Raw genomic sequence first — 115,343 nt, 5'->3', positions numbered from 1 at the left:
ACGGGTCTGTCGCCCCTTTGCCGCCTTCTCATAAAACCAAGGAAAAGCCATGATTGACAACCTGATGTACTTTATCCGGGACAATCGAGATGTCGTCTACAGTCTGTTTCGCCGCTTCCAGGAAACCGGCAAAAACCTGATGCTGCGCACCGAGCTCTGGGATACCTTCACCCTCTACTGCAGCGATACCGGCAATGAAGACCTCCTTGAATCCCCACTGGCCGAGGCCATTGCCCACACCCAGGAGGCCGCCATCGCCTCACCATGGCTCTATCTCGACGTCCGGCCCCGGGTGGCTCACTGGCATTATCTGCGCTTCCACTTCGAGGCCATGACCATTGAAGAGGTTTCCGTCTCGCAGTTTCTTTTTTTCAAGGAGGGGCTGGTCACCAGCGACCCCGGCTTCCGGATCCTGGAAATCGACCTCACTCCCTTTGAGCGACACTTCCCCAAGATGACCCAGACCCGCTCCATCGGCCATGGCGTCGAGTTTCTGAACCGTCGTTTTTCCAGTCGTCTGGCCAATGATCTCGCCAAGGGCGATGAGCTGATCCTCTCCTTTCTGAAAGTTCATGGCTATGGCGGTATTCCTTTTATGATCAATGACACCATCGGGAACATGTCGGACCTCCAGCAGGCCCTGCGCACCGGTATGGAGTTTCTGGCCAACCAGCCGGGCGCCGCAACCTGGCAGGAGGTCAGCACCAGGCTTCAACCGATGGGTTTTGAGCCGGGCTGGGGGCGCCGGGTTGACCGGATCATTGACAGTTTCAGCCTGCTCGCCGACATCCTTGAAGCCCCGGACCATGGCTCCCTGGAACAATTTTTCAGCCGCATCCCGATGATCTTCAACGTGGTGATTCTCTCCCCGCACGGTTATTTCGGCCAGGAAAACGTCCTTGGCCTGCCCGACACCGGAGGCCAGGTGGTCTACATCCTCGACCAGGTCCGTGCCCTGGAAAAGGAGATGCGCTGCCGGATCCATGAGCAGGGCCTTGATATTGAGCCGCAGATCATCATCCTCACCCGCCTGCTTCCCGAAGCCGGCGACACTACCTGCAACCTGCCTGAGGAGCTGGTCAGCGGCACCAGAAACGTCAAGATTGTCCGCATCCCCTTTCGCACCAGAGACGGCTCCATCATCCCGCAGTGGATATCACGTTTCGAAGTCTGGCCTTATCTGGAACGCTTCTCGCTGGAGGCGGAACGGGAAGTCCTGGCCCGCCTGGGCCGCCGCCCAGATCTGATCATCGGCAATTACTCAGACGGCAACCTGGTGGCCACCCTCATGGCCATGCGTCTCGGAGTCACCCACTGCACCATCGCCCATGCGCTGGAAAAAACCAAATACCTTTACTCCGCCCTCTACTGGCAGGATATGGAGGAGCAGTACCATTTTTCCTGTCAGTTCACCGCCGATCTCATCGCCATGAATGGTGCCGACTTCATCATCACCAGCACCTACCAGGAGATCGCCGGCAGCGACAACATGGTGGGCCAGTATGAGAGTTACTCCGCCTTCACCATGCCCGGCCTGCAGCGGGTGGTCAGCGGGATCAATGTTTTTGATCCCAAATTCAACATCGTCTCGCCCGGTGCCGATGCCGATGTCTATTTTCCTTACTCCGAAAAAGAGCGGCGCCTATCCACCCTCCACGCAGAACTTGATGAGCTGGTCTTCGGCGGCACCAGGGCCGAAAGCCGCGGCGTTCTCGAAAATCAGGACAAGCCGCTGATCTTCTCCATGGCCCGTCTGGACCATATCAAGAACCTCACCGGCCTGGTCGAGTGGTATGCCGGAAATCCGCGTTTGCGGGAGAAAACCAACCTGCTCCTGATCTGCGGCACGGTCAACCCGGACAACTCCGCCGACAACGAGGAGCGCGCCCAGATCCACCGCATGCACTCCCTCTTTGACGAGCATGGTCTGGACAGCGAGGTCCGCTGGCTCGGCATGCGCCTCGACAAAAACCTCACCGGCGAACTCTACCGCTACCTGGCCGACCGCCGCTCCGCCTTTATCCAGCCCGCCTTCTTCGAGGCCTTCGGTCTGACGGTGATCGAGGCCATGGCCTCCGGCCTGCCCACCTTTGCCACCAGTTACGGCGGCCCCCTGGAGATCATTGAAAACGGGGTGTCCGGCTTTCATATCAATCCCAACCACGGCGATGCGGCCGCCGGGATCATTGCAGATTTCTTCGCCCGCTGTGAAACTGACCCGGAACACTGGCATGACCTCTCCGAGGGCGCGATCAAAAGGGTCCGGAGTCATTACACCTGGGAACGCTACGCCAGACGATTGCTGTCGCTGACCTGCATCTACGGCTTCTGGAAATTCGCCACCAACCTCGACCGCCAGGAAACAAGCCGCTACCTTGAGATGCTCTACCATCTCCAGTTCCGGCCGCTGGCAGCAAAACTTGAGGAGAAGAAATAAAAAGGCCGGCTTTTTTAAAACTCAATTTTCTGAGTTTGGTTCATCTCACGGCAATAAAGGGTTTTAGCGACTTTTTCGTGCCTGTATCCTGCAAGAAGGCAGAATCCAGAAGTCAGAAGCCAGGAGAAAAAATTAATAATCAGTCATTCTGGCTCCTGGCTCCTGACTTCTGAATTCTCATCATGGAATGCCGCCATAACTCTGAATCATTTTATGACAGCAAACCAATCCCTTAAGACACGTCAGAAAGTTGATTTTTAAACCATGCCGAAATGGTGGAGACCGTCAATGATCCCGGCGGCAAAGGGTTCTTTGCTGAAGTAGAGGCGGGGTTTACCCTTCAGCTTCTCAAGCTCCTCGGCATAATTCCCCACCACCAGGCCGCGGGTCCGGCCGAGGAGCATGTCCTCGTCATTGCCTGAATCCCCGGAGACCATGACATGACGGGGTGGAAATCCGAACTTGTCGATCACATAGTCGATCGCCTTGCCCTTGGAGGCACGGAGCGGCAAAACATCAAGAAACTGGCTGTGGGAATAGATTATCTCACAGTGGAGCTTCGCTTCGTCCAGCATGTGATGGACCCAGGCCAGATAGTCATAGTCATCGGCCATGTAATAGCTGATCTTGTGACTGCGTTGCCCCTCGGCCTCCTGAAAGGTGAGAAACTTCACCGCTCCCAGCACCTCCTTGATCCTTTCCGGTTGCCAGCGGTAGGCGATATGCTGCTGCCACCCCTTGTCCAGCCGGAGATCGGGGCCGTAATAGATTTCAGTACCCACCGAACAAATCAGGACATCGGGAATCGGGATATCGTACTGCGTCATCGCGTCCAGGGCCAGGCCGATACTGCGGCCGGTGGCAACCCCCCAGGCCATGCGGTCGCGATTTTCCTCAAGCAGATCGAGAAGCCGGTGCAGGCTTTCATCATCACCGATCAGGGTGTTGTCAATATCGGTGATAAAAAGGTGATTGAGGCCGGTAAGGCGCTTGCCGAAAGAGGGGGGCTTGCGGGCCGCAACCGGCAAGGAGGTTTCCTCCCTGCTTACCGAAGCATTAAAATCTGGAAAGATCTTATGGAGCTGATCAATGGTCTTCTGACAATGGGACTGCCAGGAATAATGGCTGAGTACGCCGTTGATGCCGTTGTTTGAAAAGGTGTTCCATCGTTCGGGATCGACCAGGATGGTCTGGATGGCCCGGCCGATCTCCTCCGGGTCTCTGGCATTGACCAGAATGCCATTTTCGCAGTTCTCGACGATGTCCACCGGGCCGCCGTCATCGGTGGCGACAATGGGCAGGCCGCAGGCCGAGGCCTCGATCAGGGTGAGTCCGAAAGGTTCCACCAGGGCCGGATTGACGAAAACGCCCCTGTTTTCGGCACAAAGACGATAGAGTTCCGGGACCTCGGTGGAAAAATCATGCTTTTTGGGGATGGCCATTTTCCCGTAGAGGTTAAAACGGTCCATCTGCAGCAGCATGTCGGTGAGGACCCCCTTTTCATTTTCCTCCATGGTCGTGATATTCTGGCGGATACCGGCAAAGACGGCAAGGTTGGCCACCGCCTGGAGATCCCTGTTACGGCCATACGCCTCGATCAGGCCGGTGATGTTCTTGCGGTGGTCGGGTCGGCAGAGCACCAGGATAAAGGGCTTTCCGGGATGGGCCCAGAACCTCCCGAGTTCGGCGAGCAGAGTCACCCTGGTCTGCTTGACCTCTTCGCTCATCAGACCGTTATCAAGCTGGGAATCGTAATAGGGGTAGAAGGTGGTCATATCGATGCCGGGCGGAATCACCTCGTAGCGCCCCTCGGCAAAATTATCATAGAGACCGTACTGCTTCTCGATCTCCTGCTGGGTCGAGGTGATGATCTGGTCGGAATGAAGAATAATCTCCTCTTCGACCTGGATCCGGGTATCCATATGATACTGCTTGACGATATCGGCATGACTCATGCCGTCGGCCAGCAGCTTGGCCATCTTGTTCCGGCCCATGGAATGACCGGTGAAGATGAAGGGTGCGTCAAAGGCGGCGGCGAGCTCCATGGCCACCAGACCGCCATCGGCATAATGGCCGTGAAACAGATCCGGCACCCTGTTCTCGCCCTGGATAAAGCGGATGGTGTTGTCGACAAACTCCTGAAGATGGGGCCAGAGCAGTTCCTTGCGGATATAATGGCGGCCGCCGCAACCGATCCGCACCAGACGCGCCTTGTCGGAAAGGGGTTCGATCACCTGGCTGTAGTCTCCGGCTACCGACTTGTCGTCGATCAGGCGGGTCACAAGGTCGACCCGGGCCACATCATCACGATCAGCGAGGGCTCTGGCAAGCTCCAGGACATATTTGACCTGCCCGCCGGTATCGGCATCGCGCCCCAGCTCGGGCGAAGTCCCGCGAATCAGGCCATGAATACTGAAAAGCTGTAGATATAATCCATCGTCGTCCATTTTCACCCATCTCTAATTAATTATGCCATCCGATTTTCTTGTGGATCAATTCTAACCCGATTTGCCGCAATGTTTCAAATTCCCGAGTAAAAAAAGGATGCAAACTCCGCTCACAACCTTTCTATTGATTTTACCCGCCCGACCGCGCCGCTTTCCAGCCGGACCTTGATGCCATAGGGATGACTCGGGGATTGAGTCAGAATGTCTCTGACAATTCCTTCGGTGAGTCTGCCTGAACGCTGGTCTTCCTTCCGGACAATGAAAACCCGCTGGCCGATTTTGATATCCTGCCGCTTGATGGCGTTCACAATGAAGCCTTCCGCTCTCGTTCTAGTTTGTTCTTTCTGGTGGTGACGTACAGAGCCTCAACTTTTGCCCTGGCCCAGGGAGTCTTGCGCAGGAGTTTCAGGCTGGAACCCACCGTCGGGTTTGTTGTAAAGCAACGAATTCTGATCCATTGCCCCAGCTTTTCCCAGCCATAGATGCGGACCAGATAATTGACGATCTCCTCCAGGGTCACGCCGTGGAGCAGATCATTTTCCTGTTACTCACGCATGAACCAACACCCTCCTGTTTGAATGAAAATGCTGACGGGTAAGCATAAAATCTTTTCACAAATTCTCAATAACTGATAAAGCTGAGTTGAGCAGCTTGCCTGCTCGTACGAAACTTATACCCGCAGGGTGAAAAGCTGAGTTGAGCAGCTTGCCTGCTCGTACCGATAAGCGAGCATGCGAGACATCGAGACTTATACCCGCAGGGTGAAAAGCTTACGTTGAGCTTTTCTCCTGGCTTCCGGCTCCTGGCTTCCGGCTCCTTGTGGAACACATGCACTCACAAATCCCCGACCCCCCCTTGATGATCGGGAGATTAGCCAAACCCGGAAAGTTGTGGTCATTACTTTAGAAAAGGCTCGGCCGGTTGATCGGATAAAATCCTGAGAAATCAAGGATGCAGTCAAAGACATGTGGCGCCTGATACTTAAAACATTTCTGGTGACTTTGCTCACGGTTCTTGTGATCGGTGGGGCGGTGATTTATTCCCTCAAACACCGGACGATACCTGATGTCCGTGAATCCATATCACCACCCCCCGGTGACGGAGTCCGTTTCGACAGGATTTCCTTCTCCCTTGAGATTCGCAAAAAATTTATCCAGCACGGCTGGTCCCCGGAAGCGGTAAAAAGCCTTCTCAGCCTGAATGGTGACTGGTTTGCCACCCTCCATCAGGCGGATCCGTCGGCATACAGCAAGCAAATCTCGCTGCTGACCGATCTCGGCAATTTCCCGAATCTTATGCCGTTTCTGGCAGAACACCCGGAAAGCGCTCCGCTGTTCGCAATTGCCGAAAAACCCGACCTCCTGCTCCGCCTGTTTGAGTCGGCGGGAGCTGATTACGATTTTCTCGTCAATCTTTACGTCCTCCATGCTACTCCGACCGGCAATTTTCTGCTCACCGCCGCCCTGCAAAACAATCTGGATCTGATCGAAAGACTCTACCGGCGAGGCCTGGTTGGCAGCGAAACGCTCTTTTTTTTCGACCATTCCGATGAGAGCGGGTTCGAATACGAACAGTGGCTGCGGGAAATTCTTCTCGTCAAGATGGACAAATCGGATGCCGAACTGGCTTCCCTGCTCAATATGGTCCTGAGATACGGGCCGGAAATACGTCTCCGCCTGCGGAACAATGAGTCCTTCCGCGTTTCCTTCCGTGCCACAATCTGGCCCAGGCTGGTCAGGGTCGCGGCGGACAACCACAACATGTTTGACATCTATCTTGATGATCCGAGAATCTGGGACCTCCTCGCCCTGCCTGAAGGAGAAGAACTTCTGCGTCTTCGCGGCCCTCTGCCCATCGACCTGCTCTACGGCTACCCGGAACTGGGAAGATCACCGTACCCTCAAGAGCTGCACGAAACCGTGATTCAGTCTTTGCTCCAGGGTGATGAACAGACGATCCAGGCGCTGATAAAATTCCGTGACGAGCCATTGTTTCATGAGTTGGCCCTGCGCCCTGTAGCAACCTCGATAAAAACCGCCGCTTTCAAGGCATTGTTCGAGGCCGGCAACAACTATCATGATCTTCTCCGGCGCTACAGCGCCATGAGTGACGATGGCCTGCAGGCCGAAGTCGGGCCGCCGCCCGGCATCCTGACAATCTGGACGCCGTTTTACTACACCCTCTGGGAAGTACCCAAAAAACTGTTCCAGGGACGTAACCCTACCTCCAGCGAATGGTTCAACAGCATTGCCGACCCGGTATCCCTATTATTCCCGATCCTGAAAATCGGGGTCGCGGTGGTCAATGTCGGCAAAACCGTTTCCGAAGAGGAACAAACCGACCATCTCACCCCCGAGCTGAAAAAATCAAGCATCGAGGTTGCAGAACAACAGCTTGGCAAAGCGCTCGTCTCCCGGCTCAACGACCGGGAGCTGATCCCCTTCGGGGTGACCGGGATGCTGACCGGAATGCAGGAGTCCTATCGGGAGACGGTTTCCGCCACGACCGTTGTCGACAGCACCAAAGCCATCCGCTTCATGCTCGGTTACAGCGCCGCCAGCCCGGACTCCCTGGAGACCCTGAATCTTATTGACGGGCAGATCATGCTGCGCGGTGACGGCCGTCTCGTGATCAAACCCGGCAATGATTTCCCGGGCAAAGAGGTGAACAGATACCTCGCTGCATCGGCAGATACCTTCACCTCATTGAGCCTCGCCCCGGCCATTGACCGGCTGCAGGAATCAACCGGCGACCCGCCGCCCCGGACCGACCGCGATGATCTGCGGGCCTGGCGGCAAAACGTTTCCACCTGGTGGCTCATGCAGGCAAGCGGCATGTTCCGCAACAGATCGCCCGTCAACTGAAAACCAGGCCCTGACGAGAAATTCCGCCCCATGATCCTTCCCGGCGCCGGGTAAAAAGAGGATAAAAAAGTCACCACTGAAACTGGCGACTCCGGGCATTCGGTCAAGCTAATCCTTCGTCTTGGTCACGGATTGTGGTATACTTGACAGGAACTTCACTCCAGCCGAGATGCGGACAATAATGCGCCACAACAAAGAGATAACAAACCACACCGCCCGCACCTTTCATGCGGCAGAATCCGCCGCCGGTGAAACATGGTAAGCAAGCATCAGAAAGCATACCGTTTTGCGGTTTACGGCAGGGCCGCCTCCGGGAAGACCTGCATCCTGGCCGCCCTGGCGATGAAATGCGTTGCCCATCCCAGTGAATATACCAGCACCTGGATCCTTGAACCGGTCGGCATGGCCAAACCGGATGGGGCCCCGGAAACCTGGGATATCAAAGACCGGGCATCCGCTTTTCATCTGGGAAAGATGTGGCTTGAAAAAGCCATTGACCGCCTTTCCAGTGGCGAACTCCCTCCCCCGAACCCAAACCGTGCGGAACCTTTGCGTTATCTCTACCATTTCACCACCCCCAGCCACCGGACCTACCCGGTAGAGCTGATTGATTATTCCGGCGAGCTTATCGACCCGGCCATCAGCAATGACGAAATGGCCAAACGGCTCCGTGAACACCTGAGCGCGATGGACGGCATCCTGGTGTTGGCCGAAGTCTCCCGCCCGGAGGATGACCATAGCCAGCCGCTCTCAGCAGAACTTTTGAAACTCGAGCAGGCCTTCGCCATTCTGAAAAACGAAAACAGGGAAGGGCCGACCCTTGATATTCCCCTGGCCCTTCTGATCAACAAATGGGACCGGCGGAGTTCTCTTCGCTATACCACCCCGGAAAATGAATATCTGGAACTGCAAAAGTTTCTGGAAAAAAAACCGGAACCGCCCCACAAGGGGCTGGTCGATGCCCTCAAATATTCCGTGACCAAAGAAAACTTTCAGGTTTTTCCGGTCAGCGCCTTCGGCGAACATGAACTTGCCAGTGGTGCGGACAACACAATCATTGAACGGCCGAGATCGGTGTCCCCCCTGCAGTCATTCGGCCTTGAAGACGGATTCATCTGGGCGGCCCAACGCCGTGACAATATCGACATCACGAATTTCAGGGAGCGGGTCGCAAAAAAATCCGGTTGGTGTTTCCTGAAAAACGCGAGCGTCATTTTTTCAATTCCCCTGATCCGCGAGGGACGGACCCTTGCCAGACGTTTTCCGGATAAATCAACCGAGAAAACCATTGTCGAGAATGCCCTCAAACGGTATCTGCTGACCATTGGCGCCAACGCCCTCTGTTTTCTGGCCATTGCCTGCGTGGTTTTTTCGGTTGGCGAAGGAATCGCCGACAATTTCAGATACCGCTCCATCCTCTCCGCCAAGAGCGACCCCCAGGCCACTCACCAGAAACTGAAAGAAGACGAGACCTGGCTCGCCTCATACTATCGGGCGCCATTTTACCGTCACATCCTTTCACGCCTTCTGGTCATGGATAGTGACGAGGCGATGGCAACTCTCCGATCATTCCGGGAGCGACGCGAGGAGATGCAGTGGCGACCGGTTGAAGAGTCAACCGACGCCCTGCTTCGGGTGGAGCTTGCGAGAAGATACCTGGAGCAGTTCGGCGAAAATGGGATTCATGTCGATCAGGCCAACTTCATTGTATCGGAAGCGGAGCAAACCAAAAAATATCTTGAGAATCAGCTCCACATAACAAATATCGCCACAGTTTTCGAATCGGCCCAGCTCAAGGATACCCTGAGCGAAGAAGAACTGAAGGACCTCTACCTGCAGCTGCTCTCTCTGCCTTTTCCCGATGCTGTCTCTCCGGATCTGTATGCCCAGCAGAAAGAAATTCTGGGCCGGATCGTGAATGAAAAAATCAAATTCGCCAAAGACAAAGGAAAAGAGAAATGGCTCACATACCAGGAGCAGTATCTCGAAGCCATGCGTGAAGGCGATATCGGGCCGGCGGCTGAACTGTTAAATCAGATGCTTGTTCTGGCCGTGGCCGGGGATGAGACGGAGAAGCTTGCTGCCGATTTCCGGAACAGGGCGCTCGGCGAATTCACCAGACGAGTCAACACCCTATCCCGAAAGAAGCTCTGGGGACAGGCCCGGAAGATTATCCAGCTGGCCCTCGACAACCAGGAACTGATCGAGCAGCTCGACGCCCCCCGGATCAAAGAGCTGCAAAATCTGCACGGCGTGGTGGACCTCGCCGAAGACCGGGACCTCTACGATCAGGTGGTGAAATACAAGGACCTGGAGCACATCAACCAGTACCTGAAATATGGTCCGCTGAAAAAAATGGAGCGGCCGGTCACCAGCTATCAGCAGCATCTGACCAGGCTCGCCAATCCGCTTTCCCTCAAACTCGTTCTCGATAACATCAGCTGGGGCGGGAGCTGTGGGAAGAGCGATCTTCTCGTCACCTTCAACGGCAAGACCATTATTGAAAAAACAGGTTTCAGCCCGCCAAAGGGTGATGTTTCTTCGCAGATGGGCAGCACCCAGTTCCGGGCAAAATTGTCCGACATTGCCAGGGTCTACGCAAAAGTATCATGCTCTTCCTGGTGGACAGGCACCGATACCGGCGAAGTCAACTGGCAGGGCACGGTCGGGACGCTTCACGGTCTGCGTCTGAAACTGGACAGCAAGGATTCCGCCGACCGGGCAATTACCTTTACGCTTTCCGGCCTGCCTGAAGAAACTGTGCTCCCGGCGTGGGGGAATTGATGAGCAACCCTTTTCTGATAGCCGAAACCCCGAGGGGCGGTCCTTACGGGCATCGCTTTATCATTCCGCCGGGAACAGATCTCCAGTCAAGTGAGGTGGAGGCCTATTTCCAACGGGCCGCCCTGGGCCGGGGCAACGATTTTATCGCCGTCAACCATCAGGTGACGCAACACCTCCCCAACGGAGCGGTGCGGAAAGGCTCGGAAACCCTGCTGCTGGCCGGGGTGCCCTGCGAAAACCTGAGCCCCGGGCAGATGGAGAAGGTCAGACAGACCCTCCGGGGGCAACTGGACGATCTTGAAAAGCTTGTCACCGGAGATATCAACTGGGAAGAGGCGGGGCAACAGACCCTGATCATCCGGGCCGAGCTTGCCGTCTGGCTGCGAAAAGACATTAACGCCCTTGCCGAAGCGGTGACTTCTGACAACCCCGGCACATCTCGACCAGGCCTTTATTTTCCGAAAAGTCCCCTCTCCGCAGTGCTCATCGGCAGCTTTCTTGGCATTGCCGTAGGCGCCATGGCACTTTACCTCTGGTTTTTCTAAAACCTTCCCGGCCGAAACAAAGATCCCACTCAATTTCACCCCCACCCCCCGCTCATCCTGAGCTTGTCGAAGGATCATCGTCGGAGGGGTTTGCCCTTCAACATGTCAAGAATTGATCACTGCAATTTTCCGGCGATAAAGGCGGTGGTCCAGGCGGCCTGGAAATTATAGCCGCCGGTGATGCCGTCGATATCCAGAATTTCTCCGGCAAAGTAAAGGTTTTTACAGACCTTGCTCTGCATGGTTTCACCGTCGATACTGTCGAGGCTGATCCCGCCGCAGGTGACAAACTCCTCCCTGAAGGTCGATTTGCCCTGCACCGGATATTCATCTCCGGTGAGAAGGTTGAGCAGTTTGTTCAGCCCTTTTCTGCCGAGTTCACACCATTTTTTGTCCTGCGGCAGGCCGCTTTTCTCGAGGAGATACCGCCACAACCGGTCCGGCAGGGAATACGGCCTGAAGTTGGTCAGCAGTTTATTGCCATGGTCAGCCACGATCCCGTTCAGGGTATTGAGGACCTGGTCATTGTTCCGCTCAGCCGCCCAGTTGACCTGGAGCGGGAAATGATACTCTTTCGCATGGAGAAGTCGCGCGCCGAACGAAGAGAGCTTCAGAATCGCCGGGCCACTCATCCCCCAATGGGTGATCAGCAGCGGCCCCTCACCCTTCAGCTTTGTCCCGGGAATACAGACAATAGTATCCGCCACCACAATCCCCTGCAGCGCGGTAACCGATTCCCCGGGCATGCTGAAGGTGAACAGGGAGGGCACCGGTTCTTCGATTTTGTGGCCAAGTTCCTCCAGCCAGGTAAGCCCCTTTCTCTGCGGTGAGCCGCCGGTGGTGACAATGACTTTGGCAAAGGTTCTCGCCGGGACCGCAGCGCCGCTGAAAACAAGCTGCAGACCATCACCGACCGGTCTGACCGCCTTTACCCCGCACCCCGTTCTGATTGCAACCTGATGCTTTTTCGCCTGGTGCAGAAAGCAGTCGATAATACTCTGCGAATCCTGGGAGGCGGGGAATACGCAGTTGTCATCCTGAAGCACCAGGGGAACCCCCCTCGTCTCAAACCAGCGCATGGCGTGAGCGGTGTTGAAAACCCGGAAAGCCTTTTTCAGTACCCTGCCGCCCCTGGGATAGGCCGCCAACAATTCCCTGATTTCAGTGCAGCCATTGGTGACGTTGCATCTGCCGCCGCCCGAGATCCTGACCTTGGCGAGAATGTTCTCCGACTTTTCAAAGATGACGACCTTCGCCTGCGGGTAATTTTCCTTGACCGCGAGCGCCGCGAAAAAGCCGGCGGCGCCGCCGCCGATTACCGCAACATCCATCGTCCATCTCCGGGCGACGTCGCCACCTTGACCGGGGCCGTCTTCATCACTTGTCCACCGCGATCTTGACCACGACCTTGTGAATTTCTCCGGCGGAGATCAACGGCAGGTGGGCGTCTTCAGGAAAGAAAATCACAAAGGAACCGTTCCGGACCGGGATCCAGCTGACCGGCTCGTCGGCATAAAGCTGCTCGTCGGTCAGCCGGTCATAGCGGCCGACCGGAGAGGTGCAGGCAGAGCGCGCCTTCCAGCCCATCTCATCGGTTCCCGACAGAACCATCTGGATATCGATGTAGCGGTTATGCGCTTCAAGCATTGCCCCCTCCCGTTCACGGCCGGGGACAATGGCAACCATCGCATAGACCCGGTCACCGGCAATTTCATGACGGCCAATCTCCAGTTCCCGCAGATCGGGACGGTTTAAAAAATCAAAGGCCTCGGCAAAGCCACGTTTCATGGTCAGATAACGGCCACCATTCCCAGGGACATCGAGGATCATGGTCTTTCACTCCTTTCACCCATGCGGGTATCAGTTTTGTACGAGCAGACGAGCTGCTCAACCTGAGACTATAAAAATTGTTGCCCGGAACAACTGTCCGGTTCATATCGCTCGTTTCAGCACGCCCGGAACCGGTTGCAGCGGACTCCGGGAGGTAAACCGCAGCCGGTAGGTACAGCGGCGGCACAGTGGATCGAGAAGCCGATGCCGGGCAAATCCTTCCCGGAGCAACACGGCACGCGAGCCTTGGAGAATTTCCGCCATGGTCGTCTGAAAGATATTCCCGAGCGGAACATCGCCTTCGGCATCCAGGCAGCACGGCACCACCGTCCCGTCGACCAGAATGGCGACATGGTCCCGCAACCCCCTGCAGTAGCCATGGGCTCCCAATTCCGGCGCCGGAGAGTGGGGCCAGACAAAGCGGCGCTCACGACTCAGAAACACCCGCGGCGCCAGTTGCAGGCCGCGCCCGGAAGGCAATTCCGCGGAAATGGGTGACTCCGGTTTGAAATGCTCTTCCAGCCGTCTGAAGATCAGGCGGCTGGCATCCCCGGGTTCCGAATCACTTTCATTCGGATGGTTCCACATCCGCAGATTGATGAGCAGAGGTGTGGTGGTGACCGCTGCAATAAAATCGAAAATCCCGTCCAGATAACCATCCGGAGAGGACTCCTCCCCCCTCTCGACAATACTGTGCAGGGAAATATTGATCTGCCGGAGGGCGGGCTGCCGGAGAAGCATCGCCTGGTTTTGGACCAGCAACAGCCCGTTGGTCGAGAGATTGACCTGCAGGCCATATTCCCGGCTCAAAGCCAGAATATTTTCAAGGTGTGGATGGACCAGCGCCTCACCGAGAACATGCAGGGAAATATATTCGGTATAGCCGTTAATTTTTTGCAGAATCTCCTCAAAGGCGGCAAGCGCCATGAAACTTTTCCGGCGGCTGCCATGATGGCAGAAGCTGCAGGAGAGATTGCAGCGGTTGGTGATCTCAATGTAAATTTTTTTAAATTTTTTCACCGGGCGATACCTTCTCCGACCTATGACTCCGCAGTGTTTCAGCAGACCCTTCTGAATTGAAGCTCCCCGCGGCAGATCAGCAAACGGAGTGCGACTTCGAGCCACGGGGAATCTCCGTATGGAAGGTTACTTACATCAGATTCGCTCACTAACCCCGCAGCAGATAGCGAACAGCGTGAGACTTCGAGCTGCGGGGAATGCGTTTCGCTATGCATGTTCATGCCACACAGCCTGGGGCAAAAATCAACGTACATTTCCTCATCTCAACCTCCATACCTCCACGTCGCTAAAGAGTCAAACGGAAACCCGCGTATCCTCCCGAATTTCTGAAAATCCTTCCCGGTTTCAACCGAACACTTTCGCGGACAAAAAAAAGCGCAGGGGAAATAACTCCGCCTGCGCCTCTTCAGCGCCGGGATCATCTTCCCGGCGCCCGATTTTTCAAACTTCCGTTTTATATCCCGGTGAGGGCGTTTACGAAACCCATGACGACACTGCCTGCGCCATTGGTAACAAAAGCGGCGACCAGGCAACCGATGGCCCAGAGGCCGATCAACCCTGAAGAGACAGCCATGGTGATCATGGTGGCAAGGGTCAAGCCGTCAACTGCGGTTCCGGTTTCAACTCTGGTGATGGTGTTTGTTCTGGTAGCGGTCATGGCATTTCTCCTTCTATTTGAAATTCTTTTCGTCAGTTTATGTCTTCAGCGCTCAGATCAGATCCCGGTCACGGCTGAGAAGTAAGCCTTGATCAGGCCGAGGGGGCCGTTGCCGATCAGTGCAGCGGCGAAACAGGCGACTGCCCAGAGGCCGATCAGTGCGGAAGCGGAGCCCATGAGGGTTACGGTTATTCTGGAAGCGGCGTCCAAGGTGTTGACATTTGCCTGAGCCTGAGTGGTTGTTCTGTTGATTGCGTTCATTGTTTTTCCCCTTCTCTATTTTTGATGTAAGGTTTTAACCTGTTTGCTTTCCTTTGTCCGGATACTATTGCCATATCCATGCCAACAAACCACAATCACGAAATTACAGACAGATAGACAATTTCAAAGCAAGAAAGCCTGTCATCATGACATGCATTTTTGTCATTCTGGCACGGCAATGCGGAAGACAACAGGAAGACGCCGTTCCACAGCGTATTTTTTTCAATCAATGTATTTGTTGGCGAAATTTGACCGGATTTTTGTAACGTCAACACTCACGTTCACGTAAAAATCACCATTTTAGTTGTTAAAAACAGCTATTTACAGTTATTGTGGAGAGTGCATTGCCAATCATTGATAGAGAGCAGACCTTAACAACTGCCGGCTGACCTTACGCGACGCATAACTAAAAGCCACCTTACCCTTGACAGAATTGAGCATTATGGAAACGAACCAGGCAGCATTCAAAACCTCACCGAACGGAATGATCATCGTTGGCGGGAATGGCACGATTACTCGTCTGAACCCGGTTGCTGAAAAGATTTTTGCGTTGACCAGTGCGGATGTGGAGGGGCAGGAATTCCCGAAATTCCTGGCCGCCCTCGAGATCAAAGACCACGATCTTCTGGAGAAGTGCACCCCGACCAACTCATTCAACACCAGCGGCAGAGCCCGCGCCAAAGACGGCCGAATCTGCTATCTCGACCTGTGGCTCACCTGCGACCCCGCCGCTTCGGAAGAAAACCGGTATCTGGTTTTCGTGAACGACATCACCCCCCAGAAAAAAAGGGAAGCGCAGATCAAACAGGCCTATGCCACAGAGACCACCCTGAAAAAAGTGCTGCACATCTGCCGCAGCGTTGAAATACTGGAAAACACCCTGAAGCACGTCCTGCAGCTGACCATTGCCCTGCCCGACATCAAGGCCCTCCCCCGGGCCGTGATCATGAACACCGAAAACAATCTTTCCCGCCTCGAACTGAAAGCCTTTATCGGTCTGGACCCTGGAGAGATCCGCACTTTTTTCCAGAAGGATGCCGACGATGTCTTTTCTCTTGCCAATACCAGTGAAAAAATCGAGGCCCTCTGCAGTTTCATCGCCCAGGGGAATGAGTCGTATCATGCGGTCCTTGAAAGCAACTCCCAGACGGTAGTCATCGCTCTGGCGCTCAAGGAAAAGCTGCGAAATTCCTTTGCCTATGAGAACCTGAACAGCATCGCAGATGTCATAGCCGACACCATTGAACGTGAAAAACTGAAAATCGACCAGGCGGAACTGATCGCCAACCTGAATGAATCCTTGAACGATCTCGGCACCGAGCGTTCTTTTTCCGATTCCGTCCTGGAAAGCCTGAACAGCGGTCTGCTGGTGATTGATAACGGGGGCTGGATCACCCAGGCAAACCCCGCCGCCAGGAAACTGCTCCTCGCCCTCCACGAAGAAGACCCCGCCGGCAAAACCCTGCCGGAAATATTCGGACCAGGAGCAGATCCTCTGCTGAAGGACCGCGACACCGCCGTCGCCGGTCACGAATTGAACGTGACCACTCTCCAGGACGAGAAAATCGATCTGGAGGTCACCACCTCCCCGATCTACACCAACGATGGCAAGCTGAAGGGCCGGGTGGTCGTATTTTCCGATGTGACCGAACAAAAAAAAATGGGAGCAAAACTCGACAAGTTGAACCGCTTCGGGGCCATCGCCGATATCGCGGCAGCGGTTGCCCAGGAGATAAAGAATCCGTTGGCCGGGATCAAGTCAATCTCCCAGATCCTTGACAACCGGCTGTCAGCCGGTGACGAGAACCGGGAGTACATTGCGCGGATTCTCAAACAGGTCGACCGTCTTGACCTGCTGCTGAATGAATTTTTCTCCTATGCCAGACCTCTGATGCCCAACAAGCAACAGACCGTACTCAACGATATTCTCCGGGAAGCCTGGCAGATAGCCGAGTCCAGGGGCGGCAAGAGAGGGCTCTCCCTCCACGAAAAACTCCGCGCCGAGCCCTCCACCCTGCGCGCCGACCCGGAGCAGCTGCAACAGGTTTTTGTCAATCTGTTCCTGAACGCCATTGAAGCGGTTGAAGACAACAGCTACGTGGAAGTAACTTCCGAATTCGTCAACAAACCGAGTGATCGATATGATCTGTCACTTTACAAAGGACTGAACGACGACTCTCCCTACCTGGTCGTAAGCATCAGAGACTCGGGCTGCGGCATTGGCAAAGAGATGCAGGAAAAGCTCTTCGACCCCTTTGTCACCGACAAGAGCCACCATTCCGGACTTGGCCTCTCCCTGGTCTGGCGTATCCTGAAGGAACATGAATCGAATATCTATTTTCAATCAACAGCCGGCGAAGGCTCAACGTTCACCCTGTTTATCAAGGCCGAAACCGCCGCCCGCTGAGAGGATGTCATCATGGTCAACAACATGCCGCGTAAAAATATCCTGGTGGTCGACGAACAGGAGGATATCACCTGGTCGCTTGCCCAGGCCCTTTCCGATAAGGAAATAGCCGCCAAAGTACTCACCGCCGCCGACGGCCGGGAAGCTCTGGACAAGCTGTCGGGCGAAACGATCCATCTGCTGATCATGGATATCACGATGCTCGAGTCCGCCGGCCAGGATCTCTTCATTGAAGTGAAGAAGAAATTCCCGGCGGTTGCCGTGATCGTGATGACCACGCTGCCCGTCGCCAGTCACAAAAAGGAAGGCGCCCTCGGGGAGAACCTGTTCTATGTCGAAAAGCCCTTTGACATCAATCACCTCAAGCAACTGGTCATCAGGATTTTCGCCAGGAAAACCACCGTCGACCTTTCCCAGGCCGGGATCAACCTGACAGATATCATCCAGCTGAAATGCATGGCGGGTTCCACCACCACCCTGCAGATAAACAAAAGAAACCAGCAGGGCGCCGTTTATTTCAAAGATGGCGAGGTCATCCACGCCACCTGCGAACAGATGGTAGGGGAGGAGGCCCTGTTTGCAATTCTCGATTTCGGTAAAGGTGTGATCACCGCCGGTGCTCTTCCGAAAGACGTTTCGGCAACCATTTCCCGGCCCGGAATCACCCTGGTCAAGGAATTCTTCGCCCAGGTTGAAACCAGCAGGCAGAAAGCGGCCCGTCAGGAGGCCGCGAGGAAAAAGGCGGCGGCAGAGGAAGCGGCCAGAAGAAAGGTTGAAGCGGAGGAGGAGGCGCGAAGGAAAGCCGAAGAAGAAGAGGCGGCGCGAAAAAAAGCGGCGGCAGAGGAAGAAGCGAGAAAAAAAGCCGAGGAAGAAGATGCCGCACGGAAGAAAGCCGAGGAAGAGGCCGCAGCCCGCAAGAAGGCCGAAGAGGAGGCGGCGGCCAGAAGAAAAGCGGCAGAGGAAGAGGCGGCAAGAATAAAAGCCGAGGAAGAAGCCGAAGCTGCCAGAAAAAAAGCGGCGGAAGAGGAAGAGGCGAGAAAAAAAATCGAAGAGGAGGAGGCGGCACGAAAAAGAGCCGAGGAAGCCGCCAACTATGAGAAAAGAAAGAACCAGACGATCCACGCCGGTCTGAAAGATCTGCTCACCGGTCTCAGCAATATCCAGGAATTTGTTGCCGCAGGGGTTCTCTCCCCTACCGGTCAATTGCTCACCCACACCTCCACCGACCAGAACCTTGATCTGGAGATGCTCGCTGAAAACTTCAACAAGCTCTTCCGAAAAATCCGGAAAACCTCAACCAAAATCAGCTTTGAGAAATTAAAGGAAACCCTGTTCACTTTTGAAGGAAGGTCCGTTATCATACGCCGCTCCGCTCCGACAGAAGAGATCCGCTTCCATCTGATGGTCATCATGGAGTCCAGCCTGAACCTTGACCTGGTCGACAGGGTCATGGATGACTTTCAGTCCCGGGTCCAGAAAAAAATATCCCAGCTTTGAGGGTTTGATGTACAGGAGAGGCTCAACAGCGTACTCTGAGACCGGTCCAAATCCGGAGTCTCAAGATGGCTCTTGTGGGCACGCTAGTCTTCCCAACTGATAGCGTGAACGGGGCAAGTGGAGATAACTTCTTCACAGTCGCAGGAATCACAACTGCCGCCATCGATAACCCAGGCCTTTTCATCCCTCAACTCAAAAACTTCCGGGCACTGCTCGGCACAGAACCCGCAGCCGATACAGAGCCCATAGTCAACCTCCGGTGATTTCATCAGTCTTCTCCAGAATACAGGTGCCCGGTTAGATATCTCCCAGGTCGAAAGTTGAACCTTCAAACCTTCCATCCACAAACAGACCGGTACATTTTTTGCCGTCAGGATAGGTCAGTGTCCCCGACCCGTCATATCTGCCATTCTTGAAATCACCGACATATGCACTGCCGTCCGGATACGTCAGGGTGCCCCTGCCGAAATACCAGCCGGTCTTGAATTCACCGACATAGCTGATCCCATTTTTGTATGTCATCGTGCCGGTGCCGTCATATTTGCCGTTTTTGAAATCCCCCTCATATCGGCTGCCGTCGGCATAGACCAGAGAGCCGTATCCCGACAGTTTCCCATCCTTGAAATCACCATCGTATTTACTGCCATCGGGATATATCCTCGTCCCATACCCGGATGGTTTACCATTCAGGAGATCGCCATCGTACCTGCCGCCATCGGGAAATTCCAGCGACCCGTATCCAGATTGTTTACCCTTGTTATCTGCCGACATATCCCATCCCTTCAGAGTGGATCAAGGTGTCATGTCTTTAAAAAATTTATCCAGAGAAGCCGTCGCAAAACCAGCACTGCACCGAGGTAATCATCAACGGTTTGATATTACATTAACTTCCTGGTAAAAAACAGCTACTGTTCCTGTTTTTTTCTCCACCGCGAAACTGTGTGTGCCACAGGAAATAAAAACAAATGCAAACAATTTCAGCCACTTAAACAAGAAGGCCAGGACACCTTGACTGACTTCACATCAACCACCCCACAGTCCTACGGACCATGAATCTTTTTGCCTACGGCACTCTGATGGATTTCGACACCCTGGTCGAGGTCAGCGGCTGTCGGCCGTGCCGGAAACCGGCGACTCTCAACGGGTACAGCCGCCATCCGGTCCGGAACGAAGTGTACCCGGCGCTCGTCGAAAACACGAAAAGTCGGGTGACCGGAGTGCTCTACCTTGACCTGCCTGAATCCGCCTGGATGTTCCTCGATCGTTTCGAAGGGAAGATGTACCGGCGGGTATCAGTCACTGTTCAGGATTGCAACAACATCGCAGAACCGGCCGAAACCTACCTGTGCCGCCCGGAGTTCCGCCATCTGCTGGAAAATTCAGCATGGAGTTTTGAGGATTTTCTGCAATCAGGGGGAAAAGAAATCTTCGCAAATGAATCCCGGGGATTTCGCTGATCGACGAAGTTCATCGGTTGTTTCCGCCCCTCCCCTCTTTCTTGCGTTTCTTCTTCCGGATCGAAAAACCGAAGTGATCGATCACCGGACCGAGGGCGAAATACCGGCCGAGACCATAGGCCAGCAAACCCGCCTTTTCCAGCTGGAACCTTCCCTTGGCATCGAGCAGCGCCGCAGTGATCTGCACCCCGACGACCTCGGCCACAAACAGGGTATGGGAGCCCAGCGGCAAGACTTCCCTGGTCCGGCATTCGATATTGATCGGGCACTCCAGAATGATCGGGCATTGCACCTGAAGCGCGGGTGCCGGTGTGAGGCCTGATTCGGAGAACTTGTCGACGTTGCGGCCCGAAACCATCCCGCACCAGTCCGTAATCTTTGCCTGATGCCGGGTCGGCACATTGACGACAAATTCGCCGGTCGATTTAATGATTTCATAGGAATGGCGTTCGGGCCTGATTGAAACGGAGAGCATCGGCGGATCGGTGCAGACGCTGCCGGTCCAGGCGATGGTGATGATATTCGGCGCAAAGGATCCGCTGCCGCCGCAGGTCACCAGGACCACCGGCACCGGAGACAGCACATTGCCCGGTTTCCACGACTGCTTATCAAAATATTCAATTTTCCCCACAACTCATCTCCTTCTGAAGTCCTCATCTTTGGTCGGGTCCTGAAGAACAAGTTCCGAGATCACTCAGGATCAGCGCTGATCCCCGCATCGGCCAGCAGGCTCAGGGCCACCGCCTCGGCAACCTTGATGCCGTCAACGGCCGAGGAGAGAATGCCGCCGGCATAGCCAGCGCCTTCACCGGTTGGATATAATCCGCCGGTGTTGACGCTCTGCAGGTCGCCATCGTTTCGCCTGATCCGGACCGGCGAGGAAGTGCGGGTTTCCACCCCGGTCAGCACCGCATCTGCCAGGTCGAACCCTTTGATCTGGCGGGCGAAAGCGGGAAGGGCCTCGCGGATGGCGGTGATCACGTAATCCGGCAGGGCATCGCTCAGATCAGTGAGCTGCACCCCGGGAGTATAGGAGGGCTTCACCGAACCAAGGGCGGTGGAAGGGCGACCGGCGAGAAAATCGCCGACCAGCTGCGCAGGCGCCTGATAGTTGCCGCCGCCCAGAATAAAGGCCCGCGACTCCCAGAACCGCTGAAACTCCATCCCGGCCAGAGGCCCGCCGGGATAATCGTCCGGAGAAATGCCGACCACGATTCCGCTGTTGGCGTTCTGTTCCTTGCGGGCGTACTGGCTCATGCCGTTGGTCACCACTCGCCCCGGCTCGGAGGTAGCGGCAACCACGGTACCGCCCGGGCACATGCAGAAGCTGTACACCGACCGGCCATTACTTGCATGATGGACCAGTTTATAGTCGGCCGCGCCAAGGAGCGGGTTGCCGGCGTTATTCCCATGCCGGCTCCGGTCGATCAACGCCTGGGGATGTTCGATCCGCAATCCTACGGAAAAAGGCTTCGCTTCCATATAGACGCCGCGCCGAAGCAGCATTTCAAAGGTGTCACGGGCGCTGTGGCCGATGGCGGCAATCAGATGACTCGTGGCGATTTTTTCCCCGTCGGCCAGCACCACCCCGCGCACCTGGCCGTCCTCGATCTCAAGATCATCAACCCGGCTCCGGAAGCGGATCTCACCCCCCAGGGCCTGGATGGTGGCCCGCATCTTTTCAACGATGCCGACCAGCCGGTAGGTGCCGATATGGGGCTTGCTGACATAGAGAATTTCCGGGGTCGCTCCGGCGTTGACAAATTCCGTCAGGACCTTGCGTCCGTAATGCTTTGGATCCTTGATCTGGGTATGCAGCTTGCCGTCGGAGAAGGTGCCCGCCCCGCCCTCGCCGAACTGGACGTTTGATTCCGGGTCGAGAACGCCTTTGCGCCACAAACCGAAGGTGTCGCCGGTGCGTTCCCGCACGGCCTTGCCGCGTTCCAGCAGGATCGGCCGGAAGCCCGACTGGGCGAGGATCAACCCGGCAAAAAGACCGGCAGGGCCCATGCCGATGATGACCGGCCGCGAGGCGAGCGGCTCTTCCGGCGCCCGGGCGACAAATTTATATGTTGTATCCGGCGCGGTCCGGAGATGGGAATCATTTTTGCAGCGCTCCAGAACCCCGCCCTCATCGGCCACCTCAAGATCGATGGTATAGATGAACATGATGGCGTGAGACCTGCGGGCGTCCACCCCGCGCCGGAAGATCGTGTAACTCAGAAGGTCATCGTCCTGCAGGCCAAGCCGGGCGCAGATCGCCGGACGAAGCGCGTCCGCACTGTGGCCGAGGGGAAGTTTAAGATCGGTCAGTCTCAGCATGGTATGGTATCCCGAATCATTTTGACCGGATTTTTCCGATAGATGCTGCTGGGGATGCCGTCGACATAGATCCCTTCCAGATAGGCGAGTTTTCTCGGCAGCTGTTTGGCGGTGCCCCTGGCAATCAGGAAGGTTGCCTTCCTCCCGACCGCAAGCGCCCCGAGATTGTCCATCGCGAAAAATTTTGCCCCGTTTTCCGAGGCAGAGCGGATAGTCTCTGCCAGTGAAAACCCGGCCTTGAGGAACAGTTTCATCTCCTCGACCATCGACTCGCCATGAAGGATGCCGACACTGCCGGCGCCGGTGCCCACTGCCGTTGTCACCCCAAGTTTTCTGGCCAGGGCGAGTTGCGCAAGCTGTTCGGCAAGGATCTTTTTCCAATATTTCTCCGCCCCGGGATTCGGTTTGCCAGGCGCCACATAGCGCAGGGAGAAGCGACAACCCACCTCCCCGCCGGAGGCCGAACCATCCAGGCTGTTTCTCGCCCGCAGGACTTCCGGAATCCACAACACCTGCCGCTCCGCCATTTCCCTGAGATTGCCCTCGCCCATTCCATATCCCTGTTCGATGGCATCGCACCCGGCGGCAAGTGCCTCGGCCACCTGCTGCCGACCATTGGCCACCACCACCGCCATTTGCCCGTCTCTATGCTGCAGAAGACCGGAGAGGCCTTCCCGGGTCAGCCGGGGGGTAGGACCTTCCTGATCGTCAATACTGCCGGAATAGTCGATCCTCAGGAAATCGACGCCGGAAGTGCGAATGTTAATCCCGCCCCCCTGCACCGACTCCTTTCGATCGCGGACCGGAAGATCGGCCGGACCATCACTGTCGGCCACGCCAAGCACTCCGTGAGTGTGGCAGTCGTGAATGTGCTGCTCCACCATGACCGCCATTTTCGTCAGGCCGCCCTCTTCGACAGACAACCGCACCCTCCGGTCAATTGAGGGCGACCGCGCGAGCGAAACACTGCAATCGACCAGCGGCGGCAGGATGATGCAATGGGAGAAATCGTCGATTGCCGCCGGGTCGCTTCCGGGAAGGTCCGAGGCTCTCCCGATGGCGGTGATCAGGGAGTCCTTCACTGCCAGAAAGACATTCTTCCTCACCTCACCGCCGTTGCCGTCGATAAAACTTCCCGCCACTATGAATCGTGTTTCGCCCATCAATAATTGTTTCCGAATCCCGCAGGTTCAGTCATTCCTCCCGCCACTCCGGACCGGGTCACCATTTCTCACGGTGCACCCGTTCCTTTCGGTATCTGGTCCTCGCCTGCGGCTGCTCCGCCGGCCAACCGACGGCGATGCCGCACATCGGGATTATATGGTCGGGAAGCTCGAAGAGCTGCCTGATGCCCGCCAGACGGTCCGCCCTCGGGTGAATCCCGAGCCAGCAGGTGCCGAGCCCCAAGGCATTGGCGCCAAGCAGAATATTTTCCACGGCAGCGCTCAGATCCTGCAGCAGGTAAGATTCCTGCTGCAGGTTGGCCAGGTTGATATCGCCGCAGACGATCAAGGCCAACGGGGCCTCACGCAGCATCTTGCCGTGCGGCAGAACGTCGGCGATCGAATCAAGGGTCTCCCGGTTTTGCACGACGATAAAATGCCAGGGGTCTTTCGCGACCGCCGACGGCGCCGCCATGGCCGCTTCCAATAGATCGTTGACCATCTCTTCAGGGACCGGTCTGCCCTGGTATTTTCGGATACTGCGCCGGGAAAAAATAAACTTCAGTTTGGAATTCATTCCGATTCACACCTTGCAGACCTTATTTTCCTTCAAAAACTTCCCGCCGGGCGGCAAAAGACTTGTTACTTATTTTTCACCCTTTTTGATCCCGGTTTTTTGTCCTCTTCCTGATCAGCATTGTGCCGCTTCTTCCGCCACCCGGATAAAAAATCGATCGACTCACGAAGTTGAGCAATCAGGAGCGAAAACAGAAACAAACCGGCGATTGAAAAAACAACAACGATCATCACTTTGGGCGCCAGATGTTCAAACCGGAGCAGCGCCTGATGCCAGTCCAGATTCAGGATGAAATCGGGTAGCCATTTGTATTGCCGATAGACCCAGCCTCCTGCCCCGAAACCCATAAACCCCAGAGCCCACTGGCCGAAAGGAAACACCCCCACGGCAAACTGGCCCAGAGAATAGATCCCGAAACTGAACTGGCCGATGGACAATCCGCCCGCCATGAACTGGCCGATGCCGAAGACAAGACCGATCCCGGTCCAGGCAAAGGTGAAGAGACCATTGGCCACCCAGCCGATGGCGATAACCCCGTAGGCATGACCACCGACGGCCAGCACCGCCACCGGCACCACCTTTTCACCCTCGGAGTCGCGGCCGATGGCAATGTGAACCAGCGGCAATCGGCCTATGGCAACATTACTTTTATAATGATAGCTCATGTTCGCTTCTCCCCGCTCAATATGATCGCAATCTAATCGAGAATCCCGATTTAGAAAACAATTCGTCAGCCCCGGGGGAAAGAAATGGAAAAGAAAAACCACCTCTTGCCGCCTTTGCCCGGAACAGTTACGATACCCTTCCCAGCTCCGTTATTGAAGCACCATTAAACTCGACCAGGGGAAGTAAATGCACGTACAACAAAAAAATTCAATGCTCTGTCCGGGCTGCCGCAAGCTGATCAGCCGCAGTGAGGAAAAATGTCCCTACTGCGGGATCAGAAACCCCGGATCATGGCTTAAAAACAACCGGCTCGTCACATCTCTGTCCAACCCGGATCAGCTGATCCGGATGGTCCTCTATGCCAATATCACGATGTTTGTTTTATCAATTCTGCTCAACCCGGGTCGAGCAAATTTCAATATCGGCCCTTTCAGTTTTCTTTCCCCCGGCGATCGGAGCCTGTTGCTCCTCGGGGCAACGGGCACCGTGCCGATTCTCAAGCTGCACCGCTGGTGGAGCCTGTTGTCGGCAAACTATCTGCATGGCGGCCTGCTGCACATCATCTTCAACATGATTGCCCTGCACCAGCTCGGCCCCCTGGTGGCCCGGGAATTCGGCACCCACCGGATGTTTGCCATCTACACCCTCGGCGGCGTTCTGGGGTTCTTTGTTTCTTTCCTGGCCGGCATCCCTTTTACCATCGGCGCTTCGGCCGCAGTATGCAGTCTGATCGGAGCGCTGCTTTATTACGGCAAGAGCAGGGGCGGCACTTACGGCCAGGCGGTCTACAGCCAGATCGGGAGTTGGGCGATCATGATCATGGTCTTCGGCTTTCTGGTTCCAGGGATCAACAACTGGGGACACGGCGGCGGGATGGCTGCCGGGGCGGCGCTGGCGTACCTGCTGGGGTACCATGAAGTGAAGCGGGAGACCCCGGGTCACCGGCTCCTTGGAGTTGCCTGCGGCGTGGCAACCCTTCTGGTGCTGGCCTGGGCAGGTTTAAATGGTTTATCGCTTGTGCTGTTGCGCTGACGATACTATGCAAAGATGTTCCGCCCGGAATCCGGGAAGGATCCTGGATTCCTGTTTGCCGAGCCATTCTTCTTTCAGGACCCGGAACCGATAAATGGGCTCGCGCCTGCCGCATTTCATTCTCCACCCTGCAATGCCACCCAGGAGACCTCACATTCTCCCTGCTCGGCGCCAATGTATGCCGTATCACCGGTAATCGTTGCGGAAAGGACCATCGTTCGATTCTTCACCAGCGCGGCCAGGGCCCGGATACTTCCCCACGGAAATTGAAAAACGCCGGCGGATAGCTCTTTAAACTTATCCCGTTCCTGATCCCACCAGGTATCCGATTTCGAATTAAAACTATACACCTTCACCACCGGCGAAAGCCGGGTCGCTTTTTTTATTCTGTCAACCGAGGGCTCCCCGACATCGATCCATAAAGATATCCGGTCATCCAGGGTACGGGCCCAGATATCAGGTTCTTCCACGGCGCAAAGTCCTTTGGTGAACACCGGATATTTTTCAGCATGAATACAAAACGCCAGAACCCGGGCCATCATCCGTTCAAGTGATTCGGAGGGGTGCTGCGCAACAGTTAAATTAAGGGTGTCATAATAATCCCGGTCGGTATCGGCCAGGGTTATTTTTAATTTAAAAATCGTCGGTTTCAACGCCACTTTCAGCCCCCTTTAATTTTCAGACTTTTCAGACAATTCCAAAGACGTTACTCAGTGCATCCTGATTGATTGGCAAACTGGTAAAATTGAATCAAGAGCAACACTTAGGGTGATTGTTATGGTTCGGGATTTTCCCTGTTGATCTCGCTGATCTGTTCATTGAGGGTCCAGAAATCATAGATGATCCCGACCAGAAACAGACCGCCGGTGCAGAGATAGATAAGGCCGGTAACCCACTTGCCGAGATAGAAGCGGTGCACGCCGAAAAAACCGAGAAAGGTGAGAAAGATCCAGGAAACATTATAATCAATGGGGCCGGAGGTGTAGGCAATATCCGCCTCCCGGTCCATACCGGGGATCAGGAACAGATCGACAATCCAACCGATGAAAAAGATTCCGAGGGTAAAAAAATAAATGGTGCCGCTGATCGGACGACCATAGTAAAAACGGTGCGATCCCATAAAACCGAAAATCCAGAGCAGATAGCCGATCACCTGACTGTGTGTGTTCATCACATCCCCCGCTTGCAGCTTTCAGTACAAAAACGTTTGAAATTGAAAAGTCCCGTTCCTTTCTGATCGTTGTCAGTCAACATAAACCAACTTTCACCCATTCGGGTATAAGTTTCGTACGAGCAGACGAGCTGCTCAACTCAGCTTCACCCGACCCACCGGAAATCAGCGAAAAGAATCAGTGCACGACACCCTCAATTATCAATGTTCACGGACGGCACTTTCTCTCGGCGATGAAAATAAGCTTGCAGCACCAAATCTATCATGCTAAAAAAAGGCCCTTTTTATCGCCGAAGGGCAAAAGCGCCAATGATTTGCCGGATATCGCTTCCCAACGTCCTGATCGTACGGGAAAAACCCTCTATTTTTCACGAGAGCTGTCGATGATTCACCTGACCAATATTCACAAACAGCATGGCAACCGGATTCTTTTTACCAATGGTGGTTTTCAGATCCTGCCCGGTGTTCGCACCGGCCTGGTCGGTCCCAACGGGGCGGGAAAAAGCACTCTCTTCCGGCTGATCACCGGTGAGGAAGAGGCGGACCGGGGTGAGATTTCCTGCGGCAAAAAGACGGTGATCGCCCATTTCTCCCAGGAAGTCGGGGAAATGGCCGGCCGCTCGGCCCTGGCAGAGACCATGGCCGCCGTATCGGAGGTGCTGGCCCTGGGGGATGAAATCCGGAAAATGGAAGCGGCGATGGCGGAACCCATGGCGGATGACGAACTGGCCGCTCTCCTTGAGCGCTACGGCAACGCCCAGGAGGAATTTGAGCACCGGGGCGGCTATGATCTGGAAACCCGGGCCCAGACGGTGCTCACCGGTCTCGGCATCGGTCCGGACGATTACAACCGGCCGGTCGAATCATTTTCCGGCGGCTGGAAGATGCGGATCGCGCTGGCCAAAATCCTGACCATCAACCCCGATGTGCTGCTCTTAGACGAACCCACCAACCATCTCGATATCGAGTCGATTCTCTGGCTTGAAGAATGGCTGAAAAACGAGTTCAAGGGGGCGGTGCTGATGACGAGCCATGACCGGACCTTCATGAACGCCATTGTCAGCCGGATTATCGAGGTGGCAGACCAGACCATCACCACCTACAGCGGCAACTACGATTTCTACCTGCGCGAGCGGGAGATCCGCCGCGAGCAGCTCGTCGCAAGCGCCCGGCGGCAGCAGGAAATGCTCGCCAAAGAAGAGGAATTTATCGCCCGTTTTGCCGCCCGGGCCTCCCACGCCTCCCAGGTGCAATCCCGGATCAAGAAGATTGAAAAGATCGAAAGGATCGTTCTCCCCGCCGAGCAGCGGGTCATGCGTTTTGAATTCCCCGAGCCACCCAGAAGCGGCGACGACGTGGTGGCCATGGTCGATCTTGCCAAGACCTGGCCAGGCAATGAAGGCTCCCCCGAAAAGCCGGTGTTCAGCGGTGTTTCCGGGATGGTCCGGCGGGGAGAGAAAATTGCGGTGGTCGGAGTGAACGGGGCGGGAAAATCAACCTTTCTGAAGGTCATCGCCGGGAAGACCGAACCGACCGGCGGCACGGTAACGATTGGGGCTAACGTCTCGATCGGCTATTTCAGCCAGCACTCGATGGACGTCCTGCATGGCGGCAGCACCGTCTTCGAGACCATCCAGAACGTGATCCCCCAGGCCAATATCGGGGTGATCAGAAACCTCTGCGGCGCCTTCCTCTTCCAGGGTGAAGACGGTGACAAGAAAATCGCCCAGCTCTCGGGCGGGGAAAAAAGCAGGGTGGTGATCGCAACGCTTCTGGCCCGCCCCCTGAATTTTCTGATCCTCGACGAGCCCACCAACCATCTCGATCTGCAGTCCCGCGAGATTCTCCTTGAGGCCCTGCAGAAATTCACCGGCACCGTAATTCTGGTGAGTCACGACCGCCACTTTCTCCGTTCCCTGGTCGATCATGTGATGGAAATCGATCACGGCGAGATGCGCCTCTACGGCGGTGATTACGACTATTACCTGCAGAAATCCGCAGAGCTCAAAGGATTATCAGGAAACTGAGCACCCCACCGGATATTGATCTCAACTTTCTGACTTGTCTTATGGTGTTGATTTGCTGTTATAAATTAATTGAGAGGCATGGTGGCATTCCATGATGAGAATTCAGAAGCCAGAAGTCAGGAGCCAGAATGACTGAGTTTAAAGCTTTTCTCCTGGCTTCTGACTCCTGGCTTCTGGCTTCTTGTGGAACACAGGCACGAAAAATCGCCAAAATCTCTTAATTTCACCCTGCGAGTATAAGTTTCGTACGAGCAGGCCAGCTGCTCAACTCAGCTTTATCGGGAGATTAATCAAACTCAGAAAGTTGAGATATTGATTATTGGCTGATTCCGGTAAACCGGGTACATTCTGTTCATGATTGACATGAACGCCCCTTTGCCGACCACCAGCCCGACACCTCTCGACAACCTGCGCACCATTTTCGGTTACAGCGAGTTCCGTCCCTACCAGGAGGAAATCATCTCCGGCCTGATCCGGGGTGAGGATGCCTTTGTCCTGATGCCCACCGGCGGCGGCAAATCGCTCTGCTACCAGATTCCGGCCCTGCACCGGCCGGGGGTAGCGCTGGTGGTCAGCCCGCTGATCTCGCTGATGAAAGACCAGGTGGATGCGCTCCGGGCCAACGGAGTCCGGGCCGACTTCTACAACTCCTCCCTGAAAGCGGACGAGGCGCGGGAAGTTCTGCGCCGCTTTCACCACAGAGAGCTTGATCTTCTTTACGTGGCCCCGGAACGGCTGATGAGCAGTGATTTTCTCGACCGCCTGGTTGATATCGAAATCTCTCTCTTTGCCATTGATGAGGCACATTGCGTATCGCAATGGGGCCATGATTTTCGGCCTGAATACATCCAGCTCGGCCGCTTGCGCGGACTGTTTCCGAAGATCCCGCTGATCGCCCTCACCGCCACCGCCGAGGAGCAAACCCGGGCCGATATTCTGACCCGTTTGAATCTGCAGCAGGCCAAAACCTATGTCGCCGGTTTTGACCGACCCAATATCCGTTACACGGTGATCGACAAGCTGAAACCTAAAGATCAGCTCCGCACCTTTCTTCAAGGGCGGGAAAAGGAGTCCGGGATCGTCTACTGCCTTTCCCGCAAGCGGGTGGAACAGGTGGCCGACCAGCTATCTGCGGCAGGGTTTTCGGCGGCCGCTTATCACGCTGGTCTTCCCGCAGAGGAACGCAAACAGGTTCAGGACGACTTTCTCAAAGACAACCTGCAGGTGGTGGTGGCGACGGTCGCCTTCGGGATGGGGATCGACAAACCCAATGTTCGCTTCGTGGTGCATTACGATCTGCCCAAGAACATTGAAAGCTACTACCAGGAAACCGGCCGCGCCGGCCGAGACGGCCTGCCCTCGGAGGCGGTTCTGCTCTTCGGCTATGGTGATATCGCAGTGGCCCGCGGCCTGATTGAGCTTGGCAGAAACCAGGAACAGAAACGGATTGAGATCCATAAACTGAACGCGATGGTCGCCTTTGCCGAAGCGCAGAGTTGTCGACGCCAGGTGCTGCTCGGCTATTTCGGCGAACAGTTGCCGGAACCCTGCGGCAACTGTGATATCTGCCTGTCACCCCCGGAACTCCATGATGTGACCGATGACGCCAGAAAAGCGCTCTCCTGCGTCTACCGGGTCGGGCAGCGGTTCGGTATCGGTTATGTGATTGATGTTTTGCGCGGATCGAAAAATGAACGGATCATGAAACAGCAGCACGACCAGCTCTCCACCTACGGAATCGGCAGTGATCAACCCAAGGAGTTCTGGGCAAGCCTGCTCCACCATCTGGTCCAGCACGGCTATCTCTTCCAGGATGTGGCCGATTACTCGGTGCTGAAACTCACCGACGCCTCCCGTCCGCTCCTGCGCGGGGAAAAGACCCTGACCATGGCGAAGCCCCGGGTCAGACCGGTTACCACCAAAAAGAAAAAAGGGCCACGCAATACAACTGACCTTGACTACAACGAGGAACTCTTTGAAAAATTGCGCTCCTTACGCAAAAGCCTGGCCGATGCGGCAGGGGTCCCGCCCTTCGTGGTCTTCGGAGATAAAACCCTGATCGAAATGGCGGCGTATCTGCCGAAAGATAATTCCGCGCTCCTGGCCATCCACGGCGTCGGCGCAAACAAACTCGAAAAGTACGGCCCGGCCTTCCTCAAAGTCATCCATGATTTCAGAGAAAGGCAGAATTAAGAATGCAGAAGTGTTGCCTACGGGAACTCCACACTCCAAATTCTTCACTCTTCACTCTTCATCGCGCCACCACCGGTGGCGCCGGTCTTTACCGAAAAGACATCCAGGATCTCATAGATCGCCAGCAGTAAAAAATACCAGAATCCGCAGAGGATGTTCAGCGGCCCGCTGATTGAAGTATTGTTGAGGGCGGCAAGAATCAGGACAAAGGTACTGATCTGCGCTCCCCAACGGAGAAAAAGGGCAAATTTTTGATTCGCCGAGGGCGGCCGGAGAAAGTAGCCGCCGAACTTGCTCGCGAGCAGAAAGAGATAGGAGGCATAGCCGTAAAAACTCAGTTGATCGAGCATTGCCCAGGCATAGAAAGCGCCGAAGAGCAGGATCAGCAGATACTTGACCGGACGGCCCCGGCCGATAGCCGGGATCAGGGAAATACAACCGAGAAAGAGGGTGGCATGAATGATCCCGTACTCGACCATAAAGAGTTCCTGCAGCTCCTCTCCGCCGGCGGCCGGCCAGGAGTTGCCGCTGAACAGGAAATACCCGAGCTGGAAACTCAGCAGGAGATAAGGCAAACCGGCCAGCAGGGTTTTGCCGGTTACCCGCTGCCGGAAATAGAGGCCCAGTCGCCCGGGAAAGGAACCAGCCGGAATTCCGGCCAGAACGAAAAGCCTCGCGAACGAGCTGTGAAGCAGCCAGCCTCCGAGTCCGAGCATAATCGCCCCGCAGATGGCAGCCGTGACCTTTGCCGCAAGGACCACCGGCTCCTCGGTGGGAAAAACCTCGAAGGCGAAGCCGCAGGTCATGATCACCACATAGAACAGGAACAGCCCGGCAAGCATCCTGACAACATGCCCGGAAAGATTGAAATCTTCAGTTGCGGATTGCTTTTCACCCATCGCCTGGTTCCATCAGAAATGACCTGTCATCATTTAACCCGACAGGAGGTGGTTCCTGAAAGTATATCTGCCGGGGCTTTTTTTAAAGAGAAAAAAACAAGGAAAAAGGGTGACACCACCATTATGATGCCACCCTTTCTAGGGGGAAAGAAGCCGTAATATGTCCGGAAAAAAGGGGGATGAAACCGGAGGAGCATTACGGCATCGGATTTCATTATAACACCGACAGAGGGTTCTGAAATGGGGCAATTTGTCACAGGTATATCCTCAGTAGTGCAGCCAGCAATGAAACGGACCAGGCAGCTGGAATAGTGAACAGGGATATTCCGGAGTATCTGGAGATTGACCCGGGAAAAAATTACAAGCTCAGAACTGATACCACGGCTTTCTGACTAACCGGCCCTTTTTTTTCCTGAACAGATGAATCAGCACAAAACCCATGACAAAGCCGCCGACATGGGCCCACCACGCAACGCCTCCTTTTGCCCCGGCGCCGGTATCCAGGAGATTGGCGGACCCCTGCAAAATCTGCAGCAGAATCCAGAAGCCGAGAAAAACAAAGGCCGGGATCCTGATGATGGTCAGGAAAAAGAAGATCGGCACCAGGGTGGTGATCCTCGCCCGCGGATGGAGAACAAAATAGGCCCCCAGCACCCCGGAAATCGCCCCGCTGGCCCCGATCATCGGCACCACCGAACCCGGAGCCGAAAGCCCCTGGGCGAACACCGAGACAAAACCGCACAGCAGGTAGAAGAAAAGATATCGTCCATGGCCCATACTGTCTTCGACATTGTCGCCGAATATCCACAACATCCACATATTGGAAATGACATGCAGAAACCCGCCATGGAGAAACATGGAGGAGAACACCGGCAGAAAGCGCCCGAAATCAAAATAGTTTTCAGCCTGCGCCGCCATAAACCTCGCCGGCACAAAACCATAGGTCGAAAGAAATGGATTGAGGTGGTCGCCGAGCATCAGCTCGTAGACAAAACAGAGGACATTGACGATGATCAGCCAGAGGTTGATGGCCGGGAAACTGCTCGACGGAACATCATCCTTAAGGGGAAACATCTTTCATCCCTTTATATTCTCCGGCAAGGGGAAGAACAAAATAGAAGTTATTCCCCTCTTCGACCGATTCGTAGCCCACCCGACCGCCATGGATCTCGATCACGTGTCTGACAAAAGAGAGCCCATGCCCGGTGCCGGAGCTGCGACCCGAATTGCTGCCCCGGAAACCGTCGTCAAACACCCGCTCCTGTTCAGTGGCGGACAGCTGCGGTCCGGTGGAAAACACGTTGAATTTCATCCCGTCCTTGCCCGGCCCGAAATAATCTTTTTCCAGCTTGCGGCCATAGGCCATCGCTTTCCTGGCAAACCCCGCTGCGGTTTTCACACTCTCGGTATATTTAACCGCATTGGAGAAAAGGTTCGCGTACACCTGGGCGAGAAGGCCGATATCGACGCTTAACGGCAACTCATCTTCCATGTCATCGGGGTATCGGACCTCAATCCCGTAGAGGGAAAAACGATTGAGATAGTTTTCGAGCTGCGGCCTGATGATCTCCTGTTCCACCATACAGGACCGTGGTTTTAAAACCAGATGCCCCTCGGTGAAATGGTCTTTGCGAAACAGGCTTTCGAGGAAGAGCGAGGTGGTCGAATGGTGGTCGAGAAGCTGCCGGTGATTTTCCCGAAGCCCCTGGTAAACGGTGGCAAGCCGCCCCCGGTAAGGCTCGCTTGCCCCCTCCTCATCCAGCACCAGCTCCTCCAGCCCGCCAATCGAAGCCTTGAGCCGGTTGAAGAGGTGCTTGAAGTACATATTGGGGATGATCACATTGTGTTCAATATCCATCACCAGAGTGTTGATGAACTCCAGATGGCGGATATTCTGCTGCATCAGTTTACGGTTGTGAAGATTGTAGGCAATACGGTTGGCGTATTTGATAAAGAAAAACCGTTCCTCGCCGGAAAGTTCACGGCCGGCGGAAACCTCCAGCATCCCGAGGATGCGGGCCGCCTTTTTCATTGCCGGGGCATCGGCCTGATGGAACTGTTTGCGGGAAATGGGAACCAGGTATGAGCCTTCATGATCATATGGCTCCTGGGAAGTCCTGACATAAGAAGGGGCAGGGGCGGAATCGTAGCGAACACCATCACTGGAATTACAGACCAGCTGCAGGCCGATCCCGGATTCAGCCTCCAGATAAAGAGAGACCTGCATCTGCAGGCAATCGCAGGGGACCAGCACGCAGATCCGGTAGAAATCCTGAAAAGAATCGAATTCCTGGGCCAGATCAAAAAAGGTCTTCAGGATATCATTCTGATTGGCGCTGAAATGATAGGTTTGATAGTCTTCGAATTTTTTTTTGATCCGCCGGTGGATATACTGCAGATCCGGCCCCGGATTCGATGACTTGCCATTCTTCACCATGTCCGACCCTAAAGTCATTTCCCGGCCGGCCTGATAATGACTTCATCTACCCCGTCTTTCTCGCTTAAATGGACATCGACCCGTTCATTGTCTTCCACCAGAACATGCATTCCGACAAAGTCCGGTTGAATGGGCAGCTCCCGGCCGCCGCGATCGAGCAGAACGGCCAGCTGCAGCACCATCGGCCGGCCGAAATCCATGATCGCATCGAGCGCCGCCCGGATGGTCCGGCCGGTGAACAGCACGTCATCGATCAGGACCACGGTGCAGCACTCCACCGGGAAATTAAGGTCGGTGGTTTTGACCACCGGGCTCTGGCTGGCCAGGCTCCAGTCGTCCCGGTAGAGGGTGATATCAAGACTGCCGATGGGCAGCTTGACCTTGACCCGCTCCTCGATCATCTTCTTGATTCTCTCGGCCAGAAAGACGCCGCCGGTATGAATACCGACGATCGCCAGATTATTCAGGTTGCGGTTCCGTTCAACAATCTCGATCGCGATTCTTGACAGGGAAAGCTCAATATCGTGGGCCGACATCACTTTTTTTTTCTCGGTAGTCATCCTTGCCTCCTCCCTTCACCGGACCAGAAATAGTCCACCCCTTTTTCGCACACCAGGTTAATCGCTTCCGGGTACGCTTCACATTCCGCCGCAAAAACCCTGGCCGCAACATCATCCGGGGTGTCCTCAGCAAAGACCGGCACACAGTGCTGGACGATGATCGGCCCCTCATCGTATACCTCGTTTGCAAAATGAACGGTGCAGCCGCTGACCCTGACCCCTCGCGCCTTGACCGCCCGATGAACCCGCATCCCGTAAAAACCGTCCCCGCAGAACGAGGGTATGAGCGACGGATGGATGTTCACGACCGCGCGTTTCAGATGTTGCGGCGGGGTATAGAGTTTGAGATAACCCGCCAGGAGAATCAGGTCGACATCATACTTCGCCAGTATTTCGTTGGTCTCTTTACTCGTGGGAGCAACATACGCCGGGTAACCATATTTTTCGGCCTTCTCCAGGCCGAGCACACCGGCAACGTTGGAGATGACCACTTCGATACTGCCCCGCATGGTACCCGAGACTATCCGCTCGTGGAAATTATCCAGGGTCCGGCCGCTGCCGGACAACAGGACCGCCATCTTCATAAAGATCTCCTACCTGAAGTACGGATTATTGTCTACATCGACCTTTTCCAGCCAGGCGGAAATGGTCGTATCATACCTGCTGGTCAGGGCAAAGACCTTGGCCGCAAGGCGGAACCTGGTTTTCAGGGTGGTATTGCCGGTCGCCTTCATCTCTTTTAAAACCTGGGGATAATCGGCAGGGTCGACGAGAACGGTCACATCGCGAAAATTCTTGGCCGAAGAGCGGAGCATGGTCGGACCGCCGATATCGATATTTTCGATGGCGTCGGCAAGGCTACAATTTGGATCGGCCACGGTTTTTTCAAAGGCGTACAGATTGACCGCCACCAGGTCGATCGGTTTCATCCCGTGCTTCGCCATCTGCGCCAGATGATCCGGGTTCTCCTTCTGGGCAAGAATGCCGCCATGAACTTTCGGGTGGAGAGTCTTCACCCGCCCGTCAAGCATCTCCGGAAAGCCGGTGAATTCGGAAACATCCATCACCTTGATCCCGCTGTCCCTCATTTTTTTGGCAGTCCCGCCGGTTGACAGGATCTCAACCCCCATCTTCTCAAGTTCACGGGCAAAATCCTCAATCCCTGATTTGTCGGTCAGGCTGATCAACGCTCTTTCAATCTTTCTCATGCGTGCAACTCCTTCTTCAATCTTTCGTTTATACAAACAGATTTATTCATCATCACCCCTGATAAATCGACGGATCAGCCTCCGGTCTCTCTTGCCGGGACGCCCGGTAAAAATCGGCCCGGGGGCTGCCTCTTTCCGCAATCGTCGTTCTTCTGCCAGCCTCTCTCGCACGGCAAGACTCTCGGCTGTTTCCTGGTAAAGCTTCTGAGCGGCAGCGGCCGGACCGCGCCGCTCGGCAAGGGCAAGGACCAGAATGTCATATTCGATTTCGCCCCGGGTAATCTTCAGCCGGTCACCGATAATGACCGACCGCGAAGGCTTGCTCCTTTCGCCATTGACATGTACCCTGCCACCGGCAACCGCCTGAGTTGCCAGCGAGCGGGTCTTGAAAAACCTTGCCGCCCACAACCATTTGTCAATCCGGACCTTTTTCTCTTCATCGGCTGCAACCATAGATGCAAAACCCCATCGGGCAAGAAGATTCAATCGAAACCGGGGAACTTGAAAAAAAACAAATCTACCACATTTACCCTGCCCCTTCCACCAAACTCTGTGCCCCGTGATTTATTACGGTCAACTTCCAGGAAAGGAACACCACAGCGATCTCTGGACAGCCTGGAAAAAAAACGTTAATGTCGCCCGCATGAAACTCAAGAGCGTCGGCATCGAAGATATCAATTACCCGGTCAGGATCAGGCAGAAGTCTGGCGGCCACCAGGATACCGTCTCCACCATCAGACTGCGGGTCAACATGCCCAGGTCAAACCGGGAAAACTGTGTGACCACCTTCATCTCCATCCTCAATAAATATCAGGACGACCTCAATGTGACGATCTTTCCGGAAATACTGGGAGAGATCAAGGAGGAACTCGGCGCCGAATCGGCCCTGATGGAAATGACCTTCCCCTATTTCATCGAAAAAAAATCTCCGGTAACCGCCACCCCGAGCCTCATGGAATATCGCTGCCGTTTCACCGGCGGCGGAGAGGAGAACAACGACCTGGTCATCTCCGTCTGGGTACCGGTCACCACCCTCTGCCCCTGCTCAAAAGAGATCAGCGCCTATGGCGCCCACAATCAGCGGGCCGAAGTGAACCTGAATATCCGTTACCGGAAATTTATCTGGGTTGAAGACCTGATCACCCTGGTTGAAAAAACCGCCTCGTGCGAAGTCTACGCCCTGCTCAAACGACCGGATGAGAAATACGTGACCGAGAAGGCCTTTGAAAATCCGATGTTTGTCGAAGACGTGGTCCGGCGGGTCGCCGAAGAAGCCGGGGCTCACCCGGACATCTCCTGGTTCTCGGTGGGGGTTGAAAGTTTCGAGTCGATCCACAAGCACAGCGCCTATGCCTACATCGACAGCGACGAAATCTGAAACCAGTTCCCTGCAGGAGGAGCCGCCCGCAGAACCTTCCTGATTCCCTCAAGCAGGACAACCCTCCACCTCCCAGTCGGACTTTTATTTTCCGCTCCTCTCCTATTTCACTTGCAAATACCTAACATATACCTTAACAATCTAATGAAGCACAACAAATCTCAATTTTAATGGAGGACAACATGAATAAGCTCTTTTGCCGTACAATCCTTGCAGGCTGCATATTCATTGCGGCAGGCGCAGCAACGGCCGGCGAGTCTTCGGTCGAAAAGGGAAGCAAGCTTTTCAATGATCCAGCCCTTGGCGGTTCCACCAATCCCAAAAGCTGCAACAGCTGCCATCCGGGTGGCGAGGGGCTTGAAAAAGCCGGCGCCAAAGCCAATCTTACTGAAATGATCAACCGCTGCGTCGTCGGCCCTCTCAAAGGCAGCAAAATTGATGGGCGGTCCGTGGAAATGCGTTCACTGAAGATGTATATCGAGTCCCTCTCCGGAAAATAGGGTTTACACAAAAAAAAGGGCGGCAGCCTGGTCGGCTCCGCCCTTAAATCAAATTAAATTACAGCCGCCCCCCATGCAAAGCGGTGTTGCCGGACAGCTCGTTAAAACTGAAAACCAGCTTCGGCAAAGGGCCCGGAAAAATCAACCTCGGCACGGATATCCTTCTCGTCAATCTCTATCTCTTCATGGCGATATCCGGCGGCCGCAAACACCGGCCCGGCGAACTTATATTTTATCCTGCCGATAAAATCATAGTAATGACTGCCGCTGTAGCCGACCCCTCTGGCTTCGGCCTCGATCGACAACTCCTCGATCGGGGTGATCTGCACCGCCAGAAAAGCCATCGGCACGTAGAGGGTTTCATCGATGCTCTCCCTTTTACCGACGGTCGGCTGATTGATTTCCGCCTCGATATCAATCATTCTGACATTGATACCCAGATCGATATTCAGGGTGTTCAGGCTCGCCGTGCCGAGCAAAGGAATACCGTAATAGAGCGCCAGGTCATAATGGTCCAGGGATATCCTTGAAGTAAACGGGATTGAGGCGTCAAACTGAATATCGCCAAAATCAAAGGCGGTGGTCTTCTGACCCGCTCCTTCAAATTCCATCGGGGAGGCCATCAGATAAATGTTCGGGATAACGGCGGGCATGTCGATCTTCACCCGGACCAGCGCCTGGGTTTCCTCATCGTACCTGGCATCGTTTTCCAGATCGAGGCTGTCGGTTGTCGCCAAAGACTTATATGCCAGCTGGCCATCAGGTGACTGGGCCCAGCCCCCCGCCGAGATCTCAAGACCAAGAGCGGAAGCGTTACCGCTCATCCCGACAACCACCACCGCAACCATCAACATCCTGACAACTTTTCCCATCCCGAACCTCCATCACAGAATTACTTTATAGTACTGAATCCTCTTCTCTTTACATCGTTGCTGATTATATCACTGCCTGGTAATTTGTCAAAATTATCATCCAATACAACCATTTAGCAGCCTTTTGTTGCCTGAAACTATTTGTAATGGTAACATGTTTTGCCAGTTGTCCGGGCTGGGGAGTTCATACACGCATTTCATCCGCTCGGGCCATAGATCAACCCCCTGTTCAACCGCTACCCGAGGAAGATTCAGGATATGAAAGGAAGACCACTGATAGTGCCGAACTGGCTGGTAAGCCTGGTGCTTTCGTTTTCGATACTGGCAGGGATGCTGTCCGGGTATTTCCCTCTGCAGTTCTTCGACCTCAAACTCTACGACCTGATGACGGCGTTACGTCAGCGGGAGACACCAAGTCCGGTGGTTCTCATTGAAATCGACCGGAAAAGCATCGAATCCATCGGCCCCTGGCCCTGGCCCAGATCGGTCATCGCCGACATGGTGAAATCGGCCGGAAATTCCGGAGCCAAGGCAGTGGGACTGAATATTCTTTATCAGGAAAAGGATGTCAATCCGGGTCTTTCGGCCATCAGAAAGATCCGGCAGACACTCAAGAGCGAACCGGCATACAGCACCAGCAATACTATAGGCAGAATTGACAATCTGCTGCGGGACGCCGCGACTGAAATTGATCAGGACACCATTATCTATCAGGCTGTCAAACCGGTAATGAATGTCGTCCTGCCCCTTTCTTTTTCATGGGTTCCCCCGGTCGGCGCCGCCCATGAGATCCCAGAATGGCTCTACGGCAACATGCTCCAAAAGGAACTGGCGGTCCCCAACCCCAAAGATCTTCTGGCCAACCTCCAGAACCCGCATCTCGCCTACCGGAATTACGCGCCGCCCGCCGATGCAAATTTCACCTATCCATCGCTGGCAAAAGTTTCCGGAAGACACGGCCACATTGATTTCCAGCCTGACAGTGACGGGCTCTACCGCAGCAACCGGCTGCTGATCAATTATCAAGACCGGCTGGTTCCGTCGTTTGCACTGCAGATGGCCCTTGCCTATGCCGACAAAAGGATGGATGACATTCAACTCTCCGGCAGCAGAAACATTTACCGGGGCCTCCGTTATGAAGGCAAAAAAATCCCCACCGGCCACGATTTCAAGATGTACATCGATTTTGATACCAACCCCTTCATTATCAACCGTTATTCCTTTGCCGATGTTGCAGAAGGGAAAATGGCCAAGGGTCTTCTGGATAACAAACTGGTGCTGATCGGCATCACCGATCCGCAGTACACGCCCACCTACCGGACTCCGGTCGGCAAGGCAATGACCGGGGTGGAACTCACTGCCTATACCCTGGAAAACATCATCAACAACGGTTTTATCTACCGGCCGGGCTGGGGATGGTTTCTGGAAGTTGTCGTTCTCCTCTATTTCGGCGTCATCCTGCTGAATATCACCAAGAGGCTCAATGCCTCGATAGCGATTGTCATTATCAGCTCCTTCCTGGTGGCCTGGCTCGGCGGTGTCCTTTTCATGTACTTGAACAACGGAATGTGGTTCTACGTGGTCCCCCATGCAGTGGTGGTTATTCTCGGGTTCCTGCTGCAGCTCCTGAACAGGTTCCTGGCCGCTCCCGGTAAAAAGATGGATGAGCATACCGAGATGAACAAAATGCTCGGCCTGTCCTTCCAGGGGCAGGGGCAGCTCGACATGGCCTTCGACAGTTTCCGCAAGTGCTCGCTGAACGATCCTTCAGTGAAGGAAGCCCTCTATAACCTGGGCCTTGATTTCGAAAGGAAGCGGATGTTCAACAAGGCAATATCAGTGTACGAATATCTGCTGAAAGGCGGCAAATTCAAAGATGCCAATGATCGGATATGGCGAATGAAAAGGGCTGAAGCAAAGCTCCTCGGCCCTTCACCAGGCCAGCGGGCCGAAAACAACATCCTCTTCCAGGACACCCAGACCAAGCCTACTCTCGGACGCTATGAAATCATCAAGGAAATCGGCAAAGGTGCGATCGGCACGGTCTATCTCGGCCGCGACCCGAAAATCAATCGCAAGGTGGCGATCAAGACTCTACGATACGACGATATTGATGCCGAGCAGCTGGCCGACATCAAGGCACGATTCTTCCGGGAAGCTGAGGCCGCCGGCCGACTCAGTCATCCCAACATTGTCACCATCTATGACGCCGGCGAAGAGTACGACACCACATACATGGCCATGGAATATCTCGACGGTCATGATCTGGCCCGTCATTGCCGCAAGGACAACCTGCTGCCGCCGAAAATGATCCTCAACATCATCATCAGGGTCGCCTTTGCCCTTGATTACGCCCATAAACACAAGGTTGTCCATCGCGATATCAAACCCGCCAATGTGATGCTGACCGAAAAAGGCCATGTCAAGGTCACCGATTTCGGTATTGCCCGCCTGACAACATCCAACAGCACCCAGACCGGCATTATTCTCGGCACCCCGAACTATATGTCACCGGAACAGGTCCTCGGCAAGAAACTTGACGGCAGGTCAGACCTTTTTTCTCTCGGATCGGTCATGTACGAACTGTTTACCGGCGAAAAACCTTTCAAGAGCGACAACATCGGCAACCTGATGCACAATATTGCCAGCGCCAAATTTACACCGGTTAAAACCCTGCGCAAGGACATCCCACCCTGTTGCGAGGCCCTGATCAACAAGCTGATGGCCAGAAGCCGGGCGCAACGTTTCCAGAACGCAGGGGCGGTGGTTCTTGAGGCCCAGCAATGCCTGGAAAACATTTGACAACATTTATTGAGATGAACCAACTTTAAAATCGTACACCAGGAGCTGGCCCCTTGAACTTCAAAGTATGCGGACTGACCGACGTCGGCATGAAACGCACCAAGAACGAAGACAACTACGGGATCGACAAGAAACTGGGGTTGTTTCTGGTGGCCGATGGCATGGGTGGCCATGCCGCAGGTGAAGTGGCCAGTAAAATGGCAATCGACCTGATCACCGATTATATCCGCCGGACCATGACCACCGACGAACCCTACCTTACCGGGTACAACTCCCGATACAGCCGTGCCGGGAACCGTTTGAACTCGGCGATCATACTCGCCAACCAGGTGATCTCCGACACTGCCACCAGCCGCGAGGAATGGCAGGGAATGGGCACCACCATCGTCGCGGCCTGGCGGTCCGATCCCGAATCCCCGCGCGTGACAATCGCCCACGTCGGAGACAGCCGCGCCTACCTGCTCCGGTCAGGGAATCTCCAGCAGATCACCACCGATCATTCCCTGGTTGAAGAACAGATTCGAGACGGTCTGATCACCGCCGATGAGGCCAAGCGATCGAGAATCAGGAACATGATCACCAGGGCGCTCGGCTACCGGACCAGAGTCGAGGTGGATATCAATGAATTCGAACTGGAATCCGGGGATAAACTGCTGATCTGCTCGGACGGCCTGAACGGCATGTTGGGTGACGAGGATATTCTTGATATCCTGCAGACCAACAGCAACCTGGAAGAGACCTGCAGGCAGCTGATCCACGAAGCGAACCAGATGGGCGGCCGCGACAACATCACCACCGTTCTGGCCAGCTTTCTGTAAGGGAAAACCTGACCGGTCTATACGCGGTACAGCCCTTTTTTCTCGATATAGTCCGCAACTCCCGGCGGGACAAGACCCCGCACCGCCCCGCCCTCACCAACTGTCTTCCGGATTCTGGTCGAAGAAATGTCCACAGGTTCCATCGCCAGGGCATGAAACGCCCCCGCGCGAACTCTATTCCTGCCAGGGCTGCCGGCAGTCCCCGGTGGGTCGGGGTCAAACAGGGAAACGGTCTTTTTCATCAGCTCCAGCGGAAAATCGGGCCTGTCGATCACCACCAGATCACACAACTCCGGCAGGAGCCGATAATTTTTCCAGGTCGCGATCTCGGCGAAGGCATCCATGCCGATCAGGAAAAAGATTTTTTCCGCTTCCCCGAGGACAGAACGCAGCTCTCGCAAGGTATCAACGGAAAAGGAAGGGCCGCTTCTCTTTTCCTCCATGGTGGATAGGACAAAACCGGGCCGATCCTGCAGGGCCAGTTCCAGCATGGCCGCCCGATGGACAAAGGGGGTGATTTTCAGATCAGGTTTGTGGGGAGGCCTTGCCGCAGGGATGAACAGCACCCGGTTGAGCTGAAGCGAGGCAAAAGCATGTTCCGCCACCGCAAGATGCCCGAGGTGGACCGGGTCGAAGGTCCCGCCCAGTACCCCTGTCCTTCCGCCGCGCTCTGACTCTGCTGCTGAAATCAAGCGACCCTCCACTGATGAACGGGATTGGAGATGATGGTGCCGGATCGGAAAGCTCTATTCTCGGACCTGACCTTCCCCATACACAATAAATTTACGGGAGGTCAGTTCCTTCAGACCCATCGGACCATAGGCATGAAGCTTGGTGGTGCTGATCCCGATTTCACTGCCGAGGCCGAACTGACCGCCGTCGCTGAATCGTGACGAGGCATTGACCATCACCGCCGAGGCGTCGACTTCCCGCAGGAACCTCTGGGAATTGGCGTAATCATTGGTGATGATGACCTCCGTATGCTGGGAGCCGTATCTGACGATATGCTCCATCGCCCCGTCGATATCGTCAACAACTTTCACCGCCAGAATGAGATCAAGGAATTCCATCCCCCAGTCGCTCTTTTCCGCCGCTTTACAATCGCCAAGAATCCGGCAGGTTTCCGGACAGCCCCGCAGCTCGACCCCACTTTTTCGCAGCTCTGCGGCGACCGCCGGCAGAAATGATCCGGCAATCCGCCGATGGACCAGCAGGGTCTCAAGCGCATTGCAGACGCCTGGTCTCTGCACCTTGCCGTTCATGATAATATTGATCGCCATCCGCTGCTCGGCCGACTGATCAACAAAGGCATGGCAGACCCCTTTGTAATGCTTCAGAACCGGGATTCTTGAATTCTCGGCGACAAATCGGATCAGCCCCTCCCCGCCCCGGGGAATGATCAGATCGATATATTCCTCAAGCTGCAGAAGAGTATTGATCGCTTCCCGGTCGGTCACCGGCACAACCTGAAGCGCATCACCGTTGATCCCTTCCCCGGCCAGACACTCCCGCAGAACCGTGGCCAGGGCCAGATTTGAATGAATTGCTTCCGAGCCGCCCCGGAGAAAAACACTGTTCCCCGCTTTGAGGCATAAGGAGGCGGCATCCACCGTCACATTCGGCCGCGACTCGTAAATCATCCCCACCACGCCCAGAGGAATCCGCATTCTTCCTACCATGATCCCGTTCGGACGTTTGATCATCTCACTGATCTCACCCACCGGATCGGGAAGCGCTGCAACTTCACGCAAACCGCCGATCATCGAATTCATGACCTTTGGTGAGAGTTCAAGACGGTCGAGCATGGCCGCGCTCAACCCCTTCTCCCGGCCGGCGGCAAGATCCTTCTCGTTTTCGGCACGGATATATTCCGCCTTTTGCTGCAAAGAATCCGCCATTCTGATCAGCAATCGATTCTTCGCTGCGGTTGAAAGAGAGGCCATCTGCCTTGAAGCCTTTCTGGCCCGGGCAGCCATATCCCTGATCTGTTCCTGAATGTTCATCACCTTCTCCTGATCACTTGGTGTCTGCTCTATTTCCCGCCCTCACCTTCAGAGGACAACCAGATTGTCACGGTGGATAACCTCCTCACCATCGATAAAGCCAAGCAGCTCTTCGATCCGGGAAGTCTTTTGACCTTTAATTGTTTCAATGGCCGAGGCCGGGTAACTGACCAGACCGGAAGCAATCAGCCGGCCTGATTCATCGAGACAATTCACCGGCGCCCCGACCCCGAAACGCCCCCGGACCTCCTTAATGCCGATCGGGAGCAAACTCCTGCCGCCGCTGATCACGGCCCTGCACGCCCCCTCGTCAAGCACCAGCTCACCCTGTGCTTTGAGAGTGTAGGCAATCCAGTGTTTACGTCTCTGCAGTTTTTCCACGTTGGGCAGAAAAAAAGTACCCACCGGCTCCCCGGCAAAAAGCTGGTCAATAATATCAGATTGCCGGCCGGGGCCGATAAAGGAGGCCCCGCCGCTGGCCGCAACCATTCGCGCGGCGTTGATCTTGCTGGTCATGCCGCCGGTGCCGAGAGCGCTTTTCACATTGCCGGCCATCTCTTCAACCGCCCGAGTCACCTTGGCAACCGTACATACCTTCTCGGCAAGGCTGTCACTCGCTGGATTGGCGGTATACAAGCCGGCGACATCGGTCAGGCAGATGAAAAGTTCCGCCTCAATCAGGTTTGATATCATCCCACCGAGGGTATCGTTATCTCCGAATCGCAGCTCTTCCACCGAAACGGTGTCATTTTCATTAATAATCGGAATCAACCCCCATTCCAAGAGCGTCAGAATGGTATTCCGGACATTCAGATACCGATTACGGCTGGAAAGGTCATCCCTGGTCAGGAGTACCTGGGCAACCTTCTGGGAATAGCGGTCAAAAATATCTTCATATCCGCGCATCAGGCTGCTCTGCCCCGCAGCTGCGACTGCCTGTTTTTCCTTGATGCTGATGTTTTTCCTGGTCAGTCCGAGCTTGCGGCGACCGGCGGCAACCGCTCCGGAACTGACTAGAATGACCTCCAGCCCTTTTTTGCGGAGGGTGGTCAGCTGACGGGCGAGATGGTCCATCACTTCGGTAGCAAGTCCGGACTCACTGGTCAGGATCGCGCTTCCCACCTTGACCACAACCCTGCGAGCCCTGTCCAGACATGCCTTACGTGATTTCATTCCTTCATCAAAGGGCATTTGAAAAGTCATTTTTTCCCCTTAAGAAACTGCCAGAAAGTATTGCCGGGCGACACAGAAAAAAATTGTGCACCTGATGACCTGTTGATTCGCGCAGCGGTTTGTAAACAGCGATGGGTTAGACAACACTGGCGCCGGCTGCCCAGTTGGAGGAGGAACTTAACAACAGGCCGGATCAATCAAGAAGTTCCGCAAGGCGCTTTTTCAGGTTTTCCAGCCCCTTTCCGGTCAGTGCAGAGGCAGTGAGAACTTCACGCCCCTCTCCGGCAATCCGTTCCTGTAATTCTACCACTTCATTTTCAGCAGACAACAGGTCTGTTTTGTTCAACAACACAAGATGTTTGCGCCCGACAAGCTCTTCACTGTACTGTTCGAGTTCATTTTCCAGGGTGGCCAGGTCTGCACCCGGGTCCGCACTTGAAGCATCGATAACGTAAAAGAGAATCCTTGTCCTTTCAATATGTTTCAGGAATTTGTGACCAAGTCCGACTCCCTCATGGGCGCCTTCGACCAGCCCCGGAATATCTGCCATGACGCAGGGTGAATGGTCGGTGAAATTCACGACTCCCAACTGGGGTTCAAGGGTTGTAAACGGATAAGGGGCCACTTTGGGATTTGCCGCTGAAAGTCTTGACAGGAGTGTGGATTTTCCGGCATTCGGCAAACCGATCAGACCAACATCGGCAAGGAGTTTCAACTCAATCCGATACCAGCGCTCATCCCCCGGCTGGCCCTTACTGGCCTGCCGCGGTGCCCTGTTCTGGGCCGAAGCGAAATGAACATTGCCCTTGCCGCCGGCGCCGCCGGTTGCGGCAATGAACTGATCGCCGTTGTGCAACAGATCAGCCAGGATTTCTCCTGAATCAATGTCTTTGATGAGGGATCCGACAGGAACATAAATGGTACTGTTCTCGCCCTTGTGACCGTGACGACCACTTCCCTGACCATGGGTGCCGCTATCTGCTTTGAAATGGGATCGATACTTGAAATCAAGAAGAGAGGTCAGCCGGGATGAAGCCTCGATGAAAACCGAACCTCCCCTGCCGCCGTCGCCGCCGTCAGGTCCGCCTCGGGGAACGAACTTTTCGCGCCGGAAACTCACACAACCATTGCCGCCGTCACCCGCTTTTACGTAAAACTTGGCCTCATCAATAAAAGCCATAAGAGCACCAGCGATCAGTTATAAATCCCGGACAGGGCATTACCAGGCGGTACACCGCTGTCCGGAGTTGTTGTCAGGCTGTTTCTGCCGGATAGACACTGACCCGCTTGCGGCTACGTCCGAAGTCTTCGTATTTGACCACGCCGTCAACCATGGCGAACAGTGTGTAATCCCTGCCGAGACCGACATTGGTGCCGGGATGGATCACCGTGCCCAGCTGACGAACCAGAATGTTGCCGGCCCGAACTGTCTGACCGCCGAATATTTTCACTCCGCGCCTTTGCGCGTTGCTGTCGCGACCGTTCTTGGAACTGCCGCCTGCCTTTTTATGGGCCATATCTTTACCTCTAATTAATCAGGCTGAATTTTTAATCAGGCTTCAATTCCTTCAATACGCAGAGCGGTATACTGCTGACGGTGCCCATTTCTGACCTTGTAGCCCTTCCGTTTCTTCTTCTTGAAGACAAGCACTTTTTTGGCCTTGCCCTGCTCGACAATCACCGCAGAGACCCTGGCGCCGTCGACCACCGGCTGACCGATCTTGACATTGTCTCCATCGGTTACCAGCAGCACATCTTCAATCTGAACCTTATCACCGACGTTACCGGTCAGTTTCTCCACCCTGAGCTGATCTCCCTGGGCAACCTGATACTGTTTACCACCGGTACGAATAATAGCGTACATAACATCCTCCAACAAAAAATGGTCTTGAAATCCTATACTTGACGGTCTTGCACCGTTTCCATCAGCAACTGTTCAAACGTCGGCCGCCGGAAATCACCGGCCAGTCGATGTGAAACAGAGATTAATAACAGAATGCGCCGGTTTGTCAACTATTAAAGCATCGAATTCTATCGGTTTCAAAGAAAGCGCGATGTTTGGTGAACAACCCTATCCATTTTCAATTCTTCATCCCGGAATTATCATTTTCTGTCTTCACTGCGCCTGCCCGTTCGGCTTCCGACAAACAGGCGGCTGAGCAACGGCCGGTATTCTGAAAACCCCGGGATATGATCTCCACCAGACTGCTTCCAGGCCCTGCCGGCGAGTTTCTTCAAGGGGGCTCTGATCTCTGCAAGAAGCGGCAGGGGGGGGACCACCGGCAGGTATTGTTCTATAGGCAGAGGAGGCGTTACCGCCATCTTCTTTTCAAGTTCGGTTACCAGCCCGATCTCCATTCCGCCGTCCATCCCTCTGCAACGTTCACGATTCCCCAGGGAATGAAGAAACCCCAAGATGGTTCCGAGGTCATTCTGCCGATAGAACTGCCTGATTTCGTCAGCAATAAGGGTGCGCATCTCCATCAGCTCGGCAAACTTATGCCGGTACATCTCCGAATGCGCTGTCAGACGTTCATAGCAATCCATCAGCAGATTGAAAAAACCTGCCTTTCTTGAAAACCCTCTGAACCGCACGCCTTCAAATACCCGCCGGTTCACGAGCTCTGAGCCATGCAGCGCCGGCGCATAAAAATACTCACTGTCCAGACCGACGATCTCCAGAAAATCCATAATCAGAACATCATCGGCGAGCATTGTATATATCCGCAACAGATCAAAGACGATCCTCTTTTCGAGAATAAAGGAATACTGCCGCACCTTCTCTTCAAGACTCTGCTTGTCATCCTCGATGAGCTTGCGGAAACCGAAATAACGGTCCGCGATCTCCTTTTTAATCTCGTAGGCGAGGATCTGATCAATATTCGGCTGCAAATCCTTAACCCCTCCGAGTAAGCAACAACGTGATACGAAATTCAGATTTATTCCACTGGAACCGACAAGCCCACACAGGCGAGCCTTGAAAGAGGCCATGAAAATAAAGCGTTCCCAACTCTTAACTCTTAACTCTTAACTCTTAACTCTTAACTCTTAACTAAAAAAACCTACCCCTTCTCCCAGACGATCTCATACTTTTCAATGTGTTGCGCCTGGTCCGGCACCACCGTAATCCGTTTTCCGGTCTGGTCTTCAATCTCATGGATGGTCGTAGACTCTTCCTGGAGCATCATCGTTGCAACTTGCGGGTTGACGCGCACTTCAACATTTTCCCCGCTCATCTTGACGGCGTTGACGGTGATGTTCCGCAGCACTTCGTAGCAGATGGTCCGTCTGGATTTCAGGATCCCGTCACCCTGACAGTAATGACAGGGCTCACAGAGAACCCTGGAAAGATCTTCAGAACTGCGCTTTCTGGTCATCTGAACCAGACCGAACTCCGAAACCTTGAGAATATTAACCCTGCTCCGGTCTTTTTTCACCGCTTCCTTGAGGGCGCGAAAGAGTTCTTCCCGATGTGCCTCCTCCTCCATATCGATGAAGTCGATGATGATGATCCCGCCGATGTTGCGGAGACGAAGCTGATAGGCGATCTCCTTCAGGGCCTCGATGTTGGTTTTGAAGATCGTTTCCTCAAGATCGTTCTTGCCGACGAATCTGCCGGTATTGACATCGACAACCGTCAGCGCCTCGGTGGTATCGATGATGATATAGCCTCCGCACCGCAGCCAGATCTTCTTGTCGAGGGCCCGGTTGATGTCCATTTCGATGCCGTAGCTGTCGAAAATTGGCGCTTTCTCCTGATAGAGGTTGATCCGGTCCATGAGATGCGGGGCAAAGGTTTCGACAAATTTCACGATCCTCCGGTGAACCTGCCAGTCATCGACGATCAGCCGATCAACCTCCGGGGAAAAAATATCTCGCACGGTCCGCAGGGTGATATCAAGGTCCTCATAGACCAGTCCCGGCACGGGAGACCTGGTTGCGCTGTCCCGGACTTCATCCCAGAGATGGAGGAGAAATTCCATATCCGCCTCAATCTCCTCCCGCGAGGCCTCCTCACCGACGGTCCGGACAATGAAGCCGGTTCCGGCCGGACGCAACTCCTCAATAATATCTTTCAGGTGCTGCCTGGTCTCTTCATCTTCGATTTTCCGGGAAATACCGATATGGTCGGTCATCGGCATGAAGACCACATTTCTGCAGGGAAGAGTGATATTGCAGGTCAGCCTGGCCCCCTTGGTTCCGATGGGATCCTTGCAGATCTGGACCAGGATCTCCTGCCCCTCGGTCAGCAGGTCTTCAATATGCAGACCCGCCTCACCGGCAAGCTCCGGAAGAAGCTCATGGCCGTTTCCCCCGCAGCAGCCTCCGACCTCATCTTCTTCACAGGGGAGAACCCGGCCGTCACCGTTTCGCTGGGCGGTCACGTCGTCCACATAGAGAAAGCCGGTCCGTTCAAGCCCGATATCGACAAATGCCGCCTGCATTCCGGGCAGAACCCGCTTGACCCTTCCCTTGTAAATATTGCTGACCAGCCCTTTTTCGGCCGGCCGTTCCAGGTAAAACTCCACCAGATTGCCGTATTCAACAAGGGCAATCCTGATCTCGAACGAGGTGGCATTTACGATCAGATCCGTGGCCATGAACATCCCCCTCTACCGCAGAAAAATAAAGCTTAAGTTGAGCAGCTCGCCTGCTCATACGAAACTTATACCCAAAGGGTGCAAAAATTGAAAAATCTGACCCGGTCGTCAACACGAACGGATATTGATATTCGTTGCAACAGCTGCCAAACACCCTCAATCATCAGCAATCGCGCTGACTTTGACCACTTTGGCTCGAGTGGTTTCGGCTGGATCAAGGGCGAAGAGCTCTTCCATTATTTCCATGGGTTTCAGGGTCGCCTTACTCGTTTCAGTCAGCATGACAAGCTCAATCCGACCATCGTCCAGAAGAGTGAGCCCCTTCAGCAGAGGTGCTGCATCAACAACCCTTTCCCGGCCTTTGCGCAGAACCCTGATCTCGATTTTTTCCCGGCTCTTTATGGAATCAATCAGGTCTCCGCTTATCCGGCGGCTCGGTAGAATATGATAGCAGGTTACTATCCGCTGCTCAACTTTTCCTGAATGCGGAGCAAGAGACGTGGCGAAAAACCCTTCCGGCAATTGTCTGTTCAGGTCGGCCAGCACCATCGCTTCATCCAGGAGAGGTTCGGCAAGTTCAATCTGCAGATACTCAGCGAAACTTTCAGTGCCGAGAGGCAAAGCCGGGCTGAAAGCGATCTTCGGTGATGGATTGAAACCCTGGGAGAAGTTCAGCGGCAGTTTCACCCGCTGCAGCACCCGGTAAAACATCTGGATGAGCTCAAGATGGCCGAAAAATCTGGCCGGCCCCGTCCGACTGTATTGAATCCGGTAAACGAATCGTCCTCCGGCAGCTACTGCAGCACCCTTCCTCGCTTCACCCTGGGTTGCCGGTTGGAGAGCTAAGGCTTTGGCGACAATCGGTTTCACCTTTTTAAAATCACAGAGTCCACACTTCTGACAGCCGTGTACCCGACAGTCGGGAGTGTACTCACCCGCCACCGCTTTCTTCAACTCTTCTTCCAGAAACTCCCGATCCACTCCACAGTCAAGATGGTCCCACGGCAAAGGGGCCTCCGGGGGAATTTCCTGCAGATAACGATCCGGATCAACCCCGCATGCGGCAGCCGCCGCAAGCCAGGTTTCAAGGTGAAAATGATCGGTCCAGGCGTCAAGGCGTGCGCCTAGCTGCCACGCTTTTTCGATGACGGCAGAGAGTTTCCGGTCTCCTCTGGACATGATGCCTTCAACATAGCTCTGCCGGGGATCATGCCACTTGAGCTGAAACCCTCTGCCCCGGGGCAGAATTCTCTTCAGGGTGTCAATCCGCGCAAAACCCTCTTCGACGCTCAGCTGTCTGACCCGCTGGAACGGAGTGTGAGGTTTCGGGACAAAGGTTGCCACACTGACATTTATTTTCCGCCCCCCGCCGCCTGATGTCGAGAGGGCCTTCTGGACCAGTTGCGGGATCGCAGAGAGATCCTCATCCGTTTCGGTGGGCAGACCGAACATGAAATAAAATTTCAGAAGCTTCCAGCCAAGGCCGAACGCCGCCCGGCTCGCCTCCAGAAGATCCTGTTCAGTGATTCCCTTGTTGATCACCTGCCGCAAGCGATCGGTTCCGGCTTCCGGGGCAAGGGTAAAGCCGGTCTTCCTGACCCGCCGGATCTGCTCCATCATCTCAGGGATCAAAGTCCCGACCCGCATCGATGGCATGGAAACCGACACCTTGCGGTCGCTCATCCGGTCCATGATCCGGACCAGAAGATCGGCGATACAGGAATAATCGCCGGTACTGAGGGACAGCAAGGCGACCTCATCAAAACCGGAAGCATTGATCCCCTGCTCGGCCAGCTGGAGAATCTTTTCCGGACTTCTTTCCCTGACCGGCCGGTAGATAATCCCGGCCTGGCAGAAGCGGCATCCCCTGGTGCAGCCCCGGGCAATCTCGACCCCGAGCCGGTCATGCACGATTCTGGTGTGGGGAACCAGCGGGGGAAAGGACGGCGTCCCTTCAAGATCGGCAAGCACCCGCCGCCTGACCGGAGCGGTCTCAGCCGAAGGAGACATCCCGGAAAACCGCCCCGCCGCATCATAGAGCGGCACATAGCGCGAGGGAACATACACACCATTGATCCCGGCCAGCAGCTCAAGAACCTCCTCCCGGGAAAGGCCCTTTCTTTTCCCTGCCAGCACCGCTTCGGATATCTCGAAAACCGCCTCCTCCCCATCGCCAAGAAGAATGGCATCGAAGAAATCCGCAACCGGTTCGGGATGAAACCCGCAGGGACCGCCGCCGATGACCAGCGGTTGGCCCTCAATCCGGTCCCGGCTCCTGAATGGCAATCCGGCCAAAGAAAGGATAGTCAGGATATTGGTGTAGCAGAGTTCATACGGCAGAGTGATCCCCAGCAGATCAAACTCCGAAAGCGGGATGTGGGACTCCAGGGAGAAGAGTTTGCGGCCCTGGCTCCTCAGGAGATCTTCAAGATCGCGGGCCGGGGCGTAGGCCCGTTCGGCGAGCATGTCGGGCCGGGAGTTGATGAGATGATAAAGTATCTGCACCCCCTGATGGGACATGCCGATCTCATACAGATCCGGAAAAAGCAGGGCCCAGCGGAGGGAGACCTTGCTCCAGTCCTTGGCCGTCCGGTTGAACTCATTGCCGGTGTAACGATTCGGTCTGGAAACAAACGGCAGGATCGAATCAAGATCTACAGGGGTAGGGAGTGAGTTGCGGTCGCGGCTTTCGTTCACTTCGTTCATTGGATCGCCACTCTCCTGAAACCGGCGGGGATCTCGAGCTTGAAATCAGTTTCTGCAAACGGGGTTTCCCCCTTCCAGTCACTCAACCTCAGAACCAGCCTGCCTCGCTGCTCCTCACCGGTGATCGTTATGGTTCCGGGCAGACCGCACTTTCCAGGCTGGTGGTCCCGATATTCGACCTGCATTGCTATTCCACCGATACTGTCCAGGAGAACATGGTCGAGAATGATTTTTCGCTCCGGATCAAAAAGTATCCGGCTCCTTCTACCTTTTTGCTTATCCAGCAGTTCCACCCATCGCCCCCTGTCCAGAACATCTCCTCCCGCGTCAACAACATTTACTTCTCCGGGGCCCAACCTGCCGATAAACCAGTAAAAGCCATCAACCGGGTCAAAACCGGGCGGGGTAAATCTGGAGAATGCCTTCGCGGCGACATCACCCTCATAAAATTTCTGTTCGGAAAAAGAGAGATACTGGAAACGCTTGCCATCAGAAACCAGCGCAAGAAGCGGCTGACCGAATGGATTGGTTCCTACAAACTTGAGATAGGCAGGGGTCATGGCCTGCAGATACCCGTCAAAGGCGCCGGAAAAGAATGTTGCCTCCAGAGAGACGTTCACATCGGCGTCAACCCATGGGCTGCAAGCCTTCTGGGAGGTGGCCGTCTCTCTGAACGAATCCCTGACCACGGCTTCCATGTGGCCGGGAAGCTCTACCATCTGCGTATTCACCGCGCAACCCGTGATCAGAAAGAGAAGACAGAGACAAAGAATTCTGAAAATGGTCACTTGCGGGCGTCCTCTATCTTTTTCCGGACCTTTTCCTTCTTGTCACCGTCGCTGTGCAGGGAGAGAGCCTTCTCCCAGGCCTTGAGAGCCTTGCCGGCCTTGCCGGCCCGGTAATAGACATCACCCAGGTGCTCGTTGATGGTCGGATCGTCGGGTTCGATCTCGAGGGCTTTCTCAATCTCGCTCACCGCCTCATCCAGCCTGCCCATTCTGAACAAGACCCAGCCAAGGCTGTCCTTGATGAAACCGTCATCCGGCTTCTGTTTCACGGCCCTCGTCAGGTACTCCAGAGATTTGTCGAGATTTTTTCCCTGCTCGGCCCAGGTGTAACCGATATAATTCAGGGCGTACGGATCATCCTCCTTGAGGGCGAGAACTTTCTCCATATACTCCAGCGCCTTGTCGGTCTGCCCCCGGCCGTCAAGATAGAGCCCATACTCAAAAAAGAGATCGGGATCATCCGGATAGAGACGCATGACCACCTGAAAGGTTTTTTCCGCTTCGGCATAATTCTTCTGCTGCCGGTAAAGAGAGGCCATGCTCACATAAAAGCTTTTATAACGCCCTTTTTCATCCGCCACCCGCTCCTTCAAAAGAGCAATGGCTGCGTCATACTTTTTCTCCCGGGCCAGGACCTTGGCCAGGAACAGGGTGGTTTCTTCATAATTGTCGGCCTCGGCTTCAATGTCGGTGAGGTTCTCGATGGCCTTTTCAGTGTCACCCTTTTCATGATAGGCGAGGGCGATCAGGGTTCTCGCCTCGTAGAACTGGGGATCGGCCTCAAGGGCTTCCTGAAGCAGATCAATGGCTTCGTCATAACGTTTCCGGTCGATCAGGAGTCTGCCGATGTTCAGATCAATTTTGAGCACATCGGTTGCGAAAGGACGCAATGCCTTAAGTTCGGCAATCGCCTCTTCAATCTTGTCCATTTTCAGGAGCAGGGAGATCAGCTGACTGCGGACCCTTTCGTTGCCTTCGTCGTCAGCAATTACCCGGCGGTAGATCGCGGCGGCATCTTTATCAAGCCCATCCTTTTCAAGAAAATATGCCGCCTCGATGGCAAGATACGGCGACCAGTTGAGTTCAAGGGCCTTGTCAAAGGCCTTCCGGGCCTTGTCATACTCTTTCATTTCCATGTAGATCTTGGCCAGATAATGAAAGCCGATGAATGATTCGGGATTGACCTTGACCAGGTTCTCAAGGACCTCTCTGGCCTCACCGAATTTGCCCTGCCTGGAATAGAGAGACCCCATCATCAGCATGGTGTTGAAATCTTTCGGGTCCCTGGCCAGCACTTCGCGGTAAGTGCTTTCCGCCTTGTCAAAACGCTCCATATTGATATAGAGATTGGCCAGGAGCGTATATGACGAGACATCATCGGGGTCTTCGGCGATCATCCTGCTCATCCAGGCGGCGGCTTCACGCTTCTTGTCCATGTTGATCAATAGCACGGCAAGACGCTTCATGATATGGGTCGCATGCATGTCGCACACCAGCGCTTTTTCGTACGCCTCTCTTGCTTCCTCGAACTTTTCCTCCAGTTCGGCGGTCCGCCCCCACATGAAATAAAAATAGGAACAATCCTGGTCGACGGTTTCGACGGAAGGATCAAGCCCCTCGGTCAGGGTGACCGACCGGGAAACATTCGCCCCGGAACAGGCCGAACAGAGCAGGGACAGCACCATGATGTACAGCAGATTTTTCTTCATACATTATTACCCGTTCAGGCTCCGGCCGCTTCCGGCAAGGGCCCGCTCAGCAAGGAATTATCATTGAACAACTCGAGGGCCAGTTGTGCCACCTGTCCGGCAACCACTTCCTGAGGGCCTGACGCATCAACATGCTTTATGTAATCCATCCCGAAACCGGCAAAGACTTCCGCAACAGCCTGGAGAGACTCCTGCTGCTCGAAATCGTTCAGCGCCTCACCACGAAGATCCCTGATCCGCCTGACTGACTCTTCAGGAGACAGATCAAGGATAATTACCAGATCAGGAACCGGGGCAAATGCTTCATTGGCGGCAAGGATGGCCTGCGGGTCGTGCCCGGCTGCGCCCTGGTATGCGGCGGTGGAAAAATAATATCGATCGGTCAGGACCACGGCGCCTCTTTTCAATGCCGGAAGGATGAGCTCTCGCACATGTTCACGACGATCATCCATAAAAAGGGCCAGCTCTTCCTCCGGGGTCAACTGGTCGCGACTGGCGAAAAGCGACCGGATTTTCCTGCCGCAGGGGCCGTCAGTCGGTTCCCTGGTGGTGACGACATCAAATCCCCTGCCGGAAAGACAATCCGCAAGCATCCTGATCTGGGTCGATTTGCCCGTGCCGTCGATCCCTTCAAACGCTATCAATTTTCCGTAAGACATCTATCTGTAATTATAATTTTTTTGATCAAACCCAAACCGTCCATCGTGACGGTAACCACCGTCTCCACATGAGACTTCAGTTGAACAGCGTGCCTGCTCGTACCGATAAGAGCGAGCCAGCGACACTTATACCCGAAGAATGAAATAACCGCCATTCCCGGACAGACGTTGTAAGACTTTAATATATTTAATGATTTTCAGCAAACAGGGAACGGTTGATAATAATCTCTTCCGCCTGCCGGTATGCTGCCCCAAGGCTTGCCGGATCAGCCTGCCATCTGCCGGCGATATCGTAGGCCGTACCATGGTCTACCGAGGTTCTCACCAGGGGCAGGCCGAGGGTGATGTTAACCCCGTCCGCAAAATGGAGCAGCTTGAAAGGAATCAGCCCCTGGTCGTGATACATGCAGACGACCGCGTCATATTTACCCGCCACCGCCTTATTGAAAACGGTATCCGGGGGAAACGGGCCTTCGACCAGCCAGCCATCCTTTCTCGCCTGGGCCACTGCCGGGCCGATCATCTCCCGCTCCTCAGTCCCGAATATCCCGTCCTCTCCGGAATGGGGGTTCAACCCGGCAACCGCGATTCTTGGCGCGGGAATTGCAAAATCCTGTTGCAGCGAACGCCCGGTCAGGCCGATCAGATTCACGATCTTTTCCACGGAAAGAAGTTCCGGCACCGCGGCCAGGGAAACATGAATGGTGACCAGCGTCACCCGCAGGCTCTTCCCGGCAAGCATCATGGCGTGTTCGATTCCACCCGAGAGGGCGGCGAGCATTTCGGTATGCCCGGGGTAATCAAATCCGGCCTGGTTCAGGGCGCTCTTGGTGATGGGACAGGTCACCATCCCGGCCAGCACACCTTCTTTGATGAGTTTCACTGCCTCGACGATATAGCTGCCCATGGCAAGACCCGTCACCGAGTCCGGTTTCCCCCAGACAAGATCCCGGGGAAGATCGGAGAGGGGCAGAACATTGATCGCCCCGGCAACATATTTTTCTCCGGGCTGCCAGCGGACGACCCGGGTATCGCCGCCGATTCCTGCCGCACATCTCTCAAGAACACCCGGATCCCCAAGCACCACCGGCAGAAAACGGCCTGTCACCAGACCGGCATGGAAACGGACGATTATTTCCGGGCCGATCCCGACCGGACAACCCATGGTAATGCCGAGCAGTTCCGTCATCAGAAAAAATCTCCGTCCAGTTCGATAATATTCTTCACCAGTTCAAGCCGGGGTGCAGCACCATCGGTCAATACAGAAACCGCATCGAACCGGCACACTCTCTCCTGGCAATTTTCCCTGGCCATGTATTCCCTGGCCGCCCTGACCAGCTGCCGCTGTTTCCGCGAATCGATCCCCTCAAGAGGGTGGCCGCATTCCAGACCGCTTCTGGTCTTGACTTCGACAAAGACCAGGCACCGTCCCTCCTCGGCAATCAAATCTATTTCCCCGAGCTTGCCCCGGTAATTGGTTTCAAGAATCCGGTAACCGGATTTCCGCAGCAGCGCAGCGGCCAGCTCCTCGCCTCTTTTGCCAAGTGACAGACGTTTTTCAGTCATCTTTTCCCAGAAATTCCCGGACCCCCCTGAAAGACCTGCGATGGACCGGAGACGGACCGTGTTTTTCGATCAGCGCCCGGTGTTCCGCAGTGGGATACCCTTTATGCCGGGCAAAATGATACTGCGGGTACTCCCGATCCAGATCGTGCATCATTCGGTCCCGTTCCTCTTTGGCAACAATGGAAGCCGCGGCAATCGAAGCGCTCCTGGACTCACCCTTGACCAGACTCTGCTGGGAGACCTGGTGCGGAATCGTGAATTTTCCGTCCACCAGCAGAAAATCGGGAACCAACGGCAGGTTCTCCATCGCCTTCTTCATGGCCAGAAGGGAGGCGTGCAGGATATTCAGCCGGTCGATCTCTTCAACGCTGCAGACACCCACGCCGATCATGGCATCAAGCTCCCTCAGCAGCTGATAAAGATTCTCTCTGGCGGCACCGGACAGCTTCTTGGAATCCTTAAATACCGTGCAATCACAATCGCGGGGAAGAACAACACAGGCTGCCACCACCGGTCCGGCCAAGGGTCCACGCCCCGCCTCATCTGTTCCGGCAACAATTCTTACTCCGGATGCGTAGAGCTGCTTCTCGAAGGAAAAATTATCGCCAATCTCTTCCGTTGCAGATGTGAACAGGTCACCCTGAATGCTCATCTTGAAATCCGCCAAAAAAAAACCCCGCCGCAAACTTCATGGTTTGCAGCAGGGTCTATAATTCCCCGGAACACTTCCGGCCGCTTTGTCACTAGCCGAAAGCGGTAACAGTCAACCAGATAATGGCAGCAGACCTCAGTTGATGCCACGCTCCTTGATTCTGGCCGCCTTGCCACGAAGATCACGAAGGTAGTAAAGGCGGGACCGACGTACCCGGCCAAGGCTTTCAACCACTATTTTCTCGATCCTCGGTGAGTGAAGGGCGAAGGTCTTCTCAACACCGACACCATGGGAAACCTTCCGCACGGTGAAGGTCGCGTTCATGGTACCATTCTTGCGTTTGAGAACAACGCCTTTGAATATCTGGACCCTTTCCTTGGTTCCCTCAATGATCCGGATATGGACGCTGACGGTGTCGCCTGCGCGAAAGACCGGAATGTCATACCGCATATTCTCTTTTTCGATATCTGCTATTACGCTCATGCTTATTTCTCCATTATGATAAAGCCCGTCTAAAAACGGAAGCCGACAAAATAACGTATGGAACAAAAAATTTCCAGTACTGATTTAGAAAAAATCACTTTTTTTAAAAAAAAAACATAATCACCACGCTGTTTCAACCATGATCCGGTCAGGCAACAGCCAGACAGACTGGGCGGAGGCGCCATTTCACAACGCCTGAGCAACGTCGGAGTTGACGGAAGGGGCGCAAGAGCAGTCTGCGGGCTGATGACCCGAGTTCCGCTGCGCCCGGTCGAGGCAAGATCCTGAGGGAATCATCACGATTCACAACATTTCTGACCCGCTCAGCGATCCCCGAGAAGCCTGTCGAGGATTATCGAGGCGGCCGACCGGACCGACAGGTGGTTGTAGTCACCCCCGCCGACGATCGGCGGCAGAAAAGCATCAATCCGTTCAGTGACCTCCGGCGCGAGCCCCCAGCCGGTACCGAACAGGAGTAGCATCGGTTCACCGGTGAAGATTTTCTGCCGGGCATCGACATACTCCATGGTCTTCGCGTTCCGCGCCGCGCTGGTTGCGACAATGATCGGCCGCGCCCCTCTATTCCCGGCAACTTCCGTGAACAGCTCTTCCAGGTCACTGCATACGCGAACGATCGACAGCGCCTCCTTTCTCGGCTTGTTGTATTCGGACCCATGCCCGGTCTGCCAGTGATCGACAATCTCATTCACCAGCTGCTGCTGGTCTGCAAAAGGGGTCACCAGATAATACGTGCCGACCCCGAAGGTGCGCCCCGCCCGGGCAATATCGTGAATATCAAGGTTGGTGACCGCCGAGCCGATCACCTCACTGTTCCGGTTGCAGACCGGATAATGAACAAGGGCCAGATCGACTCTGATATCGTTTTCCATGGTGTCGGAATTGATAGCTGGAACCTCAAGCAGCAGAAAATTTAATCTGATGTCCTCTTCCCGAGAGCATCGACTTCAGCCAGGAGTCCATGACCGGAAAGGACCTTTCGCTCCGCCTTGGAAAAAGTGCGTCCGGCCAGCATCTCCGGCCGCTTGCGCAGGGTTTTCTTCACCGACTCGGCAAACCGCCAATCCTGGATTGCCTGATGGTCACCGGTAAGCAGCACCTCCGGCACTTCGGACCCCTGAAACTCGCGGGGCCTTGTATACTGAGGGTGCTTCAGCATCCCGCTGCTGAAAGTGTCCTGGCTTGCCGATTCGGCACACCCCAGTACCCCCGGGAGCAGCCGGGTGATGGCATCGACCATGACCATGGCCGCCAGTTCTCCCCCGGTCAGGACATAGTCGCCGATGGAGATCTCATCGTCGACAAACATTTCGCTGACCCGTTCGTCGACCCCTTCATAACGACCACAGAGAAAGACCAGATGTTTCTCCAGAGCAAGGGTCTCGGCAGTCCGCTGGGTGAAGGTTTTCCCCTGCGGGCTCAACAGGATCACCCGGGGGCGACTCTCTCCACCGGCAATACTCCGGAGTGCCGCAGCGATCGGCTCCGGCTTCATGACCATCCCTTCACCGCCCCCGAAGGGCCGGTCGTCGATCATGGTGTGCTTGTCGGTGGCAAAATCCCTGATGTTGGTAATATGGACGGTGATTCTGCCGCTCTGGACAGCGCGGCGGATAATCCCTTCCTGAAGAGGCGATTGTAACAGGTCCGGAAATATGGTCAGGATATCAAACTGCATGGCCGAGAATTTCTTGTGGAGGCTGGGGGGCTAAAAACGCCTGCAAAGGCAGACAGGGAAACTATCTGTGCGGGGCCGCCACACTACATGTCAAAAAGCCCCGGGACATCGGCGATGGTCAGGAGGCGACGATCCAGGTCGACATCAAGCATGAATTCGCGCCTGGCGGGAACGAGGTATTCACGGCCGGTACCCCGGATGACCAGCACATCGTGCCCGCCGGTAGCAAAGAGGGCCTTCACCCTGCCAAGTTTAAGGCCGCTTTCGGAGACCGCATCAAGGCCGACCAGATCATGCCAGAAAAATTCATCCGGCAGAAGTTCAGGCAGGTAGCGTCTGTCAACCCAGATCTCCAGTCCGGAAAGCTCTTCAGCCCCGTTCCGGTCATCGACCCCGGATATTTTTACAATCGCGACCTTGCCGTGCGCACTGCTGCTCTGAACCTGGTACGGTGAGTACTCACCACCTGGCGAAACTACCAGAATTTCCGGATAGCCGGAAAAATCATCCGGGTTCTCCGAATAGGGATGGACCCGGAGTTCACCTTTGATGCCGTGCGGTTTGCTAATTTTGCCGGCCTGGATATATATTTTCTGATCCGGACCGGAACCTGCGGCAGTCAAATCCACCCTGCTCCCTAATCGAGAATCTCGAGCCTCGCCCTGGCGCCAGACCTGCCGGCAGCGGCCGAAAGCAGTGCACGCATGGCACGTGCCGTCCGTCCCTGCTTACCGATGACCTTACCCAGGTCATCTTTGGCAACGCGCAGCTCGAGGACCGTGGAATCGCCCTCTTCAGTTACGTTGACCGATACGCTCTCCCGGTCATCGACGAGTGAAGTGGCGATGAATTCGATCAGTTCTTTCATAACCGGTTATTCCGCTGCCGGAGCCTCGGCAGCACATTTGCAGAGAAGGCTTTTCACGGTCTCTGTAGGCGTGGCGCCCCGATCGATCCAGAACTGGAGCTTGTCCTGTTTGATGTTTACTTCAACAGGATTTTTAAGCGGATCGTAGGTACCGACAATCTCCAGGAATTTTCCATCTCTCGGTGCTTCTGAGTTGGCGACCACGATGCGGTAAAACGGTTTTTTCTTTCTGCCCAGTCTGGTAAGACGAATTTTTACAGCCATTAATACGTTCCTCCACGTAATTTTCGACGCCCATAACCAATGCTCTCATGCACCGGCACGGTCTGATTTGAATCTATGGTTTTAATGTTACACCGGCAGGCAACGAGTGCCTCGATCCGGTTTTTTCACCCTTGCGGGCATAAGTTACGTACGAGCAGACAAGCTGCTCAACTTCAGCTTTGCACCCTTCGGGCATAAGTTTCGTACGAGCAGACGAGCTGCTCAACTTCAGCTTTGCACCCTTCGGGCATAAGTTTCGTACGAGCAGACGAGCTGCTCAACTTCAGCTTTATCTGAACATCCCTTTCGGTCTTTTTCTCTTCTTGCCGCCGGCGGCTTTTATTTTGCCGAAAGCGCCCATCCCTTTCATCTTCTTCATCATCTGCAACATATCGGAATAGTTTTTGATGACCTTGTTCACATCCTGCACCGAGGTGCCGCTCCCCCTCGCGATTCTCTGCCTGCGACTGGAGTCGATGATCTGGTACCGATGCCGCTCCTGACGGGTCATCGAATTGATGATCGCCTCGATCCTGCCCAATTCTTTTTCGTCGGGCTTGGGAATATTCTGCATCTGCTTGAGGCGGTTCATCCCCGGAACCATGCCCATCAGCTGTTCCAGGTTCCCCATTTTTTTTATCTGCTGGACCTGGTCCCGGAAGTCCTCAAGGGTGAAGGCATCCTTCCTGATCTTTTTGGCCAGCTGCTCTGCCTTCTTCTGGTCGACGACCGCTTCGGCCTTTTCGATCAGGGTCAGGACATCGCCCATCCCGAGAATCCGTGAAGCCAGCCGGTCCGGGTGAAAAACCTCAAGACCGTCCATCCCTTCGCCGACCCCGACAAACTTGATCGGCCTGCCGGTCACCTTCTTGATGGAAAGTGCGGCGCCGCCCCGGGCGTCACCATCCATCTTGGTCAGGACCACGCCGGTGACGTCAAGATCCTGATTGAATTTTTCCGCAACCGTGACCGCATCCTGCCCGGTCATCGCATCGGCAACAAACAGAATCTCGGCCGGTTTCACCTCCGCCTTGATCCTGCGGAGCTCCTCCATCAGTTCTTCATCAAGATGGAGACGACCTGCGGTATCAATCAGGACCGTGTCACAGTTCCTGAGCTTTGCCGCCGCCACCGCCGTCCGGCAGATATCGACCGGATTGTCCCCAGTCTTCGAACCGTGTACCGGGAGGGCCAGATTCGCACCGAGTACCTTGAGCTGCTCGATGGCCGCCGGCCGATACACATCGGCGGGGACCAGATAAGGCCTGCGTCCCTTGCCCTGCAATAATTTGGCGATCTTGCCGGTGGTCGTTGTTTTACCGGAACCCTGCAAACCGGCCAGCATGATCACCACCGGCTGCGGACCGCCCAACTGCAGTTCTTCGGTAGCGCCCCCCAGCAGATCAATAAGCTGCTGGTGAACGACCTTTATCACCTGCTGCCCCGGCGCGAGGCTGGTCAGAACCTCCTGACCGACCGCCTTCTCCGTCACTTCAGCGATGAAATCCTTGACAACCCTGAAGTTGACATCGGCCTCAAGGAGTGCCGTCCGGACCTCGCCCATCGCCTCGCTGATATTGCTTTCAGAGAGCTTGCCGTGGCCCCGCAGTTTCTTGAAAGTCCCGTTGAGACGGTCTGATAAGCTATCGAACATTTCTACCGAATATCAAAGCATTAAAGGCCCCGGCCCTTACCGGCGGAAGCCCGATCATTACATTGCCCCAGGAAAATCCGGAAAGATACATGGATAAGGGGGCAATGTCAAGAAACAACTTGCTGTCCCGATGCCATCCGTGAACGGGTCCGTTCAGGACAATTCCCGGCGGCACGCCTCGATCTTTTCGGGGCTGTCAATCTGGATCAGCCTGCAGTCATGGTCCCGGGGCAGGATTTTCCTGGCAAGTCCGGTCAGAACGTTTTTCGGACCGACTTCAATAAAGGTTCCAACCCCGCGGGAGAGCAGCCCGTTCATAATCTCATACCAGCGAACGGTCGAGGCGATCTGCCTGGCCATGATCTCTTTGATCTTCTGCGGCTCATTTTCCTCACCGGCAGTCACGTTGAAAAGAAGAGGGATTGCCGGGGAACTGAAACTGACCCCCCCCATGAATGCAGAGAAATCCTCAATCGCCCCGCTGACCAGAGCGCTATGCCAGGCGCCGCTGACCTTCAGGGGGATGGCCTTGCCTCCCTTTTCCGCCACAATCTCAGCGGCTGCGCTCAGGGCGGAAAGCTCGCCGGACAGGACAATCTGCTGCTCGGAGTTGTGATTGGCGGCGGTGAGAACTCCCCGGTCACTGACCGCAGCGACAATGCCCAGAACCTCATCAATCTGCAAACCTAGGACCGCATGCATCCCGCCGGGATTCTGCTCGGCCTCGCGCTCCATCAGCCGGCCCCTCTCGGTGACCAGCCTCAGGGTATCATCCTCACTGATCACCCCCGCCGCGCAGAGGGCTGCATATTCTCCAAGGCTGTGACCGGCAACATAATCAGGATTAATTCCCGCCCGGGTAAGCCCGCGCAGGGCCATCAGATTCTGAACGGTGATCGCGGGCTGCAGATGCGCGGTTCTGGTCAGCTCCTCCATCGGCCCTTCAAGGCAGAGTTTCCTGATCGGATAGCCGCTGATCGCATCAGCCTTGTCAATCAGGCTCCGAGCCTCATCGTCAGCCGCCAGAAACTCCTCACCCATGCCGACATACTGGGACCCCTGCCCGGGAAACAGAAAAGCTATCTTCTTGTTATTATTCATTTTTTATTTTTCTCCATTGCGATCATTTGTGCCGCGCACTCAACTCTATTTACTTGTTTCTTCCTGATCGTCACCAAGGGTTGCCAGCAGAAAAAGACCGACTCCGATGGTGATCGCCGAATCGGCAGCATTGAAGGCCGGCCAGTGATATCTGCCGATAAAGAAATCGAGAAAATCAACCACATGACCGAACCGAACGCGGTCGATCAGATTCCCCACCGCACCGCCGGCCACCAAACCTATTCCGGTAACATACAGAATCCCCCGGTCACGATATTGCCGGAAGGCGTATACGAGAACCACCAGGGCAATGACCGCAACCGTCCCGAAAAAAAGCTGCCGCCAGAGAGTCTGCTCTCCGGCCAGCATCCCGAAAGCCGCTCCGGTATTGGTGATGAAGATCAGATTGAACAGGCCGGGAATCACCGGTTTGATCTCAAAGGGCCGGAACGCGGTCATGATCCACAGCTTGCTGAGCTGGTCGATGATCACCACGGCGGCAGCTATCGCCAGCGGATAGAGAGGTGTCCGGATACTCATAATGCGCTGACCACCTGCAGACAGCGGTTGCAGATCAGGGGATGGACCTCGTCTGCGCCAACGGTTGTCGACCTGGTCCAGCAACGCTCGCATTTCTGCCCGGCAGCCGGTGATACCAGGATGGTCAATTCCGGGAATTCCTCGGAAACAATGCCATTTGCCGGTGGTTCATCCACCCGGTTCAGTTCCGATACAATGCTGATGGTGTGAAGAATCTGCCAGTTTTCCTCCAGAAAAGCTCCAAGCTCACCTGAAACCGCAATCTTCAGCTCAGCCTCAAGGGGATGGCCGATCACCTTTTCTTGTCGGGCCAGTTCCAGCGCCCTGGTAAACTCGCCTCTGACCCTGATCAACCTTTCCCATTTCCGGTCCAGATCACCACGCAGCCATTTCTCGCATGCTGCAGGGAATTTCGCCAGCGCAGGGTCCTCCTCGCGGGCAGGATCAGCGGGCAGATGCTCCCAGACTTCAGCTGCGGTAAAGGTAAGGACCGGCGCCATCAGCCGCACCACCGTATCCGCAATCTCGTAAAGGACGGTCTGGGCCGATCTCCTGCCCCGGGAATCGGTCCCATCCGTGTACAGCCGGTCCTTGATAATATCGAGATACAGGGCACTCATGGTCACGGTACAGAAATTGAGGAGACTGTGGAATACCACGTGAAATTCGAAAGAGTCATACGCACCGGCGACCCGTTTTTTCAATTGTTCAAGCTGGGACAGGGCCCATTGATCGATTTCAGGCAGGTCCCCATAGGCGACCCGGTTCGCGGCCGGATCAAAATCGCTGATATTGCCCAGCAGGTAGCGGATGGTATTCCGCACTTTTCGATAAGCATCGGAGAGCTGATTGATGATATTGTCGGAGATCTTGATATCATCCCGATAGTCTTCCGAGGCAACCCAGAGCCGGAGGATCTCGGCCCCGTTTTTTTCGATGATTTCTCCCGGAGCGATTACATTACCGACGCTCTTCGACATCTTGCGCCCGTTTTCATCGACCACGAAGCCGTGGGTCAGCACCCCGCGATAGGGTGGCCGCTGCCTGGTCCCAACCGAGGCGAGCAGGGAACTCTGAAACCAGCCCCGGTGCTGATCGCTGCCTTCGAGATAAAGATCGGCCGGGGAAGAAAGCTCTTCCCGTTCTTCCAGGACCGCCGCATGGCTGGTGCCGGAATCAAACCAGACATCAAGGATATCCTCTTCTTTCTCAAACTCGGCGCCGCCGCATTTCGCGCAGGTTGCCCCCTGACCCAGGAAATCCGCAAGCTCGTGGGAAAACCACGCATCGGCGCCCTCCTTGCGGAAGAGCTGATCGATCCGGCGGTTAACTTCTTCATTGTTCTGGATCTCGCCGCATCCTTTGCAGAGGATGGCGGTGATCGGCACCCCCCAGGCCCGCTGCCGCGACAGACACCAGTCGGGACGGGTCTCGACCATCCCGTAGATCCTGTCCATTCCCCAGTGGGGGATCCATTTTACTTCCCGGATGGCGGCAAGGGCCCGCTCGCGGAGATCGTTCATTTCCATCGAGATGAACCACTGTTCGGTCGCCCGGAAGATCACCGGTTTCTTACAGCGCCAGCAGTGGGGATAGCTGTGTTTCATCCGGCTGTGTCTGACCAGATGACCGCTTGCCTCAAGGTCTCTGCAGATCACCGGGTTCGCCTCCCGGATATTCATCCCCAGATACGGGCCTGCCTCGGCGGTGAAATTGCCGCCGCTGTCGACCGGGGAAAGCACCTCAAGCCCGTAGCGGGTGCCGGTGATATAGTCCTCACGGCCATGCCCCGGAGCGGTATGCACGCAGCCGGTTCCGGTTTCAAGGGTCACATAGTCGGCAAGGACCACCGGGGAGAATCGATCGAGAAACGGGTGACGGCATTTGCACCCTTCAAGCTTCTGGCCGGAAAAGGTGGCGAGTACCTTGTGCCCCTCGCTTTCAAGTTCGCTGAAGACCTTTTCAACCAGCCCCTCGGCCATGATCCAGACCTCACCTCCTGTCTCGACCGCTGCATAGGTAAAATCGGGATGCAAGGCGACCGCGAGATTGGCGGGCAGGGTCCACGGGGTCGTGGTCCAGATCACCACCGAGACCTTCCGCCCGGCAAGTTCCGGCAGATAATCACCGGGATCACCCGAAATCTCGAATTTCACATAGATCGAATCGGAGGTATGATTTTCATACTCGACTTCAGCCTCCGCCAGCGCAGTCTGGCACGACGGACACCAGTGAACCGGTTTCTTGCTGCGGACCACGGCGCCACTGGCCAGAAAAGTATTGAATTCCCGGGCGGTCGCCGCCTCGTAGGAATAGTTGATGGTCAGGTAGGGATTCTTCCAATCGCCTAGCACCCCCAACCGCTGAAACTCCGCCTTCTGGGTTTTGATCCATTTTCCGGCATAGGTGCGGCAGGCCTTGCGAAAGGCAAGTTTGCTGATCTCTTTTTTCTTGTCGCCAAGCTCCTTGTCCACATTCAGTTCAATCGGCAGTCCATGACAGTCCCACCCGGGGACAAAGGGGCAATGATAACCGGACATCCTCCTCGCGCGCAGGATGATGTCTTTCAGGATCTTGTTCAGGGCATGGCCCATGTGCAGGTGGCCATTGGCATAGGGAGGCCCGTCGTGGAGGATATAGACCGGCCTTCCGGCGGTTGCCGCCTGGACCTTTTCATAAAGCCCTTCCTTCTCCCATTTTTTCAGGAATTCAGGCTCCCGCTGGGAAAGATTGGCCTTCATCTTGAAACTGGTCTGGGGCAGATTGAGCGTTGCCCGGTAATCCATTTAGCATCTCCTGTGATCAGTATTATAATGTATATACGTCGGCCGGAAAGTTGCCGGGCGTAATCAATGGTTGCAAGCGTCCGGGTAAAATAACAGCTACTCTTCATCTTGCAAGAGTAAAGTTTTGAAATTTCACCGCTTTTTTACAAAAGCGCAGGGGCCTGTAATTGACAATGACTCGCGGTTTATCTATAATCGCCATCTTCAAACCTTAAAGAACAATCGGAGAATCAAAATGCCCAAAGTAATCGCCATGGCAGGCAAGGGAGGCGTCGGCAAAACGACCCTCTCCGCCTTGCTCCTCAAATACCTTACGGAAAAAGGACACACCCCGGTCCTGGCGGTGGACGCCGACTCCAATGCCAATCTCAACGAACTCCTGGCCATGGAGGTGGGACTCACCATCGGCGAGATCAGAAAGGAGCTGAAGAGCGAACTGCCGCCCAATATGACCCGGGACCAGTTCATGGAGATGAAGGTCCACCAGTCGATTGTCGAAGCGAAAGGGTTTGACCTGATGGCCATGGGCCAGCCGGACGGCCCGGGCTGCTATTGCGCCGCCAACCAGTACCTGGCCATGACCATGGACCATCTGGCGGAAAACTACAAATACATCCTGGTCGACAATGAGGCCGGCATGGAACACTTAAGCCGAATGAATTTGCGGAACATCGATCATCTGCTGGTGATTTCCGACCCTTCGGCCCGGGGCATCATGACCGCCGGCAGAATTTCCGACCTGACCGGACCTTTAGGCATGGAAGTGAAACATAAATGTCTGATCGTGAACCGGGTCCCGTCCCCGGCCTCCCCGGAACTCCTGGCCAAGATCAACGAGACGGTGACCGCAAGCAACCTTCCCCTCGGCGGGCTCGTCCCGGCCAGCGACGAACTGGTCAATCAGGAGATCATCGGCGGCTCCTACCTGGAACTGGGTGATGACCTTCCGGTGATCAGAGCGGCCTATGGGATTTTTGATTCGTTTATAAAATGATTTAAACAGATAAACTTCGGAAAATCGTTGTGGACCGCAACCAGAAACTCCTGCTGATTCTGATCCCCCTCCTCGTCTCGGCCTCCTTCTTCAGCGTCGCCTTCACCCCGGTGGAAGTGCTCGGCTGCCGCACCCGCGGCCTGATCGCAATCTCGATCGCCCTCCTGGCAGGGCTGGCCGGTATCTGCACCGCAATAAAAAGCTTGACCCTGCGATTCAGATCACAACCGGATTCTCATTTCTGGATCCTCAGCACCCTCATTCTGGCACTTCCGTCTTTTTATATCGTGCTGACGGAGTTGTAAACCGGGCAACGCCGGGCGAGACACTGATTAACACCATGTTTCAGCCATTGCCACTTCGACTGGATCACTCTTCGACAGACTCAGAGTGAGCGGAATTTCTATTTTCACCCATGGGGGCATAAGTCTCGATGTCTCACAAGCTCGCTTTCGCCCAGGGGCATAAGTTTCGTATAAGCAGGCACGCTGCTTAACTTAACTAATCGGGACGAGCAGGCGAGCTGCTCAACTGAAGCTTTATACCCGCTCATCCTGAGCCTGTCGAAGGATCATCCTGAGCTTGTCGAAGGATGGCCCGACTTGCTTTGCAGGTTCGGCATAAAAAAAGGCAGGGTCTCCACCCTGCCTTTTTTTATTTATTTCAAATACTTACTACCGCTTGATATTGATCAGGTCCGCGAGCATTTCATCGGTGGTGGAGATGATTTTCGAGTTCGCCTGAAAGCCTCGCTGGGTGGTGATCAGCTTGACGAATTCGGTGCCGATATCAACGTTTGACTGCTCCAGGGCGTTGGGGGCAATCGACCCGAGACCGTTCGTTCCCGGAGCGCCGGTGACCGGGGCGCCGGATTCAGTGGTTTCGGTGAAGATATTGCCCCCTTCTTTAAAGAGCCCGGCCAGGTTATTGAAGGTGGCCAGCGCCACCTGGGCCCGTTTCAGAACCTGGCCGTTGGAATACTGGCCGGTGATCACCCCGTCGGTATCGACCGAAACCGACTGCAGGAACCCGGAGGCGTAGCCATCCTGGTCCTGGAAAACGGTGGTCGAGGCATTGGCGTACTGGGTGGAGGCGAGCGCCTCGCTGTCGAAATTGGTGGTGACCACGTCCCCCGCATGGCTGCCGTCCTCCCCGCTGACATCGGCAGCGATACCGGCGAAAGCTCCCGCCCCGAATACCGCCGGCGCAGTGCCCGCTATGGAGGCGATCGCGAGCTGGCTGTTGTAACTGGCCGATCCGGATTCCCGGTCGGTAAGAACCAGACGCCCGGCATAATCAATGGCGGCTTCGGCATTGAAATTGGTTTCCAGCCAGTCCAGCAGGTCCTGCACCGTATTATTGGGCGAGTCGGTGGCGTTGACCGTGAATGTTGCCGCCACCACGGTGCCGTCCGGCTGGGCGCCGGTAAAGATCATGGTATTGTTCGCGGCCACCGGCCCTACGCCACCACTCGTATACACGCTGCCCCAGTCGGTGGCCGCCGTAATGACCGGCGGGACACCAAGGGCCGTGGTCAGGGCCCGATCGCTGGAGAGGATCTGCTCCTTGGAGGTGGTGATGTTGATCTGCGCTCCGAACGGATTGCTCATGCCGCCGACCGTGGCCGGCAGTACCGCCGATTCGGTGAAGGTGAAAGTTGTCACGGCGAGCGCGCTGTTGCCGCCACCGGTGTCTTCCAGCCTGAGCCGACCGAAGGCATCGATACTCGCCGTGCAGCCGAAGTTGGTGCCGACCGCGGTCAGAAAGTTCTGGACTTTTGTTGTCCCGTATGCGGCTCCTGAGGGCACCGTGTAGTTCCAGGCAGCAACCGCCGTCCCGTCGGGAAGATACCCGGCCATGGAGAACACGTCCCCCGGCTCCACCTGGTTGCCGCTAGCGTCAAACACCGAGTTCCAGGTGGTTTCCGAGGTGATGAAATCGGTGGTCAGCACGCTGTCGTAGACCCCGGAATCGCTTACAATCACCTGGGAAAGATTGGTGGTCTGCCCGGAATAGCGGGCCCCGAAATTGATCTCGATGGAATCGTTAGCGAGATCGCCGGTGAAATTCACATCAAAGGCATAGTAGCGGTCGGTCTGGTTCAGGACCACCCGGTTTATGGTCTGCGCCGGGTCAACCTCGCCGTCGGGCGGAACGTTAAAGGCATCAATCTGCAGAATATCGCCGGAGGTGCTGAAGTTGATCACCCCGTACTGCAAGGCGCCAGCCCCTTTATGATTCTGAAAATTGTAGGTGGTGTCCGGGGCATAGATCGTCTGATCGCTCGTGTTAAGATAGCGGAAATCCTCCGAAGGATCACAGGTAACCAGATATTCCCACTGGTTGTCGACGGTCGTCCGGTCGAAGTAGACGGTCAGGTCGTGGCTCGCGCCGATCGAGTCGTAGATCTTGACCGAGGTGGTGTACTCGTAGTTGGTGGACGAGATCGGGTCGGTCGGGTTGACGGCCGCCACGTTGGTGCCGTCCCAGGCGTCATAGAGCCTGAGCTCGGTATTTTCATTGTCCTCGCGGGAATCGATGTTGACGATGACCTCGACCCGGTCGGTTGCAACCGGCGGAGTGCTTTTGCTGATGTTGATGTCGCCGATGGTCCCTGTCCGCTCGCCGGTTGTCGCATCAAGCTGCCAGCCCTGGACAAAGTAGGCGGAAGGGTTGATCAGGTATCCTTCCTGATCGAAACGGAACTCGCCGGCCCGGGTATAGTTGTCCGCTTCGGCGTTGCCCGGTTCCCGGATCATGAAAAAGCCCTGGCCGCCGATCGCCATATCGGTCGGGTTCGAGGAACTCTCGAACGATCCCTGGGCGAACAGACCGTCAACCGTACTCAAGGTAACACCACGGCCGACCTGGGCCGAACCGGATGCGGTCGATACCGACTGCGACAATACATCCTGAAAAGTGGCCCGGCTCGATTTGAACGCGATGGTATTGACGTTGGCCACGTTGTCGCCGATGACCGACATTGAATTCCCCATGGTATTCAATCCGCTGATGCTTGAATATAACGAACTGGAAATACCCATTGCCTTACCTCCTTGTTGTCTTCCTCTAGGCCCGCCGAATCCTTCCGGCCTGGCTCATTAATAATCCTTCTCTCACATAACCTTCAGCACTTCACCGACGGTAACGGTGATGTACTTGTCGACATTCAGAATGGCCTGGCCGTTGTCGAAACCGATGCCGGTAACGGTGCCGGTGGTCCGGTAATCGGTCCCGATCTCCTTACCCACCGAATCACTGGCCTTGACCCGATAGCTGTATACACCATCCTCCACCTGGTCTCCGCCCATATTCTTGCCGTCCCAGGCTAGTTCATAGAGCCCGGCCGGAACAGGACCCATATCGATCTGCCGCACCATAGTGCCGCCCTGGTCGTAGATCTCGACCAGACACGATACTGCGGTGTCTTCCAGCACAAACTCGGTACTGCTGTTGGTTCCCTCATTCACCGCGATGGTGTTTCCGGCCGTCTGGACCTTGTTGTCGAGCAGGGTCAGGAGCTGGAGATTGTTCTGCGAGGTCTGGTAGGCAAGAAGCTCTTCCATGTTCTCGCTCATCCGGAGAGTCGCCTCCATGCTGCTGAACTGTGCGAGCTGGCTCGACATCTGGTAGGTATCCATGGGTTCCATCGGATCCTGATACTGAAGCTGGGTGATGAACAGCTTCATGAAATCCTGCTTATCGAGCTCTTTCTTACCGAAGGTCTTAAACGCTTCCGGCTCCGGGGCCAGCGGTAATGCACTCACACTTGTTACGCTCATGATTTTTCCTCTTCCCTGCTTCCGGAATCCGGAAACAGTTCAAACATTGGTCTCTACACCAGAAAACTGATCGCGCCATCGTGGTCGCCGAGATAATGTTCCCGGCGATAAAAGGCATGGTCCGGCAGGTCGCTGAAACTCCCTGCCACTTCTCTTGTTGACGCCATCTGCTGGCGCCATTCGTTGGCGAACCGCTGCCAGGCATCATCGGACTCGTTTCCTCCACCCACTGAAACCATGCATTCACCAAGGTTGAAGCCACCCTGCTCGAGGTTCTGCCTGAACTGGTCCATCCCCGCTTCCAACGCTTCCTTGACCCTGCTGTTTTCCATGGAAAAGGAGACCGCCACCTGGTCATTTCTGACCAGCATCTCGACCTTGACCTCGCCAAGTTCCGGCGGGTAGAGCTTTAAAATCAGGTGATGATCGTTATTGCGCAACCCCGTCATCACCCCGCGGCTGATCTGCTCGAAGGCCTGCTGCTGCAGTTCGGAGAGGGTCCGCGGCAGCGGGGCGGTACGATTGATTTCACTCAGCTGGCCAACTCCGCTCTTGGACCCACTCTCCCCGCCACCGGAAACCGTGATATTCTCGTCGTTCCGGAGCATCTCCGGTGCGGCCTTGTCGTTATACTGGGCAGCGTTTATCCCCTTCCCTTTTTTTTCCGGCCCCGCAGAATCTTTCACCAGCTCTCTTTCCGCAGGCAGAAGGACCTCTTCCCCATCGCCGGACTCGTCGATGACGACATTCTCCATCGTTTCATCATTGACCCCGAGCTGCACCGGGTTTTCGTTCCACCTGATCTTTACACCCTTGAGGTCAACACTCTCCACAAGATCGCGATACACATTCTCCAGGGTTTCCTGGACCACCGGGGTCCAGCCGCCGTCCTTCCCGGCATAGCCGGCCATGGCCAGGAGACTTTTCAGTTCCGACAGGAATTCCGGCAGTTCGATGCGGGCACGGGCATCCTTTACCGCAGAAACCGCTCCGGCCAAGATGTCCGCCAGTTTTTCAAAGGAAAGAGTCAGTTCACCCCCCTTGCCCTCTGGCATGATCGCTGTGATCTGTTCACTGGAGACTCCGGCCCTCGCAAGCAGGTCGGCAAACTGCTCCCGCTCCCAGTCCGTAAGCGAGATCGGGGCCAGTTGAACCTCACTCGAACCACGCAATTCAGCGCCAAGTGCCTGCAACTTTTCCAGATATATGGCCAGATCAAACTGATCGTCTCCATTCGAAGCCATTTCGGCAATGGCAGCGAGTTTTTCGGAGTGCACGCCCATTCCGTTCAGGAGGCTCTCGATAAACGGCAGTTCAGTATCGGGCGCTTTTACCGCAACGCTGTCAGCCATTGCCATGAAATGGGCCGCCAGCAGATCAAGGAGGGCAGCGAGCTCTACACTCTTGCCCTCCGACAATCCGGCAAGAAGATCCTGGCGCGCTATTTCATCGAGCCCTGCCGCTGCGGCAATCCCGTCAAGAACAGATCCATCTACTGCCGGAATCACCCATTCCCCGGGAGCCACCTGGTCTTCCCTGCTCATATTCTTCAGTTCCATCATCAACTGGCCCAGCAATTCGGCAAGGGCCTGCCGTTCTTCCAGTTCACCTTCAGCATGAGGCGCCGGAGCGGCAGGATTTTCCACCTTCTTCACCTCACCGGTGCCAAGAAGATTTTTTTTATGGTCAGCGTTCATTCGCCGATCGAAGTATTCGGCAAAAGATGATTCCGGTCTGGAAAGGCCCCCGGCTTTTTCCGCAGGAGCCCCTGCAGATAGCGACGGAGGAGGTGTCGGGTTCATCATGATATTCACGTTTCTGCCTCCCTGCCTGATGATCAGAAGTTGCTTTCACGGTTGAGACCGGACTTCGTGTCCTGGTCAGCACTGTTCAGTCACTTCAGCAAAAGCCATGCCACAGGAAAGAAGGTGAGCGCCGGAAAGAAAGGAAATGGATTGTGAAATGCCCGCCGGGTAAGGGGAAAACAAAATGGTCCGAGCGTTGACTGTCGGGTCGATTTTTTCGGATTACAGCAAGGATCGGGATCAAAAAAAGGAAACAACTGCCGGGGGTGGGAAACAATTTCCAGCCGCTGAAAACAAACGGGCACATCGAACATGACCTCTGATCAACACCAGATCACGCCCGGTGTGCCCGAACTGAAACGTATCAAACAAAAAAAATCAGGCGAGACTTTCCCTTACCGGCAAGGACCGAGGCGTCTACCAGTCATATGCATCGAGATATCGCCCTCTTCATTCTTCATCTGAATCCTGGTATCCATGGTGTCGGAGGTGTATTTGCTGACTCCGGTTATCTCATTCTGGCCTTCCGGGCCGTCACAGACCACCTTCCAGGTCACGGTGTCGCCCGAAACCTTACTGGACTCGACCTTGCACTTCTCATCATCTTTGCCACCGTAAGGCACGCCTTTGTCTTCCAGGCACTTGCGCATGGTGGTGGCCGGCATGGCAAAAGGCATACCGGGAATCTCCATGGTGGTCGAAATCTCCCATTCACCCTTCTGACCGGCTTCGGAACCAACCGGGACGAAAACAACAGAGACCAGTAGCGCAATCAGAAAACCAGGGACTAACAGTCGTTTCTTGTTCATAGATCCTTCCTGTAGATTTGAAGTTAATCGGCAACCCATACTTTGATGATATGACTCGGGATCGCTCTTTTGTCAATCAGGAGATCACTCACGAGGAAATTACCATTTCCGCTTCACTGATCAACAAATCACTCCTGCTCAATCGTCATGTTGATCCGGGTTCATATGATTGGTTTTGCGTTAATGCGGTATTCCACACCCGTTCTGACATCTTCAAAACATGTCACGCCTGTCTTTGCGAGCTGTTCACGGCAAGAATTGCTTCTTCCATGTTCAACCAGGCTTCCAGGGAATAGGTAAAACCCGGAACATTGGAAAATTCCTGCAGGCGTTTCTCGATGAATTTTTTGTTCCCGTCAAAAGTCAGCTCATTATTGAATGAATACAGTGTCGTCACATTGATCTGCTCGGCACCGGTAAAGCTGAAATACGGCCCCTGCCTTTTAACGGTGGCGGGCATCGGTGGAAGTGCTGCGAATGTTTTTGCTGCGTGATTGATACTCTTTTGCGGAAAAGCTCCTTTCAGAATCAGAATCACCCTTTCCAACCTCCCTGATTGTTCAAAACGAAGTAATGCCCGGCTTCAAACACGGACGAAAAAAACAACCAACCCTCGCGAGGGTCCTTTATCGTCTATGCTCTTATAAAAAAGATCATAAAGTCAATAAATGCGGCGGGGATTCTTTCGGTGAATATCTTATTGGATTCGGTAGCGGATCAACTCTTCACGAAAATCCCGGAAGGAAAGGGACTTATAACCCTTGCTCCCTTTTTTCCTCTTCTGTGGATTTACCGCAGTTGGAACAGCAGTCCCCCAGAGCAGGGTCATACGCCAGGAAGGAGCAGATTGGATTTTCCCGATTATCGATTTCCATGAGTTCGCTGCAGGCGTCACAAAACACCTCTGCAGGATAGTCCACATGAATCGTTTCGACTGACTTGTCTCCGGAGATCCGGCAGATTTTCATCCCTTGCTCCTTTGGCCCGGTTTAAGGTTTATTTAACGCCAGGTTGAGGGGAAGTGTTATGCCCTTTTTTCGTCAAGGAAGTGTTCTTAGCTCTTCCTGAGTGAACCGATACGCCGAGTTGCAGTGATGGCAGCGGATCTCCATGGGAAAAGGGCCGTTTTCCCGCAGGTCTTCTTTGTCTTCTTTGGGCAAACTCTGCAGATAACTCTTCATCTTCTCCTCTGAACACCTGCAGAAAAACTCGACCCGGCTATTGTCCAGGAATTTTGGTTTGAGGTCTGCAAATCTCTTCCGGATAATTTCCTCGGGATTCTCTCCCCTTGCAAAGAGTTCGCCTAAGGAATCAATCATCAGGATCAATCTCTCCGCCTCACCGACTTTTGCCGGTTCGACACCCGGCATTGCCTGGAGAAAAATCCCCCCCGCGCCTGCAACCTCTTCCTTGTCATCAAAAAACACACTCAATTTAAAAGCAGTGGGATTCTGCTCCGAGACCAGAAAATAATTGGCCAGGTCCTCGGCAATGCTGCCATGCTCAAGGGCTACCTGCCCGGAGTACGGGGCCGGGGCATCTTCCAGATACTGGGTTACCGTAAGGAAACCCGCTCCGAAAAGTGCCGGCATCCCGCTCATTCTTTCAGGATGATCGAGAACAATGGGGTTTGCCTTCAGATACCCCCTCACCTCACCAAAGACATTCGCCTCAACATCAAGCCCCTTCACAGGGCCCGAACACTGGATGTTCATGCTGATCCGGTCATTTTTCCCTTTCAGACCGGAACAGATCAGGCTTGCCGCAATATACGCCTGCCCCAGAATCAAGGTTTCCAAAGGCCCGGTTTCATGGTTTGCCCGCATCTCATTCACCACCCGGGTGGAATGGACAATCGCCCCCTTGATCATCCGGTCGGCCATGATAAAGCGGTAGATTTTGTCCTTCGCCGAAGACCGGAACCGTTCCTTCACATCCATATTGAAAACATCTTTTTTAATCATCTCTAATATTCTCTAATCGGGTCCCCGAATTGCTTATCTTCCATAAAGTCATTGCAGGGCCAAGGTAAGTCCGGCCTTCATCTATGGTAGAGTTATGTTTAATCTCTGTCTGTCGGTATTAAAGACAATCGCATTATAATGCATCCACCTTTGATTGACGTCCCAGAGTTTCAGGAAATCATCGTACGTTTGCACCAGCCGTTTTCCGCCGTCAGCATCATTCAGATACACTTCCCGACGGCTTTCATTATAGCCGGTAACGACCCGATAATGACCTTTGGCTTTAGGCAACCTCCAGTACTGGTGAACCACCACCGGTATGCCATTGGATACATACTCTTTCACTTTGTAAAACAATTCATCTCTTTTCCGAACCTTTGCCTCTGACGAGTCCGGCTCATATTCCATCATCATGTTATGGGTACGCCCGAACCTTTTCAGGAATTCCCGCATATTGATAGTGCCTGTCCCCGGATATTTATTCCAGTCAACAGGGTCGGTCTTCAGAATCCCTGATTTCCGGTATCTCTCGGTTTGAGAAAACTGCTTCAGGAGCGATCCGGCAATATCGTATTGATCGTAATCATACACACCCCAATAACGGAAAAGCATTTCCATTGTGGCAGGACCGCAGAGCATCTTGCCCTGATTTACTAAAGGAACGTTCAATTGAACGCTCGGTTTTATGGCGGCATGGGAAGGTAAAGCAAGCACCAGGAACAACAGTGTTACAAGCAATCGTTTCATCATTTTGATCTACTCGAAAAGTGATACAAACAGACTTGATATTTTATTCGCTCTGACGATGATCTGGTCAAAATATCCGATCAGGCTCCACGTAGATATCCTGCTCAGGTTTAATGCACATATTTTACCAATCATTTCTTTCTCCGGGCCCATGTGGGTCCGCCTTTGAATCTTCCTCGTAATCATCAATCGCACCTTCGGTAAAAGCCATGGCAATTCCGAAAATTGCGACCGTTGTTGCATCAACTACCACAGTTACCGGAGTAGCAAATAGCCGTATCGCGTACCCTGTAAATTTCTCCGCAGAGCTCTTGTTGACATAGTACAAATGGGTTTTTTGGTCTTTGATGTATTCGACACCCTTTTCCTGGAGCTCCTGCTCCGTGATATCTGTGAACTTTATCTGAATATATTTATCCGGGTCAGTTGCTTCCCACAAAGATTGGGTGGCGCAGGAAGCACAGAGCAGAAACAGGATCGATATGATGGCTCTGTACGATTTCATTTTTTCTTTTTCCAGTTGTCGCAACGGCAAACACCTGTATTCGAGAAGAAAATAAAGAATGCAGGTTTCTTCAGGGCTCAGTCTTCAAACAAGATGACTTCGCCCGTTGTGATGTCGGTTAATCTACAGTCAGGGCAACGTGGTTTCGCATTCAGTGTAAAACGGCCCCCGCACCGGCAGAGTTCTATGGTCGGAGGAGGCGCGTCGTTCAAGTCCCGGTCAACTGTGACTGCTATGGTCTCACCGCAATCTTCACAGCGGTAGCGGTCATAATAAAAGCCGCCGCCGTCGGAATAATCAAACTGCAGACCACACCGGTTGCAGCTTGCTTCAAAAATCGCTCCCATTGTCACCTCGTGTTATGCCGTCAGGGCTTTTCTGCTGTCAGAAAGCCTTGAATCTGATTGAACTCATCACCGCCGAGCAAACCTCGAATTTTGCGCCCGAAACTTTCTATAACATTCTTCCCTTGCCCCTTGATGCCGGTTGGGCACACCGAAAGCAATTTGTTTTCTTCATTAAAACAGATACCTCTTCGATCAAAACGACTCTGCCAAGATGTCCATTGATTGGCCTCTGTTGAGATGGTTCCCTGCTCGGGAGGTGGGCCGTAGGCGACCAACACAGCCTGTTTACTCATTCCGGCAACCAGCACCCCCGATTTAATGGCATTTAGCACTCGTATCGTTGTCCGTCCATTGATTGTCCTTACATAATCCGATATTGGCACTTTTGGAAGTTGACCTTAGGGCAATTGGCGCTGGATGCAATGAACCCGCTCACTACTTTCTCTCGGAATTCATCGCCCCGATGCAACTTGCCTTGTATAGCATTTCCTGTGCTTTCAGGGAGATATTGCTGAACTTCTGGGTGGAGTTTATTTCGGAGATCACGTCTGCATAGTAGACCAGCCGCGGATCATTTTTTGAGATGATCACCGGGTAGAACCGCTTCTGATCCCGGTATGAATACGAGGTGAGGATCGCAACGTCCATGCCGAAGACATGATCGACATTGCGGCGCATGGTCAGAATCCGGGAGCCGACATTGTCGTTGAAATCATCCCACGACATCATTTCTCCGTTCACCTCGATATTGATATGGACCAGAAGACTATGCTCCTGCCTGTACCGTTGCCGGTTGTTTTCGAGCACTTTCTTTGCCACGGTAAGCGCATCGACATCATCACCGCGGCCGGTTTTGACAAGCACCGTCTTGTTTCGCGGCAGCATCTCGAAGCCGTCTCCATAGCAGACCAGCTCCTCACCATGATCGAGACGCTGCTCCAGCTCTTCCGGGCTCAAAGTGCTGTTCAGATTGGTCTGGTACAGGGCATAGGTGATATTCCAGATGATCTGGTAGAGGATCGGGCCGACAAGGGTTTCCGGGATCTGCACCTGGTCGAGGGTAAGGAAGAGGTAATCGAGAATGTCGGGTCGGATAATCCTTTTCAGGTCGCCACGGTCCTTATTGAGCGTGGTGGTAATCTCCCGGAGCAGATAGTTCTCCATATTGAGACTCGTCTGGAAATTGGCGAACATTTCAGGATTGATCCCGGAAAGGAGCTGCCCGGGAGTCTGGTTGCCGACGTTTCGGGCGGTGGCGACATCGGTGATTCCGTTTTTGAGAAAAAATTCGTGGAACACGTCCCGTGGTTCTTTCAGATTGCAGTAACGGATGACCTCTTCGTTTTCGATCCGGGCATTTCCCGGAAAGATCAGGGTCTCCGCCATGATGTCGGTATTGGTGTCGCCTCCCAGGACGTACAGTTCGGATTCCTGATAGGTTTTTCTGACCTCGGCCACCTGGGCCAGGACCGACTGCAGGGCCGCCTCACCGTTGTTGTGATGCGATGCGCAGCCGAAACCCCGAGCGGAATGATGCATGAAGGCGATAAAGACCGCGGGCGTTCCGGGGGTGTTGAAATGGGCGTCTTTTACCGCACGATCGATCCGGTTCCAGTACCAGAAATTGCTCTTGTCGAGCGAGACCTTGTTGCCGTCGGTTCTTCCAAAACGGATGGTTGTCGGCGGATACCCCTTCGCATTGCTGCCGTGCACCCGGCCGTCGATGCATTTCATGACCACCATCTTCGGGGCGCGGGCGGCAAATTCGGAGATCACCTGCCGCATCCGCTCCAGAGTGTCGGCGTCGGAGATGTTTTCGGAAAGGTACTTTTTGTAGAAATCATACGCTGTTTTCATTTATCCCCTCACCTTGAAAAGGAATCAGAAAAGAAAACGGTGCAGCTGCGGTTGAAGCCCTAGTGTATCATTTAAATTCCATTCCGTACTGCGCAAATCTTACCGCAGCAGATGTGAGAGGCGGGATAAACAGAGGGTGGCTCACGGAGTCCGGCTTTTTTCAACTCCGCCGAGCATGCCGAGAATCTTGCTGACGTTGACCGCTTTTCTCTGGTCGATTTTGGGCAGGATCTTGGCGACCTCTTCCGGTTTCATGGCCCTTAAGATCTCGGCCACGGTGGTGTCGTCCATCTTGTTCAGGAGAGGTGCGAGCTTGGTGGCGCTCATTTCCGAGTAGGTCTTGATCAGGGCCTTGAAACGTTTGTCCTTAACGGCCTGCAGTTCATCGAGTCTGGCCTGCACCTTCTGCTGGAGATCGATCAGTTCGGCGAGCTTCCGGTCGACCTCCTTGGAGATGGTCTCAAGTTCTTTTTCCCGGACCGCAATTGTTTTTTCCCGAAGGGCAAGCTCTTTCTCCATTTTTTCCAGGCGGCCGGCCCGCTCCATCTCGGCTTCGGTTGCTTTCACCGGCGTTTTCGGGGTGACTGCCGACACATGAAAAGGGGTCAGCAGAATAAAACACCCCATCAGAACAAAGAGGGCAACGCTTTTATATTTCCCGGGAAAAAATTTCATGCGCTTTCCATTCCGGCAATTCTTTGATGAACGGGTCATGGGGTCAGACCCGGATTCCCATTGCGGAGGGAGATGATCTCGTCATTCTCTTTATATTCGAGCCGGAGCATCTCCTGAAGATATTTTTTGTAATCCCTTTCCCTGGCCTTTTCAATGATCTTTCTGGATTTCACTTTTTCAGTCAGCGCTTCCCTTGCCTGTTCCACCACCTGTCTCTGGGACTCGATGACCTGATTCTGGGAACGGATCATCAGTTCCGCACTGCGCATCGATTCCATGAAAAAGATATAGAGGGCGCTGTCCATCCTGCCTTTTTTACTGTTTTCCAGTTCATCCATGAATGCCGCCCGGGAGTTCTCCAGCTCCTGCTTTCGCTTCCGGTGCCCGGCAAGAAGGCGCATCTCGTTTGCGAGCTTCATCTGGGCAAGCTCCTCAAGGTTGCGGCGCACGGTCAGTAATGTTTCAAGCCTGAACTGGTATGCCATATTTTTTCACGACGGAGTCTGTTTGCGGTTCAGTTGAGCAGCGCTTTTAACGGCTGCACACTGTCGGCAAAAGTCACCTTCTCTTCAACCCGCTGCCGGAGATACCTGTTCAATGAATCGATTTTGCCGATCGCCCGGTCGATTTTCGGGTTGCTCCCGGCGGCATAGGCGCCGATATTGATCAGATCTTCGGAACGCCGATAGGTGGCAAGCAGATCAAGAAAACCGTGGGCGCTCTCGACCTGTGCCGCAGAGACCACATCAGTCATGCACCGGCTGACACTGCCCAGAACTTCAATGGCCGGATAATGCCCGTGACTGGCCAGGTCGCGGCTCAACAGGATATGGCCGTCGACGATCGAGCGCACTGCATCGGCGATGGGCTCGTTCATATCGTCGCCCTCCACCAGGACGGTGTAGATCCCGGTAATGCTCCCCTTTCCCTGGCACGATCCGGCCCGTTCCAGGAGTTTCGGCAACTGGGAGAACACCGATGGGGTATATCCCCTGGAGGTCGGCGGCTCACCGATGGCAAGTCCGACCTCCCGGCTCGACATGGCAAACCTGGTGACCGAATCCATCATCAGGATCACATCACGGTTCAGATCGCGGAAATATTCAGAAATGGCCATCGCGAGGTACGCCCCCCGCATCCTGACGAGCGGCGGCTGGTCCGAGGTCGCCACGACCACCACCGACCGGGCAAGTCCCTCTTTGCCGAGATCCCGTTCGATAAAATCCTTCAGTTCCCTGCCCCGCTCCCCGATCAGGGCGATGACACTGATATCAGCGGCGGTGTGCCTTGCGATCATCCCCAGCAGGGTACTCTTGCCGACCCCGGAACCGGCGAGAATGCCGATCCGCTGCCCCTTGCCGAGGGTCAGAAGGCCATTGATCGCCCGGACTCCGACATCAACGGGTTCAAGGATTCGCTCCCGCTCCATCGGGTTCAACGGCGCCGCGTAGAGGGGATAGGTCACTTCCGAATGGATCGGCCCCTTGCCGTCCATGGGATTGCCGAAACCGTCGATCACCCGGCCCAGAAACGCCTCAGAAACCGGCACCTCGGCCTGGTCGCCAATAAGATTGATCAAACTGCCCGGCTCAACCCCCCGCATCTCGCCAAGGGGCATCAGCAGGACCTTGTCCCCCTTGAAGCCGACCACTTCGGCCCGCACCTTGCCGCCACCGCGGTAAACATCCACCTCACAGATACTACCGACCGGAATGCCCGGACCATCGCTCTCGATCACCATCCCGATCACCTGGCTGACTCTGCCCCGGACCGACTCCAGAACAACCCGGCCCGCCTCCTGGATCGGCAACGCCAGATTCATCTGCGGCCCTCTTCTTTGCCGCCGTCATCTTCCGGCGGAACGTCTTTGGCGAGCGCCGACATGAACGCCCGGTCCACTGCCTGATAAAGTTTCTGCCGCCGATTGGCAAGGGTCGCGTCGATTTCACCGTAATCGGTGTTCAGCAGGCACCCTCCCGCTTCAATGGCGTGATCCTCCATCAGCTGAATCCGGGAGAGCCCTTCAAGGAGCACGGCCTCTTCAAGACCCGCTTCCTTCAGCCGATTGAAATCATCCGGGTTCAACGACACCCGGACCTCGGAATTTTCCACTACATAGCTCAAGGCCTTGATGAGCGTCGCCCTGATGACCCTCGGATTGACGGAAACCTCGTGATTGACCAGTCGTTCAACCATGACCTTGACCAGCTCAAGCACCTCCTGTTCGGCAAACAGGTCAACCGCACCCGCGCATCGGGCCTCAATCTCCTGCATCAGCTCACGAAGCCGGACAAGCATGGCATCGTGCTCCCGCCTGACTGCAGCAAGCCCTTCCTCGCGACCCCTGGCAAACCCTTCATCATAGGCCTTCTGCCGGGTCTCGCCAGCCTCCGCCTTGCCCTTGCTGACTATTTCGGCAGCTGAAATCCGGGCCTGCTCCTCGGCATCTCTCTTTAATTTACCGGGGTCAACGCTCGCATAGACCCTTTCTCCCTCATGCTGGCTCAGGATGCTCGTGAAGGGGGTGAATCCCGGGTTGGTTTCACCACTGCTGTTTTTCATGATCGCCATACCGGATCCTATACGAACTCATCGTCACCACCGCCGCCCATCAACTGTACCTTACCCTCCTGTTCAAGCCGTTTGGCGACCTTGAGAATGGACTGCTGCGCCCCCTCAACATCCTTGACCCGAACCGGTCCCATGATTTCCATATCCTCCTTGAGCATCTCCACGGCCCTGGAGGACATGTTCTTGAATATTTTCTCCTTCAGATCGTCGGTGGATGTTCTCAGGGCGAGCTTCAGATCGTCGGTGCTCACCTCTTTCAGAATGGCCATGATCCCCCGATCGTCAACATTGTAAAGATCATCAAAGACGAACATCAACCGCCTGATCTCATCGGCCAGACTTTCCCGCTGTTCCTCAACCCCTTCAAGGACCGCAGCCTCAAGGGCGCGGTCGGCGTTATTCAGGATCTCGGCCACGGTCTCAACCCCGCCCAGCCGCTGCCCTTCCATACCTTCTACGGAGATCAGCTCCTCGTTCAAGACCCGGTCTATTTCCACCAGGATTTCCGGGCTGACCTTGTCGAGTTCGGCCATCCGCATCACGACCTCGATCTGGACCTCCTCCTTCAGTTCGGAAAGAATCTCCGCCGATTGGGCATAGTCCAGCACCGACAGGAGAAGCGCGATGGTCTGGGGATGTTCATTGGTCAGGAAATTGACCAGGACTTTCGGTTCGAGCTTTCTCGCTTTCTGGAACAGGGTCAGTTTCCAGTCCGACCGGATCTCGTCCAGCAGCTCATGGGCCTTGTCGCCGGACAGGGCCTTTTTCAGGGCCTGCTCGAGCATGTCATCGCCTGAAAGGAAAAGATCATGATCGCCGGAATCGGTCTTGAACTCATCGAGCAGGGCCGCGACATCGTTCTTGTCGACCTTGTCGATCTTGGACATGAAACGGCCGACCGTCTTGATATCATCGCTGTCCAGACGCTTGAAAACCTGTGAAGCGAAGTCCTCACCCAGGGTCAGGAGAAAGATCGCCGCCTTTTCAGGCCCGGTCAGATTTTCCGGGGACCCCTCTTTTTTCACCTTAGCCATTTCTTACACACCCTCGCGCAGCCATCGCCGGACGAGATCCGCAGCCCGGTCCGGATCGGTCTGGGCCAGTTTATACATCTTCTCTTTGTCGGTCATCCCTTTCGGCATCAGGGAAATATCCTCATCACCGGAAGGCATCATGCCCCCCATGTCACCTCCGACAACTGTCTGGAATCGATTCCCCGGGAGCGCCCCCGATGACATCGCTGACGGACTGGTCAGAACCTTGAACAGCGGTCTGATGACCAGCAGCAGGACCATCAAGGCCAGCCCCAGGTAGACCATCGGCATCAGGAGCAGATCCAGGAATGGCCTCAACTTGTCTGTCAAGGTCTCTTTCGGTTCCGTGGTGGTCGAGGCGGCAAAGGACATGGAAACAACCTCCACCTGGTCCGCCCTCTCCTCATTGTAGCCGATGGTATTTTTCACCAGCTTGTCAAACCAGGCGAGTTCTTCGGCGGACCGCGGAACATACGTGAGGACCGGAGTTTCTCCCTCTCCGGCCGCCGCTGCTTCATACTTGCCGTCAACCATAACGGCCACCGACAATCTTTTAATGATCCCGCTTGCTTCCTGGGTCTGCCTGGTCACCCGGCTCACTTCGTAATTCCTGGTAATGTTGTTGCGCTGGTATCCGTTTGCCGCGGCCCCGCCGCTGCCGGTCCCGGCAAAGGAGGCAAGGTCTCCCTTGGCGCCCGGCACTCCACCGGGATCAAGACCTTCCCGGTTGTCGCCTTCGACCATGAACTGTTCACTCCGGATCACCTGTCCTTCCGGGTCGAAATTCTCCTCGGTCACGTTTACCCTGTTAAAATCGATATCGGCGGTGACCCGCGCCTTCACCTTGTTGACCCCGACCACTTCCTCAAGCATGCTCTCGACCTTCTGGCGCAGGCTGTTTTCCAGATGCTGCTGATACTCAAGCTGGGTTGCGGTCATGATGCTGCCGCTCTCGCCATCCTTCCGATACAGCAGTCTGCCGGTTGTATCCACCAGGGTGACGTTGTCACTGCTCAATCCCGGCACGGCAGTGGCGACCAGATTCACGATACTGGAAATCTGGAGTTTGGACAGCCCGGCATTCCCTCTCAGCTTGACACTGATCGATGCGGTGACCGGTTTTTCATCTTCAATGAATACCGACTCCTTGGGGGTCGCCAGGTGGACCCGCGCCTCCAGTACCTGATGAAACTGGCGGATGGTCCTGGCCAGTTCTCCCTGCAGCGCCCTCTGATAGTTCATCCTCTGGACAAAATCGGTGGTACCGAAGCTGGTCTTATCGAAGATCTCGAAACCGACCCCGCCGCCCCTGGGCAACCCCTCACCGGCCAGCGAAAGCCTCGTCTCGTACACCTGGTTTGCCGGGACCATGATGGTGGTCCCGTTATTTTCCAGGGTATACGGCGTCCGCAGGTCCTTCAGCCTGGCAACGACCTCCGCCGCATCTTCTTCCGCAAGTCCCGAATACAACACCTTCTGATCGAGCCTGCCGCCGACGGTGGTGATGCTCATCAACCCGCCGACCACAACCGCAACCAGAAGCAGGGCCGCCACCCGCTGCCCCATGCTGAGCCCCTTGAGATTGGCGAGCACCTGGTCCATCATCTCTTTGTATGAAGCCATACCTAGTTCCTTTACGGGCTGTTTGCGCCCAGCCCGACCATCTGTTTACAAACCCCGGAATCCGGCAGTTCTTAAAGCTGCATCCTCATGATTTCCTGATAGGCACTGATCACCTTGCCCTGGATCTTGGTCATCAGCCGGAAGGAAACGTTGGCCTTTTCAAGAGCGATCATCGTCTCATGAATGTTTGCATGCTGCCCGGTAACCAGCCCGGTTGCAGCCTGGTCAGCTTCCTGCATCGCTTCGTTTACCGTGGCCACCTGACTTTTGAGCAGGTCGGCAAATCCTGCCGCGCCATCGCCGCCGGTTGCCCCCCCTTTCGTTACCGCCGGATTGTTCTGCAGCAGACCATTCACACCACCAATATCCTTGATCATTCCTGTTTCTCCCGGGTCTTTTTTTTCTGCGGTTACCTGCTGATATCCATAGCCTTCAGGGCCATGCTTTTGACCGCATCCAGAGCAGTCACGTTTGCCTCATACGCCCTTCTGGCGCTCATGATATCGGTCATCTGTTCCACCACATTCACATTGGGCATCAGGACGACCCCGTTTTCATTCGCATCGGGATGAGAGGGATCGTAAACCTCTTTAAAAGGCGCCTTATCTTCAATGATCTCAACCACCTCTACCTTCCTGAGCTTTGCGCCGGCCAGATCAAGATGACCGCTGAAATCATTTTCCAGCGGTCTTGCCCCGAAGACGACCGATTTCGCCTTGTACGGGCCGCCTTCAACCGTCCGGGTGGTGTTGGCGTTGGCAAGATTCATGGCACTGATATTCAGCCTTGTTCTTTCGGCCTTCAGGGCCGAAGCGCTTATCTTCATCGCGGTCAGGATATCCATTTATCAGCGGCCTCCTTCATCAATGGCATACTTGAGCCCTTCAAATTTTTTCCCGACAAGCCTGGTTGACAATTCATACATCAACTGGTTCTCGGAAAGTTTTACCATTTCCTCATCAAGATCCGGCGGTCGGTCCTCCTGTTTAAACTCCAGACTGCGGCCGGTTTCGACCGGATCAGGAGAAATATGCCTGGCATTGGTCGTGGCAAGCTCGCCTTTTTGGGTCATCACGCTTTCCATCACCTTCCTGAACGGAAGCTCCTGCACCTTGTAGCCCGGAGTTTCCATATTGGCGATGTTGGTCTGGATCAGCCCCTGCCTGGCATAGCGGGTATCAAGCGCCCGTGCCGAGATATCGACAAACCCGCCGAACAGTTTCTTGTCCATCATTTTTCTCCTGTCGGAAAATTGAACGAAAATATGCTGGACTTGTTTCTTTGCAAAAAAAATGCCAGCAAAATCAACCAAATGGTTAACCCTTGCGGATGATTGCCTTCCATTGAGCCTCCGGCAGCAGAACCTCAATGGAACATGCCTCCTTGCGTTCCAGCGGGAAAGGCACTTCTTCTCGACGACAAATAGCTGATATTATTTAATATATTTGAATATCTGTGAATAACAAGACAGGAATGAATGAAGGTGCGGCAACGAGAAATCGGCACTCAGTCAACAGTACCATGGGTCCGGTATTCATGAAGTTTATTGCGAAGAGTCCTGACACTGACGCCCAGAAGTTTGGCTGCATGTGTCCGATTATTGTCGGTCTGGCGAAGGGCCTGTAGGATCATTTGACGCTCAACCTCCCTCAAAGTCTGAATCTTGTCCGGCACCCCCATGACGGAGCTTACCGCAGAAGATGGACCGAACGGCGATTTTTTGCCGGCCATCGGGGCATTATCATTGATCCAGAAATCATCGACATCGAGCATGCTGCCGGAGGAGAGAAGAACCGCCCTTTCCACCAGGTTTTCCATCTCTCTGACATTTCCCGGCCATTCGTACTCAAGAAACCTGCTGACCGAAGAGCCGGACATCTTCTTGAACTCTTTATTGTAGAGGACCGAATATTTTTCAATAAAATGGTCCGCCAGCATGAGAATGTCGCCGGGACGTTCCCGCAGAGGCGGCAGAACCAGAGGGATAACATTGAGGCGATAGTAGAGATCCTGGCGGAAAGCCCCTTCACTGACGGCATTTTCAAGAGACCGATTGGTGGTGGCAACAACATGAACATCGATACTGATCGGATTTCTGCCGCCAAGCCGGTCCACCTCTTCTTCCTGGAGAACCCTGAGGAGTTTCGATTGAAGATGGAGGGGAATTTCCCCGATTTCATCGAGCAGCAGAGTGCCGCGATCGGCCAGTTCAAACTTGCCCTTTTTGGTGGTGACCGCACCGGTGAAAGCCCCCTTTTCATGGCCGAACAACTCGCTCTCAAGGAGTGTTTCCGGCAACGCCGCACAGTTTAAAGCCACAAACGGGCCATCCCGCCTGTCACTTTCATTGTGAAGGTATCTGGCAAAAACCTCCTTGCCGGTACCCGATTCACCAAGCACGAGAACGGTCGCCTTGCTGGAGGCAACGCTTCGCGCCCGGTCCATGAGCATCATGAGCTTTTTATCGTTGCCGATAATCGGTTTTTCGGTTCTGCCCCTGGTCCTTTCCCTGGCAGTCTGCAGCGCAGGCCTGCTCATCGCCGAGATGATCAGCCTCTCGACGGTGTCCTCAACGACCTCCACCGGAAAGGGCTTGATGATATAATCAAACGCCCCGCATTTCATCGCCTCGACCGCCGTTTCGATTGAGGCATGCGCGGTGATCAGGATGATGGATACTTCCGGGTAATGTTTGCGGCAGCTCCGGAGAAGTTCCATGCCATCCATTTCAGGCATTCTGATCTCGGCAATCATGATATCCGGGGCATTGCGCTTGACCATATTCAGGGCCATGCTGCCGTTTTCAGCTACCGAAACCTCGTAGCCCTTGCGGCTCATCGCCTCGAAAAGCGAGATGCGCATTTCCTGGTCGTTATCAACAATCAGTATTTTCGGGGCTCGATCCATATTTTCCTGATATCCGGCTGTTTCATGACACCCGGAGGCTGTCGTGTGTTCATATTTTTTTCGGGATCAGCATTGCTGCAGCTTTCCGGCAGGTGTTGCGAAATAACCACCCGATAGCGGGCTTACCTCACCTCATAATTCGGTCTTCACGCTGACGGGAAGGGTGCCTGGCTCTCCCTGCACGTCAGTGCAACAGGACTATCCTACCGCATCGGGCTGGTAATTTTTAAGTACTTTTTTTGTTCAGGCTGAAACAACTTCGACTGACGGGACATTATTTATCAAGAACACCCCGAAGGCCTGCAACGCTTTGATCAATTTTGTCCTGCTGCAGTCTCTCCAGAGCAACCTGGCTCCATCTTTCATTACTCCCCTTGCTGGCAAACTGATAGTGCTTTCTGCTTTTGTCGGTGATCCCCCATGATGCCAGAATATCACCAAGACGGAGATGGATCGTCTGAACCCGTTCACCTTCGGTCGGCAATCCATCTTCAATCGCTGCACGGTATGCCTTCAGGGCAAGACCTCCTTCCCCTCTCTCCAAACGGGTATCACCAAGAAGACCATAGAGGGTCTGCAGCTCTTCCCCGGCAAGCCATTTCTTGTCAGCCGCCTCCGCAAGAACCACGGCCATCTCTTCAAGTTTTTTCTGGGCATGGAGCACCCTGACCAGGGCCGCGGCATAAACAGAACGCCGCTCCCCGGTTTCAGGAACTTTCATCGCACGGGCGAAGGCTTCTGCCGCCTCATCAATTTTCCCCTGAGCGCTCCGCAGTTGACCGGTAAGATGAAAAACCTCTCCTGATTCGCGCTGCTCCTGGTAGATATCCGCCAGATAATTCAGCAGCCGCTCAGCCGCCGTAAAGTCACCATTTTTAATGTACAATGCCGCCCTGCGCATATAGAGTTCACTTTTCTGGTCATCGGGATGGTTCAGGGCAACGGCCCGGTAATACACAACCGACGCCTGGTCATACAGGTTCATGGCTTCCAGCGCCTGTCCGACCAGAAAGAGAAGCCGGCCTTCAGGATACTCCTGAACAATGGCATGCTCACGCCGATACAGCTCGAAGGCATCAGGATTCTTCCCTTCAGCGAGAGCACCTTCAATCTTTTTCACCAGAATCCCCCCCAGGGCACCAATAACTGTTTTCCTGGCATCCCCTCCGCCATTCTGCAGATAGGCCTTCCCCAAATCAAAGGCGTTGTCGGATTCCCCTCTGAAGAGCACCCGTTTCATCAGTCCGAGACGGGCGTCCTGGGCGATCGGATATTGCGGGAAATTCTCCAGTACCTCAAGGTAGGGTTGGTCTCCGGCAGGGTTCTCAAGGACCGCCTTGTTTTGGAGTTCGTTAGCTCGCCGCTGTTCATCCCCGATCAAAGAAATCCGGAAGCGGCTGAAAACGGCAGCTCTCTCATTTTTGCCGACCAGTGCCAATACCTTATCATAAAGATGTTGCGCGGCCGCCTTCTCCCCGCTTTTGAGAACACTTTCCGCCACATCAAAAAACACCTGGGATCTCAATTTGTTGTCTTCAGAGACATTGGCGAGGTAGAAGAGGATCTCCTGCCCCTTCTTTGTTTTTTCATCGGAATCCATCAGGGTCAGGGACCGTCCTTTCACGGCCAGCACCCGGAAAAGCTCTTCAGACAGTGGCGCAATGGACGAAACGGCCTGGTCAACGAGTGAAACTGCAATATCGGGTTGGCCGAGATCGAGAAAGATCGAGGCAATTATCGGATACTGATGCCTGTAATCCTCTGATTTGTTGACGATGAATTTCCTGCACAACTCAAGGGCTTCTTCCCGTCTGCCGATTTTCATCAGCAGATCGGCCTTCATCGCCAGAACCCGTGGCGTAAAAATCGAAGAGGGATACCTTTTCATGAACAAATTGATGTAACTCAGACCCTCGCGGAGCGACTTCATTTCGATGTGGGCTCTGGCCACTTCAATATATGCCTCTTCCGCCCGCGCGGTGCCTTTGAACGCCGATGAATATTCGCGGAACAGATTCCCGACTTTTTCCCAGTCCGGCTGTTCGCTTGCCTCGGCAATTTCCCGGTAGAGAGTTGCCGATTGCCACAACGCCTCTTCGGCCTGAGGATGATCGGGAAATTTGACAAAAAAACGGTTGAAACTTCCGGCAGCCGGGAAAATTTTACCGTCTTCAAGAAGTTCCTGGGATTTAAACCAGAGCTGGTCGGGCAGCTCCTCAACACTCTCCTGACCATCCGCCGCCGACAGCTCTGTTCCCACAGCGGGGACCGGAGAGGGGATTGTCACTTCAAAGAGCAGGAACAGAACGACAACAAGGAATCTGCGGCTTTCATTGACGAGCCTGGCTTGTGATAATTTCATAGGAATCATCCCGGTCAAGGTTCCCCCGTCTTCCTACTCTTCATTCTCATCGGGGTCGGGTCTCGCCCCCATCTCATATCTTTTCATCTTTTCAATCAGGGTTGTCCGGTTCACGTTCAGGAGCCTGGCCGCCCTGTTTTTCACCCAATCCGTCTGCTCCAGAGCCTTGGAAATAATCTTCTTTTCGAAAGCGGCCACCTCCTCACTCAGCGAAAATCCTGCAGGAGGAATTTCAAAACCTTTGCTCGCAGCGGTTTCAAAGCGCCTGCCCCCTTCAAGAAATTTTACCGGCAGATCCTCCCGGGTAAGGTGGTCGCCGGATGCCAGGATCACCATTCTCTCGACCACATTCTCAAGTTCACGCACATTACCCGGCCAGGGGTATTTCATCATGATCTCAAGAACCTCGTGATCGAGGCCGGTGATCTTCTTTTTCTTGGCCCGGTTGAACCGGTTTATAAACCGTTCTATCAGAAGAGGGATATCACCGCCTCTTTCCCGGAGCGGCGGTGCTTCGATGGGGATGACGTTTAAACGGTAGAACAGGTCCTGGCGAAATGCCCCGCGTTCAACCTGTTCCTCAAGATTCTTGTTGGTCGCGGCGATCACCCGGAAGTCGGATTGAATGGTTCTGGTGCCGCCAACCCTTTCAAACATCCTCTCCTGCAACACCCTCAGGAGCTTCACCTGGAGCATGGGGCTCATTTCTGAAATCTCGTCAAGAAACACCGTCCCGCCATCGGCCATTTCAAACCGGCCGATCCTGGTCCGGATTGCATGGGTGAACGCGCCCTTTTCGTGGCCGAAAAGCTCACTCTCCAGGAGTTCTCCGGGAATGGCGCCACAGTTGACCGGGATAAAAGGACGGGAGGCCCTGCCACTTTCATAATGAAGCGCCTGGGCAATCAGTTCTTTGCCGGTTCCGGACTCGCCATACACCAGAACAGTGCTGTCGGTATCACAGATTTTGCGGATCAGGGCAAACACTTCCCGGATTCGGTTGCTCTCCCCGGTCATCGAAGCCACTCCCCGTTCGGCTCTGCCAACCGCGGCAGTTTTTCCAGCGCCAGGATTGGAAATCCTTGCCAGCACCTCCTTGATCACCCCGTCGGCAGCGGGATTTTCAACATAGTGAGCAAAACCGTCCTGAAGGGCCAACACGGCCTCTGACACCGAGGGGTTCTGGGCCAGGAAAGCACACGGGACAACACCGAGCAGGGAGTTGAGTTCGGGGAAAAGAGATTTCAAATTTTCAACAGAGGAACCGCAGGCCATAACGACCGTATCGCTGTTCAGGATGTCGGCAGGTTCCGGCAGGTCACCCGGGGCCTGGACTCTGGTAAGCGACACCCCCGGCACCGCAACAGCTTTGAATACGGCGTCAGCCTTGCCGGAGGAATCATCCAGCATTAAAATTGCAGTCATGGGACCTCTTGGTTAAATGGACCAGGTTACCGGCAACAACCCTCGAAGAGTCATCAGATACCAATATACAAATAAATATCTAACCATTACAACATTTTATGAGCAAAGGGTCAAATTATACCACACTTGCCGAGAGCCTGATCTGAAGATTCTGTAATCGACGGATCCACCCAGCACAATTCAGGAGTAAAATCAAATTATTAGGTGTTATTTTTCAACAGGAATGATATATATAACGGTTTAACATGATTAATAAATTTCACCGAAATATCAACATCAAGCAAGCCGAAGCGAACCACACGGACCGGACCTCACAAAATGCTCAGTTCATATCCAGACGACAAACCGATCATTGATGCGGTAAAACTCACCAAAGTCTACCCTCCCGACATCATTGCCCTGCAGAATGTTTCCATCACGGTGGGCAAAGGAGAAATACTTTTTCTTACCGGGATGAGCGGTGCGGGGAAAACGACCCTGCTGAAAATCATCTGCTGCATGGAGAAGCCTAACAAGGGGATCATTGAAGTTGCGGGCATGGATCTCGGGCGGATCTCGTCAACCGAGACCCAGGTTCTTCGCCAGCAGATCGGGGTCGTGTATCAGGATTTTAAAATTCTCCCCAAACAGACCGTGTTTCAGAACATTGCCATGCCCATGGAGGTCGCCTACCGGAGTGCCCGTGATATCCGGGACCGTATTGATTATCTGCTCGACCGGCTGCAGCTTGCGCACAAACGGGATGTTCAGGCGGGTAAACTTTCCCGGGGTGAACAGCAGCGGGTCGCAATTGCCAGAGCCGCCTGCAACACCCCGCCCCTTCTTCTTGCCGACGAACCGACCGGCAACCTTGATGCCGGGGTCTCAGAGCTGGTCATGAAACTTTTCGAAGAGTTGAACCAGCAGGGATGCACCCTGATCATTGCCACCCACGACGAATCCATCTACCGCAACACCAGGCATCGCAAGGTGGAGCTTGAGCACGGCCTGTTCAGCAAACACACCATCCAGAGACAGCTCCCGCTGCTTAACATGCAGGGAGGCTCCGCATCCCCTGATCACGGAGGAAACTGACCATGGGACTCAGAACCTTTTTTTTCCTGAAGCAGACCGGAAGAAACCTGAAGCAAAGCTGGCCAACCCAGCTCATGACTCTGCTGACGGTCAGCCTTTCCGTTTTGATCTTCACTTTTTTCCTGCTGATCTATACCAATATTATCGGCTCCAGCGACCGGCTGGGGGATGAGCTGAGGGTGGTGGTTTATCTCGACGAGGAAATCATCCCTGAAATGCAGCCCATGATCAAAAGAAAGATCACCGATTTCAGCGAAGTGGAAAAGATCGTCTTCATCTCGAGACAGGAAGCCTTCAACCGGCTGCGCACTCAGCTCGATTCAGAGAAAGAGGTCCTGGATGATCTGGGACCTGAGTTCCTCCCGCCTTCCATCGAGGTTTATCCGATCAGGAACCTTGAAAGCCTTACCACCCTGAAACAGTTCTCGGACTATCTAGGGACGCTTCCCGGAGCGCAAAAGGTCCAATACGGCCAGAACTGGATCGAGCGCTTCGGCTTCTTTACCGAACTGCTTCGGATCGTGGTTATCCTCAGCGGCGTTCTCCTGATCCTGGCAACGGTCTTTATGGTTTCGTACACTATCCGGCTCACCGTTGTCGCCAAGGAGGCAGAGCTGGAAGTGCTTCGCCTGGTCGGCGCCACCAGTTCCTACATTCAGACACCGCTTCTCATCGAAGGCATCCTGCAGGGGGTTGTCGGCTCCAGCCTGGGGATTCTGTTCCTTTACCTGATCTTTGAATGGACCAGAATGCACCTTGGTGGTCCGGGGTTCCTGAACATGCTTGATTTCAGATTTTTTGCCCCTTCTACCACTGCCCTGATTATGGCGGTGTCAATATTGCTCTGTACTGGAGGCAGCTTTCTTTCCATCCGCAAATACATGCGGATCTGAACCATTCCGATGATCATCCTGCCGAAATCATACATAACAACCTTCCTGCTGACGGCCCTGTGCTTTTCAGCCGGTTCAGCCTTCGCCGATGATGAAGTACGGAAACTGGAAAAAGAGGTGCGCATTCAGCAGTCCAAGATCCAGAGAGTCCAGGAAGATATTGAGGACCATAAAGGGCTCGTCCGGGAATCAAGAGACAAGGAAATCAACCTGCTCAACCAGCTCGAGAAAATTGACCAGGATCTCGCGCGCGGCCGTAAAAACCTCCAGGATCTGAAAGACGACCTGACGGCGCAGGAAAAACTGATCAACCAGAAGACCGAAGAGCTAACCCGGGTCATCGACGAAAAGGAGAAGATCAAGGACCATGTCAGAAACAGGCTGGTCTCTTTCTACAAGATGGGGGACATCGGCCTGATGAATGTCACCTTCTCGGCCTCGAGTCTGCCTGACCTGCTCAGTTTCAAAGAGTACTTCCATTCCCTGATCCAGTATGACCAGAAGGTGATCGAAGGATATCGGGAAAAAGTTCTCGCCCTGATCGCCATCCGGGAAGAGCTGAAGCAGGGAAAAGAGGAGATGCTGAAAGTCATCGTCAAGGTCAAGAATCAGGAGAGCATGCTCTCCGAGATCCGCAGGGAGAGGATGACTCTTCTGGCCAGGATCAACACCGAGAAGAAACTCTATCAGCGTGCGCTGGAAGAAATGGAAGAGGCCTCCGAAGGTCTGACCAAAACCCTGGCAAGTCTCCGGGAAGAACTGGTGGAAACCCGGAGCAAGGCGCGAAAGAAATTCTTCTCTTCCCCGAAAAAAAGGCGTCCGGGTTCGGGGACCGACCTTGCGCAAATGAAAGGCAGACTGGTCCCACCGGTAAGAGGATCGGTATCGACCTTATTCGGCAAAAACAGCAAGGGCAGGTTCGGGCTGACCACCTTTGCCAACGGGATCGATATCAAAACTGTATCAGGCTCCGAGGTTCTCGCTGTTTATGACGGCAAGGTTGTTTATTCCGGTCAGCTTCGCGGCTACGGCAATCTGATCATTATTGATCACGGCCAGCAGTATTACACCCTGGTTTCACGGGTGGCGGAATTGTACAAGAAAGAGGGGGAGGAAGTTAAAACCGGTGAGGTCATCGGTCTGATGAACGATCAGGGCGGCTTGCTCGGCGAGGGACTGCACTTTGAGATCAGGCACGGAACAGAGCCTCAGGACCCCCTTGAATGGCTGAACAACAGCCTGCTGAAAATGGAAGCAGCCAGCGCAACCTCGGAAGAGGAAAGTGACCCTACAGCGAATAATTGATTGTTCGCAACCAGTCATGTTCTCCCGAATCGGCCGACGATAGTTCAATGAACCATATGGTACTGTCCGTCCGTTTCGCAGCTTTTTACGAAACCGACAATAATTGATTGTTCGCGCAAGGTCAAAATGCTATTATTTTTTTCACCGAAAATCACCCTGCAATGAAAGGCGCCAATTAATCCAGCCAAATTTATTTGCATACTCTTCAATCATACACAACAGGAAGCACCAGATGAAAAACAGGAAATTTTCCACTGCCAGAAAAATTGTTATGACACTCCTGATAATCACCCCGATTCTGGCAGTTTTTCTTTTTTCACAGGGGCGCGATGCCACTGCCAAACCTCATGACACCTATGAAAGTCTCGAGGTTTTCTCAAACGTCCTGAGCCTGATCCAGAAGCACTACGTCGAGAATGTCGAAACCACCGATGTTCTTCAGGGCGCCATCAAAGGCATGCTCGTCTCCCTGGATCCTCATTCATCCTACCTGAAACCGGACGACTTCAAGGAGCTGAAACTTGAAACCAAAGGAAGCTTTACCGGCATCGGGATTGAAATAACCGTCAAGGACTCAATCCTCACCATTGTATCGCCCATCGAAGGAACGCCCGGATACAAGATCGGCCTTCAGGCCGGTGACAAAATCCTGAAAATCGAGAATGAGCCGACCAAGGATCTCACCCTGATGGAAGCAGTCAAAAAACTCCGTGGCCCGAAAGGGTCCAAAGTCACCATCTCTGTTCACCGTGAAGGATGGAGCGATCTGAAAGAGTTTGAGATCACCCGCGGAGTCATTCCTCTGCACAGCGTCAAATCCAAGATACTTGAGCCCGGCTACATCTACATCAGGATTTCCAACTTCCAGGCTAAAACCACCAGCGACTTCATCAAGGAACTCAAAGAGCTCAACGAACGGGGAAAAGTCAAAGGGCTGATCATCGATCTCCGCAACAACCCGGGCGGCCTGCTGGCCCAATCGGTAAAAATTTCCGACATCTTCATTGACGATGGCCTGATTGTTTCCACCAAAGGGAGAGTAAAAGACCAGAACACAGAATACTTTGCCCGACCGAGTGGAGAAAAGCACGACTACCCGATCATTGTTCTTGTGAACCAGGGAAGCGCGAGTGCCTCCGAGATTGTAGCAGGAGCTTTGCAGGATCACAAAAAAGCCCTGGTCGTCGGGACCCAGACCTTCGGCAAGGGATCGGTCCAGACCATTATCCCGATGAGTAACGGCGCCGGCCTGCGACTGACCACAGCCAGATACTACACCCCGAGCGGCAGATCTATTCAGGCCAAGGGAATTGAACCGGATATCGTCGTCGAAAACCTGCCCGAAGATATCTCCGAGAGCCATAAAAAGGTTAAAAAGAAACCGAAATTCCTGCGGGAGAAAGACCTTCGCAAACATCTCACCAATGGCGATGAAGACGAAGAGACCGAGAACGACAAAGAGGAAGAAGAAACCAAAAACGATGACACTGTAGAGAAAGATGACAGCGTCAAAGATCAGGATGCCACTGACCCGAAAGCTGACTCGAAAACCGACCCGAAGAGTGGCAAGAAAGAGAAGACCGCTCTCGAAAAAGCTGAAGAGGAAGCGGAGCAGGTCAAGGAACAACTGGCCAGGGACAATCAGTTGCGGACCGCCCTGATGCTCCTGAAAGGACTCAATGTCTACACCCATTTCAAGCAGCCGAATGGGAAATAGATCAGCGTACTCCTGAAAAAACATAGCGAAATTATACCCTGCCAAGGGGTATAATTTCGCGACTCTGACAAAAGCGTTTTTTTGCGGGGGAAGGGTCCTACCCGGTAACTCCGGGTCACCGGGAACTTCAGTCGTGATTAGAACGCACCACAAGCAGACAGAATGAACTCTACCTGTCGCCTTTTAAACGTCGGTTCCTAAGTGCCAGACTCTGCTGGCGGAAATTGTGTTGAACCAGTTTTTCCTTGTCATCATCATTAATCAGAATAAACTTCACAGCGACTCTTTTCCCGGGAATTCCAGGCCCCTCTGCATTATCCTGGCAGCTCACAACTTCTCCAAAACAGAAAATATAGAGATAGTCGGGTAGAAGAGTTATATGCAGCGCCATGATTTCCCCCGGAGAAGCAGGATCAGCCGAGTCGAAAGCCATCCCTGAAGCGCTGAAATCAACCTCCAGCAAATCCATCATTTCAAAGGGAGACTTGTCCCCGCTGACCTTCTGCAGAACCATGTTTAACTTTGTGTCGAGATGCTGCAGAAAAGTTGCCAGTTCCAGATCCCGATCACGCAATTTTGCCAGGGCCTCCTGCGCCCCGATGTACATCTGGATATCGGTAAGGCCTGTCTGATGATAGATGGATATTCCACGGCGATGATCGTCAAGGATGTCCTGATATCTTGCCAGGTCCACAGGTTCAAAGGCAAACAGGATTCGATCCGTAGCCCTGACCGCCTCTCTTCTTTCATTTCCTGAAGTCATATCAGCATCTTACCAGGTTTAAGAAACATAAATATCTGCATAGGCCCATTAACCAAGGTTATTTGATTGCGCTGCTGTTCACCGACTCGGTCAGCCCCTTGAAAACGACCGCAGAACCGGACGGCTTGATGACAAACTCAACCCTCCTGTTTCTTGCCCTCTGTGCTGCCGAATCGTTTTTCTCAAGGGGAACTCCATCGGCAAATCCGGAAGCCGTCATCCTTGAGGCTGGAATTTTAAATTTTTCCGACCAGTATTCAACAACACCGACCGCCCTCGCCGTAGACAAGCTCCAGTTCGACCTGAAAGGCGCTCCTCTCGTCAGGGGGATATTATCAGTGTGCCCTTTAACAGTTACCAGCGCTTCATGCTCGGCGACTATTTTCCCAATCCTGTCAAGAAGAGGAAGGAACCGTTCCTTGATCTCCGCCCGGCCAAGTTCAAAGGCAATCGAGTCTTTCACCCGCAACACCAGTCCTTCCGGCCCCATTTCCATCTCCGCTGCCCCGGACTCAAGCTCGGCGGCCATCTCTTCCTCAACACTCTGCTGCAGCTTTACGGCAAGTGGAGTACTCATGAATCCGGTCGAGATCATCATGTCCCCTTCCAGACTGCCATAGACCCGCTGCTCTTTCTGCACGCCGAACGCTTTCTCCATAGAGCCTGCAACCTGCTTGAACTTCTGGCGGTCCATCTCCGAAAATGAGAGCAGCAGGATAAAAAAGGTCATCAGCAGAGACATCAGATCCGCAAAGGTGCACATCCAGGCAGGTGCTCCGGCGGGCGGGCAGACCACCTTTTTCTCTTCATCTGCAGCCATGAACTATTCTCCGGCGCATCATTTTTTCCCCTCTTCGGTCTTCCGGTCTTTCGGCGGCAGGAATGTTTCAAGGTATTCCTCCATAACCCGCGGATTGAGGCCTTTCAAAATGCCCAGCACCCCTTCAATGATCAGGCGGCGATTTCTTTCCTCCTCCTGGCTGCGCAACGCGAGCTTGTCGGCAATGGGCAGAAAGAAAAGGTTGGCGGCAACTGCGCCATAAAGGGTAGTAAGCAGACAGACCGCCATCGCCGGGCCGATCGCGGAGGGGTCTTCCATATTCGCCAGCATCTGGACCAGGCCGACCAGAGTTCCGATCATCCCAAAGGCCGGTGCCGAATCACCCATGGCGGAAAAGGTTTTCTTGCCGAGATCATGTCGTTCGGTGGTCAGGCTCACCTCTTTCCGCAAAACCTCCTCAATGAACTCCGCTTCGTGCCCATCGACACAGTACATGATGGCTTTTTTAAGAAAGACATCCTCAATGGGCTGCTGCTCCAGAACGATCAGACCGTTCTTCCTCGCAATATTGGCAAGATTGACGATCTCCTGAATCACCTGCTGGGAGTTACTGGTTTTGGTGAAAAAGACATTCATCGCCACCTTGATGGAGTTTACAACATCACCCATCCCGAAACGGATCAGAGCCGTGGCGACAACTCCGCCACCAACGATGAGTACTGAGGGGATATTAACGAATAACAATATTGAACCGCCGAGGAGAACGGCGATCAGGAGAATGATGGTACCGCTGACAATACCTATAACTGTTGCGAGATCCATACGAAATCCTTATAGAGAATCAATGTATCCGGGCTGCAGGATGAACGCTCTTACCCCTGATTCTCTGTGAGATCATCTCGATCGATCTGCATGTTGAAACTGTGTTCAGAGTCGGGGTACTCTCCATTTTTTACTTCCTTCATGTAAGAGGATACCGCGTCTTTGATCGAAGGTGCAAGCCTCGCGTAAGATTTTACGAAACTCGGCACAAATTTTTCAAAGAGACCGAGCAGATCATGGGTGACCAGCACCTGACCGTCACAATGAACACCCGCCCCGATACCGATGGTGGGGATCTTTATCTCGCTGCTGATCACTTCGGCAAGCTGGGCGGGAATGCATTCAAGAACCAGAGAGAAGGCTCCGGCATGTTCAAGATCTCTTGCGGATTGCAACAGTTTCCGGGCCGAATCAAGGTCGCGCCCCTGGACCTTGTACCCGCCAAGCTGATTTGCGGTCTGCGGGGTGAGACCGATATGTCCCATCACCGGTATTCCGGCCCGGACGATGGCCTGAACCGTCCCGGCCATTTCGGTTCCCCCTTCAAGTTTAACGGCATCACACCCCGCTTCTTTTATAAAACGGCCCGCATTGTAAACGGCCCTGCCGAGATCAGTCTGGTATGAAAGAAACGGCATGTCGCCGACAATAAGGGCCCGCCTGGTTCCCCGGCTGACGGCCCGGGCATGATGCAGCATCTCCTCCATGGTCACCGGCACGGTTGACTCATACCCGAGAACGACCATCCCCAGTGAATCACCGACCAGCAGGATCTCCACTCCGACGCCGTCAAGCATTCTGGCAAAACTGACATCGTAGGCAGTCAGCACGGTGATCTTTTCGCCGTTTTTCTTCATGCGGAGAATGTCGGGAACAGTCAGTTTGTCATTGCCCATAATTTTTCACCAGCAGAAGTGTCCTTCCTTAAACAAGATCAAAAAAGCCGGGGGTTGAAATCTTCCTCGACTACAGCCATCACCCCGGAAAAGGGCCTGTTAAAATGATCATAGGCGGCGCGGGTCGCCATGCGTCCCCGGGGAGTCCTGATCAGAAAACCGGTCTGGATCAGAAATGGCTCATAAACATCCTCAAGGGTGGTCTTCTCTTCACAGACTGCCGTCGCAAGGGTCTCGATACCCAGCGGCCCTCCCTGAAACTTATCAATGATGGTGAGCAGGATTCTTCTGTCCATCTCGTCAAGCCCCTGGGGATCGACAGCCAGCATGTCGAGGGCCTTATCAGCCACTTCGAGAGTGATCCGGCCATCGGCCCTTACATCGGCAAAGTCACGGACCCTCTTCAACAACCTGTTGGCAATTCTGGGTGTTCCACGGGAACGACCGCCAATCTCACGGGCGCCATCATCATCTATCGGAATACCGAGGACCGAAGCCGATCGGCTGACAATTTCCACCAGCTCCTCAACCGAGTAAAAATCAAGTCTCAAAACCACTCCGAACCTGTCCCGCAAGGGTGGAGTCAACAAGCCGGTCCGGGTGGTAGCGCCGACCAGCGTGAAGTGCGGCAGATCCATTTTTACAGATCTCGCCCCCGGTCCCTGGCCGATGACCAGATCAAGCTGAAAATCTTCCATGGCCGGATAGAGAATCTCTTCGACCACATGATTCAGCCTGTGAATTTCATCGATAAAAAGAACATCTCCTTCCTGAAGGCTGGTCAGGATGGCGGCCAGATCTCCGGCCCGTTCAATGACCGGACCGGATGTCACCCGGATATTGGCATGCATTTCGTTGGCGATCACATAGGCAAGAGTGGTTTTGCCAAGACCTGGAAAGCCGTGAAAAAGAACATGGTCCAGCGCCTCATTTCTGGCCCGGGCAGCCTGAATGCCTATCTCAAGATTTTTTTTCAGCTGTTCCTGGCCGATGTACTGACTCAGAAAACGTGGCCGGAGATCCAGGTCAAGCTGCTCGTCCCGTCCTGACCTGGCACTGATAATTCGTTCTTCCTCGTTCATGCCAGCAACCTTAAGGCCTGCTTCAACAGCTCTTCAAATGACAAATGATCAAACTCATCGTTACCAAGAGTGGAACGAAGCTTTTCCATCCCTTTTCTGACGCTGACCGGAGAGTAACCAAGATTGACCAGAGCAGAGATAACATCGGAACTCAACTGGCTCTCCGATGGCTCGGCAGCAGGCGCCCGCCCCCCCATATCAGCCACCGGCAGAAACTGGACCTTGTCTTTCAGTTCAACACAGAGGCGCTCTGCGGTCTTCTTTCCTACCCCATGCAGGGAGGTCAGACGATGGATGTCCCCGGTGGTTATTGACCTGGCAAGGTCTGCAGGTCTCATCCCCGACAGGATATTCAAAGCGAGCTTGGGTCCGATCCCGGAAACACTGATCAAAAGAATAAACATGTCTTTTTCATGATGATCCGCGAATCCGTAAAGGTCGATCGCATCCTCGCGGACGTTGGTATAGATATGGAGAAAGAGTTCTTCTCCAACTTCCGGCAAAGCAAGGAGTCCGGTTGCTGAGAAAAAAACCTGATATCCCACGCCATTGACATCAAGCACCAGAAATTCCGGTGATTTGTGGGTCAAGATTCCTCTCAGGCTGGCGATCATAGGATGGTTTCCGTTTTTGTGGGCTCAAAAATGGTGATCATGTCCTGGAGATTCCGGATAGAAAGTGGTTGGCATGGCAGATTGCGACGGCTAAAGCATCTGCTGCATCCTGGCTGGGACTTTTAAGCAGGGAAAGGATAATCCGGACCATATGCTGGACCTGTTTTTTGTCGGCATTCCCGTACCCGGCGACCGCCTGCTTTACCTGACGGGCGGTATATTCGGCCATCGACACCCCCTTCTGCATGCCGGCGAGAATCAGAACCCCGCGAGCGTGGCCAAGTTTGAGGGCTGAATTCGGATTTCTGGCCATGAAAATTTCCTCGATAGCAGCCTGTTCAGGCCTGTAGTTCTTGATTACCTGGGTGATCCCGTCATGTATCTCAAGTAAACGGTCGGGAAAAGGAGTATTGGTCTTCACCCTGATCACGCCGCAGGTTACATAGTCCATCCTGTTGCCGACAACATCGATAATACCATACCCTGCGACCCTGGAACCGGGATCAATCCCGAGAATCCGCAAGCTGTCGCCTCCCCTGGCGGTGATCAGGAAATCGCCTCCATGATCGCATCGGGGATATCAAAATTGGCATGAACCTTCTGGACATCATCGTTGTCTTCAAGATTGTCGAGAAGCCTCATCAGTTGACTCGCTGTCTTTTCGTCACCGACATCAACCACATTTTTGGGAATCATCGAAATATTTGCCTCGATGAATTCAAGTTTTTCTGCTTCAAGGGCCTCACGGACTGCTTCAAATTTTTCCGGTTCAGTGAGAACCTGGAAGACATCATCCTCTTCCACGACATCCTCCGCTCCTGCTTCAAGGGCCAGTTCCATCAGTTTTTCCTCATCGATTTTCTCTTTTTCAATGAGGATTGACCCTTTTTTGTCAAACATCCAGCCCACGCATCCCGATTCGCCAAGATTACCACCGGATTTTGAAAAGAAACTGCGGACCTCAGCCACCGTACGATTGCGGTTATCGGTCATGCATTCGACAAGTACGGCAACCCCGCCCGGGCCATATCCCTCATAGAGGATTTCATCATAGTTCTCACCGTCAAGTTCCCCGGTACCTTTCTTGATCGCCCGGTCGACGTTGTCCTTCGGCATGTTCACTGCCTTTGCCGCAGCGATCGCACTGCGAAGTCTCGGGTTGGCATCACGGTCGCCTCCACCCATTCTTGCCGCAACAGTAATCTCTTTGATCAGTTTGCCGAACACTTTACCTTTTTTAGCGTCCGCAGCTCCTTTTCGATGTTTGATATTAGCCCACTTGGAATGTCCAGACATTGTAGTCTCCTCGAGAAATTAAGAAGGAAGAATTAATAATTCAAATTGCAGAAACCTGCAGGGATACAGCAGGTCTTGATGGATAATATTGATTACTCTTCATTTTTTCAGCCCAATTCCCAGAACAAAAACTTCCCTGCTTTCAGGCCTGGAACTCTTGGGCTTAACCGTTCTGGTAAGACGGAAACAGGCTTTCACTTCATTAAAAAAATCTTTATAGTCTTCACCTTCAAAAACCTTGCAGTAAAAGGCGCCATCAGGGTCAAGAAGAGACACCGCCAACTCCAGAGCCCGCCTTGACAGATCGAGCGACTTCTGCTGATCGGCCCATTTATTGCCGGTTGTCCTCGGGGCCATATCACTGATTACCGCTGTGAAAGAGGCGCTGACAGCCCGCACGAGATCCACCGTCCCGTCTTCAAATATATCGGCAACAAGCCACTTGATCCCAGCCCCGGGTTGTCTGTTTTCAGCCGTTACCTTATTAAGGTCAACCCCCACTACCAGACCGGAAGGACCAACGACTCTGGAAGCAAACATCGACCAGCTCCCCGGAAAACAGCCAAGATCAAGAATCCGCCCCCCTTTGGTCAGAAAGCGGTATTTGTTTTGCGCTTCCTCCAGTTTATAGACCGAGCGGGCCGGATAGCCATCTTTTTTGGCCTTCCTGAAATAATGATCCTGGACCTCTTTCATGGTATCGGTTTCAAGCCTCTCTAGCTCTGTGAAATGAGCACAAATTAGTGCATTTATCCTTTATTGACAAGGAATATCAGGCACGGACCAACGGTTAATAGCACATCACTAGCGATCTGAATCAATAAAATCCAACACCTTTCCAACAGTATGTTAAAGCGCTTTTAGGGCAGAGAGCAAACATGACGGGAATAAGAGCTGCAGGGAATGCACATTGGGTCTTCAAACAAAAAAAGCCCCGTTCCATAGAGGCCTCGGGGCTCAAATCGCGACGTATTCATTCTGATCATGAAAGACGATATTTCATGTACCAGCTGTTGTCATTAATATCCTTCATCTTGATGATCAGTTTGTCACCTTCAACCGTTCGATTCAACGGCGCCGGATTGCATCCGCCCTTAACGATATTGATTCTGGTGGAAGCAAATTTCTGGCCGCAGTTCTCACAGACCATGAAATCACCTTCCTGATAGTAACCTTTCCCGGCCTTGTAGCAGACATCACATGCATCTATGGCCGCCCGCAGAACTCCATCACTGCTTCTGATAACAAAGAACGTCACCTTGGTGCCATTCTCGGCAATCACATCAAAATGATGTGCCTTTCCATCATTGATCTTTGATACGGACAGTCGGATCTCGCCATCCACCGGTTTCAAAGGTCCGGAACCGGCGGAAGTCGAATTACATCCAACCAGCAAAACAAGTGCGAACGCTGTCAGGGCCAGAAGTCGAATAATTTCTCTCATATTTCACCTCGATAGAATGGTCAGAAGCAGACTCAATGCATTCGCCCCGTGTAAAAAGCAACATCTATGCCATGCAGCCTCCAACTTTACAACCCACTGATTTTATTTTGCTTTTTAGCATTTCAAAAATATGATGTGAGAATATTTCAAGTGAACAAATTAAAAAAATAGAGAATATTCTTACACCAAATAAAGAATATTCTCTACTCGAATAGAGGCGCTTCGTAACAGATGGAGTTTTCTGCCCAGGCAGGACTCGGCTCCTTTCAGGCATCAACTCCGACATCAATCTGCTGGAGCAATCTTCGGGGTGGTTCTCCCCATGCACAAGCAGTTTCCATTTTTGGTCCGGACCAACTCCTGGTTCCGGTAAATAAAGTCAGCCCGCCCCGAAAAGCGGGACGGGCTGAAAGGAGGGGGTAACAGATACGGATTTGCAGATTACCAGCGGGGACCATTGCAGCCACGGCCATTACCGCGACCTCGTCCACTCTGATCATTCTGCGAGTAGCAATCACCAGAACCGTCACAACCGGCTCTCCGTCCAAATCCTTTGCCGGTTCCAGGGCCAAATCCTGCACCATCAGCTTTTTCCTTAAGCTGCGCCTTCAGATCGTACATTTCACTCCAGATTGCAGCGGCCTTTTCTTTATCAGGATTTTCCTGATTGACGACATCAGCATATTCGCTCCGCTTATCAAAAAGCTGCTGGCGCAGATCTTTGGTTGCATCAAAGAACTCCTGTCTCGCCTTCTGGTCTTCTTCACTCACCTCTTCTGCGCAAGGGCCACCGCATGATCCAGGGCCGTTTCCCGGGCCATTTCCACGACCTTCACCTCCCCACCAGCCCCAGCCGGCACTCGCCGTCTGAAGACCGGTAAAACCTGCAAGCGTAACCAGTAACGCGACTACCAATACCTTTTTCATGATGTTCTCCTTATGATGAATGTTGATAAATGATTCCTGGCTTTGCCTTCCTATTTATCAACTTCCGTGCCAACATCACGCGAGAGCATATATGTTTCTGATATGATTGGCAATTATCACAACATGAAGCAGGAGCACTGAATCTTGCAATGTATTTTCACTGGGTAATTAGTAAGCATCCCGCCGGAGAACCTGGATACTTTTTAACCATGGAATCAGGAGAGCCGACTGCCGCAATATTTACAATATGCAGCATCATTATCATGCCCGTCGGCATTACACTGAACACAGACCCTGCCAGTCTCCCTCACATCATGACTTCTGTTCAGTTCAACGGTTACAATTCCGGTGGGAACAGCAATTATTCCATACCCGAGAATCATGATAATCGCCGCCAGGAACTGTCCGAAACTGGTATGGGGTGAAATGTCGCCATATCCTACGGTCGTGAGAGTCACAATGGCCCAGTAAATACTGCGGGGAATGCTGGTAAAGCCATGCTCCACATCTTCCACCACATACATCAGCGATCCGAAGAAAACCACCAGAACCATGACCGCAAAGAGGAAAACCGTAATCTTACGTCGACTGGCTCGAAGGGCCATGAGAAGTTGCCGCGACTCTCCCAGATACTGGGCAAGTTTCAGAATCCTGAATATCCTTAAAACCCGCAGTATTCTGATCACCGTGAGATATCGGCCGGCCGGGATGACCAGACCGAGAAAAGTGGGGACAATTGCCAGGAGGTCAATAACTCCGAAAAAACTGATTGCATATCGAAAGGGACTCCCGGCACTCAAGAGGCGAAGGAAATACTCGACCAGGAACAATATGGTAAAAAACCACTCAAAACCGTAAAGGAGTCCCCCATAAACAGCCCTGATCGAACTCACACTGTCCAGCATGACCACTAGCACACTGGCAACAATGCTGTAAATCAGCAGGAGATCAAACATTTTCCCTGCCGGGGTCTCGGTGCCGAATATGACCTCATGAAGAGCATGCCGCCATGCAGCGTGATCACTATCCGGTTTCCGGACACTATTTATATTCCGCATGATCCTCAAACCATCATCAGGAAAGGGACAGGTATTTGATAACCAGAAGTATTCCAGCTATGAGCAATACCGGCCCGTTGGCCGAGTAAACCAGATACACCATCCAGTAGCGGTCACCAAGATACTCCTTGAGCCGCGCTCTATTCAATACTTTCGGCACCCAGAAGGCGATGGACACACCGGCCCCGGTAATTGTCAGCAGAATACCGCAAACCAGAAGAAACATTGCATGCCTTTGCATAAAATCACTCTCAGAAAGCCTTCAAACAATTATTAAAGCGTATTCGCAGGGCACAAACATACTGAGCCTCAAACCTCAGGCCATTTTCATTGAAGTCCGACCAGAAATTCCCGGTAGAGTCCTTCATTGAATCCGATGATGAACATGTTACCAACCCGGAGAGTTGGAGCTCGCAGGCTGCCGCTTCTGCCAATGGCATTTTCAAGTATTTCTTCCTGATGAACTCCGGGATCCGCAAAACCGGCAATTTTCTTCCCCTTTGCCACATAGACCTGCTTTGCCCCCTGCAGCATCGCCCACGCCTTCTGACTGTCAATTTTCTCTTTTCCGGCATCAACCTCTACCGCAATCCCGATTTTCCCGGCAGCGAGAAACTCCCGTGCCCTGACGCATGAGGTTCAGCCCTTCCGCATATATGCCCAGTCAATTTTCATGGCTCACCCTTTTCTGCCTTTCTTCCAGATGACCAGAGCTGTGGAATAGACCTCGGATCTCGCCGTGCCGAGATCCTCTGCAACTTTTCTTACCGCATCACGCATGGACAGCCGGGAGTTGTCCCTGTACCAGACAAGGACCCCATCAAGATCAACGCCTTGCATGGCCCCTGGCCCGGATTCGTCGGATCCGTCGATGACCACCACAAACTCTCCCCTGATCTTATCCCGGCCTGTCAGAATCTCAATCACCTCACTTGTTTTGGCATGTATCGTCTCTTCATGCAGTTTGGTCAGCTCCCGTCCTATAAAGACTCTCCTGTCTCCAAGGACCTCCAGACAGTCCTGCAGGGATTTCACTATCCGGTGCGGGGATTCATAAAACACGTGAGCCCGATTCTGTCCCTCAATTGACTTGAGAAGGCTCACGCGCTCCCCTTTCCGCCCCGGGAGAAACCCCAGAAAAACAAAGGCATTATCCTTCAGCCCAGCAATACTTACTGCACCACTCAAAGCCGACGGCCCCGGAACCGGCACAACCCTGACACCATTCTCAACTGCCAGTCTTACCAGCACGGCTCCGGGATCGGATATCGCCGGAGTCCCGGCGTCAGACACCAGCGCCACATTTTCACCGGACAGAATCCTCTGGATGACATCACTCGCCCGGGACTGTTCTTTGTCCTTATAATAACTGATCATCGGGGTCCGGATACCAAGACTTGCCAGCAACTTCCTGGTGTGACGGGTGTCTTCGGCAGCTATCAGGTTCACCTCACCCAGAATCCGGACCGCCCTTCTGGTGATATCTTCAAGATTACCAATTGGCGTGGCGACAACATAAAGAACTCCGGCCCCCACTTGATCTCTCCCCTCAGTCAAAAGTCACCTCTGACAATGGCAGCTTGAGCGTAAAACAGGTACTTCCCGGCTGGCTCGTAAAGACGATCTCACCATGCAAAGATGCCGCTATCGCCCTGCCAAGAAAAAGGCCGAGACCCGTTCTGGAAAACCCTGATACAAAGGGTTCAAAAATCTTCTCCCGGAGAGCATCATCGACTCCTGGCCCGTTGTCGGCAATATCAATTCTTATCTGATCATCTTCTCTGGAAGTCCTAATCTGCAGTTTTGCCGGCTCACCTTCAGGACGCACCCCTTTTTCCATTGACAGAGAAGCATTCTCAAGTAAAACGGCAAGTATCTTGTGCAGTGCAACCTGATGACAGACAAGGGCAGGAATATTGTCTGCCGAAATGACCTCCTTCCGCACCTTATGCTTAAAAAAGCTGTCGGCCGATAAAAATTCCAGCTCCGTCCGGATCACATCTCTCAATTTATAGGCCTGGACAGTGCCCGGATCACGACATTCCGCCATCAGGTTTGAACATCTTCTCATGATATCATGAAGAACATTGACCTCCTTGACCAGATGTTCCGTCAACCCGGAACGCCTGGCAATCATCTCCCTGAGAATCCCTGCATGCGACCGGGCTTCCTCAATCGAATCCGACTTTTCAATGATATCCAGAGTTTTGTCCGCCTGATCAAACATCATGACCAGTAGTTCCGCCTGCATGGAAAAGGCCTGCCCGACCCCGTTGAGGTTGTGAATCAATCCCCTGAAGAGGCGTCCCACCGCCGCATCAAAAGAATACTCAATAAACGCTTTTTCCCATTCCATCTTGCTTTGCGTCACAACGAGAAAACTCCATCCAAGAGGATAAACATGTGAAATATGACTCTTCGGCCTGATATTTCTGCCGACCCCATGTGAATATACAATGTTCAGAAAATATGTACAGAAACAACACAGCTCCCGACTGTTCTGCTTTTATTCAATAATACCCCTTTCACTGCTACTCCAGATTCGCATCTCCTTGTACCACCGACAAGCCCCCACCCGTCCTTTGTTCTTGAATCGTGAAACACTCTCCAGATTCCCCGGGTTTCTCAAACCATGCGTTGTCCTTTGCAGGTTTACTGTTGGTTATTGACTGCGATACCCTTTAGAATTTTCCCGCCTGAAAGATACTTATATTGACATATTTTATATAAGCACCTACTATCTGAGTAACTGCTCATATATTAAATTAACGGATACTGTATGGATCAGAAAAACCAGGAGTACTGTCATTGTCGGATCATTCATACTGAACGCGTGGAAAACGCCAGGAGAACCGCCCTCTCGGATATGGAACAGCAGAGACTGACCAATACATATAAAGCGATGGGTGACTCTACCAGGCTCAAGATACTATTAGCCCTTGCCCATGAAGAGATGTGCGTCTGTGACCTTGCGGCCTTTCTTGATATTTCGGAATCTGCAGTCAGTCACCAGTTAAGGATGCTTCGCCAGCTGTACCTCGTAATCAGCCGCAGGGAAGGTCAGATTTTATACTACAACTTGAACGATGACCACATCAGGAAGTTGCTCGCTGTCGGCATTGAACATATCAGGGAGTAATCATGGAATTTGTAATAAGTGTCGCGCTTGAATCCTGGCATCTTCTTCTAGATGCTTCTGTTTATATCCTTCTCGGGATTGTGATTGGTGGGGTCCTGAAATTGTTCCTTTCGCCGGAGCTTATTGCCCGCCACCTCGGGACTGGACGTTTCCTCCCGGTCTTAAAGGCAGCGCTTTTCGGAATTCCGATCCCGCTCTGTTCCTGTGGAGTACTCCCCGCAGCGGCGGCCTTGAAAAAACAAGGGGCCAGCAATGGTGCGACCATCGCCTTTCTTGTTTCGACACCGGAATCGGGGATAGACTCGATCAGCGTCAGCTATGCTCTTCTCGATCCGCTGATGACGGTGGCAAGGCCGGTTGCGGCATTGATATCAGCAATCGCTGCAGGCTTCACTGAAAATCTTTTCCAACGATCTGAACAACCGATTGCCACCGGGAATCCTGACCAAACTGCAAAGTGCTGCGCCAGTGAAAAATGCTCCGCCGAGACCGGATCAGAACAGCCGGTATTCTTCCGGAAAATACTCTCCGGTTTCCGGTATGCTTTTACAGAACTTTGGGGAGACATCGCCGTATGGTTTTTCTTCGGCCTTTTGTTAAGCGGCCTGATTACGGTTCTGGTTCCGGACGAGTTGATCTCCTCTTATCTGGGGGGAGGACTCACCACCATGCTGATCATGCTGGCGGCAGGGATACCACTCTATATCTGTGCCTCAGCATCCACCCCGATTGCCGCGGCCCTGATAATGAAAGGCGTGAGTCCTGGCGCCGCACTTGTTTTTCTCCTGGTCGGCCCGGCAACCAACATGGCCTCACTCTCGGTCATGACCGGGCTTCTGGGCAAGCTGTCGACAATCCGATATCTGGCAGTCATTTCCGCAAGCAGTGTTGTCAGCGGTCTGACCTTGGACATGATTTATGACATGACCGGCATTTCCGTTACTGCAATTACCGGACAAGCCGCCGAGATCATCCCCTATGAACTTCAGCTTGCCGGCGCCATTGTCCTGATCGCTCTGTCCATCAAACCATTCTGCAAACTGGTCAACAGGCGATTCCACGGCTCTCCCACCGTTCACAAGAATTCCGGCTGCGGCTGTTCTGCGGGATCATGCCAGGAATCCCCCTGATCACCGACACCCACCACAGGAATTGTATTCCTCGTTATTTCAGAAAAAAAAACCCCTGAGCCATTAATACACAAACTTTCAGCACCTTGATTTTGCCTGATCAGTAATTAAATTTTCAACAGGAGAACAAAGACTGATTTTGATGAAATTACTCTCATGAAGGAGGTGATAGACATGTTGGATCTGGTTCCTTTCAGAAAATCTCATTATCTTGACCCTTTTAAAGAAGTTGAACATCTGGCCAGGCATTTCTGGCACGACCTTCCCTTCCGGGATATTACCACCGCAGGAGAGTTTGATTTTGCCCCGCGGCTGGATATTACCGAAACGGACAAGACGCTTGAGGTGAAAGCTGAACTCCCCGGTCTGGAGAGGAAAGACGTCGACATCACCCTTGACAATGATTTCCTTGTCATCAAAGGTGAAAAGAAACATGAGGAAGAAGAAAAAGGGCGTCATTTCCACAGAGTGGAACGCCATTTCGGATCTTTCCAACGGAGTGTGAGATTGCCGGTGGAAGTTGATACGAAAAAGGTTAAAGCAACTTTTAAAGACGGCGTCCTTACCGTCACGATGACCAAGATTGTAACCGGCAAAGAAAAAGCTACCCATATCGAGATTCAGTGAGCCTCAAGCTCTCTTTCTCTCCCCTCCATAATGAACCTGGCCCGTCAGAAATGGCGGGCCACACTTCACTGAAGGCAATATTTTTAAACAATTTGACTCTTCTCCATCAATAAATAGATAATGTAATCAAATAACTGGAGCGAGTCAGCGAACAGAACCACCCCTGCATCAACCATCCTTTTATTGCCAAGAGGAGATTTCATGCGCAACTTAACAATCGGCCGAAAGATCAGCTACGGTTTCGGGACCATCCTGACACTTCTCGTGATAATGGTTGTTTTCAACGAATTCGGTATTGGCAGAATCGTCAGAAATGCCAGCCAGGTCATTACCGGCAACATGCTGGACGGCAACCTGGCCCAGAAAGAGGTTGATCATTTGAACTGGGTCGCAAAAGTGAACGCCCTGCTCACAGATGAAAATGTAACCGAGCTTCAGGTCGAGACCGACGACCACCTCTGCGCTTTCGGCAAATGGCTTTTCGGGGAAGGGAGAAAAAACACCGAGACCTTTGTTCCTGAACTGTCCACCCTGCTTAAAGAGATAGAAAAACCGCACCACGAGCTGCATCTTTCCGCGATCGCCATAAAAGAGGCTTACAAACCAGTCAGCAAAAAACTCCTTGAACAGGTAACAGATATCAATGCGGCAAATCTCGAATGGTCTTCGAGGGTTAGGGATTCTCTTCTAAACAGAAAAACGAAGCTGGGGGTCCGCCTTGATCCGGATCATTCAATTCTCGGCAAATGGCTGGTTTCGGAGAGCGCACAACTCGCCCTGAAAAATGGCAGTGATAATCTGAAAAAGACCATCAATGCTTTGGGTCAGGCCCAAAAGGAGATGTACGCTTCTGCGATTCTGGTGAATGACCTCATGGCAAAAGATACTATCGACAGTGCCATCAGTCTCTTCAAAAACGACACCTCCCCGAAGATCGACACCCTTATCGACCTTCTGATTGAACTGCAGGCCGAAGTGGAAAATGAAATGGCAGGCGCCATTGAAGCAAACAGAATATATGCCACCCAGACAATGCCGGCCTTAATAGAAGTCCAGAAAAAATTGAACACTCTCCGTGATGAATTAAAAAAACACGTCATGACAGATGTGATCATGCTTGATGCAGCAAAAAAAACCAGGCTGTTCGCATTATCGATCGGGCTGCTCATCGTTGTTGCAGGAATTCTGCTTGCGTTTTTCATCTCCAGGGGAATCATCCGTTCTCTGACCGATATCTCTCAAATCATCGGAACCGGATCCTCCCAGGTGAACATGGCCGCTTTGGAAATTTCATCATCCAGTCAAAGCCTTGCAGACGGAGCATCAACTCAGGCTGCGGCGATGGAAGAAACAACCTCGTCTCTTGAACAGATGTCCACCATGACCAGACAGAATGCGGCCAACTCCAATGAAGCAGACCGCCTGATGCAGGAAGCCAGCGAAGTGCTCTCCAAGGCCGACCGCTCAATGCAGAACCTCACAGAATCCATGAATGAAATCAGTACCGCCAGCGGACAAACCCAGAAGATTGTCAAGACCATCGACGAAATAGCATTCCAGACAAATCTTCTGGCATTAAATGCTGCGGTTGAAGCTGCCAGGGCTGGGGAAGCGGGAGCGGGGTTTGCAGTAGTTGCCGAAGAGGTTCGCAATCTTGCGCTCCGGGCCGCCCAGGCAGCAAAAAACACCTCGCAACTGATCGAAGACACCGTTAAGAAAGTACAAACAGGGTCCAGGCAGGCTTCTGAAACAAGCGAAGCTTTTGACATTGCCGCTGAAGCCAGTGCAAAGATAAAAAACATCGTCAGTGAAATCGCGAAAGCTTCCAACGAGCAGGACCAGGGGATCACTCAGATCAACAAGGCTCTCGCCGAAATTGATGCGATTACTCAACAGAATGCAGCCTCAGCCGAAGAAGCAGCCTCAGCCTCCACAGAATTAAACGCCCAGTCCGACATGATGAAGGACTCGGTCAATGACCTGCTGATCATGGTTGGCGCAGCTGCGCATCCCGGGACGTAAAGTTCTGCCTCCGCCAGGGACTTACCGGCAAAAAGATATTGAAGCTCCCCGCAGCAGTAAGCAAACGGTGTGCGACTTCGAGCCACGGGGCATCTCCGTATGGATTCCAGGCCGGGGTATAATGGGCAAGAAAACTCGGGCACCGCGTTTTGGGCAAAAAAATACCTCCATCCCAATAAAGGAATGGAGGTATTAAAAATAAATTCGGCGGCGACCTACTCTCCCACATAGTCTCCCATGCAGTACCATCGGCGCTGAAGAGCTT

General features: G+C 53.9%; 114 protein-coding genes. 24 read left to right on the top strand and 90 right to left on the bottom strand.

The genetic code is table 11. The features are described from left to right. Positions 1-49: 49 nt before the first annotated feature. The gene (locus KKG35_04655) at positions 50-2,437 is read left to right on the top strand and encodes a sucrose synthase (protein MBU1737410.1); all 2,388 of its coding nucleotides are present in this window, start codon (positions 50-52) and stop codon (positions 2,435-2,437) included. Positions 2,438-2,694: 257 nt separating this feature from the next. Here the strand turns inward: KKG35_04655 and KKG35_04650 are convergent, their stop codons facing one another. The 3 genes from KKG35_04650 to KKG35_04640 all read right to left on the bottom strand — a co-directional run bounded on the left by KKG35_04650 (position 2,695) and on the right by KKG35_04640 (position 5,416). Then, positions 2,695-4,884, bottom strand: a complete 2,190-nt coding sequence (locus KKG35_04650; GenBank protein MBU1737409.1) for an HAD-IIB family hydrolase — start codon at positions 4,882-4,884, stop codon at positions 2,695-2,697. Positions 4,885-4,994: 110 nt separating this feature from the next. Then, positions 4,995-5,192 carry a YwbE family protein gene (locus tag KKG35_04645; protein ID MBU1737408.1) on the bottom strand — a complete coding sequence of 66 codons (198 nt, stop codon included), beginning with the start codon at positions 5,190-5,192 and terminating at the stop codon, positions 4,995-4,997. After that, positions 5,189-5,416, bottom strand: coding sequence for a VF530 family protein (locus tag KKG35_04640; protein ID MBU1737407.1), 228 nt, complete (start codon positions 5,414-5,416; stop codon positions 5,189-5,191). Before KKG35_04640 ends, KKG35_04645 begins: the two co-directional genes overlap by 4 nt. 433 nt (positions 5,417-5,849) lie before the next feature. On the opposite strand from KKG35_04640, the gene KKG35_04635 reads away from it, so the two are divergent. The 3 genes from KKG35_04635 (at position 5,850) to KKG35_04625 (ending at position 11,077) form a co-directional block, all read left to right on the top strand. Further along, on the top strand, positions 5,850-7,748 hold the full coding sequence (locus KKG35_04635) for a hypothetical protein (protein ID MBU1737406.1): 1,899 nt from the start codon (positions 5,850-5,852) through the stop codon (positions 7,746-7,748). Between the two features lie 255 nt (positions 7,749-8,003). Then, positions 8,004-10,532 (top strand): hypothetical protein, encoded by a 2,529-nt coding sequence (locus KKG35_04630; GenBank protein MBU1737405.1) that lies wholly within the window; start codon positions 8,004-8,006, stop codon positions 10,530-10,532. Continuing rightward, entirely contained in the window at positions 10,532-11,077 is a 546-nt protein-coding gene (locus tag KKG35_04625; GenBank protein ID MBU1737404.1) for a hypothetical protein, read from the top strand. Before KKG35_04630 ends, KKG35_04625 begins: the two co-directional genes overlap by 1 nt. 116 nt (positions 11,078-11,193) lie before the next feature. Here the strand turns inward: KKG35_04625 and KKG35_04620 are convergent, their stop codons facing one another. The 5 genes from KKG35_04620 to KKG35_04600 all read right to left on the bottom strand — a co-directional run bounded on the left by KKG35_04620 (position 11,194) and on the right by KKG35_04600 (position 14,846). Next, positions 11,194-12,408, bottom strand: a complete 1,215-nt coding sequence (locus KKG35_04620; protein ID MBU1737403.1) for an NAD(P)/FAD-dependent oxidoreductase — start codon at positions 12,406-12,408, stop codon at positions 11,194-11,196. Positions 12,409-12,454: 46 nt separating this feature from the next. Beyond that, positions 12,455-12,907, bottom strand: coding sequence for a YhcH/YjgK/YiaL family protein (locus KKG35_04615; protein MBU1737402.1), 453 nt, complete (start codon positions 12,905-12,907; stop codon positions 12,455-12,457). A gap of 102 nt (positions 12,908-13,009) precedes the next feature. Continuing rightward, complete coding sequence (locus tag KKG35_04610) at positions 13,010-13,927, bottom strand: SPASM domain-containing protein (GenBank protein MBU1737401.1); 918 nt, start codon at positions 13,925-13,927, stop codon at positions 13,010-13,012. Positions 13,928-14,381: 454 nt separating this feature from the next. After that, a complete protein-coding gene (locus KKG35_04605) occupies positions 14,382-14,585 on the bottom strand; it encodes a hypothetical protein (protein ID MBU1737400.1) in 204 nt (67 codons plus the stop codon). 57 nt (positions 14,586-14,642) lie between these two features. Then, positions 14,643-14,846 (bottom strand): hypothetical protein, encoded by a 204-nt coding sequence (locus tag KKG35_04600; GenBank protein MBU1737399.1) that lies wholly within the window; start codon positions 14,844-14,846, stop codon positions 14,643-14,645. Positions 14,847-15,288: 442 nt separating this feature from the next. Here KKG35_04600 and KKG35_04595 point away from each other — a divergent pair, with 442 nt between their 5' ends. After that, entirely contained in the window at positions 15,289-17,253 is a 1,965-nt protein-coding gene (locus tag KKG35_04595) for a PAS domain S-box protein (GenBank protein ID MBU1737398.1), read from the top strand. A gap of 12 nt (positions 17,254-17,265) precedes the next feature. After that, complete coding sequence (locus tag KKG35_04590) at positions 17,266-18,750, top strand: response regulator (protein ID MBU1737397.1); 1,485 nt, start codon at positions 17,266-17,268, stop codon at positions 18,748-18,750. A gap of 83 nt (positions 18,751-18,833) precedes the next feature. On the opposite strand, the gene KKG35_04585 is transcribed toward KKG35_04590, so the two are convergent. Continuing rightward, the gene (locus KKG35_04585) at positions 18,834-19,019 is read right to left on the bottom strand and encodes a ferredoxin (GenBank protein ID MBU1737396.1); all 186 of its coding nucleotides are present in this window, start codon (positions 19,017-19,019) and stop codon (positions 18,834-18,836) included. Between the two features lie 28 nt (positions 19,020-19,047). After that, the gene (locus tag KKG35_04580) at positions 19,048-19,521 is read right to left on the bottom strand and encodes a membrane-binding protein (GenBank protein MBU1737395.1); all 474 of its coding nucleotides are present in this window, start codon (positions 19,519-19,521) and stop codon (positions 19,048-19,050) included. A gap of 278 nt (positions 19,522-19,799) precedes the next feature. Between KKG35_04580 and KKG35_04575 the strand changes: the two genes are divergently transcribed. Continuing rightward, positions 19,800-20,207, top strand: coding sequence for a gamma-glutamylcyclotransferase (locus KKG35_04575; GenBank protein ID MBU1737394.1), 408 nt, complete (start codon positions 19,800-19,802; stop codon positions 20,205-20,207). A 10-nt stretch (positions 20,208-20,217) separates the two neighbouring features. Here the strand turns inward: KKG35_04575 and KKG35_04570 are convergent, their stop codons facing one another. From KKG35_04570 to KKG35_04550, 5 genes are all read right to left on the bottom strand, one after another. Then, positions 20,218-20,829 (bottom strand): flavin reductase family protein, encoded by a 612-nt coding sequence (locus KKG35_04570; GenBank protein MBU1737393.1) that lies wholly within the window; start codon positions 20,827-20,829, stop codon positions 20,218-20,220. Between the two features lie 68 nt (positions 20,830-20,897). Continuing rightward, positions 20,898-22,529: an NAD(P)/FAD-dependent oxidoreductase gene (locus tag KKG35_04565; GenBank protein ID MBU1737392.1), complete on the bottom strand. Its 1,632-nt coding sequence runs from the start codon at positions 22,527-22,529 to the stop codon at positions 20,898-20,900. Next, positions 22,523-23,692, bottom strand: coding sequence for an amidohydrolase family protein (locus KKG35_04560; GenBank protein ID MBU1737391.1), 1,170 nt, complete (start codon positions 23,690-23,692; stop codon positions 22,523-22,525). Before KKG35_04560 ends, KKG35_04565 begins: the two co-directional genes overlap by 7 nt. A gap of 58 nt (positions 23,693-23,750) precedes the next feature. After that, positions 23,751-24,269 carry a nitroreductase family protein gene (locus KKG35_04555; GenBank protein ID MBU1737390.1) on the bottom strand — a complete coding sequence of 173 codons (519 nt, stop codon included), beginning with the start codon at positions 24,267-24,269 and terminating at the stop codon, positions 23,751-23,753. Between the two features lie 65 nt (positions 24,270-24,334). Further along, positions 24,335-24,934, bottom strand: coding sequence for a hypothetical protein (locus KKG35_04550; protein ID MBU1737389.1), 600 nt, complete (start codon positions 24,932-24,934; stop codon positions 24,335-24,337). A 187-nt stretch (positions 24,935-25,121) separates the two neighbouring features. On the opposite strand from KKG35_04550, the gene KKG35_04545 reads away from it, so the two are divergent. Next, positions 25,122-25,967, top strand: coding sequence for a rhomboid family intramembrane serine protease (locus KKG35_04545; GenBank protein MBU1737388.1), 846 nt, complete (start codon positions 25,122-25,124; stop codon positions 25,965-25,967). A gap of 116 nt (positions 25,968-26,083) precedes the next feature. Here the strand turns inward: KKG35_04545 and KKG35_04540 are convergent, their stop codons facing one another. Together KKG35_04540 and KKG35_04535 are read right to left on the bottom strand one after the other, a co-directional pair. Further along, the gene (locus KKG35_04540; protein MBU1737387.1) at positions 26,084-26,626 is read right to left on the bottom strand and encodes a YaeQ family protein; all 543 of its coding nucleotides are present in this window, start codon (positions 26,624-26,626) and stop codon (positions 26,084-26,086) included. Positions 26,627-26,742: 116 nt separating this feature from the next. Beyond that, complete coding sequence (locus KKG35_04535) at positions 26,743-27,138, bottom strand: TM2 domain-containing protein (GenBank protein ID MBU1737386.1); 396 nt, start codon at positions 27,136-27,138, stop codon at positions 26,743-26,745. 383 nt (positions 27,139-27,521) lie between these two features. Here KKG35_04535 and KKG35_04530 point away from each other — a divergent pair, with 383 nt between their 5' ends. Together KKG35_04530 and recQ are read left to right on the top strand one after the other, a co-directional pair. Further along, entirely contained in the window at positions 27,522-29,165 is a 1,644-nt protein-coding gene (locus KKG35_04530; GenBank protein ID MBU1737385.1) for an ATP-binding cassette domain-containing protein, read from the top strand. Positions 29,166-29,528: 363 nt separating this feature from the next. Beyond that, on the top strand, positions 29,529-31,358 hold the full coding sequence (gene recQ, locus KKG35_04525) for a DNA helicase RecQ (GenBank protein ID MBU1737384.1): 1,830 nt from the start codon (positions 29,529-29,531) through the stop codon (positions 31,356-31,358). A 44-nt stretch (positions 31,359-31,402) separates the two neighbouring features. On the opposite strand, the gene KKG35_04520 is transcribed toward recQ, so the two are convergent. The 7 genes from KKG35_04520 to KKG35_04490 form a co-directional block, all read right to left on the bottom strand. After that, positions 31,403-32,257 carry a hypothetical protein gene (locus KKG35_04520; protein ID MBU1737383.1) on the bottom strand — a complete coding sequence of 285 codons (855 nt, stop codon included), beginning with the start codon at positions 32,255-32,257 and terminating at the stop codon, positions 31,403-31,405. 366 nt (positions 32,258-32,623) lie between these two features. Next, positions 32,624-33,331 carry a rhomboid family intramembrane serine protease gene (locus KKG35_04515; protein ID MBU1737382.1) on the bottom strand — a complete coding sequence of 236 codons (708 nt, stop codon included), beginning with the start codon at positions 33,329-33,331 and terminating at the stop codon, positions 32,624-32,626. After that, positions 33,318-34,694, bottom strand: coding sequence for a HAMP domain-containing histidine kinase (locus KKG35_04510; protein MBU1737381.1), 1,377 nt, complete (start codon positions 34,692-34,694; stop codon positions 33,318-33,320). The genes KKG35_04515 and KKG35_04510 overlap by 14 nt, the downstream gene beginning before the upstream one ends. A 14-nt stretch (positions 34,695-34,708) precedes the next feature. Then, positions 34,709-35,254: a bifunctional pyr operon transcriptional regulator/uracil phosphoribosyltransferase PyrR gene (gene pyrR / locus KKG35_04505; protein MBU1737380.1), complete on the bottom strand. Its 546-nt coding sequence runs from the start codon at positions 35,252-35,254 to the stop codon at positions 34,709-34,711. Then, on the bottom strand, positions 35,251-35,838 hold the full coding sequence (locus tag KKG35_04500) for a phosphoribosylglycinamide formyltransferase (protein ID MBU1737379.1): 588 nt from the start codon (positions 35,836-35,838) through the stop codon (positions 35,251-35,253). The genes pyrR and KKG35_04500 overlap by 4 nt, the downstream gene beginning before the upstream one ends. A gap of 9 nt (positions 35,839-35,847) precedes the next feature. Then, positions 35,848-36,462: an IMP cyclohydrolase gene (locus tag KKG35_04495; protein ID MBU1737378.1), complete on the bottom strand. Its 615-nt coding sequence runs from the start codon at positions 36,460-36,462 to the stop codon at positions 35,848-35,850. A gap of 42 nt (positions 36,463-36,504) precedes the next feature. Beyond that, on the bottom strand, positions 36,505-36,915 hold the full coding sequence (locus tag KKG35_04490; GenBank protein ID MBU1737377.1) for an RNA-binding protein: 411 nt from the start codon (positions 36,913-36,915) through the stop codon (positions 36,505-36,507). Between the two features lie 190 nt (positions 36,916-37,105). On the opposite strand from KKG35_04490, the gene KKG35_04485 reads away from it, so the two are divergent. Together KKG35_04485 and KKG35_04480 are read left to right on the top strand one after the other, a co-directional pair. After that, positions 37,106-37,840 (top strand): GTP cyclohydrolase I FolE2, encoded by a 735-nt coding sequence (locus tag KKG35_04485; protein MBU1737376.1) that lies wholly within the window; start codon positions 37,106-37,108, stop codon positions 37,838-37,840. A gap of 206 nt (positions 37,841-38,046) precedes the next feature. Then, entirely contained in the window at positions 38,047-38,340 is a 294-nt protein-coding gene (locus KKG35_04480; protein MBU1737375.1) for a cytochrome-c peroxidase, read from the top strand. A 101-nt stretch (positions 38,341-38,441) separates the two neighbouring features. Here the strand turns inward: KKG35_04480 and KKG35_04475 are convergent, their stop codons facing one another. Beyond that, positions 38,442-39,188: a TIGR04219 family outer membrane beta-barrel protein gene (locus KKG35_04475; GenBank protein MBU1737374.1), complete on the bottom strand. Its 747-nt coding sequence runs from the start codon at positions 39,186-39,188 to the stop codon at positions 38,442-38,444. Between the two features lie 282 nt (positions 39,189-39,470). On the opposite strand from KKG35_04475, the gene KKG35_04470 reads away from it, so the two are divergent. Both KKG35_04470 and KKG35_04465 read left to right on the top strand, forming a co-directional pair. Continuing rightward, positions 39,471-42,014, top strand: a complete 2,544-nt coding sequence (locus tag KKG35_04470) for a CHASE2 domain-containing protein (protein MBU1737373.1) — start codon at positions 39,471-39,473, stop codon at positions 42,012-42,014. 53 nt (positions 42,015-42,067) lie between these two features. Next, positions 42,068-42,832 (top strand): Stp1/IreP family PP2C-type Ser/Thr phosphatase, encoded by a 765-nt coding sequence (locus KKG35_04465; protein MBU1737372.1) that lies wholly within the window; start codon positions 42,068-42,070, stop codon positions 42,830-42,832. Between the two features lie 17 nt (positions 42,833-42,849). Here the strand turns inward: KKG35_04465 and nadD are convergent, their stop codons facing one another. The 25 genes from nadD to ileS all read right to left on the bottom strand — a co-directional run bounded on the left by nadD (position 42,850) and on the right by ileS (position 68,081). Beyond that, positions 42,850-43,521, bottom strand: a complete 672-nt coding sequence (nadD, locus tag KKG35_04460) for a nicotinate-nucleotide adenylyltransferase (protein MBU1737371.1) — start codon at positions 43,519-43,521, stop codon at positions 42,850-42,852. Positions 43,522-43,578: 57 nt separating this feature from the next. Next, positions 43,579-44,835, bottom strand: coding sequence for a glutamate-5-semialdehyde dehydrogenase (locus tag KKG35_04455; protein MBU1737370.1), 1,257 nt, complete (start codon positions 44,833-44,835; stop codon positions 43,579-43,581). 48 nt (positions 44,836-44,883) lie between these two features. Continuing rightward, positions 44,884-46,038, bottom strand: a complete 1,155-nt coding sequence (gene proB / locus KKG35_04450) for a glutamate 5-kinase (protein MBU1737369.1) — start codon at positions 46,036-46,038, stop codon at positions 44,884-44,886. 163 nt (positions 46,039-46,201) lie between these two features. Next, positions 46,202-47,188 (bottom strand): GTPase ObgE, encoded by a 987-nt coding sequence (gene obgE / locus KKG35_04445; GenBank protein ID MBU1737368.1) that lies wholly within the window; start codon positions 47,186-47,188, stop codon positions 46,202-46,204. Between the two features lie 73 nt (positions 47,189-47,261). Beyond that, positions 47,262-47,525: a 50S ribosomal protein L27 gene (rpmA, locus tag KKG35_04440; GenBank protein ID MBU1737367.1), complete on the bottom strand. Its 264-nt coding sequence runs from the start codon at positions 47,523-47,525 to the stop codon at positions 47,262-47,264. 35 nt (positions 47,526-47,560) lie between these two features. After that, positions 47,561-47,872 carry a 50S ribosomal protein L21 gene (rplU, locus tag KKG35_04435; GenBank protein ID MBU1737366.1) on the bottom strand — a complete coding sequence of 104 codons (312 nt, stop codon included), beginning with the start codon at positions 47,870-47,872 and terminating at the stop codon, positions 47,561-47,563. Positions 47,873-48,111: 239 nt separating this feature from the next. After that, positions 48,112-48,900, bottom strand: coding sequence for a hypothetical protein (locus KKG35_04430; GenBank protein ID MBU1737365.1), 789 nt, complete (start codon positions 48,898-48,900; stop codon positions 48,112-48,114). A 170-nt stretch (positions 48,901-49,070) separates the two neighbouring features. Beyond that, positions 49,071-50,609 (bottom strand): Rne/Rng family ribonuclease, encoded by a 1,539-nt coding sequence (locus tag KKG35_04425; protein MBU1737364.1) that lies wholly within the window; start codon positions 50,607-50,609, stop codon positions 49,071-49,073. Between the two features lie 156 nt (positions 50,610-50,765). Then, the gene (locus tag KKG35_04420) at positions 50,766-53,315 is read right to left on the bottom strand and encodes a TIGR03960 family B12-binding radical SAM protein (protein ID MBU1737363.1); all 2,550 of its coding nucleotides are present in this window, start codon (positions 53,313-53,315) and stop codon (positions 50,766-50,768) included. Next, a complete protein-coding gene (locus KKG35_04415) occupies positions 53,312-54,103 on the bottom strand; it encodes a DUF4292 domain-containing protein (protein MBU1737362.1) in 792 nt (263 codons plus the stop codon). Before KKG35_04415 ends, KKG35_04420 begins: the two co-directional genes overlap by 4 nt. Continuing rightward, a complete protein-coding gene (locus KKG35_04410) occupies positions 54,100-55,812 on the bottom strand; it encodes a tetratricopeptide repeat protein (protein MBU1737361.1) in 1,713 nt (570 codons plus the stop codon). Before KKG35_04410 ends, KKG35_04415 begins: the two co-directional genes overlap by 4 nt. Before the next feature lie 14 nt (positions 55,813-55,826). Further along, positions 55,827-56,471: a dTMP kinase gene (gene tmk, locus KKG35_04405; protein MBU1737360.1), complete on the bottom strand. Its 645-nt coding sequence runs from the start codon at positions 56,469-56,471 to the stop codon at positions 55,827-55,829. A 187-nt stretch (positions 56,472-56,658) separates the two neighbouring features. Next, a complete protein-coding gene (gene pdxA / locus KKG35_04400) occupies positions 56,659-57,660 on the bottom strand; it encodes a 4-hydroxythreonine-4-phosphate dehydrogenase PdxA (GenBank protein ID MBU1737359.1) in 1,002 nt (333 codons plus the stop codon). Further along, on the bottom strand, positions 57,660-58,037 hold the full coding sequence (locus tag KKG35_04395) for a YraN family protein (GenBank protein ID MBU1737358.1): 378 nt from the start codon (positions 58,035-58,037) through the stop codon (positions 57,660-57,662). The genes pdxA and KKG35_04395 overlap by 1 nt, the downstream gene beginning before the upstream one ends. Then, entirely contained in the window at positions 58,030-58,689 is a 660-nt protein-coding gene (locus tag KKG35_04390; GenBank protein ID MBU1737357.1) for a ribonuclease HII, read from the bottom strand. The genes KKG35_04395 and KKG35_04390 overlap by 8 nt, the downstream gene beginning before the upstream one ends. Before the next feature lie 135 nt (positions 58,690-58,824). Further along, a complete protein-coding gene (gene rplS / locus KKG35_04385) occupies positions 58,825-59,172 on the bottom strand; it encodes a 50S ribosomal protein L19 (GenBank protein ID MBU1737356.1) in 348 nt (115 codons plus the stop codon). 323 nt (positions 59,173-59,495) lie between these two features. Next, the gene (locus KKG35_04380) at positions 59,496-60,062 is read right to left on the bottom strand and encodes an RNA methyltransferase (protein MBU1737355.1); all 567 of its coding nucleotides are present in this window, start codon (positions 60,060-60,062) and stop codon (positions 59,496-59,498) included. Between the two features lie 41 nt (positions 60,063-60,103). Beyond that, on the bottom strand, positions 60,104-60,868 hold the full coding sequence (gene trmD, locus KKG35_04375; protein MBU1737354.1) for a tRNA (guanosine(37)-N1)-methyltransferase TrmD: 765 nt from the start codon (positions 60,866-60,868) through the stop codon (positions 60,104-60,106). Positions 60,869-60,951: 83 nt separating this feature from the next. Beyond that, a complete protein-coding gene (gene rimM, locus KKG35_04370; GenBank protein MBU1737353.1) occupies positions 60,952-61,497 on the bottom strand; it encodes a ribosome maturation factor RimM in 546 nt (181 codons plus the stop codon). Between the two features lie 8 nt (positions 61,498-61,505). Continuing rightward, positions 61,506-61,736 carry a KH domain-containing protein gene (locus KKG35_04365; protein MBU1737352.1) on the bottom strand — a complete coding sequence of 77 codons (231 nt, stop codon included), beginning with the start codon at positions 61,734-61,736 and terminating at the stop codon, positions 61,506-61,508. Positions 61,737-61,742: 6 nt separating this feature from the next. Next, entirely contained in the window at positions 61,743-62,000 is a 258-nt protein-coding gene (gene rpsP / locus KKG35_04360; protein ID MBU1737351.1) for a 30S ribosomal protein S16, read from the bottom strand. A gap of 289 nt (positions 62,001-62,289) precedes the next feature. After that, positions 62,290-63,654 (bottom strand): signal recognition particle protein, encoded by a 1,365-nt coding sequence (gene ffh, locus KKG35_04355; GenBank protein ID MBU1737350.1) that lies wholly within the window; start codon positions 63,652-63,654, stop codon positions 62,290-62,292. Positions 63,655-63,807: 153 nt separating this feature from the next. Next, positions 63,808-64,755 (bottom strand): ACP S-malonyltransferase, encoded by a 948-nt coding sequence (gene fabD / locus KKG35_04350; GenBank protein MBU1737349.1) that lies wholly within the window; start codon positions 64,753-64,755, stop codon positions 63,808-63,810. 45 nt (positions 64,756-64,800) lie between these two features. Further along, positions 64,801-65,295, bottom strand: coding sequence for a signal peptidase II (gene lspA / locus KKG35_04345; GenBank protein MBU1737348.1), 495 nt, complete (start codon positions 65,293-65,295; stop codon positions 64,801-64,803). Next, the gene (ileS, locus tag KKG35_04340; protein ID MBU1737347.1) at positions 65,292-68,081 is read right to left on the bottom strand and encodes an isoleucine--tRNA ligase; all 2,790 of its coding nucleotides are present in this window, start codon (positions 68,079-68,081) and stop codon (positions 65,292-65,294) included. The genes lspA and ileS overlap by 4 nt, the downstream gene beginning before the upstream one ends. Positions 68,082-68,316: 235 nt before the next feature. Here ileS and KKG35_04335 point away from each other — a divergent pair, with 235 nt between their 5' ends. Together KKG35_04335 and KKG35_04330 are read left to right on the top strand one after the other, a co-directional pair. After that, complete coding sequence (locus tag KKG35_04335) at positions 68,317-69,075, top strand: AAA family ATPase (protein MBU1737346.1); 759 nt, start codon at positions 68,317-68,319, stop codon at positions 69,073-69,075. A gap of 29 nt (positions 69,076-69,104) precedes the next feature. Then, a complete protein-coding gene (locus KKG35_04330; GenBank protein MBU1737345.1) occupies positions 69,105-69,380 on the top strand; it encodes a hypothetical protein in 276 nt (91 codons plus the stop codon). Between the two features lie 369 nt (positions 69,381-69,749). Here KKG35_04330 and KKG35_04325 read toward each other — a convergent pair whose 3' ends face one another. From KKG35_04325 to KKG35_04210, 24 genes are all read right to left on the bottom strand, one after another. Continuing rightward, a complete protein-coding gene (locus KKG35_04325) occupies positions 69,750-72,119 on the bottom strand; it encodes a flagellar hook-basal body complex protein (GenBank protein MBU1737344.1) in 2,370 nt (789 codons plus the stop codon). Positions 72,120-72,191: 72 nt separating this feature from the next. After that, on the bottom strand, positions 72,192-72,857 hold the full coding sequence (locus KKG35_04320; protein ID MBU1737343.1) for a flagellar hook assembly protein FlgD: 666 nt from the start codon (positions 72,855-72,857) through the stop codon (positions 72,192-72,194). 53 nt (positions 72,858-72,910) lie between these two features. Continuing rightward, positions 72,911-74,671: a flagellar hook-length control protein FliK gene (locus KKG35_04315; protein ID MBU1737342.1), complete on the bottom strand. Its 1,761-nt coding sequence runs from the start codon at positions 74,669-74,671 to the stop codon at positions 72,911-72,913. 386 nt (positions 74,672-75,057) lie between these two features. Beyond that, positions 75,058-75,471 (bottom strand): DUF3617 domain-containing protein, encoded by a 414-nt coding sequence (locus KKG35_04310; GenBank protein MBU1737341.1) that lies wholly within the window; start codon positions 75,469-75,471, stop codon positions 75,058-75,060. A 223-nt stretch (positions 75,472-75,694) separates the two neighbouring features. Continuing rightward, positions 75,695-76,009: a hypothetical protein gene (locus tag KKG35_04305; protein MBU1737340.1), complete on the bottom strand. Its 315-nt coding sequence runs from the start codon at positions 76,007-76,009 to the stop codon at positions 75,695-75,697. 214 nt (positions 76,010-76,223) lie between these two features. Continuing rightward, on the bottom strand, positions 76,224-76,439 hold the full coding sequence (locus KKG35_04300) for a hypothetical protein (GenBank protein ID MBU1737339.1): 216 nt from the start codon (positions 76,437-76,439) through the stop codon (positions 76,224-76,226). Between the two features lie 72 nt (positions 76,440-76,511). Beyond that, entirely contained in the window at positions 76,512-77,435 is a 924-nt protein-coding gene (locus KKG35_04295) for an Hsp33 family molecular chaperone HslO (protein ID MBU1737338.1), read from the bottom strand. A gap of 81 nt (positions 77,436-77,516) precedes the next feature. After that, complete coding sequence (locus KKG35_04290) at positions 77,517-78,185, bottom strand: C39 family peptidase (protein ID MBU1737337.1); 669 nt, start codon at positions 78,183-78,185, stop codon at positions 77,517-77,519. A 121-nt stretch (positions 78,186-78,306) separates the two neighbouring features. Then, positions 78,307-78,711, bottom strand: coding sequence for a hypothetical protein (locus tag KKG35_04285; GenBank protein ID MBU1737336.1), 405 nt, complete (start codon positions 78,709-78,711; stop codon positions 78,307-78,309). Between the two features lie 53 nt (positions 78,712-78,764). Beyond that, entirely contained in the window at positions 78,765-79,034 is a 270-nt protein-coding gene (locus KKG35_04280; GenBank protein ID MBU1737335.1) for a hypothetical protein, read from the bottom strand. Between the two features lie 20 nt (positions 79,035-79,054). Then, positions 79,055-79,366, bottom strand: a complete 312-nt coding sequence (locus KKG35_04275) for a hypothetical protein (GenBank protein MBU1737334.1) — start codon at positions 79,364-79,366, stop codon at positions 79,055-79,057. A 103-nt stretch (positions 79,367-79,469) separates the two neighbouring features. Then, the gene (locus KKG35_04270; GenBank protein MBU1737333.1) at positions 79,470-80,891 is read right to left on the bottom strand and encodes a hypothetical protein; all 1,422 of its coding nucleotides are present in this window, start codon (positions 80,889-80,891) and stop codon (positions 79,470-79,472) included. Positions 80,892-81,032: 141 nt separating this feature from the next. Next, positions 81,033-81,566: an MgtE protein gene (locus tag KKG35_04265; protein ID MBU1737332.1), complete on the bottom strand. Its 534-nt coding sequence runs from the start codon at positions 81,564-81,566 to the stop codon at positions 81,033-81,035. 35 nt (positions 81,567-81,601) lie between these two features. After that, positions 81,602-82,051 carry a flagellar FliJ family protein gene (locus KKG35_04260; protein ID MBU1737331.1) on the bottom strand — a complete coding sequence of 150 codons (450 nt, stop codon included), beginning with the start codon at positions 82,049-82,051 and terminating at the stop codon, positions 81,602-81,604. Between the two features lie 29 nt (positions 82,052-82,080). Beyond that, the gene (locus tag KKG35_04255; GenBank protein MBU1737330.1) at positions 82,081-83,388 is read right to left on the bottom strand and encodes a FliI/YscN family ATPase; all 1,308 of its coding nucleotides are present in this window, start codon (positions 83,386-83,388) and stop codon (positions 82,081-82,083) included. Further along, positions 83,385-84,128: a hypothetical protein gene (locus KKG35_04250; protein ID MBU1737329.1), complete on the bottom strand. Its 744-nt coding sequence runs from the start codon at positions 84,126-84,128 to the stop codon at positions 83,385-83,387. The genes KKG35_04255 and KKG35_04250 overlap by 4 nt, the downstream gene beginning before the upstream one ends. Before the next feature lie 17 nt (positions 84,129-84,145). Continuing rightward, positions 84,146-85,171 (bottom strand): flagellar motor switch protein FliG, encoded by a 1,026-nt coding sequence (fliG, locus tag KKG35_04245; GenBank protein MBU1737328.1) that lies wholly within the window; start codon positions 85,169-85,171, stop codon positions 84,146-84,148. A 3-nt stretch (positions 85,172-85,174) separates the two neighbouring features. Then, the gene (gene fliF, locus KKG35_04240; protein MBU1737327.1) at positions 85,175-86,737 is read right to left on the bottom strand and encodes a flagellar M-ring protein FliF; all 1,563 of its coding nucleotides are present in this window, start codon (positions 86,735-86,737) and stop codon (positions 85,175-85,177) included. 128 nt (positions 86,738-86,865) lie between these two features. Continuing rightward, the gene (gene fliE / locus KKG35_04235) at positions 86,866-87,171 is read right to left on the bottom strand and encodes a flagellar hook-basal body complex protein FliE (protein ID MBU1737326.1); all 306 of its coding nucleotides are present in this window, start codon (positions 87,169-87,171) and stop codon (positions 86,866-86,868) included. Between the two features lie 32 nt (positions 87,172-87,203). After that, positions 87,204-87,638: a flagellar basal body rod protein FlgC gene (gene flgC, locus KKG35_04230; protein ID MBU1737325.1), complete on the bottom strand. Its 435-nt coding sequence runs from the start codon at positions 87,636-87,638 to the stop codon at positions 87,204-87,206. A 3-nt stretch (positions 87,639-87,641) separates the two neighbouring features. Continuing rightward, the gene (gene flgB, locus KKG35_04225) at positions 87,642-88,028 is read right to left on the bottom strand and encodes a flagellar basal body rod protein FlgB (protein MBU1737324.1); all 387 of its coding nucleotides are present in this window, start codon (positions 88,026-88,028) and stop codon (positions 87,642-87,644) included. 272 nt (positions 88,029-88,300) lie between these two features. Then, positions 88,301-89,701: a sigma-54 dependent transcriptional regulator gene (locus tag KKG35_04220; protein MBU1737323.1), complete on the bottom strand. Its 1,401-nt coding sequence runs from the start codon at positions 89,699-89,701 to the stop codon at positions 88,301-88,303. Between the two features lie 274 nt (positions 89,702-89,975). Next, positions 89,976-92,063, bottom strand: coding sequence for a hypothetical protein (locus KKG35_04215; protein ID MBU1737322.1), 2,088 nt, complete (start codon positions 92,061-92,063; stop codon positions 89,976-89,978). 33 nt (positions 92,064-92,096) lie between these two features. Next, positions 92,097-93,338, bottom strand: a complete 1,242-nt coding sequence (locus KKG35_04210) for a sigma-54 dependent transcriptional regulator (GenBank protein ID MBU1737321.1) — start codon at positions 93,336-93,338, stop codon at positions 92,097-92,099. Positions 93,339-93,836: 498 nt separating this feature from the next. On the opposite strand from KKG35_04210, the gene ftsE reads away from it, so the two are divergent. The 4 genes from ftsE (at position 93,837) to KKG35_04190 (ending at position 98,477) form a co-directional block, all read left to right on the top strand. Continuing rightward, complete coding sequence (gene ftsE, locus KKG35_04205) at positions 93,837-94,562, top strand: cell division ATP-binding protein FtsE (GenBank protein MBU1737320.1); 726 nt, start codon at positions 93,837-93,839, stop codon at positions 94,560-94,562. A 2-nt stretch (positions 94,563-94,564) separates the two neighbouring features. Further along, positions 94,565-95,455, top strand: coding sequence for a permease-like cell division protein FtsX (locus KKG35_04200; protein ID MBU1737319.1), 891 nt, complete (start codon positions 94,565-94,567; stop codon positions 95,453-95,455). Between the two features lie 9 nt (positions 95,456-95,464). Next, entirely contained in the window at positions 95,465-96,760 is a 1,296-nt protein-coding gene (locus KKG35_04195; protein MBU1737318.1) for a peptidoglycan DD-metalloendopeptidase family protein, read from the top strand. Positions 96,761-96,992: 232 nt separating this feature from the next. Next, complete coding sequence (locus KKG35_04190; protein MBU1737317.1) at positions 96,993-98,477, top strand: S41 family peptidase; 1,485 nt, start codon at positions 96,993-96,995, stop codon at positions 98,475-98,477. Positions 98,478-98,646: 169 nt separating this feature from the next. Here the strand turns inward: KKG35_04190 and KKG35_04185 are convergent, their stop codons facing one another. The 16 genes from KKG35_04185 to KKG35_04110 all read right to left on the bottom strand — a co-directional run bounded on the left by KKG35_04185 (position 98,647) and on the right by KKG35_04110 (position 110,531). Then, a complete protein-coding gene (locus tag KKG35_04185) occupies positions 98,647-99,240 on the bottom strand; it encodes a PilZ domain-containing protein (protein ID MBU1737316.1) in 594 nt (197 codons plus the stop codon). Positions 99,241-99,298: 58 nt separating this feature from the next. Continuing rightward, complete coding sequence (locus tag KKG35_04180) at positions 99,299-100,060, bottom strand: OmpA family protein (GenBank protein ID MBU1737315.1); 762 nt, start codon at positions 100,058-100,060, stop codon at positions 99,299-99,301. Between the two features lie 18 nt (positions 100,061-100,078). Beyond that, positions 100,079-100,843 (bottom strand): MotA/TolQ/ExbB proton channel family protein, encoded by a 765-nt coding sequence (locus KKG35_04175; protein MBU1737314.1) that lies wholly within the window; start codon positions 100,841-100,843, stop codon positions 100,079-100,081. 50 nt (positions 100,844-100,893) lie between these two features. Beyond that, on the bottom strand, positions 100,894-101,739 hold the full coding sequence (gene panB, locus KKG35_04170) for a 3-methyl-2-oxobutanoate hydroxymethyltransferase (protein ID MBU1737313.1): 846 nt from the start codon (positions 101,737-101,739) through the stop codon (positions 100,894-100,896). A 38-nt stretch (positions 101,740-101,777) separates the two neighbouring features. Next, positions 101,778-102,821, bottom strand: coding sequence for a Holliday junction branch migration DNA helicase RuvB (ruvB, locus tag KKG35_04165; protein MBU1737312.1), 1,044 nt, complete (start codon positions 102,819-102,821; stop codon positions 101,778-101,780). After that, the gene (gene ruvA, locus KKG35_04160; GenBank protein ID MBU1737311.1) at positions 102,818-103,435 is read right to left on the bottom strand and encodes a Holliday junction branch migration protein RuvA; all 618 of its coding nucleotides are present in this window, start codon (positions 103,433-103,435) and stop codon (positions 102,818-102,820) included. The genes ruvB and ruvA overlap by 4 nt, the downstream gene beginning before the upstream one ends. 37 nt (positions 103,436-103,472) lie before the next feature. Next, positions 103,473-103,958, bottom strand: coding sequence for a crossover junction endodeoxyribonuclease RuvC (gene ruvC / locus KKG35_04155; GenBank protein ID MBU1737310.1), 486 nt, complete (start codon positions 103,956-103,958; stop codon positions 103,473-103,475). A 23-nt stretch (positions 103,959-103,981) separates the two neighbouring features. Beyond that, positions 103,982-104,731, bottom strand: a complete 750-nt coding sequence (locus KKG35_04150) for a YebC/PmpR family DNA-binding transcriptional regulator (GenBank protein ID MBU1737309.1) — start codon at positions 104,729-104,731, stop codon at positions 103,982-103,984. A 99-nt stretch (positions 104,732-104,830) separates the two neighbouring features. Then, complete coding sequence (locus KKG35_04145) at positions 104,831-105,427, bottom strand: RlmE family RNA methyltransferase (GenBank protein MBU1737308.1); 597 nt, start codon at positions 105,425-105,427, stop codon at positions 104,831-104,833. A 286-nt stretch (positions 105,428-105,713) separates the two neighbouring features. Beyond that, entirely contained in the window at positions 105,714-106,175 is a 462-nt protein-coding gene (locus KKG35_04140; GenBank protein MBU1737307.1) for a DUF2318 domain-containing protein, read from the bottom strand. 441 nt (positions 106,176-106,616) lie between these two features. Further along, entirely contained in the window at positions 106,617-107,102 is a 486-nt protein-coding gene (locus tag KKG35_04135; GenBank protein ID MBU1737306.1) for a periplasmic heavy metal sensor, read from the bottom strand. 215 nt (positions 107,103-107,317) lie between these two features. Further along, positions 107,318-108,160 carry an ion transporter gene (locus tag KKG35_04130; GenBank protein ID MBU1737305.1) on the bottom strand — a complete coding sequence of 281 codons (843 nt, stop codon included), beginning with the start codon at positions 108,158-108,160 and terminating at the stop codon, positions 107,318-107,320. Between the two features lie 16 nt (positions 108,161-108,176). Continuing rightward, positions 108,177-108,386, bottom strand: a complete 210-nt coding sequence (locus tag KKG35_04125; protein MBU1737304.1) for a hypothetical protein — start codon at positions 108,384-108,386, stop codon at positions 108,177-108,179. Positions 108,387-108,487: 101 nt separating this feature from the next. After that, positions 108,488-108,694: a hypothetical protein gene (locus KKG35_04120; GenBank protein MBU1737303.1), complete on the bottom strand. Its 207-nt coding sequence runs from the start codon at positions 108,692-108,694 to the stop codon at positions 108,488-108,490. 144 nt (positions 108,695-108,838) lie between these two features. Continuing rightward, the gene (rsmI, locus tag KKG35_04115) at positions 108,839-109,696 is read right to left on the bottom strand and encodes a 16S rRNA (cytidine(1402)-2'-O)-methyltransferase (GenBank protein MBU1737302.1); all 858 of its coding nucleotides are present in this window, start codon (positions 109,694-109,696) and stop codon (positions 108,839-108,841) included. Positions 109,697-109,709: 13 nt separating this feature from the next. Then, positions 109,710-110,531, bottom strand: coding sequence for a sensor histidine kinase (locus KKG35_04110; protein ID MBU1737301.1), 822 nt, complete (start codon positions 110,529-110,531; stop codon positions 109,710-109,712). 408 nt (positions 110,532-110,939) lie between these two features. Here KKG35_04110 and KKG35_04105 point away from each other — a divergent pair, with 408 nt between their 5' ends. From KKG35_04105 to KKG35_04090, 4 genes are all read left to right on the top strand, one after another. Continuing rightward, positions 110,940-111,299 (top strand): metalloregulator ArsR/SmtB family transcription factor, encoded by a 360-nt coding sequence (locus tag KKG35_04105; protein MBU1737300.1) that lies wholly within the window; start codon positions 110,940-110,942, stop codon positions 111,297-111,299. 2 nt (positions 111,300-111,301) lie between these two features. Continuing rightward, a complete protein-coding gene (locus KKG35_04100) occupies positions 111,302-112,429 on the top strand; it encodes an SO_0444 family Cu/Zn efflux transporter (protein ID MBU1737299.1) in 1,128 nt (375 codons plus the stop codon). A 174-nt stretch (positions 112,430-112,603) separates the two neighbouring features. Further along, positions 112,604-113,056, top strand: a complete 453-nt coding sequence (locus KKG35_04095) for an Hsp20/alpha crystallin family protein (protein MBU1737298.1) — start codon at positions 112,604-112,606, stop codon at positions 113,054-113,056. Positions 113,057-113,257: 201 nt separating this feature from the next. Then, positions 113,258-115,078 carry a CZB domain-containing protein gene (locus tag KKG35_04090; GenBank protein MBU1737297.1) on the top strand — a complete coding sequence of 607 codons (1,821 nt, stop codon included), beginning with the start codon at positions 113,258-113,260 and terminating at the stop codon, positions 115,076-115,078. Positions 115,079-115,343 lie beyond the last annotated feature (265 nt).

This window comes from Pseudomonadota bacterium, from assembly GCA_018823285.1.
Classification (GTDB): domain Bacteria; phylum Desulfobacterota; class Desulfobulbia; order Desulfobulbales; family JAGXFP01; genus JAHJIQ01.
This window is presented reverse-complemented; position numbering and strand designations above follow the sequence as displayed.

Bases quoted from the DNA above. Each gene is read 5' to 3' on its own strand.
- KKG35_04655 (MBU1737410.1), top strand. From the start codon at position 50: ATGATTGACAACCTGATGTACTTTATCCGGGACAATCGAGATGTCGTC.
- KKG35_04650 (MBU1737409.1), bottom strand. From the start codon at position 4,884: ATGGACGACGATGGATTATATCTACAGCTTTTCAGTATTCATGGCCTG.
- KKG35_04635 (MBU1737406.1), top strand. From the start codon at position 5,850: ATGTGGCGCCTGATACTTAAAACATTTCTGGTGACTTTGCTCACGGTT.
- KKG35_04630 (MBU1737405.1), top strand. From the start codon at position 8,004: ATGGTAAGCAAGCATCAGAAAGCATACCGTTTTGCGGTTTACGGCAGG.
- KKG35_04625 (MBU1737404.1), top strand. From the start codon at position 10,532: ATGAGCAACCCTTTTCTGATAGCCGAAACCCCGAGGGGCGGTCCTTAC.
- KKG35_04620 (MBU1737403.1), bottom strand. From the start codon at position 12,408: ATGGATGTTGCGGTAATCGGCGGCGGCGCCGCCGGCTTTTTCGCGGCG.
- KKG35_04615 (MBU1737402.1), bottom strand. From the start codon at position 12,907: ATGATCCTCGATGTCCCTGGGAATGGTGGCCGTTATCTGACCATGAAA.
- KKG35_04605 (MBU1737400.1), bottom strand. From the start codon at position 14,585: ATGACCGCTACCAGAACAAACACCATCACCAGAGTTGAAACCGGAACC.
- KKG35_04600 (MBU1737399.1), bottom strand. From the start codon at position 14,846: ATGAACGCAATCAACAGAACAACCACTCAGGCTCAGGCAAATGTCAAC.
- KKG35_04595 (MBU1737398.1), top strand. From the start codon at position 15,289: ATGGAAACGAACCAGGCAGCATTCAAAACCTCACCGAACGGAATGATC.
- KKG35_04590 (MBU1737397.1), top strand. From the start codon at position 17,266: ATGGTCAACAACATGCCGCGTAAAAATATCCTGGTGGTCGACGAACAG.
- KKG35_04585 (MBU1737396.1), bottom strand. From the start codon at position 19,019: ATGAAATCACCGGAGGTTGACTATGGGCTCTGTATCGGCTGCGGGTTC.
- KKG35_04580 (MBU1737395.1), bottom strand. From the start codon at position 19,521: ATGTCGGCAGATAACAAGGGTAAACAATCTGGATACGGGTCGCTGGAA.
- KKG35_04575 (MBU1737394.1), top strand. From the start codon at position 19,800: ATGAATCTTTTTGCCTACGGCACTCTGATGGATTTCGACACCCTGGTC.
- KKG35_04565 (MBU1737392.1), bottom strand. From the start codon at position 22,529: ATGCTGAGACTGACCGATCTTAAACTTCCCCTCGGCCACAGTGCGGAC.
- KKG35_04560 (MBU1737391.1), bottom strand. From the start codon at position 23,692: ATGGGCGAAACACGATTCATAGTGGCGGGAAGTTTTATCGACGGCAAC.
- KKG35_04555 (MBU1737390.1), bottom strand. From the start codon at position 24,269: ATGAATTCCAAACTGAAGTTTATTTTTTCCCGGCGCAGTATCCGAAAA.
- KKG35_04550 (MBU1737389.1), bottom strand. From the start codon at position 24,934: ATGAGCTATCATTATAAAAGTAATGTTGCCATAGGCCGATTGCCGCTG.
- KKG35_04545 (MBU1737388.1), top strand. From the start codon at position 25,122: ATGCACGTACAACAAAAAAATTCAATGCTCTGTCCGGGCTGCCGCAAG.
- KKG35_04535 (MBU1737386.1), bottom strand. From the start codon at position 27,138: ATGAACACACACAGTCAGGTGATCGGCTATCTGCTCTGGATTTTCGGT.
- KKG35_04530 (MBU1737385.1), top strand. From the start codon at position 27,522: ATGATTCACCTGACCAATATTCACAAACAGCATGGCAACCGGATTCTT.
- recQ (MBU1737384.1), top strand. From the start codon at position 29,529: ATGAACGCCCCTTTGCCGACCACCAGCCCGACACCTCTCGACAACCTG.
- KKG35_04520 (MBU1737383.1), bottom strand. From the start codon at position 32,257: ATGGGTGAAAAGCAATCCGCAACTGAAGATTTCAATCTTTCCGGGCAT.
- KKG35_04515 (MBU1737382.1), bottom strand. From the start codon at position 33,331: ATGTTTCCCCTTAAGGATGATGTTCCGTCGAGCAGTTTCCCGGCCATC.
- KKG35_04510 (MBU1737381.1), bottom strand. From the start codon at position 34,694: ATGGTGAAGAATGGCAAGTCATCGAATCCGGGGCCGGATCTGCAGTAT.
- pyrR (MBU1737380.1), bottom strand. From the start codon at position 35,254: ATGACTACCGAGAAAAAAAAAGTGATGTCGGCCCACGATATTGAGCTT.
- KKG35_04500 (MBU1737379.1), bottom strand. From the start codon at position 35,838: ATGAAGATGGCGGTCCTGTTGTCCGGCAGCGGCCGGACCCTGGATAAT.
- KKG35_04495 (MBU1737378.1), bottom strand. From the start codon at position 36,462: ATGAGAAAGATTGAAAGAGCGTTGATCAGCCTGACCGACAAATCAGGG.
- KKG35_04490 (MBU1737377.1), bottom strand. From the start codon at position 36,915: ATGGTTGCAGCCGATGAAGAGAAAAAGGTCCGGATTGACAAATGGTTG.
- KKG35_04485 (MBU1737376.1), top strand. From the start codon at position 37,106: ATGAAACTCAAGAGCGTCGGCATCGAAGATATCAATTACCCGGTCAGG.
- KKG35_04475 (MBU1737374.1), bottom strand. From the start codon at position 39,188: ATGGTTGCGGTGGTGGTTGTCGGGATGAGCGGTAACGCTTCCGCTCTT.
- KKG35_04470 (MBU1737373.1), top strand. From the start codon at position 39,471: ATGAAAGGAAGACCACTGATAGTGCCGAACTGGCTGGTAAGCCTGGTG.
- KKG35_04455 (MBU1737370.1), bottom strand. From the start codon at position 44,835: ATGAACATTCAGGAACAGATCAGGGATATGGCTGCCCGGGCCAGAAAG.
- proB (MBU1737369.1), bottom strand. From the start codon at position 46,038: ATGACTTTTCAAATGCCCTTTGATGAAGGAATGAAATCACGTAAGGCA.
- obgE (MBU1737368.1), bottom strand. From the start codon at position 47,188: ATGGCTTTTATTGATGAGGCCAAGTTTTACGTAAAAGCGGGTGACGGC.
- rpmA (MBU1737367.1), bottom strand. From the start codon at position 47,525: ATGGCCCATAAAAAGGCAGGCGGCAGTTCCAAGAACGGTCGCGACAGC.
- rplU (MBU1737366.1), bottom strand. From the start codon at position 47,872: ATGTACGCTATTATTCGTACCGGTGGTAAACAGTATCAGGTTGCCCAG.
- KKG35_04425 (MBU1737364.1), bottom strand. From the start codon at position 50,609: ATGGCCACGGATCTGATCGTAAATGCCACCTCGTTCGAGATCAGGATT.
- KKG35_04420 (MBU1737363.1), bottom strand. From the start codon at position 53,315: ATGAACGAAGTGAACGAAAGCCGCGACCGCAACTCACTCCCTACCCCT.
- KKG35_04410 (MBU1737361.1), bottom strand. From the start codon at position 55,812: ATGAAGAAAAATCTGCTGTACATCATGGTGCTGTCCCTGCTCTGTTCG.
- tmk (MBU1737360.1), bottom strand. From the start codon at position 56,471: ATGTCTTACGGAAAATTGATAGCGTTTGAAGGGATCGACGGCACGGGC.
- pdxA (MBU1737359.1), bottom strand. From the start codon at position 57,660: ATGACGGAACTGCTCGGCATTACCATGGGTTGTCCGGTCGGGATCGGC.
- KKG35_04395 (MBU1737358.1), bottom strand. From the start codon at position 58,037: ATGACTGAAAAACGTCTGTCACTTGGCAAAAGAGGCGAGGAGCTGGCC.
- KKG35_04390 (MBU1737357.1), bottom strand. From the start codon at position 58,689: ATGAGCATTCAGGGTGACCTGTTCACATCTGCAACGGAAGAGATTGGC.
- rplS (MBU1737356.1), bottom strand. From the start codon at position 59,172: ATGAGCGTAATAGCAGATATCGAAAAAGAGAATATGCGGTATGACATT.
- KKG35_04380 (MBU1737355.1), bottom strand. From the start codon at position 60,062: ATGGAAAACGATATCAGAGTCGATCTGGCCCTTGTTCATTATCCGGTC.
- trmD (MBU1737354.1), bottom strand. From the start codon at position 60,868: ATGCAGTTTGATATCCTGACCATATTTCCGGACCTGTTACAATCGCCT.
- KKG35_04365 (MBU1737352.1), bottom strand. From the start codon at position 61,736: ATGAAAGAACTGATCGAATTCATCGCCACTTCACTCGTCGATGACCGG.
- rpsP (MBU1737351.1), bottom strand. From the start codon at position 62,000: ATGGCTGTAAAAATTCGTCTTACCAGACTGGGCAGAAAGAAAAAACCG.
- ffh (MBU1737350.1), bottom strand. From the start codon at position 63,654: ATGTTCGATAGCTTATCAGACCGTCTCAACGGGACTTTCAAGAAACTG.
- fabD (MBU1737349.1), bottom strand. From the start codon at position 64,755: ATGAATAATAACAAGAAGATAGCTTTTCTGTTTCCCGGGCAGGGGTCC.
- lspA (MBU1737348.1), bottom strand. From the start codon at position 65,295: ATGAGTATCCGGACACCTCTCTATCCGCTGGCGATAGCTGCCGCCGTG.
- ileS (MBU1737347.1), bottom strand. From the start codon at position 68,081: ATGGATTACCGGGCAACGCTCAATCTGCCCCAGACCAGTTTCAAGATG.
- KKG35_04335 (MBU1737346.1), top strand. From the start codon at position 68,317: ATGCCCAAAGTAATCGCCATGGCAGGCAAGGGAGGCGTCGGCAAAACG.
- KKG35_04325 (MBU1737344.1), bottom strand. From the start codon at position 72,119: ATGGGTATTTCCAGTTCGTTATATTCAAGCATCAGCGGATTGAATACC.
- KKG35_04320 (MBU1737343.1), bottom strand. From the start codon at position 72,857: ATGAGCGTAACAAGTGTGAGTGCATTACCGCTGGCCCCGGAGCCGGAA.
- KKG35_04310 (MBU1737341.1), bottom strand. From the start codon at position 75,471: ATGAACAAGAAACGACTGTTAGTCCCTGGTTTTCTGATTGCGCTACTG.
- KKG35_04300 (MBU1737339.1), bottom strand. From the start codon at position 76,439: ATGAAAATCTGCCGGATCTCCGGAGACAAGTCAGTCGAAACGATTCAT.
- KKG35_04295 (MBU1737338.1), bottom strand. From the start codon at position 77,435: ATGATTAAAAAAGATGTTTTCAATATGGATGTGAAGGAACGGTTCCGG.
- KKG35_04290 (MBU1737337.1), bottom strand. From the start codon at position 78,185: ATGATGAAACGATTGCTTGTAACACTGTTGTTCCTGGTGCTTGCTTTA.
- KKG35_04280 (MBU1737335.1), bottom strand. From the start codon at position 79,034: ATGGGAGCGATTTTTGAAGCAAGCTGCAACCGGTGTGGTCTGCAGTTT.
- KKG35_04270 (MBU1737333.1), bottom strand. From the start codon at position 80,891: ATGAAAACAGCGTATGATTTCTACAAAAAGTACCTTTCCGAAAACATC.
- KKG35_04265 (MBU1737332.1), bottom strand. From the start codon at position 81,566: ATGAAATTTTTTCCCGGGAAATATAAAAGCGTTGCCCTCTTTGTTCTG.
- KKG35_04260 (MBU1737331.1), bottom strand. From the start codon at position 82,051: ATGGCATACCAGTTCAGGCTTGAAACATTACTGACCGTGCGCCGCAAC.
- KKG35_04255 (MBU1737330.1), bottom strand. From the start codon at position 83,388: ATGAATCTGGCGTTGCCGATCCAGGAGGCGGGCCGGGTTGTTCTGGAG.
- KKG35_04250 (MBU1737329.1), bottom strand. From the start codon at position 84,128: ATGAAAAACAGCAGTGGTGAAACCAACCCGGGATTCACCCCCTTCACG.
- fliG (MBU1737328.1), bottom strand. From the start codon at position 85,171: ATGGCTAAGGTGAAAAAAGAGGGGTCCCCGGAAAATCTGACCGGGCCT.
- fliF (MBU1737327.1), bottom strand. From the start codon at position 86,737: ATGGGGCAGCGGGTGGCGGCCCTGCTTCTGGTTGCGGTTGTGGTCGGC.
- fliE (MBU1737326.1), bottom strand. From the start codon at position 87,171: ATGATCAAGGATATTGGTGGTGTGAATGGTCTGCTGCAGAACAATCCG.
- flgC (MBU1737325.1), bottom strand. From the start codon at position 87,638: ATGGATATCCTGACCGCGATGAAGATAAGCGCTTCGGCCCTGAAGGCC.
- flgB (MBU1737324.1), bottom strand. From the start codon at position 88,028: ATGATGGACAAGAAACTGTTCGGCGGGTTTGTCGATATCTCGGCACGG.
- KKG35_04220 (MBU1737323.1), bottom strand. From the start codon at position 89,701: ATGGATCGAGCCCCGAAAATACTGATTGTTGATAACGACCAGGAAATG.
- KKG35_04215 (MBU1737322.1), bottom strand. From the start codon at position 92,063: ATGAAATTATCACAAGCCAGGCTCGTCAATGAAAGCCGCAGATTCCTT.
- KKG35_04210 (MBU1737321.1), bottom strand. From the start codon at position 93,338: ATGGCCTGCGGTTCCTCTGTTGAAAATTTGAAATCTCTTTTCCCCGAA.
- KKG35_04200 (MBU1737319.1), top strand. From the start codon at position 94,565: ATGGGACTCAGAACCTTTTTTTTCCTGAAGCAGACCGGAAGAAACCTG.
- KKG35_04195 (MBU1737318.1), top strand. From the start codon at position 95,465: ATGATCATCCTGCCGAAATCATACATAACAACCTTCCTGCTGACGGCC.
- KKG35_04190 (MBU1737317.1), top strand. From the start codon at position 96,993: ATGAAAAACAGGAAATTTTCCACTGCCAGAAAAATTGTTATGACACTC.
- KKG35_04185 (MBU1737316.1), bottom strand. From the start codon at position 99,240: ATGACTTCAGGAAATGAAAGAAGAGAGGCGGTCAGGGCTACGGATCGA.
- KKG35_04180 (MBU1737315.1), bottom strand. From the start codon at position 100,060: ATGGCTGCAGATGAAGAGAAAAAGGTGGTCTGCCCGCCCGCCGGAGCA.
- KKG35_04175 (MBU1737314.1), bottom strand. From the start codon at position 100,843: ATGGATCTCGCAACAGTTATAGGTATTGTCAGCGGTACCATCATTCTC.
- panB (MBU1737313.1), bottom strand. From the start codon at position 101,739: ATGGGCAATGACAAACTGACTGTTCCCGACATTCTCCGCATGAAGAAA.
- ruvB (MBU1737312.1), bottom strand. From the start codon at position 102,821: ATGAACGAGGAAGAACGAATTATCAGTGCCAGGTCAGGACGGGACGAG.
- ruvA (MBU1737311.1), bottom strand. From the start codon at position 103,435: ATGATCGCCAGCCTGAGAGGAATCTTGACCCACAAATCACCGGAATTT.
- KKG35_04150 (MBU1737309.1), bottom strand. From the start codon at position 104,731: ATGTCTGGACATTCCAAGTGGGCTAATATCAAACATCGAAAAGGAGCT.
- KKG35_04145 (MBU1737308.1), bottom strand. From the start codon at position 105,427: ATGAAAGAGGTCCAGGATCATTATTTCAGGAAGGCCAAAAAAGATGGC.
- KKG35_04140 (MBU1737307.1), bottom strand. From the start codon at position 106,175: ATGAGAGAAATTATTCGACTTCTGGCCCTGACAGCGTTCGCACTTGTT.
- KKG35_04135 (MBU1737306.1), bottom strand. From the start codon at position 107,102: ATGAAAAAGGTATTGGTAGTCGCGTTACTGGTTACGCTTGCAGGTTTT.
- KKG35_04130 (MBU1737305.1), bottom strand. From the start codon at position 108,160: ATGCGGAATATAAATAGTGTCCGGAAACCGGATAGTGATCACGCTGCA.
- KKG35_04125 (MBU1737304.1), bottom strand. From the start codon at position 108,386: ATGTTTCTTCTGGTTTGCGGTATTCTGCTGACAATTACCGGGGCCGGT.
- KKG35_04120 (MBU1737303.1), bottom strand. From the start codon at position 108,694: ATGCTGCAGGGGGCAAAGCAGGTCTATGTGGCAAAGGGGAAGAAAATT.
- KKG35_04105 (MBU1737300.1), top strand. From the start codon at position 110,940: ATGGATCAGAAAAACCAGGAGTACTGTCATTGTCGGATCATTCATACT.
- KKG35_04100 (MBU1737299.1), top strand. From the start codon at position 111,302: ATGGAATTTGTAATAAGTGTCGCGCTTGAATCCTGGCATCTTCTTCTA.
- KKG35_04095 (MBU1737298.1), top strand. From the start codon at position 112,604: ATGTTGGATCTGGTTCCTTTCAGAAAATCTCATTATCTTGACCCTTTT.
- KKG35_04090 (MBU1737297.1), top strand. From the start codon at position 113,258: ATGCGCAACTTAACAATCGGCCGAAAGATCAGCTACGGTTTCGGGACC.